Genomic DNA, 98,172 nt, shown 5'->3' with positions numbered 1-98,172 from the left:
GCTGGTGCTGGCACAGATGGGTTTCCGGCCGATCATCGTCGAGCGCGGCAAGGCCGTGCGCGAGCGCACCAAGGACACCTGGGGCCTCTGGCGCCGCTCGGTGCTCGATACCGAGAGCAACGTCCAGTTCGGTGAAGGCGGCGCGGGCACGTTCTCGGACGGCAAGCTCTACAGCCGCATCAAGGACAGCCGCCATCTCGGCCGCAAGGTCCTGACCGAATTCGTCAAGGCCGGTGCGCCGGACGACATCCTCACCGAGGCGCACCCCCATATCGGGACCTTCCGCCTCGTGACGATGGTGATGTCGATGCGCGAGACGATTGAGCAGCTCGGCGGCGAATACCGCTTCGGCACCCGCGTCGACGACTTCGAGATCGCCGAGAGCGAGGACGGCGAGCGCCGTGTGACCGGCCTGCACCTCTCCAACGGCGAGTACCTGCCCGCCAGTCACGTCATCATGGCGGTCGGCCATTCGGCGCGCGACACTTTCGAGGTTTTGCACGAACGCGGCGTCTTCATCGAGGCCAAGCCTTTCGCCATCGGCGTGCGCATCGAGCATCCGCAAAGCTGGATCGACACCGCGCGCTACGGCGACAATGCGGGCAACAAGATCCTCGGTGCGGCGGCCTATTCGATCGCGCACAAGGCCTCCAACGGGCGCACCGTCTACAGCTTCTGCATGTGCCCAGGCGGGCGCGTGGTGGCGGCGGCCAGCGAGCCGGGCCGTGTCGTCACCAACGGCATGAGCCAGTATTCGCGGGCGGAGTTCAACGCCAATTCGGGCCTCGTCGTCGATATCGATCCGGACAAGGACTACCCCGGCGATCCTCTCGCGGGCGTGGCCTTCCAGCGCAAGTTCGAGGAACTGGCCTACAAGGCGGGCGGCGAGAACTACAAGGCGCCGGGCCAGAAGCTGGGCGACTTCCTGGCCGACCGGCCCTCGACCGAATTCGGAGAGGTGGTCCCCAGCTACCAGCCGGGCGTCCACCTGACCGAACTCAAGCAGTGCCTGCCCGACTTCGTCGTCGACGCCATCCGCGAGGCGCTGCCGGTGTTCGGCCGTCAGGTGCCCGGCTACGACCATCCCGATGTGGTGATGACCGGCGTGGAAACGCGCACGTCCTCACCGGTGCGCATCACCCGCGGCAGGGACCTGCAAAGCCTCAACACGCGCGGTCTCTACCCGGCGGGCGAGGGCGCGGGCTACGCGGGCGGCATTCTCTCGGCGGCGGTGGACGGCATCCGCGTGGCCGAAGCGCTGGCGCTGGAACTGGTTCCGGCAGGTTCCGAGAGCCTGAACGGCCAGTGAGCGAGGCTTACGATGCGATCGTGCTCGGCGCGGGTGCGGCCGGGCTGTTCTGTGCGGCCACTGCCGGGCAGCGCGGCAAGCGCGTGCTGCTGCTCGACCATGCCGACCAGCCGGGTAAGAAGATCCTGATCTCGGGCGGCGGACGCTGCAACTTCACCAATATCCACACGGCGCCCGACCGCTACCTCTCGGGCAATGCCCATTTCGCCAAGTCGGCGCTGAGCCGCTACACGGCGGCCGATTTCATCGCGATGGTGGATGCCTACGGCATCGCCTGGCACGAGAAGACGCTGGGCCAGCTATTCTGCGACGGCTCGGCGAAGCAGATCGTCGCCATGCTGCTGGAGGAATGCGCCAAGGGCGGCGTCGCGGTGAATTGCGGCGATGCCCTGGGTGAGATCACACATGGCGACGGTCTCTACCGCGTGGCGTTCGGCGGCCGGGTGGCCTCCGCTCCCGCTCTGGTGATCGCCACCGGCGGTCCCTCGATCCCCAAGATGGGCGCGACCGGGGCGGCTTATGACCTCGCGCGCAAGTTCGGCCTCAAGGTCGTCCAGCCGCGTCCGGCGCTGGTGCCGCTGACGCTGGCGGGCGACGAGGCGCTGTTCCGCGATCTTTCCGGCGTCTCCACGGAAGTGGTGGCCCGGTGCGGGAAGGCGGCGTTCCGCGAGGCAGCGCTGTTCACCCACCGGGGGCTTTCCGGCCCGGCCATCCTCCAGATTTCGAGCTACTGGCAGCGCGGCCAGACAGTGACGACGCAGTTCCTGCCGGACCGTGCCGAAGGCTGGCTCCGGGAAGCCAAGCGCGAACGTCCGCGCACCAGCCTGCGCAAGGTACTGGGCGAAGGCCTGCCGGAGCGCTTGGCGGACGTGCTCTGCGAGCGGCTTGGCCTGTCCGGCGAACTCGTCGCGATGTCCGACAAGGCGCTGGCCGCCGCCGAGGCGAAGCTGGCGCGCTGGCCGTTCGTGCCGGACGGTTCGGAAGGCTTCGCCAAGGCCGAAGTGACGGCGGGAGGGATCGATACCGCCGGTCTCTCGTCGAAGACGATGGAAGCGCGCAAGGTGCCGGGCCTCTACGTGATCGGCGAGGCGGCGGACGTGACCGGCTGGCTCGGCGGCTACAACTTCCAGTGGGCCTGGGCGAGCGCGCGGGCGGCGGGGCTGGCAATTTGACCTGATTTGGCGTTGGCGTAAAACGGGCAGGGTTCCGCGCCAAACCGCCTCACAGCGTCATCAGGATCTCGCGCCGATTCTCGCCTTGCCAGGCCAGCGTGCGGTCCAGCAGGGCGATCGTCACCGCGCAACCGGCGGCATCGTCACCCTTGCCCGACATGGCCTGCTTCACTGCATCGCGGCTGAGCCGGGTGGCGGTGACGACCTGATCGATCAGCCTGCCCGGCACTATGGCCGAACGCTCGCCATGCTCCCTGGGGCGGCCCAGCTTGCCGGTTTCCGCGAGATGCGCCGCGAAGGCGCGCTCCTGTTCGCGCAGGTCCTCTGGCAGCGGGATCGCGCCGTGGAGTCTGCCGGTGTTGCGCACATCGATACAGGTGGCGACGCTGCGGGACTGTGCGGCCCTGAGCTGGGCGAGGCGTAAATGCATCGCGGTGTCGAGATCGCCGCCCGCCAGTTCGCGGCCGTTGAGGAAGCTGCGCCCGCGCACGATCTCCACGACCTTGTCCACGACCGCCGCCTCGCTGTCGCCGTTTTCGAGCAGGGTGCGGGCCTGAGCGTTCAGCACGCCTGCCAGTTCCGGCTGCTTGTCCCAGAGCCAGGACGAATCGCGGCCCTTTCCGAAGGCTTCGGGAACGGCGGTCTGCATCGCCTGCCGGGTGTCGTGCTCCAGCGACGAGCCATGACCGGAGGAGCCGTTGGCCAAGGCCATGACGATGCCGAGCGCGATCACTCCGAAGAAGATCAGCAGGCCCGAGGCGAAAGGGTTGCCGCCCTCCCACGAAGCCACGCGCTCCGGCGCGAAATGGGTTTCCAGTTCGGGGAAGTTCTGTCGGACGCCGCGCAGCAGGCCGTCGACTTCGCCCTGCGCCGGGCCGCGCAACAGGCGAAACCGGCTGGCTCTGCCGGGGCGAACGAGTTCGTTCCATGCCTTGTTATAGCGGTGGCCGGGCTGGAGCACGCTCTGCTGGAAGCGATAGCCGCGCAGGCGGGCGCCGAGGAAGGCGACACCGGGCCGGGCATCGTGGGCGGCCCATTCGCGCTCCCAGCCGAAAGCGGCATTGGCATCCTCCAGCAACGGCGCCGAGCGCGGCCAGCCGCGCGCGAGCACTTCGGCCAGCCAGTCCTCGATCTGCTGCGCGCGGGTGATCTGTGCCTGCGCGGCATCGTCCAGAATCTTGCGCAAGGCGCGGGTCGCCTGCCGGGCCTCGGCCTCGGTGAGCGGTTCGCCGGCGGTCTCGCGCTCGGGATCGAGCAGGATCGCCAGCCGTTCCGCCGGGGTCTCGCCCGGACGCAGGCCCAGCGTGTCGTCGGCGGCGTGGTTGCCATGCAGCAACGGGGCGGTGAAGGGATCGATCGTGGTGAGCGGAATGCCCGCGCCGCTCACCCCCTCGCGCACGGCGGCGGCGGCCCAGGCCATGCGGCCGAGCATTGTCGTGTCGTCCGGCTCGCCGGGGCGCGCGGCGAGGTCGGCGCGGCTCCAGTCGCCGGAGAGCTGCGGCGCAGCGTAAGTCCAGCGCGGAGGGGCCTCGGGCGAGGGGCCGAATTCCGGTTCCTCGCCCGGTTCCGGCTCTGCGGGTTCTTCCGCGGCGGCGAGGTTCCGCGCCAGCCGCAGGGCCTGGTCGCGGGCCTGGCGAAGCTGGGCGAAGCCTTCGACGTCCTTGTCGACGTCCATGGCTTTGAGCCGCGCGGCGTAGGCCTTGCGGATCGCGGCGGCGTCGGCGGTCCTGCCGATGCCGAGGATGGACCAGGGTGCCCCGTTCATAGCGGACCGATGCTTTCCACTTCGTCGAGCCGGGAGACCAGCATGGCGCGGGCATCGGCGATGCGGCGCGGATCCTGCGTGTCGAGCGCCCCCGCGAACAGGGTGATCCAGTGGCCGATCGCCTGCCGGACATCGCCGATATGGTCTTCGTAGCAGCGCTCGGCGCGGGTCATGACCGCGACGTTCCCGGCGTCTTCGCGCGGGTGGAACTTGAGCTTCGCCAGCGCGGCGCGGCGGCTGTCGAGTTCCTTGCGGCCGGGGCGGTCCTCCTCGTCGACGATGACGAGATTGCGTTCCACTCCGCTGGCGGGAACGTGGATGTCGATCTCCAGCAGGCCGGAACTGTCGTAGGAGAAGCGCACTTCCGCCGAGACCTCACCCGCCGGGCGCGGCGGCACGGGAATCGCGATATGGCCCAGCTTCACGTTGCCGCGCACTTCGCGGGCCTCGCCCTGGTAGATGCCGAATTCCAGCGTCTTCTGGTTGTCGCCTAGGGTGGAATAGGTGTTCATCCGCGAGACCGGGACCGGCGTGTTGCGCTCGATAACTGGTGAGAACAACCCGCGCTGGAGGCCGCCGTGGCCGTCCTGCTCGGCCACTTCGACGCCGAGGGTGAAGGGGCAGACGTCGGTGATGCGGATCTCGTCGAGCGCGGCGTCGCGGCCGACCAGTGCGGCCTGCATCGCCGCGCCCAGCGCCACTGCATGGTCGGGATGGACCGAGGCATTGGGGAAGCGGCCGAACAGGCGGGTGAGCGCGCGCCGCACCACCGGCATGCGGGTAGCGCCGCCGACGAGCACGATCTCGGAGAGTTCCGAGGCATCGATCGCGCAGTCGCGTAGCGCGCGTACGACGGGTTCGCGGAGGCGGCGCAGCAGCGGTTCGCAGGCGCTTTCGAACTCCGCTTCGGTGATGACGGCGGCGAGGCGTTCCTCGCCCAGCACCACGGCGAACTCCGCCTCGCTCGCGGTGCTGAGTGCGCGGCGGCAGGTTTCGGCGGCGCGCTTGAGCAGGGCTTCGCGCTGCGCTGCGGGCAGGGCGTCCAGACGGTGGGCGGGGTCGATGCGCGGCTTGGCCATGGCGGCCAGGGCATGATCGAAGTCGTCGCCGCCCAGCCGGTTGTCGCCTGCCGAGGCGCGAACTTCGACCACGCCGTCGAACATCTCGACCACGGAAACGTCGAAAGTTCCCCCGCCGAGGTCGAAGACCAAGAACGGCTCGCGGTCGCCCTTGTCCTGGAGGCCGAAGGCGAGCGCGGCGGCGGTCGGCTCGTTGATGAGGCGGCGGACGGTAAGGCCTGCCAGCTCGCCTGCGCGGCGCGTGGCCTTGCGCTGGCGGTCGTTGAAATAGGCGGGCACGGTCACGACCGCTTCGGTCGGCCGCGCGCCGGTCAAGGCCTCGACATCGGCGACAAGCGCGCCGAGCACGAGGGCGGAGAGGTCTTCGGCCTTGTAGCCCTTGCCTCCGAGGCGGCTGTCGGCGGCGGTGCCCATCAGGCGCTTGAAACTGGTGGCGGTGTCCTGCGGGTGGACGGCCAGACGGTCCAGTGCGGAGCGGCCGATCCAGGCCTGCCCGTCCCGCGCGATCGAAACGGCCGAAGGGGTGAGGAATTCGCCGAGGGCATTGGGAACGAGAGCCGCCTCGCCATCGCGCCAGATCGCCACGGCACTGTTGGTGGTGCCCAGATCGATACCGATCAGCATGGCGCCGCGCCGCTTACGTCCCCGAACACCGAAAACTTCCCCTCATCTTCGTCTTTGTAGCCGCGTTTGCCTAGCGGCTCCGCTCGGCGACCGAAAGCGCGAAGTAGAGAGGAAGGCGCGGTTTGCAAGCCCGCGCCGGAGTTTGATCAGTTCCGCGTCGTCTGTCGCACGACGAGGCGGGGGGGCATGACCAGACTCTGCACCGGTTGTCCCTCGATCCGGGCCTTCAGCTTCTCGACCAGGGCGCGAGCGCCCTCGGCGATTTCCTGGCGGATCGTGGTGAGCGGCGGCGTCGTCTGCGCGGCAAGCGGCAGGTCGTCGAAGCCGATGATGCGGACATCGCCGGGAACCGTGCGGCCCCTGTCGTGCAGCACACGCAAGGCGGACATCGCGATGAGATCGGACGCGGCGACGATACCGTCGATGGGCAGATCGGTTCCGGCCAGCGCCTGTTCGATCTGCGGCCCCATCGATTCGCTCGCGAGATCCACCGGTAAATGGACGAACGGCGCGCCGGCGGCTTCGGCGGCCATCGCTGCGCCGCGATAGCGGATGGCGATCTCGATGCCGCGGGTCTGCCCCAGGAATGCAAGGTTGCGCGCGCCCGAGGCCAGCAGGTGCTCCACCGCGATCCGGCCGCCTGCCTCGTTGTCCGTTCCCACCGCGCAATGGGTCTGGCCATGGCGATATTGGCCCCAGGCGACCATCGGCCGGTAGCCCTGGGCTACGCTTTCGATGACGTGGAACTGGTCGGACTGGCCGATAACGATGATCCCGTCGACCATGCCCGATCCGGCGATCCGCTCCAGCCAGTCGGCCGATCCGTCCGGCAAGGCACGGCTGAGCATCATGTCGTAGCCGCTCTCGGTCAGTTCGTCGGCGAGATAGCCGAGCAGGGTGAGGAAGAACGGATCGGAAATCTGCTGGCGCTTTTCATGGCCGAGCGGGATCACCACGCCGATCACCCCGGTGCGGCCGGTGCGCAGCTTGCTGGCCATCTGGTTCGGCTTGAACCCGTGGTGGCGGGCGAGCGCCTGGATGCGGTCGCGGGTCTCGGCATTGACGAGGGCCTTGCCCGCCAGCGCGCGCGAGACGGTTCCTGCCGAGACTCCGGCAAGGCGGGCGAGGTCGGCCAGGGTGCGGACATGGCGATTCGTCGAGGAAGCGGCGTGACCTTCTGCGCGCGGATCCACCCCTGTTCCTGACTCCGCGTCTTCGATCGTCTCGTCGTCGTTCCCCGCCATCCCTGCTTCCCCTTTTTTGGCCGAGCGCATGGCGTGAGGAAGCTGGCCCGAACCAGCACCTTTCCGCCGATCCGAAGTCGGTGCCGACTTATAGATCAATGGCATCGCCAGCGTCTCGATGAACCTGACCCCGGCGATTAAAATATTGAAAACGGACCATCTGGGGACGGACGGGCATCTCGAAGGGAAGAGGGCGGACGATATTCGCATCCGCGCCTTTTCCAGCGGGCCTGGGCAAGGTGCAAATTAATCAATTTCGCACGGTTAAACGAATGTTGCGTGACAGGGAAATCCCGTTACAACCTCGCCGAACGCCGAAAAGACCGGCCGGTCGCTTCGGATCGCCGCGGCGCCATAGAGTGTCGCCGAAAAGGCACCCCCGCTACTTTTCACGCATAGTGACAGGGCGGTAGGTGCCGGATCGTTCGACCGGTCCTATATTCGTCGTGCGGCAGCAGGCGACCTGCGATGTCGGGCTGCCGCATGCCGTTGAATTGCGGGAGAATACAGTTGAGCGCAGATGATCTGACCGCCGCCCTCGGGATCCGTATCAAGTCGGGAGGGAAGGCCGCCGCTCTCCAGCCCGCGATCGCCCGCCGCCTCCGCGATTCCCTGCTGCCCGGAGATGTTTCGGGCGATGGTGCCTGGATCGAGGAAGCCGCACAGGTCCTGCTCGCTGCTGCCGCCCGCCGCGAACCCGGCGTGCCGGTGATCGACATCGCCTCGGAGAACGACGAGCGCCGCTATCTGCGCATCGCCATCGTCAACGACGATATGCCGTTCCTGGTCGACTCGGTGGCGGCTGTCATCGCCGAGGCCGGTCTGGTGATCGACCGGCTGGCCCACCCGGTGCTTGCCGTCGAACGCGATGGCGAAGGCGCCATCGTCGCCATTCCCGAAGCCGCCGGTGACAGTACCCGCCGCGAATCGATGATCTACGTCGAGACCGACCGCGCCGACGCCCGCCAGCGCCGCGATCTTCAGGCCGCGCTCGAAACCACGCTGGCCGATGTGCGCGTGGCCGTGGCCGACTGGCCGAAGATGGTCGCGGCGATGGACGCCGATGCCGACCGCACCGACGATGCCGAGGGTGCCGAACTGCTGCGCTGGTTCGCCGGCGGCATGCTGACCCAGCTCGGCCACGTCACCCGCGGCCGTGACGGCCGCCAGACGGACGAACTCGGCATCTGCACGCGCGACGCGCACGGCCTGCTGTCCGATGCCAGCTACCAGCGGGCCTTCGAAGCCTTTGACGCACAGCTTGCGGCAGGCGAAGTGCGCGCGCCGATGGTCATCAAGGCCAATGTCATAGCCCGCGTCCATCGCCGCGTCCCGCTCGACCTGTTCCTCGTTCCGGTGATCGCGGAAGGAAAAGTTGTCGCCCTTTCGGTTCATGCGGGGCTGTGGACGAGCGCCGCTCTGGCCGTTGCGCCTGACCGGGTTCCCCGCCTGCGCCGCCTGCTCGCGGGCCTCGGCAGCAAGCTCGGCTTCGATCCGGGCGGACATACCGGCAAGGCGCTGGCCCATGCCATGACCAGCCTGCCGCACGACCTCGTGCTCGGCTTCGGCGAGGCCGATGTCGAGCGGCTGGCGACGACGATGACCGCGCTGGTCGATCGTCCGCGCCCGCGTCTGGTGGTCACCGCCTCGCCGCTGTCGCGCCACTTGTTCGCCTTCGTGTGGATCGCCCGCGACACCCTTTCGACCCAGATGCGCAAGCGTATCCAGGCAATGATCGAGGAGGCCGCCCAGGCGCCCACGCTCGACTGGTCGCTCAGCGTCGAGGCGGGCAATCTCGCCATGCTGCGCTATACGCTGGATATCCGCGAGGGCGGACACGCGCTCGACGAAGCCGCGCTGGACCACAGCCTCCAGGTCATGCTGCGCGGCTGGGGCGAGGCGGTCGAGGCCGGTCTGGCCCAGACCCTGGAGCCGGGCCGCGCCGCCGCCATCGCCGCGCGCTATGCCGAGGCTTTCCCGATCTCCTACCGCAGCGACTACGGCCCGGCCGAAGCCGCTATCGACATTTCCCACATGCGCAGCCTCGTCGTCGGCGATGCCGGAACCGATCTGCGCGGCAGCCGCGGCGTGCGCCTTTACCGCCACGAAAACGGCGAGGCGCCGCAGCTGCGCCTGAAGATCTACCAGGCGGAAGGCAGCCTGCCGCTGTCCGACGCCGTGCCCGCGCTGGAGAACTTCGGATTCCGCGTGCTCGCGGAAATGCCGACCCCGCTCGACAAGGGCCGCATCGGCACGATCCACGATTTCACGCTCGCCCTGCCCACCGGCAGCGATGCGGGCGAAGTGCTGGGGCTCGCGCCGATGATCGAGGATGCCTTGGCGGGCGTGCTCAACAACCTGGGCGAGAACGATCCGTTCAACCGCCTCGTCCCGTGTCTCGGCCTGTCCAAGCGCGAGGCGGACTGGCTGCGCGCCTGGTATCGTTATCTGCGCCAGGCGGGCATGCACTTCGGTATCGGCACCGTGGTCGACGCGCTGCTGGGCGCGCCTGCCGTGACCATGGGCATCGTCGACCTGTTCCGCGGCATCCATGACCCCGCGTTCAAGGGCGACCGCGCTGCGGCCAAGGCGCAGGCGCAGGAAGCGATCCGCGCCGGTCTCGCCAATGTCGCGGCGATCAACGACGACCGCGTCCTGCGCGCCTTCCGCGATGTCGTCAGCGCCATGCTGCGCACCAATGCCTTCGCCCCCGCGGGTGAGACGGCGCTGGCCTTCAAGTTCGATTCCGCGCTGGTTCCGGGCCTGCCCAAGCCGCTGCCCTGGCGCGAGATCTTCGTCTATTCGCGCCGGGTCGAGGGCATTCACTTGCGTGCAGGACCCGTCGCCCGTGGCGGCCTGCGCTGGTCCGATCGCCGCGACGACTATCGCACCGAAATCCTCGGCCTGATGAAGGCGCAGCGCGTGAAGAACGCGGTGATCGTGCCGACCGGGGCCAAGGGCGGCTTCTATCCCAAGCAGCTTCCCGATCCCGCGCTCGACCGCGCCGGCTGGGCCGCCGAGGGCCAGGCAAGCTACGAGATCTTCATCGGCACGCTGCTTTCGATCACCGACAACATCGTGGCGGACAAGGTTGTCCATCCCGAAGCCGTGGTGATCCTCGACGGTGAGGACCCCTACTTCGTGGTCGCCGCCGACAAGGGCACGGCGAAGTTCTCCGACGTCGCCAACGGCATCGCCGAATCTCGCGACTTCTGGCTCGACGACGCGTTCGCCAGCGGCGGCTCCAACGGCTACGACCACAAGGCCATGGGCATCACCGCGCGCGGCGCCTGGCTTTCGGTGCAGCGCCACTTCCTCGAAATGGGCGTCGACGTGCAGAACGACCCGGTCCGCGTGATCGGCTGCGGCGACATGTCGGGCGACGTCTTCGGCAACGGCATGCTGCTCTCGAAGTCGCTGAAGGTCGTGGCCGCGTTCGACCACCGCCACATTTTCCTCGATCCGGACCCGGACGCCGCGAAGAGCTGGGCTGAGCGCAAGCGCATGTTCGACCTGCCGCATTCGAGCTGGGACGATTACGACAAGGCCCTGATCTCCCAGGGCGGCGGCGTGTTCTCGCGCAAGTCGAAGTCGATCGCGCTGACCGACGAAGTGCGCGCCGCCCTCGGCATCGAGGCGACCGAGCTGGATCCGGAATCGCTGATTTCGGCGATCCTCTGGGCGCCGGTGGACCTGCTGTGGTTCGGCGGCATCGGCACTTACGTGAAGTCGTCGGGCGAGAACAACGCGACCGTCGGCGATCCGGCCAACGATGCGCTGCGCGTCAGTGCCAACGAGCTGCGCGTCCGCGTGATCGGTGAGGGCGCCAATCTCGGCGTCACCCAGGCCGCGCGCATCGAGTTTGCCTCACGCGGCGGGCGCATCAACACCGACTTCATCGACAACTCGGCGGGCGTCGATTGCTCGGATAACGAGGTCAACATCAAGATCGCGCTGGCCGCCGCCAAGCGGGCCGACAAGCTCACCGAGGAAGAGCGCGTCGAACTCCTGCGCGAGATGACCGACGAAGTGGCCGAACTGGTGCTGGAGGACAACCGCCTCCAGGCCCTCGCGCTCTCCATCGCTGAACGCGGCGGCGCCAGCGCCATGCCCTCGCATGTCCGCCTGATCGAGACACTGGAGGAAGGCGGCAATCTCGACCGCAAGACCGAAGGCCTTGCCGACAACGAGTCGCTGGGCCGCCGGGCGCAGGACGGTCGCGGGCTGACCCGCCCCGAACTCGCGGTGCTGCTCTCCAGCGGCAAGCTGGTGCTCCAGGCCGCGATCGAGGCGTCCGACCTCGCGACCGACGCCACGCTTCAGCCGATGCTGCTCGCCGCCTTCCCGCAGCCGATGCAGGCCAAGTACGCGCGCTTCATCGAAGGCCACCGCCTGGCGGGCGAGATCATCGCCACCAAGCTGGCGAACCGCATCATCAACCGCCTCGGCATCGTCCATCCCTTCGAACTGGCCGAGGAAGAAGGCGCGGACCTTTCGCAGGTCGCCGCTGCCTTCGCGCTGGCGGTGCAGCTCTTCGATCTCGATGCGCTCTGGGAACGGCTCGAAGTTGCGCCGATGACCGAGGACGCGCGCATCGCCCTGTTCGACCGCACTGCGGGCGTCGTGCGCGGCCACATGGCCGACCTGCTGCGCGCCGGAGCCGGACAGGCCGCGCCTTCCGAAGTGCTCGCCCGGATCGGCAAGCCGGTCGCGGCGCTCTCGGTGGACACGCATGAACTGCTCGGCGAACGCATCGCCGCGCATTCGAAGAAGCTGCGCAGCGGCTTGCTCGAACTCGGCGCGCCCGAGGAAGAGGCCGCGATGGTCGCCAACCTCTACGACCTCGACGGCGCCGTCGGCATCGCCGCGCTCGCGGCCGATACCGGGATCGATCCGCGCCAGCTGGTCGGCGCCTTCACCCGCATCGGCGCGGGTCTCGGCCTCGACTGGGCACAGGCCAGCGCGACGATCATGAACCCGTCCGATCCGTGGGAGCGCCTGCTGGTCGCCGGCCTCGCCCGCGACTTCCAGCAGATGCGGCTCGACTTCCTGCGTCGCCTCGCCGCGACCAAGGTGGGCAAGTCGGACCCGGCGGCAGCGGCAGAGGAATGGGGCCGCGCGCATATCGCCGCGATCCAGACCTTCCGCGCGATGGTCCAGCGCGCGGAGAATACCGTGCCGCTGAGCCCGGCGATGTTGGCGCAGATCGCCAGCCAGGCGCGGAACTTGCTCGGCAGGTAAGAGGTAAAGGGGAAGGGCAGGGGTTTACCACCCCTGCACCCCGTGTACTTGCGGCCTTGTGGGGGCCGGAGGCCTTGGGCGCTCCTTGCGAGGTGTTCGATGTCTCCCGGCGCTACCGTTGGTGCGATACGTCGCCCCAATACACTCGTCATCCTGAACTTGTTTCAGGATCCATCTCGCCGCAGAAACGGTCGGTCGTTGGGAAGAATGGATCCTGAAACAAGTTCAGGATGACGAAGCGAATAAACGGGACAGTTCGTCCTTCGATCAAGCCCGTCGTCCCCGCGAAGGCGGGGGCCTCGCTTGTTCTTCCGTCACCCCGCCCGCTCACTCCAGCGGTAATGCGCGCGGTTCCTTGATCGCCTCCAGCACGATGCTCGACTTCACGTCGCGCACGCCGGGAATGCGCACCAGCGTCTTCAGCGTGATCTGCGAGAGATGCTCCACGTCGCGGGCGATGATGTGGACGATATAGTCCATGTCCCCCGTCACCGCATGGCAGGCGATGACATAGGGATTGTCGCGGATCGCCTGTTCGAAACGGGTGATGTTCTCGTCGATATGCGCGTTGAGATTGATGAGGACATAGGCCTCCAGCTCGAAGCCCAGCTTGCGCGGGTCGAGCACCGGCGCATAGCCCACGATCACCCCGTCATCTTCCAGTCGCTTGATCCTGCGGCTCACCGGGGTTGCCGAAAGCGCCGTGCGTTCCGCGACTTGCGCCACCGGCATTCGCGCATCTTCCTGCAAGGATGCGATGATCTTGCGGTCGAACAGATCCAGCTGCATGAATCCTCTGCCTTAAGCGTGGTTCCTGGTGGAAGCCACTATTATAGGCTTCCACCGCGCGCGCAATCGCACGAATCTGGCGCGGTAGCTGTGTTATCCTCTCCGGAATGAAGAAGCCGACGACGGAAACATCCACAAGCGAGCTTCGGGGAGAGTATGGACAGGCTGCCGCGGACTACACGGTCGGGCAGGACTGGCACGCTTATACCCCGGAGATGCACGAACGCTGGCGCCGCCTCCATGCGCGGCAGTCGGCGCTGGTGGAGACCCATGCCTGCACGGCCTTCCGCGAGGGCCTCGCCCGGCTCGACTGCGCCGAGGGGATTCCCCGTTTCGAGGATGCAAATGCCATCCTCGGCCCCGTGACCGGCTGGCAGCTCGTCGGCGTACCGGGCTTCATCCCCGATGCCGTGTTCTTCGACCATCTCGCCCATCGCCGCTTCCCGGTGACGCGCTGGCTGCGCGAGGAGCACGAGCTGGACTATCTCGTCGAGCCGGACGTGTTCCACGACTTCTTCGGCCATGTGCCGATGCTGCTGGACCCGACGATCGCCGATTTCCTGGAGCTTTACGGCCGGGCAGGCGCGCGGGCCATGGAAATGGATGCGCTCGACATGCTGGCGCGGATCTACTGGTACACCATCGAATTCGGACTGGTGCGGGAGGGAGGCGACCTGAAAGTCTTCGGCGCCGGTATCATCTCGTCCTCGGGCGAGACGCGGTTCTCGCTGGAAGACCGCGATGTGCTCCGCCTGCCTTTCGAGGCCGTCCGCGTGATGCGCACCGGCTACATGATCGACTCGTTCCAGAAGACTTATTTCGTCCTCGAAAGCCTGCCCCAGCTGATCGCGGACCTCGTCTCGCTGGACTTCGGCCCCGTCTACGAAACCTGGCGCACGGCGCTGCCCATTCCCGCCGGAGACGTGCTTCCCGGCGAAACCCCCTTCGGAGAACTGACCTCATGACCGATATCTTCGACAACCCCATCGGACTCGACGGATTCGAATTCGTCGAATTCTCGGCGCCGGAGAAGGGCGTGCTGGAACCGGTGTTCGAAGCAATGGGCTTCACGAAGATCGCCCGTCACCGTTCGAAGGACGTGGAACTCTGGCGCCAGGGCGGCATCAATTTCATCACCAATTACGAGCCGCACAGCCCGGCATGGTTCTTTAGCCGCGAGCATGGCCCTTCGGCCTGCGGCATGGGCTTTCGTGTCAGGGATGCCCGCGCCGCCTATGCCGAACTGCTCGCCCGCTCGGCGGAGCCGGTGCAGGTCGCGACCGGCCCGATGGAACTGCATCTTCCCGGCATCCGCGGTATCGGCAACTCGATCATCTACCTGATCGACCGCTACGAGCGGGCCGATGAAAACGGGGAAAGCGATGGCGCGCTGTCGATCTACGACATCGACTTCGAATACCTGCCGGGCGTCGATCGTCACCCGGTCGGCGCCGGTTTCGACCTGATCGATCACCTGACCCACAACGTCTACGGCGGCCGCATGGCCTATTGGGCGGACTATTACGAGAAGCTCTTCAACTTCCGCGAGATCCGCTACTTCGACATCAAGGGCGAATATACCGGCCTCACCTCCAAGGCGCTCACCGCGCCGGACGGCAAGATCCGCATCCCGCTCAACGAAGAGGCCGAGGGCGGGAAGGGCCAGATCGACGAGTTCCTGCGCGCCTTCAACGGCGAGGGCATCCAGCATATCGCGCTGATCTGCGACGATCTCGTCGGTGCCTGGGATCGGCTCAAGTCGCTCGGCGTGCCGTTCATGACCGCGCCGCCGGAAACCTATTACGAGATGCTCGACGAGCGCCTCCCCGGTCACGGCGAACCCGCCGAGGAACTCAAGGCGCGCGGCATCCTGCTCGATGGCACGACAGACGGCGTGAATGATGGGGGCCAGCCACGCCTGCTGCTCCAGATCTTTGCCGAGGCGCGGGTCGGGCCGGTGTTCTTCGAATTCATCCAGCGCAAGGGCGACGACGGCTTCGGCAACGGCAACTTCAAGGCGCTGTTCGAAAGCATGGAACGCGACCAGATCCGCCGCGGCGTGTTGAAGCCTGTCCTGAGCCCTGTCGAAGGGGTGGATGAGCCTGCGGAGTAAACAGGTTGGGAGGGAGGGCAGGTCCACGCAGGTCTGCCCCCAGTTCCCGGGAGAGTGAAGATGACTGACAAGACCCCCGTTCTGGGCGGAATCCACCATGTCGCCTACCGCTGCCGGGACGCGAAGGAGACCGTGAACTTCTACCGCGATGTGATGGGCATGGATTTCATGCTCGCCATCGCCGAGGACAAGGTGCCCTCCACAGGCGCGCCCGATCCCTACATGCACGTTTTCCTCGATTGCGGCGGCGGCAATGTGCTGGCCTTCTTCGAACTGCCCAACGCGCCCGACATGGGCCGCGACGAGGCGACCCCGGCCTGGGTCCAGCACATCGCCTTCAAGGTCGAGAGCGAGGAGGGGCTGCTCGCGGCAAAGGAACGTGCCGAGGCGCGGGGGCTGTCCGTGGTCGGCCCGGTTCATCACGGCGTGTTCAAGTCGATCTACTTCTTCGACCCCAACGGCCATCGCCTCGAACTGGCATGGCAGTTTGGCAGCTCCAGCCAGATGGCCCAGCTTAAGGCCGTGGCCGAGGACATGCTGGAGGAATGGTCGCGCACCAAGAAGGCCCCGCGCCACGCGGCGTGGCTGCACGAAAAGATCGCGGCGGAGACCTGAGCCGGTGAAGCTCCACGGCTACTGGCGCAGTTCCACGAGTTATCGCCTGCGCATAGCGCTGGGTCTCAAAGGGCTTGAATACGAGCAGGTTGCAGTCAACCTGCTCGACGGGGAGCAGCGCTCCGCGGAATACCGCCGCCTAAACCCCTACGGCGGTGTTCCGGCGCTGGAGATTGACGGGCGCGTCTACGCGCAGTCGATGGCGATCCTGGAATGGCTCGACGAGAGCTTTCCCGATCGGCCGCTGCTCCCCCGCGATGTCGAGGACCGCTTCGCCTCGCGCGAACTGGCGATGGCGATCGCCACCGAACTCCACGCGCCGCTCAACCTGCCGGTGCTGAAATACCTGAAGCACGATCTCGGCCATGTGCAGGAAGAGGTGGACGGCTGGTATCGCCACTGGGTCGCCCGCACGTTCGAGGGCGTCGAGGCGCGGCTGGAGCAACGCGGCGCGGGGGATTTCCTGTTCGATGCGCCGGGACTGTTCGAGTGCGTGGCGGTGCCGCAGCTTTACAATGCGCGGCGGTTTTCCTGCGATCTCGATGCCTACCCGCACCTGACCCGGATCGAGGCGGCCTGTCGGGAGCATCCGGCGTTCATCGCGGCGCATCCCGACCATCAGCCGGACAGCAAGTGAGATCGAGGGTCAGTCCTTCGGCGTGACCCAGACTTCGACCGGCGCCACGAACTTGCCCGGCGCGGGCTTGCCGACATGGACGCGGTCTGCGGTGACCAGTTCGCCGCTGGCGAGGTTGAAGCTGGCCCAGGGCTTGGGCATGCGGCCGAAGGTCATCTTCTGGATGGGTTGGCCGGTGGTCGAATTCATGATGGTGGCGATGATGCTCATCCGCCCGCCCGTAGCGAGATCGGAGAGATTCGGTCCAGCGGGTGGGCCGAGCTATGCCCCGTCCAATTCCTGAGCGCCCAGTTCTCAGCCCTCGGCAGGCGCCAGCAGCAGGTCCCGCAAGTCATGCAGGCTCGGCAGGATTTCCGCACAGAGCAGGGTCTGCTCTTCGGTGGCGGGCAGCAGGTCGGGCACCATGACCGTGGCGATTCCCGCCGAAGTGGCCGAGCGCACGCCTGCCGGGCTGTCTTCGATGGCGACGCAGTGCGCCGGATCGACGCCGAGGCGGCTGGCGGCAAGTAGATAGGGTTCCGGGTGCGGCTTGGCCTCGGTCACGTCGTTGCGGGTGACGACGACGTCGAAGTAGCGCAGCAGCCCGACCTTCTCCAGTCGCTGCTGCGCGTAAGGCGCTTCCGAAGACGTGGCGATCGCCATCGGTATGCCCGCCTTGGCGAAATGTTCGAGAATGACCTCGGCGCCGGGCCGCAGCGGAATGCCCGCTTCGAGCATGGCGGTGAAGGCCAGGTCGCTCTCGTCGAAGAAGCGGTCGAGCGGGAAGTCCGGCCCCATGTGATCGGCCACGAGGCGGCGCGAGCCGTCGCGGTGGATGCCGACCATCGAATTCTGAAGCTCCGGTGAGAGCGGGTAGCCCATCGCCTTGCCGGTTACGGCGAAAGCACGGCCATGCACGGCTTCGGTATCGAGCAGGGTCCCGTCCATGTCGAAGATCGCCGCGCGGATCGGATCGGGCAGCACGGCGGAGCGAAGGGTATCGGGAAGCGAGGTCATGGGGTCAATATGACCTTTCATGGTGGCGGAACCATTGCAAAACCCGAATGTACGGTTGCGAAAAGCGCTTCGTCATCCCGGATCGGGTCCGGGACGACGGAATGTTCAAGCGTTGACGTATGTCACCGTATCTCCCGGCCCGACGCCCAGCAGTGTCGCGGCGGCGGCATCCAGCGTCACGCCGCCGTCCGCAGCGTCGACTTTGCCGAGACAGGCGCGGAAATCGGCGAGGCGTCCGGTGGCGACGAGGTGGCTGGCTTCCGCCTCATCCGCCGGAGTGATCGCGGCGATCACTGCGGTGCGGGCATCCTGCACGGTGCGGATCAGGTCGGTTTTCGCGAGCATGGTGGGGCCGCCGTCGAAGATGTCGACGTAGTTCTGGAACGCGAAGTTCTCGTTTTCCAGCATGCGCATGGCCGGGCGGCCGGAATAGTGCGGCTGGCCCATCACCTGCCGCGCCGCTTCGGACAGCAGGGCGCAGTAGATCGGGTGCTTGGGCATGAGGTCGGCGATGAACTGGTTGCCGTGCTTGGCGTTGAACTCGTCGGCATCGCGGAAGCTCATGTCGAAGAAGCGCCCGGCAAGACCGTCCCAGAACGGCGAGTTGCCGGCATCGTCGATGGCGCCGCGCAGTTCGGCCAAGGTGGTATCGCCGAAGCGCGCGCGGTGCGTCTTGATGAACAGGTAGCGGCTGCGCGCCAGCAGCTTACCGACGCCCGCCGAACGCTCGGTGGCGTCGAGGTAGAGGCCGCCCACTTCGCTCGCCCCGTCGAGATCGGTGCAGAGCGTCAGCATCTCGGCGCGGAAGGTGCGGTCCAGTTCCTTGGAATGCTGGGTGATCCGGCCGAGGCGGTAGGAATAGAACGGAAACTCGGTGCCGACTTGCGAGAAGGCCTGGCAGGTGCCGCGCACTTTGCCGGTTTCGGTGTCTTCGAGGATGAAGACGAAGAGGTCGTTGGCGATCTCGTCGCTGTCGCGTGCGAAGCTCTTGGCGGTGCGCTTCAGCTTGGCGTCCAGCGTCGGCTTGTCGGGTGGCAGGTTGGTGAAGCCGCCGCCTGTGCCCTTCGCCATGCGATAGAGCGCTTCGAGGTCCTTTTCCTGGGCGGTGCGCAGGAGGAATGTCATGCGGGCAGAACTCCGTGGCGGTCCAGTCTATGCAGGACGAGGGCGGTGAGGCGGGCGCGGGCGTCGAGCGAATCGGCCAGCAGGTATTCGTCCGGCGAGTGGATCGATCCGCCGAGCGCGCCCATCGTGTCGAGCACCGGCACCCCGCAGGCGGCGATATTGTTGCCGTCGCAGACGCCGCCGGTATCCTTCCAGCTCATCGGTTGGCCGAGGTCGGCGGCGGCCCGGCTGACCATGCCGTAGAGCGCCTCGGTCTTCTCCGAGATCGCCTTGGGCGGACGCGAGACGTGGCCGTGGATGTGCATGTGCACATCGTGCGCGGCGGAGACCTCGGCGACGGCGGCTTTGATGTAAGCCTGTGCTTCGGCGGCGAGTTCGGGCGTGGCCGGGCGCATGTTGAAGTGCAGAATGGCAAGATCCGGCACGGTGTTGTTGGGCGCGCCGCCTTCGATCTTCGCCGGGTTCACCGAGAGGCCGGGACGGCGCATCGCGGCAAGGCGCAGGGCAAGGTCGCTGGCGGCGAGCAGGGCGTTGCGGCCGTCCTCTGGGTTGCGTCCGGCATGGGCGGAACGGCCATGGACGACGACGGCGTAGTTGCCCGAACCCGGTCGGGCGCGCGCCATCTGGCCGCCGGGTAGTGCCGGTTCGTACGTCAGCGCGGCCAGCTTGGCTTTGGCCAGATCGGCGATGAGGGCGGCGGAGGAGAGCGAGCCGGTTTCCTCGTCGCTGTTGATCAGGACATCGTAGCCGAGCGTCGGATTGGTGCGCTCGTAGGCGGCGAGACCGGCCAGCATCAGTGCGAGGCCGCCCTTCATATCCGCGGTGCCGGGGCCGTTGAGCGTGTTCTCGTCCAGCCAGTCACAGGTCTGGAAGGGGTGATCGGTCGGATAGACGGTGTCCATGTGGCCGGTAAGGATCACCCGCCGCTCCGCCTCGGGCCGGACCGAGAGGACGAGATGGCGCCCGTGGACGACCTCGCGCGTCTGGCCCCGGCTGTCCACTTTCTCGACCGGGGCGGGATCGACCAGCCGTACTTCGCCGGGCAGCGCTGCGAAGGCATCGGCAAGGTGCCCGGCCATTGCGGCGAGGCCTGCGATATTCGCGGTGCCGCTGTTGATCGCCGCCCAGTCCAGCGTGTGGGCAAGGATCGGCGCGTGCTCGACGGGGGCGAGCAGGTCCCGTTCCTCTCCCGTCAGGCCCGTCATGCGGAGAGCTTGCCAGTCAGCGCGCCGCTGTTGCCGTCCACGCTCGCCGCCTCGAAGCTGGCGACCGGATAGGCGCAGTAGTCGGCGGCGTAATAGGCGCTGGGGCGGTGATTGCCGCTTTCACCCAGACCGCCGAACGGCATCGATCCGGCGGCGCCGGTGGTCGGGCGGTTGCGGTTGACCACGCCCGCGCGGCTTTCCAGCACGAAGCGGTCCCACAAGGCGTCGTCCGCGCTGACCAGCCCCGCCGAAAGGCCGAAGCGCGTGGCATTGGCGGCGGCGATGGCGGCGTCGAAATCGGGGACGCGGGTGACTTGCACGATGGGCGCGAAGATTTCCTCGTCGGGTACGTCCACACCGGTCACGTCGAGAATGCCGGGCGTGACGAAGGCGCCGCTGCGACCTTCGATGCCCTCGAAGGCGCGGACCACCGTGGCGCCGCGCTCGATGAGGTCGGCGAAGCGCGCCTTGGCGGCCTCGGCGGCCTGCACCGAGATCAGCGGGCCGAACCATGGCTCGGGCGCGTCATGCCATTCGCCGATGGTCACGCGGTCCGCCAGCGCGGCGACCGCATCGACCAGCGCGGTGCCGAAGTCGTTGTCCGGCACGATCAACCGGCGCGCGCAGGAGCAGCGCTGGCCGGTGGTGATGAAGCTCGATTGCACGACGACAGAGGCGGCTTCGTCGAGATCGCCGTCCCAAACGACCAGCGGATTGTTGCCGCCAAGTTCGAGCGCGAGGATCACGTCGGGCCGGTCCGCGAAAATGCGCCGGAAATGCGCGCCCGCGCCTGCGGAGCCGGTGAACAGCAGCCCGTCGATATGGCCTGCCACCAGCGCCTCGCCGGTGGCGCGCGCGCCGTGGACGATCTGGAACACGCCTTCGGGAAGGCCCGCTTCGGCCCCAGCCTCAAGCCACGCATCGGCCATCGCCTGCCCGGTCGCCGGGGTCATTTCGGAGGGCTTGAAGACCACCGTGTTGCCCGCCAGCAGGGCGGGGACGATATGGCCGTTGGGCAGATGACCGGGGAAGTTGAACGGGCCGAGCACCGCCATCACCCCATGCGGGCGGTGGCGCAGCACGGCGGCGCCGAAGGGCATGTCCTGCCGCTTCTCGCCCGCCCGCTCGGCCTGCGCGGCGATCGAGATGCCGACTTTGCCGATCATCGAGGCCAGTTCGGTGCGGGTCTCCCAGAGCGGCTTGCCGGTCTCGCGGGAGATTACCTCGGCGATCGCGTCCTTTCGGGCTTCCAGCACCGCCTTGTAGCGCTGCACCGCCTCGACCCGCGCGGCGACGGGCAGGGCGGCCCAGGCCGGGAACGCGGCGTGGGCGCGCTCCAGCGCGGCATCGACGGCGGCGCTATCCGCCACTTCGCCTTCCCAGACCAGCGCGCCGCTGGCCGGATCGAACGACTGGAGCAGGCTCATGCGCCCCTCGTCACGGCGAAGATGCCGGTGGCATTGCCGGAATCGAAGGTGAGATCGAGCTTGCCAGTCTCCGGATCGATGTCGCGGGTGATGAACTCATAGAACGAGCCGGGCACCGGCAGCGGCACTTCGCTGCCGTCGGCCTCGCGGAACGGGCGTACGACCTTGTCGGCGAGGATCGCGGTCTGGCGCACCCGGCCATTCTGCGAGATCTCGACCGAAGGCTTCATCGGATAGCCGTCTTCCTTGAGTTCCTCGGCCAGCGCCGCGACATTGGCGGTGCGGGTGGTCGCGTGGTTGAAGGCATTGCCTTCGGTGGCGATCCAGGCGCCTTCCTTGGTCTCGGTAAGGAGCACTTCGTAGTCGGCCAGCGTCGGCGGCTCGTGCTGGCGCTCGAAGCAGGCGAGCGCGCCCTTGAGCGCGACGACGGCCTGGTCGAACGGGCAGCCGCCTTGTGCAGCCAGTGCATCGAGCGCAGCCCATTCGGCCTCGCCCAGCGGGTCGGTCGACGTGCCGAAGACATTCGCGCAGGCCGCCTGCGCGCCTTCGGAAAGCTGGTCGACATGGAGTTCGGATACGAAGAACTGCGGGATCGTTTCCGGCAGGTCGCGCTGGACATAGGCGCGGCCGGTCATGCGGAGCTTGGGCAGCGGATAGAGCCCGCCCACTTCGTAGCCCAGCGGCGCGAGGAAGCGGGCGAAGGCCTCTTGACCGCTCGGCAGGGCGCCGGTCTCGCCGTCGATCGTGCGCAGGGCGCCATGGTCGAAGACGATCGTCTCGCCCGCCTCGCGCACCGACTGCACATAGCGCGCGGCGGTCGGTACGCGCTCCAGCAGGTCGGCGAAGAGCGCGGCGTTGAGGGCCATCGCGACTTGCGCGCGCGAAACGGTCTCGTCGCTGCCCGAGAGCATGGGGTCGATGGTAAGGACGGTGAGAGCGGAACTCGCGGCATCGGCGCCGATCGCCGCCGAGACGAGGCGGAAGAGCGTCTGATCCTGATCTGCGAAAAGGCTGGAGGCGGAGGGCATCGTATTCCCGTCGTTTCTCTGTTGCGCGTAGATCGGACATAGGAAAGCCCCATGGTCAAGTCCATGCCGCGCAGAACCGGGCAGTGCTTTTTTGTCTATACTTTTAGGCGTGATCCAATGGCGCAGAGATGCGATTCGCAACTGCACAAATGTGAACGCAACGCTTTTCCGCGCTCTGCACGGCTTTGGCGACGGGCGGCCTGCCGCTTTATGTAAGATATATTGCAGTGCAGCGGGAAACTCATGGCACCCTTCGGGCTTTCATTGAGCATTCTCCTCCTTCTCTTGCGGGGTGCGCATGAACCTGATGTCCCATGACCAGCAGCCCGCTCCTCCGGCGCCCGAAATATCGGGCGAAGAACCCTGCGGGAAATCGGCTACCGCCAAGGTCCGTTCGATCTTCGAAGTGGTTCCATCCGGCAGTGGCGTCGACATGGAGGAGCGCTTGCCGGAGCGCGCCCTGCACGTCGCGCTGATCGGCAACTTCGCGCCGCGCAAATGCGGGATTGCCACGTTCACGACCGATATCTTCGAACAGCTGCGCGCATTTCATCCCGAGATGACGCTCGACGTCCATGCGCTCGACGACCCTTCCCAGCCGCTCGCCTATCCGGGTGTGACCGGGACGATCGCCTGCAACGATCCCGAGGACTATGCCCGTGCCGCCCGCCAGATCAACGAGGCGGGGGTGGACGCGGTCTGGCTCCAGCACGAATACGGCATCTTCGGCGGCCCCGACGGCGAGATGGTGCTCGGTTTTGTGGACCGGCTTGCGGCGCCGCTGGTGCTGACGCTGCATACCGTGCTTTCCGACCCGTCCGAGCGCCAGCGCGCGATCCTGCGCCATCTGATCGCTCGTGCCTCGCGGATCATGGTCATGTCCCGGCACTCGCGCGACCTGCTGGAAAGCGACTACGGCGCACCTGCGCGCGTGCTCGAAGTGATCGAGCACGGCGCGCCCGACCGTCCCTTCGGTCGCCATGACGAATTCAAGGAAAAGCTGGGGCTGGAAGGCCGCAAGGTGCTGATGACCTTCGGGCTGCTCAGCCGCGGCAAGGGGCTGGAGCATGCGATCCGCGCGCTGCCCGCGATCGTCGCCCGCCATCCGGAGGCGGTCTATCGCATCGTCGGCGCGACCCACCCCAACCTTGTCGCGCACGAGGGCGAGGCTTACCGCGAGGAGTTGCAGGCGCTTGCCGAAAAGCTCGGCGTTTCGGCGCATATCGCCTGGGAAAACCGCTTCCTGGAGACCGACGAGCTGCTCGATCAGCTCGAAGCCTGCGACATCTATCTCACGCCTTATCTCGGCCTGCAGCAGTCAACCTCCGGCACGCTCAGTTATGCGGTGGCGCTGGGCAAGGCGGTGGTTTCGACGCCCTATGTCCATGCCCGCGAACTGCTGGGCGAGGAGATCGGCCGCCTGATCGAGCCGGGTTCGAGTGAGGCGATCGCCGAGGCCGCGAACGCCCTGTTCGATCGCCCGGCGGACCTTTCCGCGATGCAGCGCCGCGCCTGGGCGCGGGGTCGCGAGATGATCTGGCCGCGCTTCGCCGATGCCGGACGGCGCCTCGTCGCCCGCGCTTGCGCCCCCGAACCTGCACTGCCGCCGATCACCGCGACGCCGGGCCTGGCCGCGGTGCTGGCGATGAGCGATGCCACCGGCATGCTCCAGCACGGGGTCGGCGTCGTGCCCGACCGGCGCCATGGCTATTGCCTCGACGACAATGCCCGCGCGCTCATGCTGATGAACGTCGCGCGCGGGTTGCCGGTGGCCGAGCGGATGAAGTGGAGCCTCGTCTATGCCGCCTTCGTGCAGTCGGCCTGGAACCCCGAGCTGGGCCGCTTCCGCAATTTCATGCGCTTCGATCGCAGCTGGTGCGAGGACGAGGGTTCGGAGGACTCGAACGGCCGTGCGGTCTGGGCGCTGGGCCAGACTTGCGCGCGGGCGCCGGACCAGAGCCTGTCGGACTGGGCGCTCCAGCTTTTCGAGGAGGTCCTGCCCGCGCTTGCGATGATCGAATCGCCGCGTGCGCGGGCTTTCGCGATGCTTGGCGCCTGCGCGGTGCTGCGCCGCGAACCGCGCTACGCCGCGGCCCTCGACTGCGTGCGACAAGGCGGCGATTTCCTGATGCGCCTGCTGGGTCATGGCCGCCGGCCTGACTGGGCCTGGTTCGAGGCGGTGCTCGGCTACGACAATCCCCGCCTGCCGCAGGCGCTGATCGAGGCCGGGCTGGCGCTGGGAGACGAGAGCTGGATCGGCGCGGGGCTGGAAACGCTGGAATGGATTTGCAGGCAGCAGGTCTCCGCGCGCGGGCAGTTCCGGCCGATCGGTTCGGAGAGTTTCGGCAAGCCCCATGCCTACCTGCCGTTCGACCAGCAGCCGCTGGAGGCGCAGGCCGCCATCGAGGCCGCATGCAGCGCTTGGACCGCCACGCGCGGTGCGTTCTGGGGCGAACATGCCTTGATCGCGTGGCACTGGTTCTTCGGCGGCAACGATCGCGGGGTGGTGCTCGCCGATATTGCGACGGGCCGTTGCCGCGATGGGGTCACGCCGAGGGGCGCGAATGCCAATTGCGGTGCGGAATCCATTCTCGCCTTCCAACTTTCGCATTATGCTCTGGCCGAGCTTGCCGTTTCGGCGCCGCTGGGACGCGGCGGCGGATTGGGTGGCGGATTCGGAGGAGGATTGCTTGAATCGGCCCGAGAACGTCTGGTCTGAACCGCTTCACATCTTCGAGACTCGTCTCTACGCCGATCCGGCGCGAGTCGTTCTGCGGCCCTTCCACCTTGGCTGGCAGGGCAAGAACGCGCCCGGAGACCGTGCCACCCGGCTGGTCGAGGACGTGGCCGGGCTCAGCGAGGAGCAGGTGGCGAGCGAATACGAACGCGTCCTGCGCGACTTCAAGGAGCGCCATTGGCAAACCGAGAAGATCTTCGCTGAGCGCTTCGACGAAGTGGCGAAGAACCTGGAACTCGATCCCGCGCAGTTCTCGGAAACGCGCCAGCGGCTGATCGGCGCCTATTTCTGCCACGAATATACCTTTGCCGCGGCGGCGCTGATGAACCCCTCGATCGTCCCGGCACCGGACCAGTCGGGCATGCAGGGCGATGCGGTACGCTTCATCATGAGCCTGCGCGCGGTGGGAGAAGGGCACATCAGCTCGATCGCCTTTCGCGAGGGCATTGCCGAGGCGGACGGCACGTTCTGCCTCTGGCCCCAGGCGTCCTTCGCGACTTCGGTGGAGCTGGACGAGGAAGAACAGGTCGATTGCGAGGAGACCGTCTGGGTCCATCGCCATGCGGAATCGAACCTTTCGAACACGGTGATCTTCCCGATCACCGAGCAGCAGCGCGGCGGGCTGGAGGATTTGCGCCTCGTGCGCTTCGACCACGGCGACGGCGATTACGAGTGGGTGGGGACCTACACCGCCTATTCCGGCAGTTCGATCCGCTCCGAACTGCTGCGCACGCGCGATTTCCGCAGCTTCGAACTGGAGCCGATCCGGGGCCGGGCCGGGCGCAACAAGGGCATGGCGCTGTTTCCGGAAAAGATCGACGGTCGCTTCACGATGGTCGGGCGGCAGGACGGCAAGAACCTGTTCCTGCTGCGCTCCGACGCGCTCGACACCTGGGACGACGACGGCGTGTTGCTGATGGAGCCGAAGTATCCCTGGGAGTTCATCCAGATCGGCAATTGCGGTAGCCCGATCCCCACCGAGCACGGCTGGCTGCTGTTCACCCACGGCGTCGGCGCGATGCGCAAGTACGCGCTGGGCTGCGCACTGCTCGACCTCAAGGACCCATCCAAGGTGCTGGCGCGCACGGTGGAGCCGGTGCTGACGGCAGAGAACGCCGACCGCTCGGGCTATGTGCCGAACGTGGTCTATACCTGCGGCGCGCTGAAAGTGGGGGAGCGGCTGCTGCTGCCTTACGGCATTTCCGATAGCACCGTGGGGTTCGCGACCTGCGAGATCGAGAATCTGCTCAAGCTGATGGCGTGAGAGACCCTTGAACAGCGCTGAGTTATCTGGAGTCACCCGTCATCCCAGCGAAAGCTGGGACCGCTGTCGGCTTGCCCTGCCTCTTCGTATACGGCTCAGGCCTGCGACGGCTCAGATAAACCGACAGCGGTCCCAGCTTTCGCTGGGATGACGGCATGAGTACGACGGGGCGACGACCTATCCCGGCCGTCGCCCCGCAACAAACCCGTCAGCCGTGGGCGCCGAACTCGTTCGCCAGCGCGGTGGTGATCCGCAAGGACAGGGCGTAGCACCGCGCGATCGGGTCGATGAATTCGCGGTGGATCTGCGCATAGCCGGTCGCGCTCGAGTCCGGATAGTCGCTGGGCTTGTCCACCTTGAAGTCGTCGATGGAGGGGAAGCTCGTCGGGAAGGCGCGGCGTAGTTGCCCGAGGCCATCCTCGACGCGCAGGGTGAAGAACATCTCCAGCACGTCGTCGCGGCTGATGTCGTTCGCGCGGCTGAACTGCGGAACCATGACGGCGCGCAGGAACATGTGCTTGAACAGGGCGATGCGCAGCGATTGCAGCACGCCGAGGCTGCGGCGGGTATGCTCGCGGTCCGGCAGCGGCGCTTCGTCCGGCAGCAGGTCGAGCAGGAAGTGCAGCTTCATCGCATCGACGCGCAGGCGCGAGGCGAGGCGGCGATAGACGCCGGTGCGGTCATCCTTGGTCAGGTATTCCGCCAGCTTGAGGCAGGCGTCGGCGATGTGCTGCTCGTCGCCGCGATAGGGGCGGCTGGCCCAATAGGCCGAGTTGAACAGCTCGCCATAGGCCGCCACCGTCTTGATCGAGGCCAGGGCATTGGCGTGCCGGGCAAGGCGCATCAATTGCTGGCCGCGCTCGCTCTCGCGCAGCAGCGCGGCAACTTCCTCGCGGTTGCCGTCCGACGCGGTGCCGATGCCCGCGATCACGTTCACCGGATAGCCAAGCTGCTGGAGGATCGCGTTATGCGGGATCGCGCGGATCTGGCGCAGGCTCATCGAGCGGTCCGACGCAAGGTCCGACTGGCGGCGCGATTTGCGGCTGCCGGTATCGTTGAGCAGGCCGAGGCCGAACGCCGTGATCGCGCGGCTGTAGGTGCTCGATTCGAGATGCTCGTGCTGCACGCCGCGGATCGCGCGGTAGAAGTCGAGGCTGAGGTCGGTGCGGCGATAGAACAGGTCGGTCGGCGCATCGGCATCGGCGCCCCACAGCGGCATTTCGGCCATGCGGGTGAGCGTGGCGAGCGCCAGTTCATCCGAGCCGAACCAGAGGTAGCCGTCACCGCCCTGGAACGAGACTTCCGGCTCCAGCCGGATGCCCGCGCGCAGGAAGCGGCGGCGCGCCCAGGGGCTCATCGGCCACTGGAAGCGGTCCTTGAGGCTGGACGGGTGCGCGCCGCGACCCATGGATTCGCCGTGAGTGTTGAAGATCAGCGCCGAAACGTCGGTGAGACCATTGGCGACCATCGCTTCGGACAGGCGGCCTTGCAGACGCTCGATGGCAAGTGCGGCAGGCACCTGCCCGACGAAGCGGCCCGCGTCGGAAAAGCCGGTCTGGATCGAGACCCGGCCGCGCTTGTGAGCATAGTCGCGGTAGGCAGGCTCGGCCAGCACCGCGTCGAGGAAGCGGCCGCCGTGTTCCAGTGCGGTCTCGGTCTCGAACAGCGGCGAGACGTCGACCTTCTCGTCGATCCCGAACATCCGCGCGAAGTAGAGCGCGGCGAGGATCGTGGTCGGCTCCTCGCATTCGGCCACCAGCATGCGGATCGGCGCGTCGGCGTCGATATGGCCGAGGATCTGCGCCATCGCCAGGAACTGGCGCACGGCGGTGGAATTCTCGATCGCGAGCGCGGCGAAGTTGGATTTCAGCGGGGTGACTTCGGCCAGCAGCTCGCGCATGCGGGCCAGCGCGGCCTGACTGGCGAGGTTCAGCTTGCCTTCCGGATCGATGCGCAGGCGGATCGCGTTCTGAAGCTGCGAGGCGTTCACGCGGAAGTGAATCCAGCCCATGCCGAGGCCGTCCGCGCGCATGGCGGCGGCGGCCACGAGAAGCGTGCGCGCCTGGTCCTGATCGGCGTGGCGCGCCTCTTCCTCCAGCCGGGCGATCACGCCTTCTAGACTGACGAGCCGGTCAGGGTGTTCGGCGGTCAGGGCATTGGCGGCTTCCGACAGGGCTTCGGGCGAGGACAGGTCGGCGGCGAAGCGGCTGACCATATCCTGCGTCAGCGCGGCGGCGCGGGCAAGCTGCTGCGAAATCTCCGGCGCGGCCTGCGCGAGGCTTTCCGCATAGCGGGCAAGCCGCTCGGCCTTTTCCTCCAGCCGGTAGCGGATCGAGGTGGACCAGCCGATATCGGTGCGGCCGTCCATGTCGTAGCCGACCCATGAGGCGAAGCGCGCGGGCATCGGATTGAGGCCCTTCCAGCGCTTGGGCCAGCGGGCGGCGGCAATATCGAACAGGCGTTCGTTGATGCGGTCGCGGGCCTTCTGGCCGCGGGCGATCGCTTCCATCGCCTTGCCGTGCTCGTAGTCGAGGGTGATCGTGTCGCGGTCGGGCGAGGCGGCGCAGACGGTGGCCTCGCTGTGGTCGCCGGTGGAGGCGGCGTGAGTCACGGCCTCGGTCTGGGCGGTGGACAGCAGGAAGGTAGGGTGTCCGGTGAAGACGACATGGGCGGCGGGGCGCTGCCAGCGCACGGCGAAGGCGGTGAAATCGTCTCCCGCTGCCGTGGCGTCGGCGGCGGCGTCCAGCCGCTTTTCGTTTTCGGCCGGAGCGATGGGGGCGAGCAGGCGGTCAAGCCGCGCAGCGCGGGCGCGCAGCCCTTCGCACTCCATCTCGGCGACGAGGGCCTCGATCTGGTCGAGGCCCATTTCGCCGTTTTCCAGCTGGCGCGACAGTTCGAGCCCCAGCTGGAAAACCGGATTGTAGAGCGGCGTCTGGGCGGTCAGGACATGGAGTTCCTGAAGCCTGCGGTCGAGATCGTCGACCGTGGTCAGCGCCGCCCCCGTCATCGGGGAAGCCCCGCGGCGAGGCGGGCTGCCGCCTCGATCTTGGCCACATCGGGCTTGCCCTTGGGGACCATCCAGCTGCCGCCGACGCAGAGCACGGCATCGAGACCGAGCCATTCCGGAGCGTTCTCCGGGGTGACGCCGCCGGTCGGGCAGAACTTCGCCTTGAACAGCGGTGCGGCGATGGCCTTCAGTGCCGGAGGACCGCCCGCCGCCATGGCGGGGAAGAACTTCAGGCGGTCGAACCCGCATTCCAGCGCGAACATCACGTCGCTGGCATTGGCGGTGCCGGGCAGGAACGGGATCTGCGACTTGTAGGCGGCTTCGGCCAGCATCGGGGTGAGGCCGGGCGAGACGATGAATTCGGCGCCTGCGTCGATCGAGCGCTTGAGGTCGTCCGGCGAAAGCACCGTGCCCGCGCCGACCACGGCGCCGGGAACCTGCTTCATCACCTTGATCGCCTCGATCGCGCATTCGGTGCGCAGCGTCACTTCAAGCGCGGGCAGACCGCCTGCAACGAGGGCTTCGGCGATCGGCAGGGCGTGTTCGATATCCTCGATCACCAGCACCGGAATCACCGGGGCGAGACGCATGACCTTTTCGACGGCTTCGGAGATGCTGCTCATTGGACGTGCTCCCTGACATAGGCGGCAGCCGCGCCGAAGAGGCCGGGCTGCGGATGGGTGATGAGCTTGACCGGCATCTGCGCCATCATGCCCGCAAAGCGGCCCTTGGCGCAGAATCGCTCGGCAAAGCCCGAGGACAGAATGGTTTCGCGGATACGGTAGCCGAGGCCGCCGGCGATCACGACGCCGCCCGCACCGTGGGCCAGCGCGCAGTCGCCCGCCGCGCTGCCGAGGGCGAGGCAGAAGCGATCCACCGCGGCGGCGGCCAGCGGATCGGACTGGTCGGTCCCGGCGGTCCAGATCTCGACGTCGGTCATCTCGTGCACCGCGCGGTTCTCCATGGCGGCCAGCGTCTGGTAGATATCGACGATGGCGGGGCCGGAGACGACGCGCTCGGTGGAGACGCGGTTGTGACGCTTGCGCAGGCGGGCGAGGATCGCGTCCTCGATCAGGTCGAGCGGGGCATAGTCGGTATGACCGCCTTCGGTCGCCTGCACATGATAGAAGCCGCCCTTTCCGTGGGGCAACCCGTTGCGCCACAAGTGCGCGACGCCAAGGCCGGTGCCCGGGCCCAGCACGCTGAGCGTGCCCGATGCGGGCAGCGGCACGTCCGGTCCGGCGAGGTGCAGGAACTGGTCCTCGGGTGCCAGCGCGACGGCATAGGCGACCGCCGCGAAGTCGTTGACCACGGTGTAGTGTTCCACGCCCAGCTTTTCCTGGATCAGGCCGGGGCGGATGATCCAAGGGTTGTTGGTGAAGCGGATCACCTCGCCGCCGACCGGCCCGGCAATCGCGATCGAAACGGCAGCGGGCAGAGCACCGCCCATGCGCTCGCGGAAGGCTTGCCAGGCGAGCTGGAAGCTGCCGTGGTCGCTGGTGTGCAGGGTGACGGGTTCGCCCAGCGTGATCTGCCCCGCGTGGCTGACCGTGGCCAGCGCGAAGCGGGCGTGGGTGCCGCCGATATCGACCGCAACGAGGTCGGTGGTCCCGGAGTCGCTCACAATCCCGCGACCTCCAGCATCGACGAGCCGCCCTGTTCGGCGCCGCCCGCATTGATGCGGAACATCGCGAAGAGTTCGCGGCCCATGCCTTCGGCAGGCGCGGGGAGCGGGGCGGGGGTACGGCCCGAAAGGTCGGCCGTGGTGGAAAGCGTGCCGTCCTCGGCGGAGAGGCGGACGATGTCGCCGTCCTGGAGATAGGCGATCGGGCCGTCGGCCAGCGCTTCCGGCGTGACGTGGATGGCGGCCGGAACCTTGCCCGAAGCGCCCGACATGCGGCCGTCGGTGACAAGCGCCACCTTGAAGCCGCGATCCTGCAGCACGCCCAGCGGCGGCGTCAGCTTGTGCAGTTCGGGCATGCCGTTGGCGCGCGGGCCCTGATGGCGCACGACCACCACGACATCGCGGTCCAGTTCGCCCGCCTTGAAGGCATTGATGACGCCTTCCTGGGTTTCGAACACGCGGCAGGGCGCCTCAATGGTCCAGCGCTCCTGATCGACCGCGCTGGTCTTGAAGGTGGCGCGGCCGACATTGCCGGAGACGAGGCGCATGCCGCCGTCGGGCAGGAAGGGCTTGGCCACCGTGCTCAGCATGGTGTCGTCGCCGCTGACCGCGGGGGCGGGCTTCCACTTGAGTTCGCCGTCATCCAGCGTCGGCTCGGTGGCATAGGCCCGCATGCCGTCCTTCGAGACGGTGAGGATATCCTCATGCGCAAGGCCCGCATCGAGCAGTTCGCGCACGACCCAGCCCATGCCGCCAGCAGCGTGGAAGTGGTTCACGTCGCCCGAACCGTTGGGATAGACGCGCGTGATGAGCGGCACGGCAGCGGAAAGCTCGTCGAAGTCCTGCCAGTCGATATGGATACCGGCGCAGCGGGCCATGGCGGGCAGGTGGATCGCGTGGTTCGTCGATCCGCCGGTGGCGAGCAGGCCGACGATGGCGTTCACGATCGCCTTTTCGTCCACGAGATGGCCCATCGGACGGAAGTCGTCGCCCTTGCGGGTCATCTCGGTCACGCGATGAACGGCGGCGCGGGTCACGGCCTGGCGCAGCGAGGTGCCGGGCGGCACGAAGGCGGCGCCGGGCATGTGCAGGCCCATCATCTCCATCATCATCTGGTTGGAGTTGGCGGTGCCATAGAACGTGCAGGTGCCCGCCGAGTGATAGGAGGCGCTTTCGCTGGCCAGCAGTTCCTCACGGCCGACCTTGCCCTCTGCATAGAGCTGGCGGACCTTCTGCTTCTCCTTGTTGGAGATGCCGCTGGGCATCGGCCCCGAGGGAATGAACACGGCGGGCAGGTGGCCGAAGCGCAGCGCGCCCATGACGAGGCCGGGGACGATCTTGTCGCAGATGCCCAGAAGCGTCATGCCGTCGTACATCGCGTGGCTGAGCGAGACGGCGGTGGAGAGGGCGATGGTGTCGCGGCTGAACAGCGAGAGTTCCATGCCGTCGAAGCCCTGAGTCACGCCGTCGCACATGGCGGGCACGCCGCCCGCGACTTGCGCCGTCGCGCCCACTTCGCGGGCGTAGAGCTTCATCTGCTCGGGATAGCGGCCATAGGGCTGATGCGCCGAGAGCATGTCGTTGTAGGCGGTGACGATGCCGACGTTGATCGCCTTGCCGGTGGCGATGGCGGGCTTGTCCTCGCCGCTGGCGGCAAAGCCGTGCGCGAGGTTGGAGCACGAAAGGAACGAACGGTCGGAATGACGGCCGGCTTCACGCTCGACCAAGGCGAGATAGCGTTCGCGGCTGGGCTTCGACCGTTCGATGATGCGATCGGTCACGCGGGCGACCACCGGGCTGAGGTTGCTCATGGGGTTACTCCTGCACTTTCCGTCTGTCTTTTTTGTCTCAGCCTCCCGAAGCCGCCGCTACGGGATCTCCCGAGCGAGGCTTGAAGGCATTTAGGTAACCGGTGTCAACATCTATCTTCCACCGGTTTGCGGGGAATTGCTTGCAGCCCGGGCATAAGAGGGCGCCCACGCACCCCGGTCATATAGGGTGCGTGTCAGGTTCATGCCCGCGCCGGTTGCCTTACTCGTGCCACGTGACGCCATCGCGCTCGGCGAGGGCGATGGCGGCGGAGGGGCCCCAGCTTCCGGCAGTGTAGGTCTTGGGCTCCTGAGCCTGTTCCTCCCACTCGGTACGGATCGCGTCGATCCAGTCCCACTGCGCTTCCACTTCGTCGCGGCGGACGAACAGGGTCTGCTCGCCTTCGATGAGGTCGAGCAGCAGGCGCTCATAGGCGATGCGGCGCTGCGGACCCGCGAAGGCGTCGGGCATCGAGATGTCGAGCGGGATCGAGCGCAGGCCGAAGCCGTTGCGATCGAGGCCCGGCACTTTGGCCATGAGCGAAAGCGTGATGTTCTCGCTCGGCTGGATGCCGATGACCAGGCGGTTGGGCACGGTGCGCGCGCCGCGGCCGTGGAAGATCGAGTGCGGCACGTCGCGGAACTGGACGACGATCTCGGTCGTGCGCCGGGGCAGGCGCTTGCCGGTGCGCAAGTAGAAGGGCACGCCCTGCCAGCGCCAGTTGTCGATATGCGCCTTGATCGCGACGAACGTCTCGGTGTTGGAATCCTTGCCGAGTTCGTCGTCGTAGCCCGGCACGGCCTGGCCGCCGATGGCCCCGGCGCGGTACTGGCCGGTGACGGTCTCGTTGGCGGCGACCTTGCGCAAGGAGCGCAGGATCTTCACCTTCTCGTCGCGCACGCTGGTGGCGTCGTAGCTGACCGGCGGCTCCATCGCGACGAGCGCGAGCAGCTGGAGCATGTGGTTCTGCACCATGTCCCGCAGCGCGCCCGAATCGTCGTAATAGGCAACGCGCGATTCCAGGCCCACGGTCTCGGCCACGGTGATCTGCACGTGGTCGATATGCGCTGCGTTCCACAGCGGTTCGAACATCAGGTTGGCGAAGCGCAGCGCCAGCAGGTTCTGGACGGTTTCCTTGCCCAGATAGTGGTCGATGCGGAAGATGCGGTCTTCCGGGAAAGCGCGGGCGACGGCGTCGTTGATGACCTTGCTGGAGGCAAGATCGACGCCGAGCGGCTTTTCCAGGCCGATGCGCACGTTGTCGCCGGCCAGACCGCTGGCCTGAAGGCCGCGAATGGTCGGCTCGAACAGGCTGGGCGCGGTGGAGAGGAAGATCGAGAGGCCGTCTTTCGGCTCACCCACTTTGGCCGCCAGCGCGTTGAAGCCTTCCATCTGGTTGGCGTCGAGCGTCTGGTACGACAGGCGGTTGAGGAACCGCGCCATGCCGCCGCGCCGGTCGGCGGGCAGGAACTGTTCGAGCGAAGCCCGCGCGAAGTTGCGGAATTCCGCATCGTCATGCTCGGAACGGGCGGTTCCGACGATCTCGATCTTGGGATCGAGCAGGCCTTCGGCATCGAGCGCGCAAAGCGAGGGGAGAAGCATGCGGCGCGAAAGATCGCCGGTGGCGCCGAACAGGAGCAGGCGGTCGGACGTGAATGGGGCCGAAATCGAATTGGTCACTGGGCGCAGTCCACCTTCTGGGGGTTATCCACCTATATGGTCATTTTCCGCCGGGGATCGGCGGGTTCCTCCTCCTGTGCACCCCTGCCATGAGCCCCGCGAGGAATAGATGCCTCTTCGCGGTTGCAGCATGACACGGACTGCGTGGGTCGTGCTAGGCGAGAGTGCGCGAAACCTCAACCTCGTTTGCACGGATTGAACGGGAGAAGTGCCTGCATACGTATTTAGAACCGTAGAGGATGCGATTTTCCGCAAGTTCGTTGCGGCGGCGTCTTTGTCCTGTCGTCAGGTGCGGGCATGGAGAAAGATCGGCGCCGCGGAAAACGGCTGCCATGAAGGATAGAAAGCGAAGATCATGGCCGGTGACGGCGTCCACCTCCTCGAACATCTCCAGACCCCCGCGATGATGGTCTCGCGCGGGCAAGTGCGCTTTGCCAACGGTGCGGCGCGGGCACTGCTGGGCGCGCATATCGTCGGACAGGACGTGCGCATCGCCATCCGCGAGCCGCGCGCGGTCGCCGCGATCCTCAGCGACGAAGGCGGCATCGCCCGGGTCAGCGGCCTTTCCACCGGCGGTAGCGTCTGGGAAGTCGATTGCCGCGTGGTCTCGCAGACCGACCGGCTGGTCAGCCTCTACGACCTGTCGGAACGGGTCAGCGTCGCCAAGTCGCACGCCGATTTCGTCGCCAATGCCAGCCACGAACTGCGCACGCCGCTCGCCAACGTGCTCGGCTATGTGGAGACGCTGCACAACCCCAAGGCGGGCGGCGACGAGAGCGTGCGCACGCGCTTCCTCGACACCATCCGCCACGAGGCGCAGCGCATGCAGGCGCTGATCTCCGACCTCATGTCGCTGTCGCGGATCGAGGCGGTGAAGCACGAAGTGCCGTCCGAACGGGTCGAAATGGTGGCACTGGCGCGGGAAATCGCGGGCGAGGCGCGCGGCGATGCGCAGATCGAGGTCCAGTCCAACAGCGCCCAGGCGGTGGTGACGGGCGATCGCGGCCAGCTTGCGCAAGTGCTGCGCAACCTCATCGACAACTCGCTGAAGTACGGCAAGCAGGGCGGCCCTGTGGATGTCAGCCTCGAATCGACGCCGACCGGCTGGGTGCTGGTGACGGTGCGCGATCACGGCGACGGCATCGCGCCGGAGCACCTGCCGCGCGTGACCGAGCGCTTCTACCGCGCCGACACCAGCCGCAGTCGCATGGTCGGCGGGACCGGGCTCGGGCTCTCGATCGTCAAGCACATCGTCGAGCGCCACCGGGGCCGTTTCGATATCGACAGCCGACCGGGGCAGGGCACCACCGCCTCGCTGATGCTGCCGCTGCGCAAGGAAGAGGCGGCGCGGTAAGGGGAGCGCGGTTCGAGCGTCCTCAGAAGTCCAGCTCGAACCGTGTGCCAACCACTTGTGCATTGTAGTCGGTCTTGCCCGAGGGCAGGGCCTTGGCGCCGGTGTAGTCCATCAGCGCATAGTTCACGTTGAAGCGCAGGTTCTGGATCGGCTCCCACACGAGCGCGGCGATGTAGCCGTTCTGGGTGCCGCCGCGAATGTCGCGGTCGTTGAGGTCCAGCCAGTCGTAGCGCAAGGTGAAGAGCAGCGAGCCCATGCCGCCTTCGCCCATCGGATGGGCGGGCTTCTCGACGCGGAAGATGCCTTCCTTGTAGCCGCGATGGTCGCCCTTGGTGAGGAAGATGCCGGTCTCTGCATAGGCGCCCTGGAAAGTGACGGTGGAGGCATCGACGCGGTTGGCGGTGAGGGCGTGATACTCGGCCGCCGCATGCCAGCGGCCGCGAATGGCGGCGAACTCGACGCCGTAGTGGTCCTCTTCGGACACGTTCATCACCGGCGTACCGATCAGGCGGGTATTCGTCGAATGGACGTAGGGGCGCTGGCGGTAGCGGGTGTCGCTTTCCGCCAGACGGCCGAGGCGGCGCCAGTGGGCCGAACCGCCGAAGTGCAGCTGCAGGTCGCCGAGCTTCGGCGCGAACACGAGGCGGCCGTCGAGACCGTAGCTGTTGTTCTCGTCGCCGCCGTCGACGCCGTCGCTGTCGTTGGCGAGCGCGCCGATATCGTCGGTGAACACGCCCGCCTGCGCCAGCCACGGTCCCTTGCCGTACTGGAAGGCGAGGCCGAGACGGCGCTCGAAGTTGAAGGCGTCGGTGAAGGCGGCGCGCTCCATCACGCTGCCGCTGGTGTCGCCGGTGAGTTCGTCGAGCGACTGGAACGAGTTCTGGTTGCCGAGCCGGACCTGCCACGGGCCGTTGTGATAGCCGACATAAGTATCGACCAGATCGACGGCATTGTCGGAGAGTTCGAGTTCCAGCTTGTAGTCGAACCCGGCGCCCAGAGCGCCCTCGGCGCCGAGGCGGATGCGGCGCATCTCGTTCGAGAAGCCGAGGCCCTTGTCGTTCAGGCTGCCCGGACCCTTCACGTAGTTGGCGTCGGCCTGGATGCGGCCCTTGACCTTGAACAGGCGGTCGCCCTGCGCGAATTGCGGGCTGCCCTTCCACTCGATGGCGGTCTCGTCCTTGGCCTTTTGCTTGGTGGCGGGAGCGGCGGTCCCGGCGGCAAGGGCGGGGGTTCCGGCCGGGGCGGTGTTCTGCGTCGAGGCGGCAGCCGCATCCGCAGCGGGAGCGGCGGCGTTTAGCCGGGCTTCCATCGCCTCCATCTGCGCCTTCATCGTGCGGATCTGGGCGCGCAGGGCTTCGGCTTCTTCCGCCGAGATCGCCTGCGCCTGCGCGGCGGAGGCGGAAAGAACGACGGCGACGGCCGTTGCACAAGCCATGACGAGACGCATTAGGGCATTCTCCACTGCGCGGCACCGATATGCCGGTCGCGACGGGGGGCGACTATTGCCGTCCAATGACACTTTGATGACTAATGTGACTGTCGATGTGACAAATATGACGACGGGCACGCGCCTATCGGCTGGGCGTTTGCGGCCCGGATCGGCGGTGGTGGATCGTTCGCAACGGGCGCGAAAGGGCGGTTGATTAGGGCACGTTTCCTCGGAGGCCATGCGTAAGCCTTTCTGACATCACGGAAACGGCCATGGCTCTGCGCCGGACGTCTCTCGCGGCATCGCAGGGACGTGCCTCCGTCACGGCAACGGGAACACCGTCCGGCAGACCTGCCGACGCTCCCGACAAGGCGCGGCGTGCAGGTGTCTGTTCGCGACAGAATGCAGACGTAATGTTGCTGTCAGAAGACTCGTCGAAGGGAGTCGGGGAATCGCCGCGTGCGATTCGCTATTGTCGCATCACCGTCATGTTTCTGTGCCGCCCACCGTTCCGACCCAGGGTTCGATGCCGCCGAAACCCCAGCATTTGCGCGGCTTGGCGAGTTATGTCACTTCATTGTCATGGAAGTGTCATCCTACCCCAATAGGGGCGTCGCAGAGATAAAACCCAAGGGGTTAAAACCATGCGTTCGACCAAGACCATCATCTTTGCTGCCGTCTCCGTCCTCGCTCTGAGCGCCTGCGGCGGATCGGGCGGTTCGAGCGCGGGTTCGCGCGACTTCGTGCGGGCCGTCGGCTCCTCCACCGTCTATCCCTTCGCCACCGCCGTTGCCGAACAGACCGCGAAGGCGGGCGGCAAGTCCCCGGTCATCGAATCGACCGGCACGGGCGCGGGCATGAAGCTGTTCTGCGCGGGCGTTGGCGCCCAGCACCCGGACATCGAGGACGCCTCGCGCCGGATGAAGAAGTCCGAGTATGACGAATGCGTCAAGAACGGCGTGACCGAGATCGTCGAGATCCAGGTCGGCATCGACGGCATCGCCTTTGCCGAGGGCAAGAACGGCCCCAACATGAAGCTGACGCCGACCGACATCTACAAGGCGCTGGCCGCCAATCCGTTCGGCAAGCCCAACACTGCCAAGACCTGGAAGGACGTGAACCCGTCGCTCCCGGCCGAACCGATCCTCGTCTACGGCCCGCCCTCGACCTCGGGCACGCGCGACGCGCTCAAGGAACTGATCCTCGAAGCCGGTTGCAAGACCGACGCCGCCACCAAGGCGCTCAAGGACAGCGACAAGGACAAGTACGAGGCGACCTGCCACGACATCCGCGAGGACGGCCCCTATGTGGACGCCGGTGAGAACGACAACCTGATCGTCCAGAAGATCTCGCAGAACCCCAAGGCTATCGGCATCTTCGGCTACTCGTTCCTCGAATCGAACGCGGGCACCATCAAGGGTATCCCGATGTCCGGCATCGAGCCGACTTACGCCTCGATCTCCGACTTCTCGTACCCGGGCGCCCGTCCGCTCTACATCTACGTGAAGAAGCAGCACCTCGCGCCGATCAAGGGCCTCCAGGCCTATGTCGCCGAATGGGCCAAGTCGTGGGGTCCCGACGGCACTCTGAAGGCCAAGGGCATGGTCATCTCGCCCGATGACGTCCGCGCCAAGAACGCCGACATCGTCGCCAAGATGACGCCGCTCGATCCCTCGGTTCTGAAGTAAGCCCCCGCGGGGGCAGGGACGCGAAGGGCGGCCATACATGATTCTTACCGGAGTACTTCTGGCCGTTCTCGGCCTCGGTCTCGTCGGCTGGTTTGCCGCACGGGGCCGGGCCCGGCTGCTCCATACCGGGCGCGGCACGATGCATTCGATGCCGGGCTATCACGCCTGGCACGTCGCGCTGTGGATCGTCTTCCCGGCGCTGATCGCCTGGGGCGCGTGGCAGGCGGTGATGCCGGGGCTGGTCGACGGGGCGGTCATGGCCGACCCCGTGGCCGCGCAGCTTCCCGCCGATGCCATGAGCCGTGCGGCCATCCTCGCCGAAGCCAAGACCATCGCCGACAACCCCGATGCGGTTGCCTTCAACCCGCTGGCGAACACGCTGGCAGGGCCGGTGCGCGACGCCCACGGCCGCTTTGGCCTGATCGGCGGACTGCTGGTGGCGATCGTCGCGCTGGCAGGTGGCGGCTGGGCCTTCACCCGCATCCGTGCGAACTACCCGGCGCGCAGCCGTGTCGAGCGCGGCGTGCTGGGGCTGCTGCTGGTCGCCTCGCTGATGGCGATCCTGACCACCTTCGGCATCGTCGCCTCGCTGGTGTTCGAAGCGGGCATGTTCTTCAAGGACGTCTCGCCGATCGACTTCCTGCTCGGCACCCACTGGTCGCCCGGCTCGGCGCGCGGTGACAACCTGGGTGAGAGCTTCGGCGCGGTGCCGCTGTTCTGGGGCACGATCTACATCGGCGCGATCATCGCCATGATCGTGGCGATCCCGCTCGGCCTGATGAGCGCGGTCTACCTCACGCAATATGCCTCGCCGACGATCCGCAAGTGGCTGAAGCCCATGCTGGAGATTCTCGCGGGGATTCCCACGGTGGTCTACGGCTACTTCGCCGCCCTGACCGTCGCGCTGATCTTCCGCGACTTCGCCGCTTCGCTCGGCATGGCCAACCCCTCGACCGAGAGCGCGCTGGCGGCCGGTGTGGTCATGGGCGTGATGATCATTCCCTTCGTCTCCTCGATGGCCGACGACGCGCTTGCCGCCGTGCCCCGCGCGATGAGCGACGGTTCGCTGGCGCTGGGCGCCACCAAGTCCGAGACGATCAAGAAGGTGCTGCTGCCCGCCGCACTGCCCGGCATCGTCGCGGGCGTCATGCTGGCGATCAGCCGCGCCATCGGCGAGACCATGATCGTGGTCATGGCCGCAGGTGCCGCCGCCAACCTTTCGGCGAACCCCTTCGCCTCGATGACCACGGTCACCTATCAGATCGTCCAGATGCTGACCGGCGACCAGGAGTTCAACAGCCCCAAGACGCTCTCCGCCTTCGCGCTGGGCCTGGTGCTGTTCATCGTCACCCTCATCCTCAACATCATCGCCCTTCGCGTGGTGAAGCGCTTCCGGGAAGCTTATGAGTAACGCATCTCTCCGTAACGCGCGCCCGGGCGACGCCTCCTTCGGCAACGCGGTCCCTGGCAATGCCCGGTGGCAAACGCCGGAGGCCCTGCGCCGGATTTCCCGCCGCAACGCCGCCGAGCGCCGCTTCAAGCTGATCGGCCTGGGCGCGATCGTCCTCAGCCTCGCCTTCTTGGCGTTGCTGCTGGTGATCATGCTCAAGAACGGCCTTTCCGGCCTCGACTGGTCGTTCCTGACCGGCTCGGACTCGACCGATCCCGATCTCGCCGGTGTCTGGGGCGCGACCAAGGGGTCGCTGCTGACGATGCTCGTCACCCTGCTGCTCTCGTTCCCGATGGGCGTGCTGGCGGCGATCTACCTGGAGGAGTTCGCTCCCAAGGCGCGCTGGATCGAGTGGGTCGAAGTCTCGATCAACAACCTCGCCGCGGTGCCTTCGATCATCTTCGGTCTGCTCGGCCTTGCGGTGTTCATCAATACGCTGGGCATGCCGCGCAGCTCGCCGCTGGTCGGCGGCCTGACCCTGGCGCTGATGACGATGCCGGTCATCGTCATTTCGGGCCGCAATGCGATCAAGGCGGTGCCGCCCTCGATCCGCGATGCTGCTCTCGCGATCGGCGCGAGCAAGATGCAGACCGTGTTCCATCACGTCCTGCCGCTCGCGCTGCCGGGTATCCTCACCGGCACGATCATCGGCATGGCCCGCGCGCTGGGTGAAACCGCGCCGCTGCTGATGATCGGCATGCGCGCCTTCGTCGTCACCCCGCCGGGCGGGATCACCGACCCGTCGAGCGTGCTGCCGATGCAGATCTTCCTGTGGTCCGACGAGATCAATTCCGGTTTCGTGCAGAACACTTCCGCCGCCATCATCGTCCTGCTGGTCTTCCTGCTGGCGATGAACGGCCTTGCAATCTACCTTCGAAACAAGTTCGAAGTGCGCTGGTAGAAACATGACAAACGCCAAACTGCCTTCCACCAAGCTCACGGCCCGCAACGTCGACGTCTTCTACGGCGCGAAGAAGGCCATCAACGATGTCTCGATCGAGATCGACAACGGCATCGTCACCGCCTTCATCGGCCCGTCGGGCTGCGGCAAGTCGACCTTCCTGCGGTCTCTCAACCGCATGAACGACACGATTGCCGACGCCCGCGTCACCGGCGAGATCCTGCTCGACGGCGAGAACATCTACTCGCCCGACATGGACCCGGTGGCCCTGCGCGCCCGCGTCGGCATGGTGTTCCAGAAGCCGAACCCGTTCCCGAAGTCGATCTACGAGAACATCGCCTATGGCCCGCGCATCCACGGCCTGGCGCCGTCGAAGGCGGACATGGACGGGATCATCGAAAGCTCGCTGACCAAGGCGGGCCTGTGGGACGAAGTGAAGGACCGGCTTAACGAGCCCGGCACCGCGCTTTCGGGCGGCCAGCAGCAGCGCCTCTGCATCGCCCGCGCCATCGCCGTCAGCCCCGAAGTGATCCTGATGGACGAGCCGTGCTCTGCGCTCGACCCGATCGCCACCGCGCGTATCGAGGAACTGATCGACGAGCTGAAGGAAAGCTTCGCCATCGTCATCGTCACCCACTCGATGCAGCAGGCCGCGCGCGTCTCGCAGCGCACCGCCTTCTTCCACCTCGGCAACCTGGTGGAATACGGCGACACCAGCCAGATCTTCACCACCCCGCGCGAGGAAAAGACCAAGGACTATATCACCGGCCGCTACGGTTAATTCGCGGCGACAAGGTGCTATAAGTCAGGGAAATTCAGGGAAGACATAAATGGTCGATCATACAGTCAAGGCCTTCGACAGCGAGATCGGGCAGCTTCGCGGCCTCGTCGCCGAAATGGGCGGCCTCGCCGAAGTCGCGATCCGCGACGCCATCGTCGCGCTTACCCAGCATGACGAGGATCTCGCGGCCCAGGTCGTCGCCGCCGACGCCCGCCTCGATGCGCTGGAAGCCGAAGTGGACCGCCTTGCGGTGCGCACCATCGCGCTGCGTGCGCCGATGGCCGACGATCTGCGCGACGTCATCGCCGCGCTCAAGATTTCCGGCGTGATCGAACGCATCGGCGACTATGCGAAGAACATCGCCAAGCGCGTCAATGCCCTCGAGAACCGGCTCAAGATCGAACCGCTCGAACTCGTGCCGATGATGGCCGAGATCGCCGAGGGCATGGTTCGCGACGTGCTCAACGCCTACGGTTCGCGCGATGCCGCGCTGGCGCAGGAAGTGATCCGCCGCGACGAAAAGCTGGACCAGTTCTACAACACGCTGTTCCGCTCGCTGCTGACCCACATGATGGAGAACCCGGCGACGATCTCCAGCGCGGCGCAGCTTCTGTTCATCGCCCGCAACCTCGAGCGCATCGGCGATCACGCCACCAATGTCGCGGAAATGGTCTACTACGCCGCCACCGGCGAATACCACGCCGAGCGTGACAGCCAGACCGACGATACGAGGAACCTGCCGTGAACCCTTCCGTCCTGGTGGTCGAGGACGACCGCGCGCTCTGCGAACTGCTTACCTGGAACCTCAGCGCCGAAGGCTACAACGTGCGCAGCACCAGCGACGGCGAGGAAGCCCTGCTGATGGTGCAGGAACAGGCGCCCGACGCCATCATCCTCGACTGGATGATCGAGCACGTTCCCGGCATCGAAGTCTGCCGTCAGCTCCGCAAGGACAAGGACACGGCGCAGATCCCGATCCTCATGCTCACCGCCCGCGGCGAGGAAGAGGACCGCATCCGCGGCCTCAAGACCGGCGCCGACGACTATGTGACGAAACCGTTCAGCCCGCGTGAGCTGCTGGCCCGCATCGAGGCGCTGCTGCGCCGCGCGCGGCCCTCGCTGGCGGGCAATGTGCTCCAGTGGGGCGATATCGAGCTGGACGCCACCAGCCACCGCGTTCGCCGTTCGGGCGAGGCGCTGCACCTCGGTCCCACCGAGTTCCGCCTGCTGCGCTATTTCATGGAACGCCCGAACCGCGTGGTCTCGCGCCAGCAGATTCTCGACGGGGTCTGGGGCATGGACTCCGACATCGACGAACGCACCGTGGACGTCCACATCCGCCGGTTGCGCAAGGCGATCAACCGCGACGGCGACACCGACCCCATCCGCACCGTCCGCGCAGCGGGCTATGCGATGGACGTGACCTGATCCGGCCCGGCCGGGGAAGGCGATCGATCGCCTTCCCCGGCCGGACCTCACATCTTCAGAACTTGTAGCCGAGACCGACTGCGACGATATCGGAGTCCGGCTCGCGATTGCTGACCAGAACGTGCTTGTACTCCAGCTTGGCGTAGACGTTCTCGTTCAGGTCCTGCTCCCAGCCGGTGCTGAGGCCGACAGCGTCGCTGCACTCACGGCAGTCCTTCGACTGCCAGTTCGCCGCGGCATAGAGCTTGGCGCCCGGCAGAATCCGCGCACCAGCGCGGCCGCCGACACCCCAGACCACCCGGGTATCGTCCGCCAGCACCTTTTCCGCGATGCCTTCCACGCCCACGAAGAAGCGCTCGTTCAGATCGACGTCGTGACCGACCGTGAGGGCGGCGACGGCGTTGGTCTCGCGGTGATTCCAGATCACGCCGCCGGTGCCTTCGATGTAGGTCTCATCGGCAAGCGCGGGCGTCGCGGCGGAAACGAGAGCGGCGGAAGCCAGAACTGCCGGCAGCAGGGCGGGAAGATAACGCATGGTTGTTCCTCGGGTGGAAATTACACCACCTGCGAAAGAGGCAGCGTCTGTGGTCCCGCCATTAGGCTTCACGATTGCGATATAACATTGCTGATACTTGGCTGAAGATTGCAGTTTTCCGAACCGGGCTTCCGGCCGGACGCTTCCTTGCCTATGCCTGCACTCTCGCGGCGGCAGTGGTCCCGGCATTTCGAGAAGGCAGGCTTGAACAGAGCGATGGATCAGGAAAGTAGGGTTCAGGAAAGCGGCGCGCGTGCGGCGGCGCCGCAGTCGGTGACGCGCGTGATTCGGCTGCTGGAAGCGCTCTGCACGAGCGGCGAGCCGCTCTCGCTGGCCGATCTCAGCCGCCGTCTCGCCACGCCCAAGAGTAGTCTCGCAGCGCTGCTGCGCGGTCTTGCCGAGGAAGATTTCGTGATCGGAGCGGAGGGCCTGTGGCGGCTCGGCCCCGGTGCCTTCGGGCTGGGCAGCGCATTGACGCAGGCGCGGCGGCGCCTGCAAAGCTCCGATCTGGTGCGTGACGGCATGCGCCGCCTTTGCACGGCGACGGGCGAGACCGTGCTCTTCGCGGTCGGCGATGCCGAAGGCGATCAGCTGACTTATGTGGACATGGTCGAGAGTCGCAATGTCGTGCGCTATTCGGTCAGTGTCGGCGACCGGCGGCCGCTTTATGCCACCGCCGGGGGGCGAGCGCTGCTGGCGGCCTCGCCGCCGGAAGCGGTGGAGAGCTACTTGCGCCGCCTGAAAGCGCAGGCTTTCACCCCGGCGACGCTGGTGGAGCGCCAGTCCCTCGCGGCTGCCGTTGCCGCCGCGCGCGATCAGGGCGTGGCCCAGACCGTCGATCAGGCGGCCGAAGGTGTGACAGGCACCGCGGCGACGATACGCGATGCCGCCGGTCTGGTGGTGGGCGCGATGGTGGTCGCCGCCCCCAGTTCCCGCGCGCAAGGCAGGCTGGAGGCATTGGCGGAACTTGTCCGCAAGGAAGCTGCCGACACTTCGCGCAGCCTGGGTTTTCGCTAAATCAGGCGGCGGCGCGGGCCGGGCGTTCGCAGGCTTCGAGTGCCATCCCGATCGTCGTCAGGAACTGGTCGGTGGCGCGCTGCCAGGAAAAGCGGACGCCGAGCCGCGCCGCATCTTCGCGCCGCACCGCAAGTGCCGCGGCGATGGCGCGTTCGAGCACCCGGTCCACCGCGCCGGCCGGAGTGTCCAGCCCTTCCTCCACCCCGCACCCGTCCGGGCCGAGGATGTCGATGGGACCTGTCACCGGATAGGCTGCGACCGGGGTGCCGCAGGCCAGTGCCTCGATTACCACGAGGCCGAAGGTGTCGGTAAGGCTGGGGAACACGAAGCAGTCGGCGGCGCGATAGGCGCTCGCAAGTTCCTCGCCCGAAAGCGAGCCGAGGAACAGCACGTCCGGATAGCGCCGCTTCAGACTTTCCAGTGCGGGGCCGTCGCCGACGACGACCTTGCTGCCCGGCACCTGGGCATCGAGGAACGCTTCGAGGTTCTTCTCCGGCGCCACCCGGCCGACGTTTAGCAGCACCGGGCCGGGCAGGGCGGCCATCGCCTGATGGCGGGGGCCTTCGGGTCTGAACTGGGCATGGTCGATGCCCCGGCTCCAGCGACGGGTATGGGCGATGCCGCGCCCGGCAAGCTCTTCCGCAAGGCTGTCGGTGGAGACCAGCACGGCCTGGCTGGGCGCATGGAAGCGCTGCATGATCGGCCAGAAACGCTCGGCGCTGAGCCCGGTACGCACGGCGGCGTATTCCGGGAAACGGGTGTGGAAGGCCGAAGTGAACGGCACCCCGCGCGAGAGGCACCAGCCGCGCGCGGCCCAACCGATCGGGCCTTCGGTAGCGATATGGACGATCTCCGGTCGGGCCTTGTCGAGCATCCGGCGCACCCCGAAACGGGGGGCCATGGCCAGCCGGATCGAGGCATAGCCCGGCATCGGCACGGTGAAGAAACGGTCGGGGGTGAGCGTTTCCACCTCGTGCCCGCGCCGGGTCAGCTCGTCCAGCGTGGCCGAGAGCGAGCGGACGACACCGTTCACCTGGGGGAGCCAGGCGTCGGTCGCCAGGGTGAGCTTCACTCCGCAGGCTCGGCTTGGACTGCCTCGGCCTGGTGGGCGGGAATGCCCTCTGCCGTATGGCCGCCGGTCTCGGCGATCCAGTCGATGATCGCGATATGGCCCTGAAGGTCCTCGACCAGCGCGGTGCAGCTCTCCACCCAGTCGCCGTCGTTGTAATAGGTGATGCCGCCGAACTGGCGAATCTCGGCGCAGTGGATATGGCCGCAGACGACGCCGTCGTAGCCGCGAGAGATGGCCTCGTTCGCGACGGCCTCCTCGTAGCTGCATACGTATTGGACCGCGTTCTTGACCTTCTTCTTCATATAGGCCGAGAGCGACCAGTAGGGCATCTTCAGCTTGCGCCGCACTGCGTTGAACACGATGTTGGCCCGCAGCAGCGCGCCGTAAGCCTTGTCGCCGAGGAAGGCGAGCCACTTGGCATAGAGCACCACGCCGTCGAAGGCATCGCCGTGGGTGACGAGCAGGCGGCGGCCGTCGAGCGTCTCGTGCACCGCTTCCAGCACCAGTTCCACGCCGCCGAAGGTCAGCCCGGCATAGTCGCGCAGCATCTCGTCATGGTTGCCCGCCACGAAGACGACGCGGGTGCCGCGGTGGGCCATCTTGAGGATGCGGCGGATCACTTCGTTATGGGCGTCGGGCCAGTACCAGCCCTTGCGCAGGCGCCAGCCGTCGACGATGTCGCCGACGAGGTAGAGCGTCTTGCATTCCACCGAGCGCAGGAAGTCCACCAGCATCTCGGCATTGCAGCCGCGCGTGCCGAGGTGCACGTCCGAGATCCAGATGGTTTCGTACTTGCGCTTGGGGCGGAAGCCCTTGGGATCGGGCAAGTCCAGCCAGGCGGGAATGTTGGTCCCGGCAAAACCGGTGCCGCCAGTGGTGCGTTCGAGAAGGGTGTCCACGTCTTTCCGCATCGTTGCGCCCCCGTTCCAGTTAAGGGGAGCTTCGCATTTTCCCGTTGCGCAGGCGTGACGGTTGCGGGTCACTTCGATGACAGCAAGGGATGGGATCGGAACGGTCTTTGTTTGCTCGATCTTTTCATTCGCAAGTCATCGATATGTCACTTGTTCGTCACACTGGCATTGCAAGTAGCCGCGCGTAGTAACCGCGCAGGGGGCCATGCGACGTATTGATATTCTGCTGGCAAGCGAGCTTTCCGGCGGCCTTGCGGCCTTCCGGCACGACGATTTCGACGTGGTGCTCCATCGCTGGACCGACTTTGCCGAACTGCCGCTGATCGAAGGCGCGCTCTGGGTCTTCATCGACTGGGTGCTGCCGGAGATGTCGGGCCTCGAACTCTGTCGCCGGCTGCGGGCGGACAGCCTGACTAGCCATGCCCATGTCACGATCGTCCTGGAAGAAGACAATATCGACGACCGCAAGCGGGCGCTGCGCATGGGTGCGGACGACTACATGGTCGGCCCGCTGACGCGCTCGGCCCTGCTGGACCGGGTGCTCGGCGCCAATATCAGCGAGCAGGATGTCGCGAACGGCCGTCTGCTTGCCCAGGGCGACCTTTCGGTGGACGTCGCGGCGTTCCAGGCGCGCTGGCAGGGACGGCCGATCTCGCTGATGCCGAACGAACTGCGCCTGCTGCGCTATTTCATCGAGCATCCCGGCCGCGTCTTCACCCGCACCCAGTTGATCGCCGCGCTCGGCAAGCAGGAACCGGCGGTGGACGAGCGCACCGTGGACGTCTGGATCGGCCGCCTGCGCCGCGCGCTGAAGGGCGTGGGCGCGGGCAACCCGTTGCGCACCGTGCGCTCGCTGGGCTACGTGTTCGACGCGATCTGAAGGAGGCCAAGGCGCGGTCGTCGCCGCGCCTTGGCCCTACCGATGCGAGCCGGCCTTAGCCCAGCAGGCCTGACGTCTGCGCCAGCAGCCAGAGGCCGATCACCAGGAACAGCAGCGCGGCGATCGTGCGGACCACGCTCAGCGGGACGCGCTTGATGAGTTCATTGCCCAGGAACACCGCAGGCACGTTGGCCAGCATCATGCCGATGGTGGTGCCGGCCATGACCGGGATCACGCTCTGGAAGCGGGCGCCCAGTGCGATCGTGGCAAGCTGGGTCTTGTCGCCCATCTCGACCAGGAAGAATGCGATCGCGGTGGCCACGAAAGGCCCGAAGCGGCTGGGCTTGGGCTCGTCGTCCTCGTCGAACTTGTCGGGGATCAGCGTCCAGGCGGCCATGGCGATGAAGCTCACGGCGATGAGATAGCGGAACCACTGGCCGTCGAGGAAGGCCGAGGCCTGCTCGCCCACCAGGGCAGCGAGGAAGTGGTTGGCGAGCGTCGCCACGAAGATGCCCGCAACGATCGGCCAAGGCCGCTTGAAGCGGGTGGCGAGGACGATGGCGAGGAGCTGGGTCTTGTCGCCGATTTCGGCAAGGGCGACGACCGCAGTCGACGTGAGCAGGGCTTCCAATTGAATTCTCCGGGGCCGGGCAACAGACAAGACAATAGCGCGGCAGAACCCGCCCGGCCGGACGGAACTGCAACGCCATTGGTCTCGCCCGGACGGTCTTTTCCGTCCTCCTGTGCGCCATGGTCTCTCGACCAAGTATGTTGACGACAGGTCCTGCTGGTCTTGCCTGGGCGATTGCCGGGACAAGGGGGCGCAGGCGGCTACTCCCCAGATGACCCGGCGCCCTTAGCGCGGGAGGAGCGGGATGGCAAAGACAAAAAAAGGCCGGCCGCATTGCTGCGACCGGCCCTTCAGTTGCCGTCGGGAGGGCAGGCGCCTCCCTGGTGAGAGCGTCAGAACTTGGCCGTCGCCGAAAGCGAGAAGACGCGGCCGAGCGCATAAGTATTGAAGTCCACGCGGCCGTCCTCGAAGGTCTGGTATTCGAGATGCTTGCGGCCGGTGAGATTGCGGCCTTCCGCCTTCAGCTCGATTTCCTTGCCTGCGACCTGGATGCCCTGGCGCAGCACCACGTCGATGCGCAGGCCCGGATATTCGATCACGTCCGGCTGGCGCACGCTGCCGACGAGGCCGCGGCTGACCGAGCGCTTGCTGGCGTAGCTCAGCAGGATCGTCTGCTGCGACAGCTTCTCGGTTTCTTCCATGCCGAGTTGCAGGTTGACCAGGTGCTCCGACTGGCCGGTGAGCGGCGCGCCGTTGCGGAAGTAGTCCTTGGCGAACTGGGTCGTGCTGGCGCCGTAGATGTCGGTGGTGTCGGTGTCGTTCACCTTCAGCTTCGACTTGGTGTAGGTGTAGTTGCCGATGACCACCAGGCGGCGGTTTTCGAAGAACGAACCGCCCAGGCTGTCGAGATAGACGTGCTTCTGCAGTTCCAGCTCGCCGCCGTAGAGGTTGGCCGCAGGCGCATTGGCATACGTGGTGATGAAGCTTTCGGAGCCTGCCAGGATCGATTCGATCGGGTTCTTCAGGTGCTTGAAGAAGCCGCCGAGCGACACCCGCTCGTCACGGCCGAAGTACCACTCGAAGCGGGCTTCGGCGTTGGTGAGCTGGCTGTCCTTGAGGAACGGGTTACCGCGATAGGTGCGGTTGCTGTCCGGGTCGTAGAAGTTCTGGTAGACCAGCTCGCGGAACTGCGGGCGGGCGATCGTCTTCGAACCGTTCACGCGGACCTGCATGCTCGGCTGGATCTCGTACGTGAGCGTCAGCGCGGGCAGGAAGTACTCGTTCTTGAGGTCGGTGGTCGGGGTGGCCGCGGCGCCGACCGGGCGCAGGACCGTCGATTCCTTGGCATATTCCCAGCGCACACCGGCATCGATCGAGAGGCTGTCGGTGATCTGGCCGTCGACCTTGCCGTAGAAGGCATGGTTGAGCAGGCGGGCGTCGAACAGGCCGACGTTCGCTGTCAGGTCGCGGAGTTCGAGGTTGTAGTTCACCCCGCCGACCTCGTTCAGATACCACATGCCGGACTGCAGCAGCACGTCGGGCCGCAAGAGACCGAACGACTGGATCAGGTTCTGGTCGCCGCTGGCATAGACGCCGAACTGGCGGTTGGAGTTGCTGCGGCGGTTGAGCTGGTAGGCATAGCCCACCGTTCCGCGCCAGCCGTCGAAGAACTGGTGCGCCACGTCGGCCCCGGCGGACCAGACGTCCTCGCTAAGGCGCGAGAAGCTGATCGTCGTCGGGTCGACCGCGCCGGTGCCCAGGGTATTGACGAAGTTCTGGCCGAACTGGGTGCCGTCGTTGGTGCGGATATATTCGGAGTCGATCTCGAACGGCGCGAGGCGCTTGGAGTTCGCAAAGCCGCCGCGCAGGTCGATCGTGGTCTTGTCGTCGACCTTGAACTCACCGGTGAGCTGGCTGTCGAGCAGGGCGCGTTCGTACCAAGCGGTCTTCTGCGAGATGTAGTCGACCGCCGGGTTGCTCTCCTGGTGGCCGAAGCGCAGGCGGGTGAACTTGCTGGTGTCGTGGATGTAGACGTTGGTCCAGCGGATCGAGTTCTCGCCCCATTCCAGGCCCACGCCCAGCATGCCGTTGACGATGATCCGGTTGTCGGTGCTGACCGTCTGGTAGTCTTCCCAGAGGTTGGCCGGGTTGGCGCTGAGGCCCTGGGTCAGCTGCTGGACGGCGTCGCGGGTCTGGGTCTTGTTGGAATAGCCCGCCGCGGCGATCACGCCGAGCGTGGCCTCACCCATTTCGAACCGGGTGCCGGCGGAAATGTCGGCCGAGAAGTTCGGCTGAACATGGTCGTCCTTTTGCACGACCGCGTTGCGGCCGCGGAACAGCACGCTGCCGATTTCCTTGGCCTGGTCGCTGGTGGAGCCCATGACGGTGTTGCCGCCGAGGTAGGCCTTCAGCGCCGGCGGGATCGAGCGGTTGCCGTTGTCGTAGCCGGTCCAGTCGTGCTTGCCGCCGTAATAGGTATAGCCCAGCTTGTTGGTGGACTCGGTGTCCCAGCCGATGCCGCCGCCGATGGTCAGGAAGCTTTCTTCCGGGATCGACTTGGTGGTCAGGTTGATGACGCCGCCGCCGAACTCGCCGGGGAAGTTCACCGAATAGCTCTTCTGGACCAGCGACGAGGCGATGATGCTGGTGGGGAAGAGGTCGAGCGGGACCACGCGCTTGAGCGGCTCGGGGCTGGGTAGCGGCGAGCCGTTGAGCAGTGCCAGCGAATAGCGGTCGCCGAGGCCGCGCACGTAGACGTAGCCGTTGCCGACCACCGAGAGACCGGTGACGCGGCCGAGGGCGCCGGCGATGTCGCCTTCGCCGGTGCGGGCGATCTGTTCCGTGGAGAGGACCGAAACGACCTGCGGGGCCACGCGCTCGATATTGCGGTTGCGCTGGCCGGTAACGATGATCGCGCCTCCGGGAATGGAGACGTCGGGCATCGCCTCTTCGCCTGCGGCTTCTTCTGCGGGCGAGACGGGAACGGCGCCTACGGGGCCGGAGGCGGGAGCGGAAGTGCTGTCCTGCGCCCAGGCCGAAGTCGGCGCGAGGATCGCAGTGGAGAGCAGCAGCGTGACGAGCCGCGGCTTGGTCATGGTATGTCCCCCTGGAACATCTATCGGATGCGAGCAGGGGGCGGCCCGTCTGGACCGCCCCCCGTCGTTAGGCTGCGGGCGGTCGGATCAGGTCGTGGGCAGCGCGGTGCAGGCGCTGTTCGATCCGAGGTTCGCGTTGGTGGTGTCGCAGGTCCAGCCGCGATACCAGGTGTCCGCCGCATCCTTCACCGCACCGATGTAGGTCTGGTTGGTGAAGAAGCTGGAGAGCGTCGACAGGCTGGCATAGGCGGCAATCGCGGTTTCGCCGGCGCCGTTGACGAAGGTGTTCGTCAGCGTCGAGGTGAAGGCCGAATTGTTGTTGGTGCCTGCGTTGAAGGCGGCGGCGGCACTGGCGTCGGTATAAGTGCCGGTGCCCAGGATCGGGGTCGTACCGCCGCAGGTCATGACGACCGAGTGAGCGGTCAGCGAGGCCGGAGCCGAACCGGCGGCCTGGGTGCCGTTCAGGCGAAGGCACTCGTTGGTCGGGGTGTAGACGACGCCGTTGGCGAGCGTCACGTCGGCATTACCGCGGAACAGGGCCGAGGCCTGGTTGCCGCTGTTGCCCGAACCGATGCTGGTCTGCACGGCGGTGAAGTTCGCGATGGCGATCTTCGTGCGCGGGGTGTCGGCTTCGTTGCCGTTGCTGTCGAACTCGAAGAACGAGTCGCCGGCGGTCGGCTTCTGGACGATCAGGGCGTACTGGACGTTCGCCTGGACGCCGGTGTCGAGGTCGAGGCTGTCGTCGTCGGCGTTGATCGCGACGTAGTGCTTCATGTTGAGCGCGCCGCCGAAGAACTCCGAACCGTCGTCCGAGCTGTTCACCGACTGGATGTAGTCGAGCTGGGTGCCGGAGCCGATGCCGCCGCCGGTCAGCGACTGCAGCTCGTTGCCCGGAGCGAGCGAATAGCCCGAGAAGCGGATCTGCACGTACTTCATGCTGCCCGCGTTGTAGGTGTTGTCGCGGCCGCCGAAGTTGGCCGGGTCGGCCGCGCCTTCGGTGACGCGTTCGCAGTTGTTACCCGCGGTGGTGCCCATGCCGGTCGAGCAGTCGGTGGTGATGCCGCGGCCGAGCAGTACGACGCCGCCCCACTGACCCATCGAGTCGTTATTGTTGGTGCCGCGCACGTTCTGGAGGCTGGTGAAGATGATCGGGCGGGCGGCGGTGCCTTCGGCGATCAGCTTGTTGCCGCGGTTGACCGCGAGCCAGGCCGGGGCCGAGGTGCTGTCGCCATAAACGATCACGCCGGGTTCCACGGTCAGGGTGACGTTGGTGTCGGCGGTCAGTGAACGATTGCCGCAGGCGACCGTCGTGGTGGTGAAGGCGGCCGTCGGTGCCGAGAAGCCGCCGTCGCAGCCCACGTCAACGCGGCCGTTGAGGCGGTAGATCACGCCGGCCTGCTTGGGCAGGGTGGAGCTGACATTGACCAGTGCGGGCAGAGTGCAGACGCGCCAGGTGCCTTCGGGGCCGGAGATGATGCCGTCGTTGGTGAGCGTGAGGCCGCCGGTAGCGGCTGCGCCGGGGCATTCCGTAGCCGCGACGACGGTACCCGAAGTCGGGGTGGGCGTCGGAGCGGGCGTCGGCGTGGGATTGGTGATTTCGATGCTGCCGGCACCCGGCGAGGAGATGTCGTCGGCGCCGCAGCCGGCGAGAGCGAGAGCACTGCAACCGATCAGCAGCGCGCCATGCATGGTCTTCACGTGAATTCCCCCGTTTGTCAGGTCGAGCCGAGGCGGCGAGTCCGCCGTCGCTGAGCGCGGGGTCTAGGGAGGGGCGGTGACAGTTTGTTGGCGTTATCGTGACACTAATCTGCGGATACACGACGATAGTATGACGAAAGTGGCTGCTCTCCGGCAGAATGCTTAACCGACTCGTAGGGTTTCCGCCGGTTCAGACTATAATTGCAGTTTTATGACACTTGCGTCATTTTCTTGTCCGAGGCGAATTTTGCGCGGATGTTGCATTTTGCCAACGGATAGAAACGAACGGGAGAATGCCATGTCGATCACTGCTCTTGCCGCCACTCTCCTGCTCAGCCAGGCCTCCGTTACGGCGGCGCCGGCAACGCCGCTGAACGACCGGATCGACGTGGCTTATAGCGAACTTTCGACCGGCAATGCCGATGCTGCCGTCCGCAAGCTCGAAGCTAAGGGCGGCGCGAAGTCGGAAGATCCCGCCACGCTGATCAATCTCGGTGCGGCCTATGCCGCCAATGGTCAGACGGAAAAGGCGCTCGCCAGCTACCGCGCGGCGGTGTCCAGCCAGGACCGTTACGACCTTCAACTGGCCGATGGATCCTGGGTCGATTCGCGTGCTGCGGCCCGTCTCGCGTTGAACAATCTTCTGCGTACGACGGCGCGGGCCTCACGCTGAGGGAGCGGTGAGCGGGGCGGGATGGTTCAAGTCCCTGTAATGCGGGGAGGGTTGTTCTCCGCCCCGCAAAAACCGGAGAAGCTGGCCTTTTGGGACGCACCTGAAGTATAAGTCTGCAGTATAAGATTGTCTGCACGAGACGGTGTCGTGAGGGTTGCGGCGCCCCGTCTGGACGGCCCGAGTTCTCGACGATGAATTGCAACAAGATTGCCAGATTGGCCGTCTTGTCGTCACATTGCTGTCATCCAGATGGAGCACTGCGCCCTCATACGGAGGGCATGGTGATTCGGTACACTCAGCTTCAGACCCGCAAAGTACGGGGATATTTCTCTCATTTCGCGGCCTTGGTTGCCGCCGGTTCCGGCTTTGTGCCCGGCATTGCCCAGGCGCAGCAGGCGACGCGTGCCGATCCGGCAGGTTCCGGCCCGATCGTGGCGGCACTCGGCTGGCTTCAGGGCACGCTGCTTGGCAATGTCGCCACTGCCGTCGCGGTGATGGCCGTGGCTGCGGTGGGCTTCATGATGCTGACCGGCCGGATGAACTGGCGCTTCGGCGCGACCGTCATCATCGGGTGCTTCGTGCTGTTCGGTGCCGGGGCGATCGTCTCCGGCATCCAGTCGGCGGCGGGCTGATGAGCCTCGCTCGCTTCCCGGTCCATCGCGCGCTCACCCGCCCGCAGATGTTCGCGGGGGTGACCTACAGCTTCTTCATTATCAACGCGGCGGTGACGACGGAGATCTTCCTCATCACCAAGAGCTTCTGGGCGCTGCCAGCAGCGCTCGCGATCCACGGGGCCGGATACCTCGCATGTCTTCGCGAACCCCGGGTGTTCGACCTGTGGATCGCCAAGGTCAGCAAATGCCCGCGCGTGCCGAACTGGCAGCGCTGGGGCTGCAACAGCTACGCGCCCTGATTTGCGGGGCGCGGGGGAAACGACGATGTCCAAGAGCAGGAAAACGGCCTTCAAGGGCGTGCTGAGCGGTTGGGGCGCCAAGGAAACGTTGGTCGGCGACCGGCTGCCCTATCAGGCGCTGGTGGACGAGAACGTCGTGCTGCTGCGCGACGGTTCGGTCATGCTGTCGCTGATGGTGCCGGGTCTCGCTTTCGAGACCGCCGACAGCGAAGAACTCAACGCTCACGTCGCCACGCGCGAAGTGCTGCTGCGTTCCGCGCTCGATGCGCGCTTCGTGCTCTACCACCATGTGATCCGCCGCCGTGTGCAGATCGCCATGGAGGGGCGGTTCGAAGACCCGCTGGCCGCTCATATCGACGCCCGCTGGCGCGCGCGCACCGGTTCGGGCGCGCTCTTCGTCAACGACCAGTTCATTACCCTGGTGCGCCGCCCGGCGCGCGGCAAGGCGGGCTGGCCGGACAAGCTCTCGCGCATGCTCCGCAACAAGGGCCATGCTCCGGCCGAAGCCGATCCCGCCGACGTGCGCGCCTTGCGCGCTGCCGCTTCGGCCATGGTCGCCTCGCTCGGCGCCTATGGCGCGCGGCTTTTGGGCGACTACGAGGGACAGGCGGGCCAGTGTTCGGAAGTGCTGGAACTGCTCTCGGCGCTTTACAACGGTGAGATGCGCCCGGTGCGACGTCCCGTCGAGGGGACCGACCTCGGCCACATGCTGCCCTATCGCCGGATCAACTTCGGCATGGACGCGCTCGAACTGCGCGGCGCGGCCGGCGCTTCATTCGCTTCGGTAGTCAGCCTCAAGGACTATCCCGACAGCACAGCGCCGGGCCTGACCGACGCGCTGCTGCGCCTCCCCTGCGAACTGGTGCTGACCGAGAGCTACGCGCCCGCCGACCGCCAGATCGCCCGCGAGCGCATCGACCTCGCCATCCGCCGTCTGCGCTCGGCCGACGAGGAAGCGATGGCCGAACGCCGCGAAATGTCTGCCGCACGCGATTCGCTCGGCACCGGGGCGGTCGGTTTCGGCGACCATCACCTCTCGGTACTGGTCCGCGCCGATACCCTGGATGCGCTCGATGAAGTGACCGCGATGTGCGCGGCCTCGCTGGCCGATGCCGGTGCGGTGGCCGTGCGCGAGGACGTGAACATGGAGCCTGCCTTCTGGGGCCAGCTTCCCGGCAACGAGGCCTTCATCGTCCGCCGCGCGCTGATTTCTAGCGCCAACATGGCCTGTTTCGGCTCGCTCCACGGCTTTGCGATGGGGCAGGCGAGCGGTAACCACTGGGGCGATGCGGTCACGCTGCTTTCGACCACCAGCTCGACGCCGTTCTTCTTCAATTTCCACCAAGGCGACCTCGGCAATTTCACCGTCATCGGTCCGTCGGGTTCCGGCAAGACGGTGGTCATGAATTTCCTCGCCGCCCAGGCGCAGAAGTTCAGCCCGCGCACCGTGCTGTTCGACAAGGATCGCGGCGCCGAAGTGTTCCTGCGCGGCATCGGCGGCACCTACAGCCGCGTCGCGGCGGGGCATCCGACCGGCTTCAACCCGCTCTCGCTGCCCGACACCGCCGCCAACCGCGCCTTCCTGCGCGACTGGCTGGGCGTGTTGCTGGAAGCCAAGGGGCCGGAGGAGCTGGCGACGATCGCCGGGGCGGTTGATGCCGCCTATCACAACGACCCTTCGCTGCGCCGCCTCTCGCATTTCCGCGAACTGCTGGCAGGCGCCCGTCGCCCCGAACCGGGCGATCTCGCCTCGCGTCTCGACGCCTGGATTCAGGGCGGCGAGCATGGCTGGCTGTTCGACAACCAGTACGACCGTCTGGACCTTTCGGCGCGCGTGCTCGGCTTCGACATGACCGCGCTGCTGGAAAGCCCGCGCCTGCGCACGCCGGTCATGATGTACCTGTTCCATCGCATCGACGAGCGTCTGGACGGCGAGCCGACGATGATCCTCATCGACGAGGGCTGGAAGGCGCTCGACGACGAAGTCTTCGCCGCCCGCATCCGCGACTGGCTCAAGACGCTGCGCAAGCGCAATGCCCTGGTGGGCTTCGCCACCCAGTCGGCGCGCGATGCGCTGGACAGCAAGATCGCCACCGCGCTGGTCGAGCAGACCGCGACGATGGTGTTCATGCCCAACGCCCGCGCCCGCTACGAGGATTACTGCGAGGGCTTCGGCCTCTCGCAGCATGAGCTGGACGTCATCAAGACGCTGCCCGCCCAGTCTCGCTGCTTCCTGGTCCGCCAGTCCGATGCCTCGGCAGTCGTGCGGCTCGATCTCTCGGGCATGCCCGAAGTGCTCACCGTACTGTCCGGTCGCGAGAGCACGGTGCGCAAGCTCGACCAGCTTCGCGAGCGCTACGGCGACGAACCGGGGGCCTGGTATCCGGTGCTGACCGGCTTCCAGTGGCCCGGTGACGGCGATGAAGATGCTGCCTGGATCGAGGCGGCGGAGTAGGCGGCCATGAGCATCGCCTGCGAACAGCTTACCGAAGTCGCCAGCGCCGGGGTCGCCCCGGCGCTGCGCGCGGTCGACTGCGTGGCCAACGAGATGGCTTCCGCCGCATTCGGCCGTCTGTTCGGTGCCGAAGGGGCGATGGCCCCGGTGCTGACCATCCTGCTCACGCTCTACATCGCGTTTTTCGCGATCTCGCTGCTGACCGGGCGCTCCAGCCTCGGTATCTCGGCGCTGACTCCGCGCATGCTGACGCTCGGCCTCGTTCTGACGTTTGCGACGAGCTGGATCGCCTACCAGGGTGTGGTCTGGAACCTCGCCGTGGGCGGGCCGGACTGGATCGCCTCGCAGCTGATGGGCGCCAAGGGTTCGGCCACGCAGATCTTCGGCGACCGCATCGATATCGTCTTCAACGCCATTGCCGAGGCTTCCCAGAATGCCGGAAAGGCGGGCGGGGAAGCGGCGCAGGGTGCGGCTGAGGGCGCTGCCCAGGGTGCTGCACCGGCCAAGGCCGCGGCGGCAGGGGGCGGTGCGGCGGGCCTGTTCTCGCCCGACAGCGTCATGTGGATGGGCGCGCTCATGCTGCTGCTCGGCACTGTAGGCGTGCTGCTGACGGCACGCATTGCGCTTGCCATCCTGCTCGCGCTCGGCCCGATCTTCGTGGTCATGGCGCTGTTCGGCGGCACGCGCGGGCTTACCGCCGGGTGGCTGCGCGGTGTTGTCCTGACTGCGACGACCCCGCTCTTCGTCGTGCTCGGCGGCGGCATCACGCTCGAACTGCTGGTGCCGATCGTCTCGGCGCTGGTGCAGGGTGCGCAGCTCGGTGAAATCGACGGCCGCGCTGCCATGGCGCTGTTCGTCGTCGCCGCGGTGCATCTCGCGCTGATGGGCATGGTGCTCAAGGTCGCCGGAACGCTGGTGTCCGGCTGGCAGGTGTTCGGCCTGGCGCGGAGCGAAACGCCGCGGGGCGAGCGCAACAATGCGGTACCGCCGTCTCAGGTCCTGGCCGCGAGCGGGCAGGTCGCGCCTTTCGTACCCGCCGCCACGGCCTCGCGGACGCCTGCGGTATCGGCTGCCAGTGCCGCCGCCATGGCTTCCGCGCCCGCGCCGGAACAGGGGGCTGCTCAGGCGGGCGACCGGCGAACCGTCATCACCCAGGTATCGGGCGGCGGGATCGAGCCGCTCGGCGCGAGCCAGACTTCGCGGGCGCGCGGTATCGGCAGCCGTTTCCGTGCCTCCAACGACGCAACTTCAAGCCATACGGCATCAGGCAATACGGGCCGCGCTGCGGCCAAGGAGACGTTCAAATGATTCGCCACCAGGTTCAGGCCAAGGCCCGCGTCCTGGCCGCGACGGCCACTCTGGCCCTCTGCCTTGCGGCACTGCCCGCCCAGGCGGATGAGCGCCTGGTCCAGCATGCCTATGCCGATAACGAAGTCGTGCGGATCGATGGTCGCACCGGCGTTCAGGCCACCATCGCCTTCGGCAAGAACGAAGCGATCGAGAACGTCGCGGTCGGCAATTCGCAGACCTGGCAGATCACGCCGAACAAACGCGCGGACCTGCTGTTCGTGAAGCCGCTGGAAGCCAGCGCACGCACCAACATGACGGTCGTGACCAACCGGCACACCTATTTCTTCGATCTGGTCGCTTCGCCCAAGGCGCGCCCGCTCTACATGCTGCGCTTCACGTACAAGGACGAACCAGCGGAAACCGCGCCCGGCGTTCCCGGCATGCCCCGGACCGCAGGGCTCGATCCGGACGAACAGGCGCTGGCCGCCGGTGATCCGGCCGCGCTGCCGACCGATCCGGCCGCGCTCAATTTCGAATGGAAGCGCGTCGGCGCGCCGAAACTGCTGCCCACGCGGGTCTATGACGACGGCAATTCGACCTATCTGCTCTGGCCCGAGAAATCCTCGGTCCCGGCGATCCTCGTGACCAACGAGAAGGGCGACGAAGGCCCGGTGAACTACGCCGTGCGCGGGGCCATGATCGTGATCGACGAAGTGCCGGACAACATCATCCTGCGCTCGGGCAAGGCCAGCGCCGAACTGGTCAATGCACGCCCCGTGGCGTCGCGCCCGGCCGTCAGCCCGGCGCCTGCGGCAAGCGGCACGCCGAACGCCGGTATCACGGCCGTCGCCACCGCAGCGCCTGCCTCGGTCGGCGCGACGAACTCTCAGGGGAACTGATCCATGGCGCCCAATTCCACTCTGCGCGAGAAGTTCGACAGTGCCGCCGCCGGCGATCCGCGTGACGGAGAGGGTGCGCAGGTCATCGACCTGGCCACCCGCAACGTCATGCCGCAGGTCAGCCAGCGCAAGAAGGCCGATGGCCTCGGCCTTGCTGCCGGTGTGCTCATCGTCGCGGCGCTGGGCGGACTGACGCTGTGGTCGATGGATTCGGTGCGCAATGGACCGGCGGCCCAGCCGCAGCCTGCCGCCCCGGCGCCGGTTGCCCCCGCCCCGGCCGCGCCTGCACCGGTCGCTGCCGCACCCCAGCCCGAAGCGACGCCCGCCGCGCTGCCCGCTCCCGCGCCTGCTCCTGTCCTCGCCGCCGCGCCCGGCACCGCCCCGGCGCCCGAGGCCAATCCCTTTGCCAACCCCACCGTGGTCTTCGATGCGGGCGGTAATGCCGTGACGATCCCCGCCGTCGGCCCGGCCGGAGAAGCCAAGGGCGGCAACGCAAACGACGATTTCGCCGCGCGCATCGGCGGCACCGGCAGCACCGCCGCTGCCGCGCGCACTTTCGATCCCGCCACCACGGTGACGCAGGGCACGCTGATCCCCGCCGTGCTGGAAACCGCGATCGATACCGACGTGCCCGGCTACGTCCGCGCCATCGTATCGGCCGACGTGCGCAGCTTCGACGGCAAGCGCACGCTGATCCCGCGCTCCTCGCGCCTGATCGGCCAGTACAAGAGCGGCCTCACCGCCGGACAGAAGCGGGCCTATGTGATCTGGAGCCGCCTGATCCGTCCGGACGGCGTGTCCGTGAACCTCGGCTCGCCCGCCATCGCCTTCGGCGGCGAGACCGGCCTTCCGGGCAAGGTCAACAGCCACTTCTTCGAGCGCTTCGGTTCGGCCATGCTGCTTTCGGTCGTCGGCGGGCTTTCGACCCTGGCCACCAGCGGCTCCAGCGTCGTGATCGGCGGCGGTCAGTCGGCGGCGGCGGCGGCGGTTCAGCAGAGCGGCAGCGTCGGCCCGACGATCCGCGTCCGCCAGGGTGAGCCGATCCGCGTCTTCACCGCCAAGGACCTCGATTTCAGCCAGGTCCAGTGACGCAAGATGGCAGACATCCTGACCCTGCAAGGAACCGCCCCGGTGCCTGAGGCGCAGCCGCCCGCAGCCAATCCAGCCGTGCAGGCGCGCTCGGTCTATCTCGACGCCTACCTCGCGCCGCTGCGGCCGTGGCTGGACCGCGAGAGCGTCACCGAAATCCTCGTCAACCGTCCCGGCGAGATCTGGGTGGAAGACGCCGCGCATCCCGGCATGCAGCACATCGCCTTGCCGGAAATGGACAACCGCCTGCTCCAGCGCCTGGCCGAACAGGTCGCGCGGATCAGCCACCAGGGCATCAACCGCGAGCACCCGCTGCTCTCTGCCACGCTCCCCGGCTACGGCAACCAGAGCGGTGCGCGCATCCAGCTTGTGGGCCCGCCCGCCACGCGCGCCAACTGGGCCATGGCGATCCGCCGCCACCGCCTGCTCGAACTGCCGCTCGACGCCTACGACCGCGGCCCGATCGCCGCGCCGGTGGAGGAACCGACGCCCGATCCGATGGCCCAGCCCATCGCCTTCCTGCGAGACGCCATCCGCCGCCGCCGCACGATCCTGATCTCCGGCGGCACCTCGACCGGCAAGACCACCTTCCTCAACGCCATGCTCTCCGAAATTCCGCAGCACGAGCGCGTCGTCTTGGTCGAGGATACCGCCGAACTGCGCCTTCCGGGCGCCAACGGCGTCGGCCTGATCGCGGTGAAAGGCGAACTCGGCGAGGCCAAGGTCTCCGCCAACGACCTGCTTCAGGCGGCCCTGCGCCTGCGCCCGGACCGCATCGTGCTGGGCGAACTGCGCGGCAGCGAAACCGTCTCGTTCCTGCGCGCCATCAATACCGGGCACCCCGGCTCGTTCTCGACCGTCCACGCGAACACCCCGCGCGGTGCGCTGGAGCAGATCGCGCTGATGTCGATGCAGACGGGTATCGGTCTCACGCGGGCGGAGACGCTGGAATATGCGGCCTCGGTGATCGATATCGTCGTGCAGCTTGACCGGCAGGGGGGCAAGCGCGGGATTTCGGCGATTGCCGAAAGCGCGAGTCTCGTAGGGTAAGAAGGGAAGAGCAGGGGCCATCGCCCCTGCACCCCGTTACTGTCGGCGTTGGGCCTCGCCTATCGGTAGTGCGCTCCTCGACGGGTTTTCAGGTCTTCCGGCGCGAATGAGGCGCTTAGACTGGCTCTTGTGTTGGGCTTCACCGTTTGTGGGGGCAGGCGCTCGGCGATGTTCCGACGCGCCCTTTCGCCGGAAGACGAAACCGCTCCCAAGCAATGCGCCAACCACCGATAGGCGAGACAGAAGGCAGCCAGTACCGGGGGTGCAGGGGGCGATGGCCCCCTGCTTCCACCTTAATCCTTCAATCCACCAAAGCGAGTCCGCTGGGATCGCGAACCTCGCATTCCAGCCCCAGCCAGTCGGCCAAGGCCTTGTGGTCCTTGGCCACGCCCGGACTGTAGAGCGGGCGCATGGAGGGATCGAGTGTGAGGATCAGCTTGCCGTCCTCGCTGCGAACCGAGCTGCTGGCGAGGCCCTGCGCGGAGCATCCGGTCAGGCGGCGGCAGAGGCGCACCGCGAGGCCCCAGCCGATTGCGCGGTCGAGGTCTTCCTGCGAGGCGAGGCGGGTGAATTGTTCCGGCACTTCGGTCTGGCCGGAGTTGGCGAAGACGGTCATCGCCATCATCCCGCGCCCGTGCATGTCGAGCCCGATCCAGCGCTTGCGCAGCGCCCAGGTCATGGCTTCCTCGGTACGCAGGTTCGGCTCGGTGCGCATCGCGGCGAGGGCAAGCAGGCCGGAGGCCTGGCGAAGCTGGCGGTCCTGCGGTTCCTCGCGGCAGACCGGGGCGGTCCAGCGAGCGAGGGCCATGGCGTCTTCGGCGGTGACGCGGGCCGAGGCCGAGAAGCCGGCGACGCTAGCCAGCATCGGGTCCTGCGCCTGGATCTCGGCGGGAAGCTGCGCGTGGAGCAGGCCTTCGCGCAGGCCCCAGGAAGAGAACACCAGCTTGGAAGGCTTGAGCTGGGCGATCACTTCCACCATCAGCGCGGCGGCGTCGGGCAGGGTGGCGAGGCGGCTTGCGGAGATGCGCGGATCGACGTCGTTGAGCTTGCCCTTGGCGAAGATCCGCGCGAGGCGCAGGGCTTCGGAGGCGGGCAGTTCGAAGCCGTGGGGGTCGTCCACCGGGAAGGCGAGCGCGCGCATGGCCTGGAGCGCAAGGGCACGCCAGGAGCCGCCGACGATGTAGAGCGGTTGTCCGCGGCCCCGATTCCAGCCTGCCTTTTCGAGGCCCTTCTGCACGGTTTCTGAGAACCTGGCCTCACCCGCTGCACGCAGGTCCGGCAGGCGCAGGGTGCCGAGCGGCAGGGTGATGCCGCCGGTGCTGCGCCCGTCCGCGATCTCGACGAGTTCGAGGCTGCCGCCGCCAAGGTCCGCTGCTACGCCGTGCGCGCCGGGGAAGGCGGCGATGACTCCGGTCGCACTGGCGCGGGCTTCTTCCTCGCCCGAAAGCAGGCGAGGGGAGAGTCCGAACTCGCGCACGGCATCGAGGAAGACCTTGCCGTTGGAGGCATCGCGCGCGGCGGCGGTGGCCACGCATTCCACGTCCTTGACGTCGAGCAGGCGCAGCAGTCCCGCGAAGCGGGAGAGCGCCACCAGCGCGGTCTTCATCGACTTGTCGTTGATCGCGCCGGTCTTGCCCAGATCGCGGCCGAGCCGGGCATTGACCTTCTCGTTCAGGATGACGACCGGAGCGCGTTGCGGTCCGTTGTAGACGACCATGCGCACGGTATTCGAACCGATGTCGATGATTGCGCGCTTTTCGCAGCTTTGGCTAATGCCGATCATTCCGTGTCAGACGAATCGCCCGGGAGCGGGCAGCCTGCGCTCCCTATGTCAGATGTTGCCGCGTCTTAGCGAGAGCTTTGGCACCTTTCGTCCACTGGCAAGCGATGCGCCGCGCCCTGAAAGCGACGGGTTGGTCATGAAATAGCGGTGGAGATTGAACGGGTTGTCGCTTTCTCCCACGCGCTCGGAAGTGCCGTCCGGATGAAGAATCCAGGACTGTTCGGTGTCCAGCAGATTGGCCAGCATGACCTGGTCCAGAACCTGGTCGTGCACGGTCTTGTTGGTGATCGGCACCATGACCTCGACGCGGCGGTCGAGATTGCGGCTCATGCCGTCGGCCGAGGTGATGAACACGCGGGCGCGGCGGTTGGGCATTTCTGCGCCGTTGGCGAAAGCCCAGATGCGGCAGTGCTCGAGGAAGCGGCCGATCACCGACTTCACCGCGATATTCTCGGAAAGGCCTTCGATTCCCGGACGCAGGCAGCAGATGCCGCGCACCACCAGGTCGATGTCCACGCCGGCCTTGCTGGCGGCGTAGAGACGGTCGATCAGGTCGGGGTCGGTCAGCGAGTTGAGCTTGGCCCAGATCGCCGCCGGTTTGCCGTTGCGGGCATTCTCGATCTCGGCGTCGATGCAGTCGTAGAGCGTGGAGCGCAGCGAGATCGGCGAGATCGACAGGCACTCGGTGACTTTGGGTTCGACGTAGCCGGTGATGAAGTTGAACAGGCGCCCGACGTCGCGTCCGATCGCCGGATCGGCGGTGAAATAGGACAAGTCGGTATAGATGCGCGCGGTGATCGGGTGGTAGTTGCCGGTGCCGAAGTGGCAATAGGTGCGATAGCCGCCGCCATTGCTCATATCGCCTTCGCGGCGCACGATCATCGAGGTCTTGGCGTGGGTTTTCCAGTCCACGAAGCCGTAGATCACCTGAACGCCCGCGCGTTCGAGCTGGCTGGCCCAGAGCAGGTTCTGCTCCTCGTCGAAGCGAGCCTTCAACTCGACCACGGCGGTCACCGACTTGCCCTGCTCGGCGGCATAGATCAGCGCCGAGATGATCGCCGACTGCTTGCCGGCGCGGTAGAGCGTCTGCTTGATCGCGACGACGTCCGGATCGCGCGCGGCCTGGCGCAGGAAGTCGATCACCACCTCGAAGCTTTCGTAGGGGTGCTGGACGACGATGTCCTTCTCGCGAATGGCGGCGAAGATATCGCCGTCATGTTCGAGAATGCGTTCGGGATAGCGCGGGGTATAGGGTTCGAACTTCAGTTCCGGACGGTCCTCGTCGCAGATCGCGGAAAGGCCGGAGAAGCCGATCAGCCCTTCCGTCTTCATGATGAGGGCCTTGTCCAGGCCGAGCTGGTTGCGCAGCAGCCCCTCGGCGGAAGGATCGAAGGCGCCCTGAAGCTGGAGTACGATGACGATGCCGCGGCGGCGGCGCTGGATCGCGGTGCGATAGTAGCGCACCAGATCCTCGGCATCTTCCTCGATCTCGATGTCGCTGTCGCGCAGGATGCGGAACACGCCGTGGCCGTTTACCCCGAAGCCGGGGAACAGCTCGCCGGCGTTGCGGCAGATCAGGTCCTCGATCGAGATCCACGCCGCTTCCTCGCCCGGAATGCGCACGAAGCGCGGCAGGGGAGCGGGGATCAGGACCATTTCCATGACCGGTGCATCGTCGGCCAGACGGGTCAGGGCGAAGAGGACGCCGATGCCCTGGTTGGCGACGAAGGGGAAAGGGTGCGCCGGGTCGATCGCCTGCGGCGTGATGACCGGCATGACCTGTCCGAGGAAATAGCTGCGCAGCCACGCCTCACGCTCCGGGTCGAGGCGCTCGTCGCCGATCACGCGGATGCCGGCCTCGGCCAGTTGCACCTTGAGCCCGGCCCAGGTGTCCTGCTGGATCTGTTCGAGTTCGAGCACCTTTTCGTGCGTGGAGGCCAGGGCCTGCGAGGGCGTGAGGCCGTCGGTCGAGATCTCCTCGATCTGGCGGCGGACCTGTCCCGCGAGGCCGGCCACGCGCACCATCAGGAATTCGTCGATATTGCTGCCGGAGATCGACAGGAAGCGCAGCCGTTCGAGCAGGGGATAGTTCGGATTCGTGGCTTCGGCGAGAACGCGCTCGTTGAACGCCAGCCAGCTTTTCTCGCGGTTGAAGAACCGCGCGGGCTGGGTGGAAAGATCTTCGGCGGCGCCGCTTTCCTGTTCTTCGATGGTTTCCCGAATTTCGAGCATATCCTGGCTCTTCACATCTGCTCCGTTACAGCGATTGCCCCTTGCATGCCACGATGACAGTTTGCGGGCAATCCGGCCAGTCTTGCGAATTGCCCTGCCGCTCTTTCGGTTGGACGCCGCTCTTTCGGCTGGACGCCGCTGGGCCGGACTGGAAAGGCGCCGGCATGACCACGAACGCGCTGCTTGCTGGCTATCTCGGCCTGGTGAACCTTACCGCCTTCTTCGCCTTTGCTTTCGACAAGGGGCGGGCCATCGCGGGCGGCAGGCGCGTGCCCGAGCGGCGATTGCTGACGTTCGCGGCGATCGGCGGTTCGCCCGGTGCGCTGCTGGCGCGCCACGTTCTGCGCCACAAGACGCGCAAGCAGCCTTTCGTCAATCGCCTGCGTGCGATCGTGGCGGTGCAGGCGATCGGGCTGGCCGGACTCGCGTGGGCAGTGCTGGGCTGATTCGTCCCTGATGGGGGAGGGGGATGCGGGGTGCCCGTTCTCGATGTCAGGCAACGCGCCTGTGCCCCTCCACCCCCCGCTGCGCGGGCGGTCCCCCTCCCCGTGCCGGGGAGGAATCAGGTGCCCGGTTGCACGTAGGGTGCGGTGGCCCAGAGTTCGCGCTGCCAGCCGCGCGGGTCGTTTTCCAGGCGAACCCTGTCTCCGAACACCATCGTCGCGCGGGAGGGGAGCGCGTAGCTCGCCCAGTCCGCCAGTCCCGGTTGTCCGACCTTGGCGAGGCCGGTGAATGCGCCCATCATCGTCTTGCTCAGAGCCTGTGCCTTGGCGTCCGCTCCGGAAAAGCTCCCCGGTGCGTCGAGCGTGCCGAAGACGTAGGGAATGTCGTCGGTATGCGCCGCGCCGCGCAAGGGATCGATGGGGGAGGGGCGTTCCAGCTGATAGACCCACGTCGCGGCCGCGCCCGCTCTCGCGCGTTCGTCGGCCTCGATGACCTGTCCCGGCCATGACCGTCCTGCCGTGGTTGCGGCGTAGAACACCTGCTCGACGCTCCAGCCCGGTTCGCGGGCGCGGTATTGGTCGATGACCCATTGCGGGTCGAGGTCGATCTTCACCTCGCGGCCCATGCGCTCGGCCAGGTTGCTCCAGTCGAGGCCTTTCAGTTTGGCCCCGCGCGGATCGAGGAAAGCGCGGGTCTCCTCATGCGTGTTGCCGAGGATCATGGGCACCGATAGCGATTGCGGAGCGGCGTTGGGCCAGAACGGGTGACGCGGCAGGTTGGTCATGTCCAGCACCGGGCCGAAGTAGACCGGGCCGCTGCCCATCACCGGATCGGTGGTGTCGAGCGCGGCGGTGAGGCGCTCGACGGGAATGGAGCGCAGTCCCTCGACATCGCCGGGCGCCAGCTTCAGCGCCGCCATCAGCGCCTGCGTGCGCGCCCAGGCGTGCATCGGGCCGCTGGCTTGCACCTGCTGTCCGCTCATCGTCGCGGCGGAGTGGAACAGGCCCTTGGCCACCGGCATGGCCATGAGCGTGGCGATCTTGGCGCCGCCGCCTGACTGGCCGAACACCATGACCCTTGCCGGATCGCCGCCGAAGGCCGCGATATGCGCGCGCACCCATTGCAGCGCGAGGATCAGGTCGAGCTGGCCGAGATTGCCGCTGTCCGCGTATTGGGGGCCGAAGGGTTTGAGCCAGGCATATCCTAGCGCGTTGAGCCGGTGGTTGACGGTAACGACCACCACATCACCCTCGGCCGCCAGCTTCGCACCCTGCGTGAGGGGATCGGTGACCGAGCCGGTGGTGTAGGCGCCGCCGTGGAAATAGACCATGACCGCGCGCTTGGCAGCGGGGTTTGCCTCAGGCGTCCAGACGTTGAGGAACAGGCAGTCCTCGGACTGCGGCTGATCGTCCATGCCGCGCTGGGGGCAGATCGGGCCGAAGACTTGCGCATCGGTGCGCGGGCCGTCCCAGGGTTCGGCCACGGCACGGGCGAAGCGTGCCGCGCGGCCATAGCGGATGCCCCGGAAGGCAAGCACGCCCTGCTGCTGCACCCCGACATAGCGGCCGACCAGAGGCCGAACGGGAGATCGGGCAAAGGCGGGGGCTACGCTGGCGGCGAGTGCGACAGCCCCGCCCGCCAGCACGGCGCGCCGCGTGGTTTCAGCGCCTGACGTCGCCTCCTGAAGCGGAAAAGGCATCGAGTTCTCCCGGTCCGATCAGGCACATGTCTCCGGGCAGGGAGTGCTTCAGCACCGTGTAGGCCAGCCCGGCCTGTGCCATTTCCTCAATGTTCACGCCGTTCAGCCAGCCGTGCAGCACACCTGCCGCGAAGGCGTCTCCGGTGCCGATGCGGTCGACGATCTGCGTCACTTCCACTTCGTCAGTCTGGTATCCGCCCTCGCGCGCGTCGATCCGCGCGGCGATGCGATGGTGTGCGGCGTTGACGACATGGCGCGCCGTGGAGGCGATGATCTGGAGGCCGGGGAAGGCGTCGAAGGCGGCCTCGGCAGCCTCGCGGCGACGGTCCTCGCCATCGCCGGAGAACGTCTTGCCCAGCAGCAGCGAGATATCGCGGTGGTTGCCGATCATCACCGTGGCGGCGGAGACCAGTTCGGTCAGCACCTCGCGCGGATTGCTGTCCCAGCTTTCCCAGAGCAGCGCACGGTAGTTGCCGTCGAAGCAGATCGGCACGCCGGCTTCCTGCGCCGCGCGCACCGCTGCCTTGGCGAGCGCCACGCCGCCGGGGCCTAGCGCCGGGGTGATGCCGGAAAGGTGCAGCAGTCGCGCGCCGTCCAGCGCAGTGGCAAAGTCGAAGTCCTGCGGCGCGCTCCCGGCAAAGGTGCTGCCGGCGCGGTCGTACGTGATCGCCGAAGGGCGCAGGCCGGCGCCGCTTTCGAGGAAATAGAGGCCCATGCGGCCTGCTCCGCCAGTGACATAGCGCGTGTCCACGCCTGCCGCCGCCAGTGCGGCGCGGGCCTTGTCGCCCAGCGGGCTGGCGGGCAGGCGGGTGACCATGCGCACGGCATGGCCGAGCGAGGCGAGGCCGGAGGCGACATTCGCCTCGGCACCGCCCACCACCATGTCGAGCGTGTTACACTGCACCATCAGGCGGTGCGCGGGGGTGGCGAAGCGCAGGAGGACTTCGCCGAAGCAGGTTACATGTCCGGTCATGGCGCCTGTCTTAGCGAGCCAGCCAGCCGCCGTCGACGGCAAGAATGTGACCGCTAACATAATCCGCAGCCGGGGAGGCCAGGAACACCGCGGCACCGGCGATATCCTTGGGGTCACCCCAGCGGCCGGTCGGGATGCGCTCCAGGATCTGGCGGTTACGCGTCTCGTCGCCTTGCAGCGCGGCGGTGTTGTTGGTGGAGATGTAGCCCGGCGCGATGGCGTTCACCTGCACGCCTTTACCGGCCAGTTCGTTGGCCATGGCCTTGGTCACGCCGCCCACGCCCGACTTCGCCGCCGCATAGCTGGGCACGCGGATGCCGCCCTGGAAAGTGAGGAGCGAGGCGATATTGACGATCTTGCCGGATCCGCGTTCCACCATGCCCTTCGCCGCCGCTTGGCTGAGGAAGAACAGGGTCTTGAGGTTGGTGTCGACTACCGCGTCCCAGTCCGCTTCGGAGAACTGGAGCAGATCGTCGCGGCGGATGATCCCGGCATTGTTGACCAGGATATCGACTTTGCCGAGGCCCGCCACGGCTTCGTCGATCACCCGGCCCACGGGTTCGATCGAAGACAGGTCGGCCTTGATGTTCACGCACTTGCGACCGGCCTGTTCGATCAGCGCGATCGTTTCGGTCGGTTCGCTGCGCCCGGCCAGGGCAACATCTGCGCCCGCTTCGGCCAGCGCCACCGCAATGGCCTGCCCGATCCCCGTATTGGCGCCCGTGACGAGCGCGGCCTTGCCTTCGAGGCTGAAGGAAATCGCCATAAGTCAGTCCTGTCCCAATCTGACCGACCAAACAGGATCGGTCCTATGTGGCCTTTACCCCGACGTTCCGTCCCCTCGGTTCGTCATTGCGAGCGTAGCGAAGCAATCCAGGGGCGGTTTACGCGGCTCTGGATTGCTTCGTCGCTAGGCTCCTCGCAATGACGAAGGCAGGGGAGGGATCAAACCGGGGCCAAGCCGATCCGTTTACTGGAGCTGGCAGATATCCAGCACGTTCAGGTCGGTATAGTCGAGGTTTTCCCCGCCCATGGCCCAGATGAACGCGTACTTCTTGGTGCCCGAACCCATGTGGATCGACCACGGCGGGCTGATGACAGCCTCCTCGTTGGCGATCACGATGTGGCGCATCTGGTCCGGCTCGCCCATGTAGTGGAAGATGCGGTCGTTCTCTTCGGGGAGGTCGAAGTAGAGATAGATCTCGCTGCGGCGGTCGTGGAGGTGTGGGGGCATGGTGTTCCACACCGAGCCTTCTTCCAGCACGGTGAGGCCGAGCAGGAGCTGCGCGCTCTCGCAGACGCCGGGGATCACCAGCTGGTAGATCGTGCGCTGGTTCGAGTTGGCGAGGTCACCGCGGGCGAGCGGGTTGGCCTGTTCCAGCGTGATGTGCTTGATCGGGCAGGTCTTGTGGGCGGGAACCGAGGCGATGTAGAACCGCGCGGTCTCGCCTTCGAAGATCACCTCGTCCGTGCCCATGGGGACGTAGAGGCATTCCTTGTTCTTCATCTCGAAGCGCTGGCCGTCCACCGTGATCGCGCCCGGACCGCCGATGTTGATGATGCCCGCTTCGCGGCGTTCGAGAAAAGGATGGCCCTCGGCGCTCTTCGGTTCGGTCTGCGCGGGCAGCTTGAGCGGACCCTGCGAGGGCACCGCGCCGCCGATGACGAAGCGTTCATTGTGCGAATAGTTGAGGTTGACCTTGCCGTCCTCGAACATGCCGCCGACGAGGTAGCGATCGCGCAGTTCCTCGTTGGAGACGCACTCCATCATGTCGGGATGGGTGGCGTGGTAGGTCTTGCAGAACACGGGGGCTCTCTCCCTTGTGGAATTCAGTTCCGTATGGTGGGACGCTATTGCGCTTCAGGTCAAGTCTTATCCGGTCTTGGTAACCGGTGTCAATAATCGGCTTTGTCTAGAAAATGCGCGAAAGGGCATTTTCGGTGTGGGCCGGTGCCGGGAAATCCGGCTGGCCGGATTTCCAGACAATCAGGTGCCGGGTGGGGCGACCGAGGCGCGGCGTACGAGGTCGGAAAGAAACAGCGAGGGCTGTTCGGAGGCGCCGGCGGGGTCGATCAGCTTGTGCGCGGCGGCGGTCGCCATCGGCAGGATCGGCCAGCGCACGGTGGTCAGCGGCGGCCAGATATGCGCGGCGATGGCCGTATCGTCAAAGCCGATGATCGAGAGTTGTTCGGGCACCGAAATACCCTTGGCGCGTGCGGCGTGAAGCACGCCTGCAGCCATCTCGTCGTTGCTGGAGAAGATCGCGGTAGGGCGCGGATCGGCGGAAAGCAGCCGCTCCCCGGCGGCGAGGCCCGATTCGAAGCGATAGTTTCCGCGTGCGCTGATCTTGGGATCGGGCTTGAGGCCCGCCGAGGCGAGTCCGTCGATGAAGCCCAGTTCGCGTTCGTGCGCTGAACGGAAGCCCTCCGGTCCGGCGATGAAGCCGATCCGGCGGTGGCCGAGGCTGGTCAGCCAGGAGACGGCTTCCTTCACGGCATGGCGGTCGTTCGAGGCGACGAGGCGATTGTCGTCGTCGAGCCGGGCGGAGCCCATGCGCACGAGCGTACAGCCGAGTTCGCGGCAGACTGCCGCCAGCCCGTCGTTCTCGGAGATCGGCGGCAGCAGCAGCACGCCGTAGAGCCGCTGCTGCTCGATGAAGCGGCGGATATCGTCGAGCATCGTCGGCGAGTGTCGGTCGACGGGGCGCACGACGAGCGCGAACTCGGTGTCGCGGATCGCATCCAGAATGCCTTCCTGCACCCCGAGTACCATCTGCGCGTTCGGGTTGTCGTGGATCAGGCCGATCAGGAAATTGCGGCGCAGGGCAAGGGCGCGGGCCTGGGGGTTGGGCACGTAGCCGATCTCGGCGATCACCGCCTCGACCTTTTCGCGGGTGGCCTGCCCCAGCAACGGGGACTTGTTGATGACGCGGCTGACGGTTTTCTTGGACACGCCGGAAAGGCGCGCGACATCGTTGATGGTCGGCTTGGTGTCGCGTTTGGTTTCGTCCGGCATCCTTGCCCCTTTTGACGGCCCCGCCATGCGGTTTCGCCCGATATGTTATGAGCCGCTTGCCTTCCTGCGCGCGGAAAGGCAAGATGACACCGGTTTCCATATCTTGGAAGTCCTCAATTTTGCCCTAGCTCTGGTCCGACGATGTCCTTCGAAATCCCCGCTTCGATCCGTATCCACCCCCGCGACACCGTGGCCGTCGCCTTGCGTCCGCTCACCGCCGGAGAAACGGTGGAGGGCATGACCCTGCTGGACGAGGTGGGGCAGGGCCACAAGTTTGCGCTCGCCGACATTGCGGAGGGCGATACGGTGGTGAAGTACGGCCAGCCGATCGGCCGCGCTACCCGGGCGATCCCGGCGGGCAGCCATGTTCACACCCACAATGTCGAGACGGCGCTTGCGGGCGAACTGGCCTATTCGCCGCATCTCGGGGAGGGGAAGGGCCATTCTGCCCGGGCGGACACCGATCTGACCTGGCGCGGCTATCTGCGGGCGGACGGCCGCGCGGCGACCCGCAACGAGATCTGGATTCTGCCTACGGTTGGCTGCGTCGGCATGACCGCCGAACAGGTCGCGCGCGAAGCCCAGACGCGTCATGCGGACCTGATCGCTACCGGAAAGATCGACGGCATTCACGCCTTTGCCCATCCGCATGGCTGCTCCCAGCTTGGCGACGATCTCGACGGCACCCGGGCGCTGCTCGCGGGACTTGCCGCCAGCCCCAATGCGGCCGGTGTGCTGCTGCTCGGCCTCGGTTGCGAATCGAACCAGTTGGATGCCCTGGTCGAGGCGGTGCCGGTCTGGGCGCGGTCCAAGCTGCGGATTTTGTCCAGCCAGTCGGCGGGCAACGAGATCGAGGAGGCGGGCCTGCTCGTCGACGAACTCGTGGCCGAAGCGGCGACGGCCAAGCGCAGCGAACTGCCGCTTTCAGCGCTCACCATCGGCCTGAAGTGCGGCGGTTCGGACGGATTCTCGGGCCTTACTGCCAATCCCCTGCTCGGACGCCTGTCCGAGACGATGGCGGAGGCGGGCGGCAAGGCGATCCTCACCGAAATCCCGGAGATCTTCGGTGCCGAACAAGCCTTGCTCGACCGCGCGACCTCGCGCGATGTCTTCGAGGCGGCGGCGGGGCTGGTGAACCGTTTCAAGCGCTATTACCTCGACCAAGGGCTGCCGGTTTCGGAAAATCCCTCGCCGGGCAATCTTGCGGGCGGGATCACCACGCTGGAGGAAAAGTCCCTCGGGGCGGTGCAGAAGGCGGGCACGGCACCGCTGGCCGACGTCATCGACTATGGCGGGCAGGCGAGCGTGCCCGGCGTCACCTTGCTCGAAGCACCGGGCAACGATGCGGTATCCTCCACGGCGCTGGCCGCTTCGGGTGCGACCCTGGTGCTGTTCACCACCGGGCGCGGTACGCCGCTGGGCTTCCCGGTGCCGACAGTGAAGGTCGCCTCCAACCGCCGCCTTTCCGAAGCGAAACCGCACTGGATCGACTTCGACGCATCGATCGCGCTGGAAGGCGGACAGGACGTGGCGGATGCTGCGTTCCTCCGGAAAATCTGCGCGATCGCCAGCGGCGAGCCGACGGCATCGGAACGCGGAGGCCAGCGCGCCATCGCTGTCTGGAAGCGCGGCGTAACTCTCTGAATTCAGAAGATCGCAAGCCGTGGAACAGCTTTTGATTTGCTTATGACACCGGTTTCCTTTAACCACGCAACAAGAACAATGAAGGGATGGGGATGAGCTCCAACGAACAGGCCTTTCACGAGCAGGCTCACGCGGTTGCGGGGGCATTCGTGGCGGCGCGGCGCGAAAAACGCGCTCTGACGACGTACCCCGGCGAAGCGCCTTCCGACCTTGCCGCAGCCTATACCATCCAGAACCTGGCCATCGGTCTGGACGGCCGCACGGTGGCGGGTTGGAAAGTCGGCAGGATCAATGCGCCCGAAGACGCGCGCCTCGGTGCCGATCGCCTGTCCGGCCCGATCTTCGCGGACAGCGTGGTTTCCGTGCAAGCAGGCGAGGCGCCGGAAATGCCGGTCTTCGCCAATGGGTTCGCGGCGGCGGAAGCGGAATTCCTTCTCCATGTCGCGCCGGGCTGGGACGGTGTCGTGCCTGCCGACGATGCGGCAACCCGCAAGGTGCTCGATGCCGTGCATGTCGGCATTGAAGTGGCCAGTTCGCCTTATCCGGGCATCAATGCCGACGGCCCGCCGGTGACGATTTCCGATTTCGGCAATAATGCCGGCATGGTGATCGGTCCGGTGCTGGAAGGCTGGGAAAGTGCCGCGTTCGAGACCATCAATGTCCGCTTCGAAATCGAAGGCGTGGAGATTGCCTCGGCGACGACCGCGACCATGCTGGACGGCCCGCTGGGCGCAGTACGTTTCCTGCTGGCGAACCTTTCGGCGCGCGGCATCGATTGCAGCGGCGGGACCTGGGTTTCGACCGGCGCGGTCACCGGGGTTCATCCGGTGGTGCCCGGGCAGAACGTGCTCGCACGTTTCGACGGACATGGCAGTGTAGGCTGCAAGATCGTGGCGGCGCAGCCCGTCTAGGAGAGATCCATCGGCAGGCCCGAAAACAGCGCCGCCGAAAAGGGAGCAGGATCACATGAACGCAGGTGCCGGGGAAATGACCGAAAGCCCTCCTGTTGAAAGGCCGGCTGTTCACCCCACAGCCGGACGCTATCGCTGGGTGATCGTCGGCCTGCTTTTCGCGGCGACGGCGATCAACTACGTCGACCGGCAGATGATCGGCGTGCTCAAGCCCACGTTGGAGGCGGAGTTCCACTGGACCGAATCCGACTTCGCCGGGATCGTGTTCTGGTTCCAGCTCGCCTATGCCATCGGCTATCTCTCGTTCGGCAAAGTGGTGGACGTGCTGGGCGCGCGGGTGGGCTATGCGGTCGCGCTCATCATCTGGACGATCAGCCACATGGCGCATGGCTTCGCCAGCGGGATCACGTCCTTCGCGGTGGCGCGCTTCGGTCTGGGCATCGGCGAATCGGGTAACTTCCCCGCCGGTATCCGCGCGGTGACCGACTGGTTCCCGCAGAAGGAACGCGCCTTCGCGATCGGCCTGTTCAACGCCGGTGCCAATGTGGGTGCGATCCTGACGCCGCTGATCGTGCCGCTGCTGGTGCTCTGGTTCGATTGGCGAATGGCCTTCTTCGTCACCGGGATCTTCGGCATCCTCTGGCTGGTCGCGTGGTGGGCGATGTATCGCCACCCGACCGAGCATGGCCGCGTCACCCGCGGCGAACTCGCCTGGATTCAGCAGGACCCGGCCGACCCGGTCGAGAAGATCGGCTGGATGCGGCTGCTTACCGTCAAGGAAACCTGGGCCTTCGCACTCGGCAAGTTCCTGATCGATCCGATCTGGTGGTTCTTCCTGTTCTGGCTGCCGGGCTACCTGTTCGAGCGCTACGACCTCGACCTCAAGACATTCGGTCTGCCGCTTGCCGGAATCTACCTGATCTCGGACCTCGGCAGCGTCGGCGGTGGCTGGCTGTCCTCAAAGCTCATCAAAGCCGGCAAGACGCCCAACTTCGCCCGGAAGATCACGATGCTGATCTGCGCGTTCTGTGTCCTGCCGATCTGGTTCGCGCAGAGCATCGACAGCGTCTGGTCGGCGGTGCTCGTCATCGGCCTCGCCACGGCGGCGCATCAGGCGTTCTCGGCCAATCTCTATACGCTGCCCTCGGACGTGTTCCCGCGCGGCGCGGTGGGCTCGGTCGTCGGGATCGGCGGAACGGTGGGGGCGTTCGGCGGCATGGGCATGGCGCTGTTCGCCGGCTACATCCTCGATGCGACGCATAGCTACGAAGTGCTCTTCGCGATTTGCGCGAGCGCTTATCTGCTGGCGCTGGCCGTGGTTCATGTGCTGAGCCCGAGGCTGGAGAAGGCGAAAGTTTGAAGAAGGGAAATTCCGGGGGATGATCCCCCGGACCCTCGGAATGTCGACCTTGCGCGCCGCTATGCGTTTTGTGCTCCCTGCGGCGCAGCCATTATGTTTCCCGACGCGGCCATGAGCGCACGACGGATTTGGTCCGCGTGACCTGGACGGTATTGGGGGTGCAGGGGGTCTTTGATCCCCTGCTTTTCCTTTTCTATCTGCAGATCGAAATAAGCCCCGGCTTCACCACCGGTGAGGTGGGCGCCGAGGCCGATGCCCATTCATCGCTTCGGCGTTGGCTCATCGATTGATTGCGGCCCCATAGGTTGCGACATCAGTCCCAATTGTATTTTGGGAGATAGGGCCATGGCAGATGGCGACACCAAGGAAATGAAGGACTCGGCACGCAAGTACTGGTCCTCCGAAGGCTACACCAAGGGCGGCGTGATCCGCGAGGTAGACTATGCCACCCAGTCCGGCGGACTCGATCCGTCGCTGGAAGGCATCAAGATCGTCGATACCGACACCCACCTCAGCGAACCGCCGACGCTGTTCACCGACCGTGCGCCGGTCGGTCTGAAGAGCAAGATGCCGTTCGTGAAGCGCGATCCCGATGGCGTCGACCGTTGGTACATCGGCGACCGCAACTGCGGCTCGCTGGGCGGCAACGTGATCCGCAAGGACAACAACAAGCTGCTCGGCCGCCTGGCCTTCCCGACGCTGGAAGAGGCGCATCCGGGCGGTCACGAGATTGCCCCGCGTCTTCAGGCGATGGACGACATGGGCGTCTATGCGCAGATCTGCTTCCAGAACTCGGGTGTCACCCAGGCGGGCATGCTGATGACCCTGGGCGACGACGATCTCGCCGTCACCATCATGAAGACGTTCAACGATTTCAACGCCGACTATCAGCGTGATTCGGGTGAGCGCCTGTTCCCGATGGCGCACCTGCCGTTCTGGAACAAGGCGGAGATGGAGAAGGAAGCCCGCCGCTGCATCGATATGGGCCTGCGTGGCTTCGTGCTGCCCGACACGCCCGAGCGCGTCGGCGTGCCCAGCTTCAACCACGAATACTGGACGCCGTTCCTGGAGATGATCGACGCCGAGGGCATCTCGCTCAACTTCCACCTCAACGCCGCGATCGACCCGAACACGCTGACCTGGGAAGGCTTCCAGTTCGAACAGACGCTATCGGTGGTCGCCACGATGTTCTCGATTGGCAATGCGGCGACGCTGGGCAACTGGATGGTTTCGGGCCGTCTGGACCGCCACCCGAACCTCAAGATCGGCCTGATCGAAAGCGGCATGGGCTGGGTGCCCTTCGCAGTGGAGGCGCTGGAGCACCAGTTCCAGGAGATGCTGCCCAGCAAGCGCAACGTGCTGAAGAAGCAGCCCTGGGACTACTTCCGCGATCACTTCATGTGCACCTTCTGGTTCGAGAAGATCGCGCCCAAGTTGCTGCTGGAAACCATCGGTGTGGAGAACGTGATGTTCGAAACCGATTTCCCGCACCCCACGTCGCTCTATCCGGGCGTGCAGGAGCATATCAAGAACGTGCTGGGCGGTTACGACTTCGCCACGAAGAAGAAGGTGCTTCAGGACAACGCGGTACGGTTCTACAAGCTGCCGTTCTGACAGTCAAAATCTTGGACGAAAATGCCGGGGCGAGCGATCGTTCCGGCTTTTTTGATCCGGATCGGTTGCGTTTGTATCGCGGAAACTGTCGCCGAATTATTGATATTGATGATTTTTAAGGCAAAATGAGCAATCGTCGGGTTCTTGTCTATCGTCTCATGGTGCTGCCCCGCTCCTCGAGGAGATCGTGATGTTCATACTGCCGCTTATACTGCTGCAAGCCGCCGAACCGGCTAGCAAGGTTCCGCCTGTGCAGGTTTATGGTGTCGAGGACGAACTCGCGGACTCGATGGTTACCGTTACCGGGCGCAGTCTGCGCTCCACGGCGGCATCGCTGGAACAGTGCATCGCTCGGCACTGTCCACCGAAGGAAGATATCGCGAGTTCCATGGAGCACGCGGAGAACCAACTTATTGCGGGTCAGATCGAAGGCGCGCGCAAGACGCTTATCAAGGCGCGTTCGCGCAACAAGCGCTATGCCGAGAACCTCCCTCGCGAGGTGAGCGGCTTGCTCCAGTTCGATGCGGATGTCGCCTCGCTGCTCGGGATGCCCGATTACGGGCGGATCGCGACCTTCGATTCGATTGATGCTCTGAAAGCAGGTCTCCCGGCAAACGATCCGTCGATTTCCGCCAAACGCCTGGAAGTAGCGGATGTATTCCTGCGACAGGGCAAGTACCTGACGGCCGTTCGCATGTACGACTCCGTGGCCAAGCGTGCCGAGGAATCGGGATGGCCGGAGCTTCAGGGGGCAGCCATGTTCCGTTCCCTGCGCTTCTATGCCATGGCCGCCAGCGTCGATCGTGCCTATCGTAACGAAAGCAGGAGTCGCTACGCCGCTCTTCGTGAAACGACCGACCCCGCGATAAAACCCATGCGCGATGCGGCGCTGGTCCTGACAGCCAAGCTCGAACTCCTTTCCCGGAAGGATGCCGATGTGAATGCGGTCATGAAGGGACTGGCCGACGTGAAGGTTGCCTCACCGATCCTTGTCTATGCCCCACCGTTCGATTTGGGAAAGGCATCTTCCATGTCCATGGTCTATGTCACTCCGAGCATTTCCGCGGATCAGTGGGTCGATTTCAACTATCGGATCACGCCGGAAGGCGCGGTCGATGACGTGGAAATTGCGGCACAAGCGCCGCACGTGAAGAGCTGGCTCGTTACCAAGATGCAGGATTCGCTGGTGCGGCGGCGCTACGTTCCACTGGATCTTCCCACCGGCTCGTCAGGTATGTGGCGTCGTGAGCGTATGATGATCGTGGCGGATACTGCACCAGTCACCAATACCCATCTCAATATCAAGGCCGGGCCGCCCAGTTTGATGACGATGGACCTAACTTCTAAAGTGAAAGCGACGCCCTAACGGCAGAAATTCGCGCCGCTCGCTTCCAGGTGGAAGTGGTTCCGGTGGGCTTCGTTGTAGTCGGGGCCGAGCGTCGTGCCGAAGCGTTTGCAGGCGCTTTCGTGGACGACGCGCAGGAAGCGGCGTTCGGCGGGGGTGCCGTTGCTCCAATCATTAAGCACGCTGATGCGGCGGCCGTCGGCGAGGACGAAGCCGGAAACGTCGATGGCATTGGCGGTGGCATGGCCTGAGCGGCGCGCCGTGCCCGCGATATTACGGCAATTGTAGCTGCCGTACGTCTCGATCGAGAGGATGCGGCTGCCGAGGATCTGCTGCGCCGCGCGGTCCACGCCGTAGCGCGCCCAGGCGGCGAAGGGCGTCGCCGTCGTGCAGGTTACCGGGCCGAGGTTGGTGACGGACACCGTGGCCCGGTCGGTATTGAGGGCCGAGAGCTTTACCGTGCCGAGCGTCGAACAGCCGTTTCCATAGTATTTGTCCGTCACCGGCGTGAAGACGGCGTTCTGCGCATCGAGCGTCGCCATGCACTGGCGCAAGTCGCGCGAAACCGGCGGGGCGGCGGGGCGCGACTGGGCGGAGGGCCGCGAACCGCGTCCGCGTGAATGTTCGGGCCGATCGATACAGCCGCTCACAGCGGCGATGAGCGGCAGGGCGAACAGCAGTCGGTGCAGGCGAGGGCGGGGTTTCATCATCCGGCTCAAGCATCCGGGCCTTGGGTGAACCGGACCTTACCCATGCCCGGCGCGGGCTGGAATCGGCTGCGAACAGTTTTCCACCGGATATCGAACGTGCGGATTTCCGGGTGATTTGCGCAGCGAACGGCTGCGAAACGACCAAGCCGGGAAACGATCTGTCGCAAGGGGCCGGAGAATCGTTTGACAAATTTCCCGGCCTCTTTAGATGCGGCTCCGGGCCACGCGGTCCCAACGCCGCGCGTGCTCTCTGTAAGGAGAGTCAGAAATGACTGATGGTATTACGCTTCCCGCGCGCAAGCCTGCGCGTCCGCACTTCTCGTCCGGTCCCTGCGCCAAGCCGCCCGGATATGCCCCCGAAAAACTGAACACCGAAGCTCTCGGTCGCTCGCACCGCGCCAAGATCGGCAAGACGCGCCTCGCGTACTGCATCGATCTGATGCGCGAAGTTCTGCAGCTGCCCGACACGCATCGCATCGGTATCGTCCCCGGTTCGGACACCGGCGCCTTCGAGATGGCCATGTGGACCATGCTCGGCGCCCGCGGCGTGACCGCACTGGCCTGGGAAAGCTTCGGTGAGGGCTGGGTTACCGACGCCGTCAAGCAGCTCAAGCTGGAACCCACCGTGTTCCGCGCCGACTACGGCCAGCTGCCCGACCTCGACAAGATCGACTGGTCCGACGACGTGCTCTTCACCTGGAACGGCACCACCTCGGGCGTGCGCGTTCCGGACGCCAACTGGATCCCGGCAGACCGTGAAGGCCTGTCCTTCGCAGACGCCACTTCGGCGGTCTTCGCCTACGACATCGACTGGTCCAAGATCGACGTTGCCACCTACTCCTGGCAGAAGGTTCTGGGCGGCGAGGGCGGCCACGGCGTGCTGATCCTCGGCCCCCGCGCCGTCGAACGCCTTGAGAACTACACCCCGGCCTGGCCGCTTCCCAAGGTGTTCCGCCTTGTTTCGAAGGGCAAGCTGGCAGAGGGCGTGTTCAAGGGCGAGACCATCAACACCCCCTCGATGCTCGCCGTCGAGGACGCGATCTTCGCTCTGGAATGGGCCAAGGGTCTCGGCGGTCTCGAAGGGCTGAAGGCTCGTTCGAACGCCAATGCCCACGCGCTGGACAAGATCGTCGCCGAGCGTGACTGGCTTTCGCACCTCGCGGTCGACAGCGGCACCCGCTCGAAGACCTCGGTCTGCCTCTCCGTCGAGGGCGCCGATGCCGACTTCATCAAGAAGTTCGCAGCGCTCCTCGAAAAGGAAGGCGCGGCCTATGACGTCGCCGGATACCGCGATGCCCCTCCGGGCCTGCGCATCTGGTGCGGCGCGACCGTCGATACGGCCGACGTCGAGGCGCTCGGACCGTGGCTCGACTGGGCCTACGCGACCGTCAAGGCCGGCTAAACCATTCCACGTCGTCCCGGACTTGATCCGGGACCGCTGGCGGAGCCGAGTCCAAATCACCGGCGAAGCTCCGTCAACACTTCCACCGATCCCGGATCAGGTCCGGGATGACGAGTGAAGGATTAATTCCATGACCAAGCCCCGCGTCCTCATTTCCGACAAGATGGACCCCAATGCCGCCCGTATCTTCGAGATCCGCGGCTGCGACGTAGACGTCATCACCGGCGAGACCCCCGAGCAGCTGATCGCCCGCATCGGCAACTATGACGGCCTCGCCATCCGTTCGTCGACCAAGGTCACCAAGGAAATCCTCGCCGCCGCGAAGAACCTGAAGGTGATCGGCCGCGCCGGTATCGGCGTCGACAACGTCGATATCCCGGCCGCCTCGGCCCAGGGCGTCGTGGTGATGAACACGCCGTTCGGCAACTCGATCACCACCGCCGAACACGCCATCGCGATGATCTTCGCCCTCGCGCGCCAGATCCCCGAAGCTAACGCCCAGACCCAGCAGGGCCTGTGGCCGAAGAACGGCTTCATGGGCGTTGAAGTCACCGGCAAGACGCTCGGTCTGATCGGCGCGGGCAACATCGGCTCGATCGTCGCCAGCCGCGCGCTGGGCCTGAAGATGAAGGTCGTCGCCTTCGATCCGTTCCTCACCCCGGAACGCGCCGTCGAAATGGGCGTGGAAAAGGCCGATCTCGACACCCTGCTCGAAAAGGCGGACTTCATCACGCTGCACACGCCGCTGACCGACCAGACCCGCAACATCCTCTCGGCCGAGAACCTGGCCAAGACCAAGAAGGGCGTGCGCATCGTCAACTGCGCCCGCGGCGGCCTGATCGACGAAGCCGCGCTGAAGACCATGCTCGACAACGGCCACGTCGCCGGTGCCGCGCTCGACGTGTTCCAGACCGAGCCCGCCAAGGACTCGCCGCTGTTCGGCACGCCGAACTTCATCTGCACCCCGCACCTCGGCGCCTCGACCACCGAAGCGCAGGTCAACGTGGCGCTTCAGGTTGCCGAGCAGCTGGCCGACTTCCTGGTCAACGGCGGCGTTACCAACGCGCTCAACATGCCGTCGCTCTCGGCCGAGGAAGCGCCGAAGCTGAAGCCCTACATGAAGCTCGCTGAAATGCTGGGCTCGATGGTCGGCCAGCTGACCCGTGATTCGGTCCCCCGCATCTCGATCCATGTCGAGGGCGCTGCCGCCGAACTGAACCAGAAGCCGATCACTGCCGCCGTGCTGGCCGGTTTCATGCGCGTCCAGTCGGACACCGTGAACATGGTCAATGCGCCGTTCCTCGCCAAGGAGCGCGGCCTTGAAGTGCGCGAAGTGAAGACCGAGCGCGAAGGCGACTACCACACGCTGGTGCGCGTTTCGGTGAAGACCGAAGCGGGCGAGCGTTCGGTGGCAGGTACGCTGTTCAACAACCGCGAACCGCGTCTGGTCGAGATGTTCGGCATCAAGGTCGAGGCCGAACTGGCCGGTGACATGATGTACATCGTCAACGAGGACGCGCCGGGCTTCATCGGCCGCATCGGCACCCTGCTGGGCGAGAACGCGATCAACATCGGCACGTTCAACCTCGGTCGCCGCGACACCGGCGGTGAAGCCGTGCTGCTGCTCTCGGTCGACAACGCCGTGTCGGAAGACGTGCTCAAGGCGGCCAATTCGCTTCCGGGCGTGAAGACGGTCAAGGCGCTCAAGTTCGTCTGATCTGACGGATTACAGCTCCCAACGGAAGGGGCCGGTATCTTCGGATGCCGGCCCCTTTTCTGTTTCTGGAAGAGGCACTTGCTGTTCCGCTGAATGTACGTCATCCCACGGACATGGCGGCATTCGAAAATCTTGACGGTGACGACGACTGGGACGAAGGCTTTGCCGGAGACCTTGTCGGATGCACGTTGCTGGCGGGCCTTACCTTCGTCGATCACGACGATGCTCTGGTCCGGCGGCAACAGATATTCGGCAAGGTGGAATCGGTTGACCGCGCGGACGGCATCGCGCTCCGTTGCCATGTAAGCGACGAACTGGTGATGCTCGCACCCATTCTCGATGCCATCGAACCGGGGCAGCCGGGGATCTATCAGCTTTCGGACGCCGACGAACAGGTGGAGGACCCGGATTTTACGGTATTGCTGACCGTGCGAAACCCGCTCCGCCACTGATAAGGCGGGACGCGGCGCCTGAAAGGAGGGCGCCGCGGAGTTGGAGCCTACTGCTTAGGCTGCCCCATGGGTGCTTCGCCGCCGCGCGGCGGCATTCCGCCGGCGCCGCCGCGGCCGCCACCCCTGGGGCGCAGTTCCTGCATCGAGAGGTAGCCGTCCTTGTCCGTATCGGCGGCTTCGAACTTCGCGCCTTCGTAGGCGAGCAGTTCCTCCAGCGAGACACCGGCGTCGTAATTGGTGTTGGCCTTGGCGATCAGCGTGCCGGAGATCGGCTCGATCACGTCGGCCAGCATGCGGTCGTCGTCATCCTTGCCGAAATCGGGCGCGACCACTTCGAGGACTTGCCCGGCACGGGCGCCCAGCGCTCCGCGTTCGTCGATGGCGACCGAACCCATCTGCTGCTGCCAGGCGGTGAACTCGGCGATCGAGATGGTGCCGTCGCCATTGGCGTCGACTTTGGCGAAGCGGGCCTTGATCGCCGCATCGCGCCGGGTGTTCACGAGGGCGTGGAATTCCTCCAGCGTCACCAGTCCGTCGCGGTTGGTGTCGGCGTCGCGGAACATGGCGGTGACGATCTTGTCGTAGTGTGCGCGGGAGATCGGCTTGGGCATACGGGGCCTGCCGCCGCCGCCCGGCCCGCCGGGAGGACCGCCGCCGGGACCACCCCTGCCTCCGCCACCCATCCCGCCGCCGCCTATTCCTCCGGCCATTCCTCCCCCCATTCCTCCCATGTCGTCGCCGCCCATCTGGGCGTGGGCGGGCGTCTGGAGCAGCAGCAGGGGCAGGAGAAGCAGGGAAATCTTGCGCATGGACCTCGACCGTTGTTCGCAGGGCTGGGCGCAAGGCGGCCGCGCGCTTTGAGCGCGACGCATGCCTGGCGGTCCGGCCCATGCAGGAAATGGGCTGTGACTGGTTGTCTCGTCCCGCCAGACGATCAGGTCGGGATAGCCTGATGGCCGACGGTTGTTGACAGGAAATTTCACGCAAATTGTCGCAGGCTTTCGCTTTCGAGCGGCGCAAGCCCGGATAGCCGCAGGTGGCGTTCGACATTTGCCGCCCGTGCGGTTAAGGGCGCCACCATCATGCAGGACAACGACCGCGATCTCTTGCCCGAAGGACTGGGCGACCGTCTTCCTCAGCAGGCCTCGGCCTCGCAGCAGGTGCGCCGCATGGCGCATGACGTGCTGGCGAGCCATGGCTACGAGCGCGTCGAAACGCCGCTGATCGAATTCGAGAAGGCGCTCGCGCATCGCATGGCGGGCGTACAGGTGCGGCGCATGTTCCGCTTCGTCGATCCCGTTTCCATGCGGATGCTGGCGCTGCGCTCGGACATGACCGCGCAAATCGCCCGCATCGCCGCCACCGGCCTGGCCGAGGCGCCGCGTCCGCTGCGGCTGTCCTATTCGGGGCAGGTCTGCACCATCAAGGGCGACGGCCTCGATCCGCGCCGTGAACGCCTCCAGCTCGGCGCCGAACTGATCGGCACCGATTCGGTTTCCGCTGCCGCCGAGATCGTCGAACTGGCGATCGAGGCGCTGCGTGCCGCCGGGGCGACCGGGATCTCGGTGGACTTCACCATGCCCGATCTCGTCGATACGCTCTCGGAAGAAGCGCTGCCGCTGCCGGAAGCCCGGATCGAGGCTGTGCGCCAGATGCTCGACGCCAAGGACGCGGGCGGGCTGGTGGATGTGGGCGGCGAAGCCTATCTGCCGCTGCTCTACGCTGTCGGCCCCTTCGCCAGTGCCATCGAGCGGCTTGCTGCCTTCGATGTGGGCGGGGCGCTCGCCAGCCGCATCGCAGGTCTGCGCGAGATTGCCGCGCGCGTCGGCGACAAGGCCCGCATCACCCTCGACCCCTCCGAACGCCATGGTTTCGAATATCAGTCGTGGTTCGGCTTCACGATCTATGCCGAGGGCATCTCGGGCAGCCTCGGGCGTGGCGGCACCTATCGCATTCTCGGCCAGACCGGACACCATCCCGAATCGGCGACGGGCTTCTCGCTTTATCCCGATCCACTGGTGGACCTGCTCGCGGCCGAACCGCAGGCACAGCGCAAGCTGTTCCTGCCGCTGGGCCATGATCCTCGCGTAGCCGGTCAGCAGCGCGCGATCGGCTGGGCGACCGTGGCGGCGCTCTCCGAAAGCGACGATCCGGTCGCGCTGGGCTGTTCGCACAAGCTGGTGAACGGAGAGGCCGTCGCGCTCTGATACTCCATTTGCGTCGTCCCGGCTGCGATCCGGGGCGACGGAGTGGGTCTACCCTTGACGAGCCATGCGCCTTGCCACTAGGGCGCGGGCGAAAAGCCGGGGCACTTCTGCCCCAACGCAAATCCATATCGCCGAGTCCTGTCGAAGGGCGTTATTGGATCCACCGTGGCAGGGTGGAGGAGTATATCCATGGCCAACGTAACCGTGATCGGTGCCCAGTGGGGCGATGAGGGCAAGGGCAAGATCGTCGACTGGCTGGCAAGCCGCGCCGATGCCGTCGTCCGTTTCCAGGGCGGCCACAATGCCGGCCACACGCTGGTCGTCGGCGACCAGGTCTACAAGCTGAGCCTGCTGCCTTCGGGCATCGTCACCGGCACGCTGTCGATCGTCGGCAACGGCGTCGTGCTCGATCCCTGGCACCTCAAGTCCGAAGTCGAGAAGCTGCGCGGCCAGGGCGTCGAGATCAATCCCGACAACTTCGCGATTGCCGACAACTGCCCGCTGATCCTGCCGCTCCACCGCGACCTCGACAGCCTGCGCGAATCGGCTGCCGGTTCGGGCAAGATCGGCACCACCGGCCGCGGCATCGGCCCGGCTTATGAAGACAAGGTCGGCCGCCGCGCCATCCGCGTCTGCGATCTGGCCCATCTCGATGCGCTGGAGGCCCAGCTCGATCGTCTCTGCGCCCACCACGACGCGCTGCGTGCCGGTTTCGGCCAGCCGCCGGTCGACCGCGAGGCACTGATCGAGGAACTGCGCGAGATCGCGCCGTTCGTGCTCCAGTTCGCCCAGCCCGTGTGGAAGCGCCTGAACAAGGTCCGCAAGGCCGGCGCCCGCATCCTGTTCGAAGGCGCGCAGGGCGTGCTGCTCGATGTCGATCACGGCACTTATCCGTTCGTCACCAGCTCGAACACGGTTTCGGGTACGGCGGCTTCGGGTTCGGGCCTCGGCCCCGCCGCGACGGGCTTCGTGCTCGGTATTGTCAAGGCCTACACCACCCGCGTCGGTTCCGGGCCGTTCCCGACCGAGCTGGAGGACGAGACTGGCCAGCGGCTCGGCGAGCGTGGTCATGAGTTCGGCACCGTCACCGGCCGCAAGCGCCGCTGCGGCTGGTTCGACGCGGTGCTCACCCGCCAGTCCTGCGCGATCTCGGGCGTGACCGGCATTGCGCTGACCAAGCTCGACGTGCTCGACGGCTTCGAGAAGGTCCGGATCTGCACCGGCTACCGTCTGAACGGCAAGGTGCTGGACTACTTCCCCAGCCACGCCGCCGACCAGGCGAAGGTGGAGCCGATCTACGAGGAAATGGACGGCTGGCAGGGCACCACCGCCGGCGCCCGTTCCTGGGCCGATCTGCCCGCCCAGGCGATCAAGTACATCCAGCGCGTGCAGGAACTGATCGAGACACCGGTGGCGCTGGTTTCGACCAGCCCCGAGCGCGAGGACACCATCCTCGTGCGCGATCCTTTCCAGGACTGATCGAATGCGGCGCGGGACATTTCTCGCGCCGCTTTTGCTTTTGCCGTGGGTGGGGCCTGCGAAGGCGGAACCGCCTTTGGAGCTTCCCCCGATCGACCTGATCCGCGTGCAGAAGGCGGCGCGGACGATGGAACTCTGGTCGGACGGCCGGCCCGTCCACGTCATTGCGCATATCCAGCTGGGCGACGAGCCCAGCGGCCCCAAACGCTTCGAAGGCGACGAGCGTACGCCCGAAGGCCGCTACGAAGTCGACTGGGGCAATCCGAGAAGCGCCTATCACCTCTCGCTCCATATCTCCTACCCCAATGCACAGGACCGCGCCTACGCGCAGGCGCGGGGGCGCTCAGCCGGGGGAATGATCATGATCCATGGCCAGCCGAATGCCTTGCCGGTGGGCCGGGTTCCCGGTGACTGGACCGATGGCTGCATCGCCGTGTCCAACGCCGAAATCGAGGCGCTTTACGAGTCGGTGCCGGATGGCACGCCGATCGAGATAAATCCCTGAAAATTCAGCGGGACGCCGTTCGCTTCCTCTAAAATTGATGCAGATTGCATTCCACGAGGGACGACGGGCGTTTTCAGGAATTTAATCCTGCTCTAGGGATGTGTACGAGGATAGGAAGCCGCAGCCGGGAATCGGCATGATCGCCTTGTGCGCGGCTCGTGCTCACGCTCGCGATCGGAGCACCGGCGGGGTCTATCGCCGGGTTTCGGTCAGTGGATCAACTATGCCGCACCTTTGCGGGTGCGCCGCGGTCGGAACGTCTCGATGCTCCCCCAAACCATCCTCAACGACGAGCAGGGCCGCCTGGCGGCGCTGCGCAATCTCGAAGTGCTCGACAGCGCGCCCGAGGAAGCGTTCGAGCATGTCGTCTCGCTGGTGCGCGCGGTGCTCAACGTGCCGATGGCCGCCGTCACCCTGATCGACGCCGACCGCCAATGGTTCAAGGCGCGCAGCGGCATCGGCGCGGCCGAGACGCCGCGCAACGTCTCGTTCTGCACCCATGCGATCCAGCAGACCGATCCCTTCCTGATCTCCGACGCGCGGCTCGATGCCCGCTTTGCGAGCAACCCCTTCGTTACCGACGATCCCAACGTGCGCAGCTATGCGGGCATCCCGCTGCTGACGCCGGAAGGCTACAACGTCGGCGTGCTCTGCGCGATCGATGACAAGGTACGCGACTTCAACGAGGCCGAAGTCGCGATCCTCGGCAACTTCGCGCGCATCGTCATGAACGAACTGGAACTGCGCCGCATCGCCGAGCGCGACCAGCTGACCGGCGCGCTCACCCGGCGCGGCTTCGTGGACAAGGCGAAGCAGGAAATGGACCGCTTCCGCCGCTACGGCCGTCCGAGCTGCCTGGTGCTGATCGATCTCGATCACTTCAAGCTGGTCAACGATACCCACGGCCACCCGGCCGGGGACGCGGTGCTGCGGGAGATGGCCGCCACCGTTGTCGGCTCCACGCGGCCGGTCGATTTCCTCGGCAGGCTAGGGGGCGAGGAATTCGCGGTGCTCCTGCCGGAAACCGGGCCTTCCGAGGCGCTGGTGGCGGTGGAGCGGTTCCGTATGACTCTGGCTCAGCACGATATCGCGCTGCCCGGTGGATCGACGATCCGCGTTACCGCCAGCTTCGGGATCGCGCCGTTGAGTGAGGCGATTGCGACGGTGGAGGACTGGCTCGCGGCGGCGGATGGGCCGCTCTACGCTGCCAAGCGGGGTGGGCGGAATCGGTGTGAATTGTTGCATTGACGGAAGAAGGAAGACCCGGGGGATGATCCCCCGGACCCTCGGAATGTCGATCTTGCGCACGACCTGTTCGTAGTGCGCTCCCTGCGGCGCAGCCAGAATGTCTCCCGACGCGGCCATGGGCGCGCAACGGGTCGGTGGCGCCTGACCTCGACAGTACCGGGGTGCAGGGGCGATGGCCCCTGCTTTTCCCTTGTTCTTCAATCGAACCGAAACGCCGAAATCGCCGTCTTGAGCACAAGGTCCGAATAGACCTTCTCTCCCGCCCCTTGCGCGGTCCCGGCAACCACCATCAGCGGCAGCAGGTGCTCCTCGCGCGGGTGGGAGAAGCGGCCGCCGGGTGCTTCGGCCCAGTGCGCCAGCGCTTCGGCGCGGGTTTCCACATCGGCTTCGGCAGCCTGGGTGAGCCACTGGTCGAAGGCCAGCGAAGGCTCGGTCGAGGCCGGATTGCCGTAGCCGCGCATGTTGTGGAAGCTCATGCCGGAACCCAGGATCAGCACGCCTTCGTCCCGCAGCGGCGCTAGCGCCTGTCCGGCGGCGAGGTGCAGGGCCGGGTCGAGCGAGCGGTCGAGCGACATCTCCACCACCGGCACTTCCGCCTCGGGCCAGGCGACCTTGAGCGGGACGAAGACCCCGTGGTCGTAGCCGCGCTGTGGGTCCGGCGCGGCGGTGAAGCCCGCCTCGCGCAGGAGCCCGCTGGCGCGGGTCGCCAGTGCGGGTGAGCCGGGCGCGTCGAAACGCAGTTCGTAGGTGTGCTGCGGGAAGCCGTAGTAGTCGAACAGCAACTGCGGGTGTTCGGCGCCGGTGAAGGCGAAGCCTTCGGTTTCCCAGTGGCCGGAGACGACGAGGATCGCCTTGGGCGGTTCGGGCAGGCGCTCGGGCAGGCTGCGCAGGAACTCGGCCATCGAGGTCCAGTTGCCTTGCGGGTCCGGCATGAAGAAGCAGGGACCGCCGCCGTGGGGGATGAAGAAGCTGGGTTGGCGGGTCATGGCGTGTTTTTCCTTCAGTTGCGCCGGGTCGGGATGAGCGCGTGGGCGCCGTCACCGATCAGGGCCAGGACGAGGAGGGCGATCGACCAGAACGCGGGATATTCCCAGCCGCCGCCCTTGGAATCGAAGAAGAAGCCGTTGGCGCCGTGGACCATGACGATGGTGCCGAGCAGCAGCGGGATCAAGGCCAGCGCGACGGCGCGGGCATAGATGCCCAGGATCAGCGCAAGGCCGCCGAGCAGTTCCGCTGCCATCGTCACATAGGCCAGTGCCGGGGGCAGGCCGAGGCTGCCGAAGAAACCGGCCGCCCCGGCAGGCGTGAAGACGAACAGCTTCAGCGCGAAGTGGGCGAGAAACAGTACGCCGAGCGCGACGCGCAGAACGAAAACGCCATAGGGCGCGGTCGAGGAGATGCCGGAATTCGTGGAAGCCGTCGAAGTCATGGGGAGATTTCCTTTCGAAGACCCATCTAGACCTTCACTCCCTTGGTGATAATCATGCTGTTCGTTGAATGACTTTATACCAAAGGTGTTGAATGGATCGACTCAAGGGCATCGAGGTCTTCGTGAAGGCGATCCGGCTCGGCGGACTCTCGGCGGCGGCGCGTGATCTTTCGATGTCGCCCGCCATGGCGGCCAAGCACCTGAACGCGTTGGAACAGCGGCTGGGCGCCACTCTGGTGAATCGCACCACCCGGCGGCTGGCGCTGACCGAAGTGGGGACGGCCTATCTCGACAAGGCCGAGCGCGTGCTGGCCGAACTGGAGGACGCCGATGCCGAGGCGATGGCCCAGTCGGCGGCGGTGGAAGGCCTGCTGCGCGTTTCCGGTCCGGCGGCTTTCGGCAGTGCCTATCTCGTCGATCTGGTGACCGAGTTCCATGCGCGCCATCCTGCCGTGACGGTCGAGCTTGGTCTCAACGACCGCGTGGTCGACCTGCTGGAAGAGCGCTGGGACGTGGCCGTGCGCATCGGCCGGTTGGCGGACAGCAATCTCGTCGCGCGCAAGCTGGCGCCGGTGCGCATGGCGGTCTGCGCCGCGCCCGACTATCTCGCAAGGCGCGGGACGCCGCGTTCGATCGACGATCTCGCGCAGCACGATTGCCTCGGCTACACGCTGAGCAACGAGACCGGCGCCACGCGCTGGGGTTTCGGTCGCGACGGCAGCCGCGCGGTGGCGGTGCGCGGCGCGCTCCATGCCAACAACGGGCAGGTTCTGGCGCAGGCGGCGGTGGCGGGGATGGGCCTCGTCTATGGCCCGCGTTTCTTCGTGGACCGGGCGATTGCCGAAGGGCGACTGGTGGAACTGGATCTCGGCGCGGAACTGCTCGATCTCGGCGCGGTCCATGCGGTGACGCACCGCACCCGGCGCCCGGCAGCCAAGACGAGGGCGTGGATCGACTTCCTCGTCCAGCGCCTGCCCGCCATGGCCAGCGACTGGTAATTCCTTCCTGGAGCCGGAAGGGCGGGCCTCAGAAGTCGATGGCGATGCCGTTGCGCACCCAGTCGCCGTAGCGGGTGGGGGAAATTCCGTCGGGGTCCTGCTCTTCCTGCTCTGGCGAGGTCTTTGCAGTCTCGGCCGCAGGCGCGGGGTCGTTCGTCCAGTGGGCGGGCTTGGTGAAGCCTTCGGGCCGCTTGGTGGCGCGCTGTGTCATCAAGCCCATGTGGTGGAGGTGGCGTCAAAACGCAATCCGCTATAGGGGCAGCGCATGGACATTCCCGGCCTTCCCGCGCGCCGTGCCGCGCTCAACCTTATCGATGCCGTGCTGCGGCGGGGCGAAACGCTCGACCAGGCGGGCGGCTCCGCCCTCGCGCGGATCAATGGAGACGCCGACCGGGCGCTCGCCCGCGCCATTGCCGGCGAAGTTCTGCGCTGGCGCACCGACCTCGACGAACTGATCGACAGCGCCACGCGCCTGCCGCTTGCCCCCGATGCCAAGGCGCGCGCGGTGCTCCAGATCATGCTCGCGCAGGTCCTGCGTCTTGAGACTCCCGCGCACGCGGTGATCGCCACCGGCCTGCCGCTGCTGATGGGCGGCCCGCGCCGTCTGGCGCACGGGGTGTTCTCCACCCTGACCAAGCGCGAAATCACGCTCCCCGAAGCGCCCAGCCTGCCCGAGGACGTGGCGGGCCGCTGGGGCGCCCGCGTAGAGGCGATCGCCGCCGGTCTCGCCGAACCGCCGCCGCTCGATCTCGCTCTGCGCGATCCGGCGCAGACCGCCGAATGGGCCGAGCGCCTCGGCGGCACCTCGCTGATGCCGGGCCATGTCCGCCTTTCGCGCGGCACCGCAGTCGAGCATCTCGAAGGCTTCCGCGACGGCGCCTGGTGGGTGCAGGATCTGGCTGCCAGCCTGCCCGCGCGGCTGCTGGGTGCAGGCGAGGGCAGGCGCGTGCTCGACCTCTGCGCCGCGCCCGGCGGCAAGACGCTGCAACTGGCGGCAGCAGGCTGGCAGGTCACTGCGCTCGACAACTCCAAGCGCCGCCTCGAACGCCTGCGGGAGAACCTCAAGCGCATCGGTCTCGAAGCCGACGTGGTCCAGGCGGATGCCCTGATCTGGGAGCCGGAGGAAAAGTTCGAGGCGATCCTGCTCGACGCCCCCTGCACCGCCACGGGCACCGCACGCCGTCACCCCGACGTGCTCCACCGCATTGGCCCGCGCCAGATCGAGGACATGACCGCGATCCAGGAAAAGATGCTGGAACGGGCCTCGGGCTGGCTCAAGCCGGGCGGGCGGCTGATCTATGCGGTCTGCTCGATGGAAGTGGAAGAGGGCGAGGAACAGGCGGACAAGGTAGCGCTGACGCCGGTGCCGGTCGCGGCTTCGGAACTGCCCGAGGGGCTTGTCCCGACGGCGGAAGGCTGGTTGCGGACCGATCCGGGGATGCTGGCCGAGGTCGGCGGTCTGGACGGGTTCTTCGTTGGGCGTTGGCAGAAGTAAAGGGGAAGACCGGGGGATGATCCCCCGGACCCTCGGAATGTCGATCTTGCGCGCTGCCTAGCCGTTGGGCGCCTCCTGCGGCGCAGCCATCATGTCTCCCGACGCAGCCATGGGCGCGCAACGGGTCAGTGGCGCCTGACCTCGACAGTACCGGGGTGCAGGGGCGATGGCCCCTGCTTTCTCCCTTGTTAAACCGCGACAGCGCGCCGACGACGCCAGAACACCAGCGCGCCAAGGCCGAGTGCAAAGAGGCCGACCATGCCCGGTTCCGGAACATCGGTCGGACCGCCGGAAGACCCGCCCGAACTGGTCGAGCTGCCCGGATCGCCCGGCGTATAGCCGCCGGTATAGGTGCCGACGTGCATCTCGCCGTTCTGGACGAGATTGCCGAACACCGCCGAGCCCTGGATGTAGTTCGAGGTCGTCGCATCTGCACCCGGTGCGAGGACCGAGCCGCCCCAGGCCGTGCTCAGCGAGAGGTTCTCGGCCTCGTGGAAGTTCCACACGACATGTTCGCCGAGGTTGGCGGTGCCGCCCAGGAAGTTGTCGTCCAGCTTGATCGACTTGCCCGAGACGTTGACGATCGCGGTGTCCGCCCCGTTGAGGTTGAACTGGATCTCGCCGATCTTGTCGAGGTCGGCGGCGGAAATGTTGAACACCGCCACGCCGTTCGCATCGGGCTGGGCGTTGAAGGTGCCGCGGTTGCCGCTGATGGTGAGCTGGCTGTTGGCGGTTTCGGTGCTCATCGAATGGCTGAGGCCTTCCATCGAGGTTTCGATGAGGCTCTTCTGCTGCGAGAGGTTCTGCGCGAACTGCGGGTCGCTGGTGGCGAGGCCCGAGGTTACGGTGTTGTTGTTGACGTTGGTGTTGCTGATCGTCCCACCGACCTGAACCGTCTGTGCCGCGCCGTTGAGGTTGAGGCCGCTGTTGACATTGCCGCCGACGATCGCGCCCGAGCCGTTGTTGAGGTTCTTGTGGCCGCCGTTGACGTCGCCCACCACGGTCAGCCCCGGCGTTCCGGTCGAGGACGCGGGCAGGGCGGTGATCTGGTAGTTCGAGGCATTGCCGTCGAGATTGCCGCCTACGAAAGTGCGGCCCTCGACCTCGGAGGAAGAGGTCAGGTCGCCCAGCACCACGAGGTTCCAGGTCTTCAGCACGTCGATTCCGGCGATCATGCCCGAGGACGCGAGCACCGGGCTGGCCGCGAATGCTATGGCGGCGACTGCGACGGAAAGCGACAGCTTGCGGAATGGGGGCATGGAGGGAACTCGCCAATGGAACGGATCGATAGGCAAGCTAAGTACGTGTTTCCGAGGCTTTGGATATGGCCCGTTTCGCCGTGTCTCATGGTGAGACACGGCGAAGGCGAATGCCTTACGCGGAGTTAACGGCGCGATCTTGCGCTTCGTCTCCGGCGTAGAGCCGTTTTTCAGGTCAGGCCTTGACCTTGTTCTGGAAGCTCTTGCGCAGCTTCATCAGCTTGGGCGGGATCACCGCGAGGCAGTAGGGGTTCCGCTGGCCTTCGCCGTCCCAGTATTCCTGGTGGTAGTCCTCGGCCGGATACCATTCGTCGTTCTGCTTGCCGTCCGCGAAGCCCTCGATCGTGGTGACGACCTTGCCGCCGTTGTCCTCGTTCGAGCGGGCGACGGCCGCTTCGGCCTCGGCGGCCTGGGCATCGTCCAGCGGGAAGATCGCCGAACGGTACTGGGTGCCGACGTCGTTGCCCTGGCGGTTGAGCTGCGTCGGGTCATGGGTGCCCATGAACACGTCGAGCAGGTCGCCGTAGGACAGCACCGAAGGATCGTAGTTCACCCGGATCGCCTCGGCATGGCCGGTGGTGCCTTCGCAGACCTGCTTGTAGGTGGGGCTGGGCACGGTGCCGCCGATATAGCCGCTTTCCACGGAATCCACGCCGATGACGTCGCGGAACACCGCCTCGGTGCACCAGAAGCACCCGCCTGCAACGATTGCCGTTTCCATTGTCTCAGTAGTCCTCATGAGGGGGAATTTTGTCGCTAGATAGGTACACTTGAGCGGCTTGTCATTGGGCGGGCGCAAACTAGGTTCAGTCCCGACCGGAGTTCCACGGGAGAATCGATATGCGCCGCGCCCTGATCGCCCTTTCGTCCCTGCTTGGCATGATCGCCATGCCCGCGGCCGCGACGGCAGCCGAAGAGAGTACCGAGGCGGAAGCCTGCAAGGGCTGCGAGGCGCTGCTCGAACTGGCGGCGTCCAATCCCTCGCGCAAGGAAGACCGTGCGCGCGACCAGTATCGCCATCCGGTGGAGACCCTGAGCTTCTTCCGCGTCGCCCCGACCATGAAAGTGGGCGAATATGCGCCGGGCGGTGAATGGTACTCGCGCCTGCTCGGGCTCTATCTCGGCCAACAGGGCCATCTCGTGGGGCTTTACTTCAATCCCGAGGCTCCGGCCTTCAAGCCCGAGACGAAGGACGGCATCCGCAAGGGCGCGGCGAGCTATCCGGCGGATGTCGCCAAGTTCACCGGCCTGCCTGCGGACAGGTTCGCCGCCTACACCCTCGGCGCGATCCCCGAAGGCGAGAAGGGCACGTTCGATGTCATCATCGTGCCCCGGATGATGCACAATCTGCTGCGCTGGAACATCGCCAGCAGCGAGTTCGCGGCCATGCGCGACCTGCTCAAGCCTGGCGGGTTGATCGGCGTCGAGCAGCATCGCGCCCGCCCGGACGCGCCCGCCGCCTATGCCGACGGTTCGAAGGGTTACTTGCGCGAGGCCGACGTGATCCGCTTCATGAAGGACAACGGCTTCGATCTCGTCGCCCAGTCCGAGATCAGCGCCAATCCCAAGGACACCGCGAACTGGCCGGACGGCGTTTGGACCCTGCCGCCCACGCTGGCACTCAAGGACAAGGACCGCGAGAAGTACCTGACGATCGGCGAGAGCGATCGGATGACCCTTCTGTTCCGCAAGCGGGACTGATAAGGGCGCGCCCATGACCGAAATCACCGTTGCCGCCCTCCAGCTCGCGCTCAATTCCGCCGACGAGCGCGAGAACATCGCCGCCGTCTCCACGCTGGTGGAGGAAGCTGCCACCAAGGGCGCGCAGATCGTCCTGCCGCCCGAGCTGTTTTCCGGCCCCTACTTCTGCAAGACCGAGGAAGAGGAGCTTTTCGCGATCGCCCGCCCGACCGAGGAACACCCCTCGGTAATCGCGATGAAGGCGCTGGCGAAGGCGCTGAAGGTCGTCATTCCCACCAGCTTCTTCGAGCGCGACGGTCACCACTACTACAACACGCTCGCCATGATCGGCACCGACGGCGAGATCATCGGTACCTACCGCAAGAGCCACATCCCCGACGGCCCCGGCTATGAGGAGAAGTACTACTTCCGCCCCGGCAACGACGGGTTCAAGGTCTGGGATGTACTGGGCACCAAGGTCGGCATCGGCGTGTGCTGGGACCAGTGGTATCCCGAATGCGCCCGCGTGATGGCGCTGATGGGCGCGGAACTGCTGTTCTATCCCACGGCGATCGGCTCCGAGCCTTATGATGCCACGCTCGACACCAGCCGCATGTGGCGCCGCGCGATGGTGGGCCATTCGGTGTCGAACTGCATGCCGGTGATTGCCGCCAACCGCATCGGCATCGAATCGGAATGCGGCACCGAGCAGACCTTCTACGGACACTCGTTCATCACCGACGAATGGGGCGATTACGTTGCCGAGTTCGGCAAGGAAGAGACCGGCGTTCTGGTTTCCACGCTCGACCTCGCGCGCGCTGCGAAGCACCGTGCGGGCATGGGCTTCTTCCGTGACCGCCGCCCGCAACTCTACACGCGCATCGCGCAGGATATCTGATACAAGCTCCGGTAGTTACGGCATAATCGGGGGCATCCGTCTTGGCCAAGCATCAGTATCTCGTCGCGCTCGGCTCCAACATGCGTCACCCGCGCCACGGCGCCCCCCGCAAGGTGCTCGCTGCGGCGCTGCGGGCGCTCGACAGCGGCAAGTACGAGGTGCTGGCCGCCTCGCCGGTGATCGAGAGCGCGCCGGTGGGACCCTCGCGCCGCCGCTATGCCAACGGCGTGGCGCTGGTGCGCAGCAAGCGCGAACCCGACGAGATGTTGCACAAGCTCCAAAAGGTCGAACACAAGTTCGGCCGCAAGCGCCTCGGCCAGGCCTGGGGATCGCGGGTGCTGGACCTTGACCTTGTACTGTGGAGTGGAGGCCCCTGGGCGGGCGGCGAGGGCGAGGAAAGCCTGATCCTGCCGCACCCCGAGTTCCGTAAAAGAGACTTCGTACTCGGCCCGGCGCGCGGGATTGCAGGATCTTGGCGTGATCCTTTGACAGGTCTTACGATTAATCAGCTTCATGCCCGCTTGACCAAGCCGCGCCCTGCCCCTAGGTGACCCCTTCCGCAGCCGCTTCGCCGGCTGAACCCGGCAACGGGGGCCCTTAGCTCAGTCGGTAGAGCAACTGACTTTTAATCAGTAGGTCGCTGGTTCGAACCCAGCAGGGCTCACCACCTTTTCCAACAGTTTCGGCAAAGGTGAGCGGGGTGCGCGGAGCGCTTCCCACCGTATTCCCCTTTTTGTGCGTTACGACTTGCCCAGCGGTTTTGGTCCGCTGGACGACTATGGCTGCATCTGGAAAACCCCCGCTTTCCAGAAGGTAGCGTTGTGTCGATCGTCTGATCGATTGCCAACGTCGATCTTGCCGAGCTCTGACATGCTTCAGGAATGCCATGCCCGGAAGGCACGGCCCTCATCTCTACATCGCAGGAATCAGTACATGCCCGATCAGCACAACGCCAATACCCAACTGCCTGACGTCATGCTCGATGCCGTGAGGCTCGGGATGTCAGGTGCCATCATCGCTGCATTTCCGGTCACGGTCGCAGACATCCAGCGCGCTGCGGAGGGCGTAGAGGGAGCCGAGGTGACGACTTTCGGGAATCCCAACCGACTGCAGATTTCCATTGCCATCGAGGAAGAAGATGGACCGACGCTTGGTGAAGCGGTGCTCGACCTTCGCTTCCAGCCTGGTTCCAGCCCGCTTCGCCTTAGTGACCAGACATCTCTGACCATCAACCCGCAGAAGTGGCTGCGTGAACAACTCGGCGGAGAGGAAGGTTGCGGCCCCCTGGGCCTTGATGGCAACAGCAATGTTCTGGGGGCGAGAGTGGACATTCCGGAGCTCCTCGAACAGGCTCTCGACCTCGCCGACGAGGTCTTATCCCTTTGCCTATACCAGCTCGATCGGTCGCTCCCCGAAGGAGCTGAATGGCGGTGGAACGGGTTTTGGATCAAGGCCGCTGAGGCGTGTCGGGACATTGAAACCGACGATGCGGTGCAGTTGGTTCGTCGCGCGCAGCACGCAGCCATGACGGGAGCGGTTCTGGCGGTCCGGAAGCGGTACACACCGGTCTGCGAAGATGGCAGTGGGCCGATCACGTTGCGATGGGTTTTGGGGAAGACCAAGCATGAGTTCAAGGTCTACGCGAAGCGGTCCGACTTGGTGCGTGTCGAGCTGGCCAGCCGACACAGGTCTGCTGTGTGTAACCTTGCAGGGGACCGCCCGCGTACCGCAGAGCCAAGTGGCGTCCGCGCGCTCCTGAAGCAGTTTGCGATCGATGCTGTCGGAGAGGTCGAACGGTTGGACGAGCACGTGCGTCAGTCGGTGACATCGACGCCGGACACCGTTGGCTTGTTGACGGAACTGCTGCTGCTGGTGAACCTTGCGGCAGGCAACGGGCGTGGTCGTGGTCCTGCTCCAGACTCCATTTCGATCGAAGGCGCACGACATGCCCTGGCTGGGCTGCTGCAGGCTGGAATGTTCGATGCCCGCACCACCCGGCGAGG

At 66.3% G+C, this 98,172-nt stretch carries 82 protein-coding genes, 1 tRNA gene and 1 riboswitch; of the genes, 47 read left to right on the top strand and 36 right to left on the bottom strand.

Annotation, left to right across the window (positions count from 1 at the left end):
- The coding region (locus V7066_RS16920) for an NAD(P)/FAD-dependent oxidoreductase (protein WP_334184154.1) at positions 1-1,309 on the top strand (1,309 nt) is incomplete at its 5' end.
- Positions 1,306-2,481 (top strand): NAD(P)/FAD-dependent oxidoreductase, encoded by a 1,176-nt coding sequence (locus tag V7066_RS16915; protein ID WP_334184153.1) that lies wholly within the window; start codon positions 1,306-1,308, stop codon positions 2,479-2,481. The genes V7066_RS16920 and V7066_RS16915, both read left to right, overlap by 4 nt.
- Before the next feature lie 49 nt (positions 2,482-2,530).
- On the opposite strand, the gene V7066_RS16910 is transcribed toward V7066_RS16915, so the two are convergent.
- From V7066_RS16910 to V7066_RS16900, 3 genes are all read right to left on the bottom strand, one after another.
- Positions 2,531-4,246, bottom strand: a complete 1,716-nt coding sequence (locus V7066_RS16910) for a hypothetical protein (RefSeq protein ID WP_334184152.1) — start codon at positions 4,244-4,246, stop codon at positions 2,531-2,533.
- On the bottom strand, positions 4,243-5,949 hold the full coding sequence (locus tag V7066_RS16905; RefSeq protein WP_334184151.1) for an Hsp70 family protein: 1,707 nt from the start codon (positions 5,947-5,949) through the stop codon (positions 4,243-4,245). Before V7066_RS16905 ends, V7066_RS16910 begins: the two co-directional genes overlap by 4 nt.
- 146 nt (positions 5,950-6,095) lie before the next feature.
- Positions 6,096-7,193: a LacI family DNA-binding transcriptional regulator gene (locus tag V7066_RS16900; RefSeq protein ID WP_334184150.1), complete on the bottom strand. Its 1,098-nt coding sequence runs from the start codon at positions 7,191-7,193 to the stop codon at positions 6,096-6,098.
- Positions 7,194-7,676: 483 nt separating this feature from the next.
- Between V7066_RS16900 and V7066_RS16895 the strand changes: the two genes are divergently transcribed.
- Entirely contained in the window at positions 7,677-12,434 is a 4,758-nt protein-coding gene (locus V7066_RS16895) for an NAD-glutamate dehydrogenase domain-containing protein (RefSeq protein ID WP_442947338.1), read from the top strand.
- 327 nt (positions 12,435-12,761) lie between these two features.
- On the opposite strand, the gene V7066_RS16890 is transcribed toward V7066_RS16895, so the two are convergent.
- Positions 12,762-13,223: an Lrp/AsnC family transcriptional regulator gene (locus V7066_RS16890; protein WP_334184148.1), complete on the bottom strand. Its 462-nt coding sequence runs from the start codon at positions 13,221-13,223 to the stop codon at positions 12,762-12,764.
- A 107-nt stretch (positions 13,224-13,330) separates the two neighbouring features.
- Here V7066_RS16890 and phhA point away from each other — a divergent pair, with 107 nt between their 5' ends.
- The 4 genes from phhA to maiA are packed head-to-tail and all read left to right on the top strand — an operon-like array spanning position 13,331 to position 16,588.
- Positions 13,331-14,188 carry a phenylalanine 4-monooxygenase gene (gene phhA, locus V7066_RS16885; protein WP_334184147.1) on the top strand — a complete coding sequence of 286 codons (858 nt, stop codon included), beginning with the start codon at positions 13,331-13,333 and terminating at the stop codon, positions 14,186-14,188.
- A complete protein-coding gene (gene hppD, locus V7066_RS16880) occupies positions 14,185-15,336 on the top strand; it encodes a 4-hydroxyphenylpyruvate dioxygenase (RefSeq protein WP_334184146.1) in 1,152 nt (383 codons plus the stop codon). Before phhA ends, hppD begins: the two co-directional genes overlap by 4 nt.
- A gap of 60 nt (positions 15,337-15,396) precedes the next feature.
- A complete protein-coding gene (locus tag V7066_RS16875; RefSeq protein ID WP_334184145.1) occupies positions 15,397-15,951 on the top strand; it encodes a VOC family protein in 555 nt (184 codons plus the stop codon).
- 4 nt (positions 15,952-15,955) lie between these two features.
- Complete coding sequence (gene maiA / locus V7066_RS16870) at positions 15,956-16,588, top strand: maleylacetoacetate isomerase (RefSeq protein ID WP_334184144.1); 633 nt, start codon at positions 15,956-15,958, stop codon at positions 16,586-16,588.
- 9 nt (positions 16,589-16,597) lie between these two features.
- Here the strand turns inward: maiA and V7066_RS16865 are convergent, their stop codons facing one another.
- From V7066_RS16865 to V7066_RS16840, 6 genes are all read right to left on the bottom strand, one after another.
- Entirely contained in the window at positions 16,598-16,798 is a 201-nt protein-coding gene (locus tag V7066_RS16865) for a hypothetical protein (protein WP_147218497.1), read from the bottom strand.
- Between the two features lie 84 nt (positions 16,799-16,882).
- Positions 16,883-17,605 carry an HAD family hydrolase gene (locus V7066_RS16860; protein WP_334184143.1) on the bottom strand — a complete coding sequence of 241 codons (723 nt, stop codon included), beginning with the start codon at positions 17,603-17,605 and terminating at the stop codon, positions 16,883-16,885.
- A gap of 84 nt (positions 17,606-17,689) precedes the next feature.
- Positions 17,690-18,709 (bottom strand): arginine N-succinyltransferase, encoded by a 1,020-nt coding sequence (locus V7066_RS16855; protein ID WP_334184142.1) that lies wholly within the window; start codon positions 18,707-18,709, stop codon positions 17,690-17,692.
- A complete protein-coding gene (locus V7066_RS16850) occupies positions 18,706-19,914 on the bottom strand; it encodes a hydrolase (protein WP_334184141.1) in 1,209 nt (402 codons plus the stop codon). Before V7066_RS16850 ends, V7066_RS16855 begins: the two co-directional genes overlap by 4 nt.
- Positions 19,911-21,341: a succinylglutamate-semialdehyde dehydrogenase gene (gene astD / locus V7066_RS16845; protein WP_334184140.1), complete on the bottom strand. Its 1,431-nt coding sequence runs from the start codon at positions 21,339-21,341 to the stop codon at positions 19,911-19,913. Before astD ends, V7066_RS16850 begins: the two co-directional genes overlap by 4 nt.
- Positions 21,338-22,369 carry a 2-oxoadipate dioxygenase/decarboxylase family protein gene (locus tag V7066_RS16840; protein WP_334184139.1) on the bottom strand — a complete coding sequence of 344 codons (1,032 nt, stop codon included), beginning with the start codon at positions 22,367-22,369 and terminating at the stop codon, positions 21,338-21,340. Before V7066_RS16840 ends, astD begins: the two co-directional genes overlap by 4 nt.
- A gap of 433 nt (positions 22,370-22,802) precedes the next feature.
- Between V7066_RS16840 and V7066_RS16835 the strand changes: the two genes are divergently transcribed.
- Both V7066_RS16835 and V7066_RS16830 read left to right on the top strand, forming a co-directional pair.
- Positions 22,803-25,088, top strand: coding sequence for a glycosyltransferase family 4 protein (locus V7066_RS16835; RefSeq protein ID WP_334184157.1), 2,286 nt, complete (start codon positions 22,803-22,805; stop codon positions 25,086-25,088).
- On the top strand, positions 25,060-26,370 hold the full coding sequence (locus V7066_RS16830; protein WP_334184138.1) for a glycoside hydrolase family 130 protein: 1,311 nt from the start codon (positions 25,060-25,062) through the stop codon (positions 26,368-26,370). Before V7066_RS16835 ends, V7066_RS16830 begins: the two co-directional genes overlap by 29 nt.
- 208 nt (positions 26,371-26,578) lie before the next feature.
- Here the strand turns inward: V7066_RS16830 and V7066_RS16825 are convergent, their stop codons facing one another.
- The 5 genes from V7066_RS16825 to zwf all read right to left on the bottom strand — a co-directional run bounded on the left by V7066_RS16825 (position 26,579) and on the right by zwf (position 34,490).
- A complete protein-coding gene (locus tag V7066_RS16825; protein ID WP_334184137.1) occupies positions 26,579-29,377 on the bottom strand; it encodes a phosphoenolpyruvate carboxylase in 2,799 nt (932 codons plus the stop codon).
- Positions 29,374-30,000 carry a bifunctional 4-hydroxy-2-oxoglutarate aldolase/2-dehydro-3-deoxy-phosphogluconate aldolase gene (eda, locus tag V7066_RS16820; RefSeq protein ID WP_334184136.1) on the bottom strand — a complete coding sequence of 209 codons (627 nt, stop codon included), beginning with the start codon at positions 29,998-30,000 and terminating at the stop codon, positions 29,374-29,376. Before eda ends, V7066_RS16825 begins: the two co-directional genes overlap by 4 nt.
- Positions 29,997-31,001 (bottom strand): glucokinase, encoded by a 1,005-nt coding sequence (locus V7066_RS16815; RefSeq protein WP_334184135.1) that lies wholly within the window; start codon positions 30,999-31,001, stop codon positions 29,997-29,999. The genes eda and V7066_RS16815 overlap by 4 nt, the downstream gene beginning before the upstream one ends.
- Positions 30,998-32,812: a phosphogluconate dehydratase gene (gene edd / locus V7066_RS16810; protein ID WP_334184134.1), complete on the bottom strand. Its 1,815-nt coding sequence runs from the start codon at positions 32,810-32,812 to the stop codon at positions 30,998-31,000. The genes V7066_RS16815 and edd overlap by 4 nt, the downstream gene beginning before the upstream one ends.
- A gap of 220 nt (positions 32,813-33,032) precedes the next feature.
- Complete coding sequence (gene zwf / locus V7066_RS16805; protein ID WP_334184133.1) at positions 33,033-34,490, bottom strand: glucose-6-phosphate dehydrogenase; 1,458 nt, start codon at positions 34,488-34,490, stop codon at positions 33,033-33,035.
- A gap of 355 nt (positions 34,491-34,845) precedes the next feature.
- On the opposite strand from zwf, the gene V7066_RS16800 reads away from it, so the two are divergent.
- Entirely contained in the window at positions 34,846-35,844 is a 999-nt protein-coding gene (locus V7066_RS16800; RefSeq protein ID WP_334184132.1) for a sensor histidine kinase, read from the top strand.
- Positions 35,845-35,866: 22 nt separating this feature from the next.
- Here the strand turns inward: V7066_RS16800 and V7066_RS16795 are convergent, their stop codons facing one another.
- Positions 35,867-37,279: an OprO/OprP family phosphate-selective porin gene (locus V7066_RS16795; RefSeq protein WP_334184131.1), complete on the bottom strand. Its 1,413-nt coding sequence runs from the start codon at positions 37,277-37,279 to the stop codon at positions 35,867-35,869.
- 638 nt (positions 37,280-37,917) lie between these two features.
- Between V7066_RS16795 and V7066_RS16790 the strand changes: the two genes are divergently transcribed.
- From V7066_RS16790 to phoB, 6 genes are read left to right on the top strand one after another with little or no spacing between them, the layout of a single operon-like run.
- Positions 37,918-38,961, top strand: coding sequence for a substrate-binding domain-containing protein (locus V7066_RS16790; protein ID WP_334184130.1), 1,044 nt, complete (start codon positions 37,918-37,920; stop codon positions 38,959-38,961).
- A gap of 37 nt (positions 38,962-38,998) precedes the next feature.
- Positions 38,999-40,372, top strand: coding sequence for a phosphate ABC transporter permease subunit PstC (gene pstC / locus V7066_RS16785; protein ID WP_334184129.1), 1,374 nt, complete (start codon positions 38,999-39,001; stop codon positions 40,370-40,372).
- On the top strand, positions 40,365-41,312 hold the full coding sequence (gene pstA, locus V7066_RS16780; protein ID WP_334184128.1) for a phosphate ABC transporter permease PstA: 948 nt from the start codon (positions 40,365-40,367) through the stop codon (positions 41,310-41,312). Before pstC ends, pstA begins: the two co-directional genes overlap by 8 nt.
- A gap of 4 nt (positions 41,313-41,316) precedes the next feature.
- Positions 41,317-42,093, top strand: a complete 777-nt coding sequence (gene pstB, locus V7066_RS16775; protein WP_334184127.1) for a phosphate ABC transporter ATP-binding protein PstB — start codon at positions 41,317-41,319, stop codon at positions 42,091-42,093.
- A gap of 49 nt (positions 42,094-42,142) precedes the next feature.
- Entirely contained in the window at positions 42,143-42,838 is a 696-nt protein-coding gene (gene phoU, locus V7066_RS16770) for a phosphate signaling complex protein PhoU (RefSeq protein ID WP_334184126.1), read from the top strand.
- Positions 42,835-43,521 carry a phosphate regulon transcriptional regulator PhoB gene (phoB, locus tag V7066_RS16765; protein ID WP_147218536.1) on the top strand — a complete coding sequence of 229 codons (687 nt, stop codon included), beginning with the start codon at positions 42,835-42,837 and terminating at the stop codon, positions 43,519-43,521. Before phoU ends, phoB begins: the two co-directional genes overlap by 4 nt.
- Before the next feature lie 55 nt (positions 43,522-43,576).
- On the opposite strand, the gene V7066_RS16760 is transcribed toward phoB, so the two are convergent.
- Positions 43,577-44,056: an outer membrane protein gene (locus tag V7066_RS16760; protein ID WP_334184125.1), complete on the bottom strand. Its 480-nt coding sequence runs from the start codon at positions 44,054-44,056 to the stop codon at positions 43,577-43,579.
- A gap of 216 nt (positions 44,057-44,272) precedes the next feature.
- Here V7066_RS16760 and V7066_RS16755 point away from each other — a divergent pair, with 216 nt between their 5' ends.
- Positions 44,273-45,073 carry an IclR family transcriptional regulator gene (locus V7066_RS16755; RefSeq protein WP_334184124.1) on the top strand — a complete coding sequence of 267 codons (801 nt, stop codon included), beginning with the start codon at positions 44,273-44,275 and terminating at the stop codon, positions 45,071-45,073.
- Between the two features lies 1 nt (position 45,074).
- Here the strand turns inward: V7066_RS16755 and V7066_RS16750 are convergent, their stop codons facing one another.
- Both V7066_RS16750 and V7066_RS16745 read right to left on the bottom strand, forming a co-directional pair.
- Positions 45,075-46,145 carry a glycosyltransferase family 4 protein gene (locus V7066_RS16750; protein ID WP_334184123.1) on the bottom strand — a complete coding sequence of 357 codons (1,071 nt, stop codon included), beginning with the start codon at positions 46,143-46,145 and terminating at the stop codon, positions 45,075-45,077.
- Positions 46,142-47,056, bottom strand: a complete 915-nt coding sequence (locus V7066_RS16745) for a UDP-2,3-diacylglucosamine diphosphatase (RefSeq protein ID WP_334184122.1) — start codon at positions 47,054-47,056, stop codon at positions 46,142-46,144. Before V7066_RS16745 ends, V7066_RS16750 begins: the two co-directional genes overlap by 4 nt.
- 205 nt (positions 47,057-47,261) lie before the next feature.
- On the opposite strand from V7066_RS16745, the gene V7066_RS16740 reads away from it, so the two are divergent.
- Positions 47,262-47,936, top strand: a complete 675-nt coding sequence (locus V7066_RS16740) for a response regulator transcription factor (RefSeq protein ID WP_334184121.1) — start codon at positions 47,262-47,264, stop codon at positions 47,934-47,936.
- A gap of 55 nt (positions 47,937-47,991) precedes the next feature.
- On the opposite strand, the gene V7066_RS16735 is transcribed toward V7066_RS16740, so the two are convergent.
- The 3 genes from V7066_RS16735 to V7066_RS16725 all read right to left on the bottom strand — a co-directional run bounded on the left by V7066_RS16735 (position 47,992) and on the right by V7066_RS16725 (position 53,291).
- Positions 47,992-48,567: a TMEM165/GDT1 family protein gene (locus tag V7066_RS16735; RefSeq protein WP_334184120.1), complete on the bottom strand. Its 576-nt coding sequence runs from the start codon at positions 48,565-48,567 to the stop codon at positions 47,992-47,994.
- Between the two features lie 59 nt (positions 48,568-48,626).
- A riboswitch (yybP-ykoY riboswitch) is annotated at positions 48,627-48,789 on the bottom strand.
- Between the two features lie 110 nt (positions 48,790-48,899).
- Positions 48,900-51,602, bottom strand: a complete 2,703-nt coding sequence (locus tag V7066_RS16730; RefSeq protein WP_334184119.1) for a TonB-dependent receptor domain-containing protein — start codon at positions 51,600-51,602, stop codon at positions 48,900-48,902.
- A gap of 87 nt (positions 51,603-51,689) precedes the next feature.
- Complete coding sequence (locus tag V7066_RS16725) at positions 51,690-53,291, bottom strand: hypothetical protein (protein WP_334184156.1); 1,602 nt, start codon at positions 53,289-53,291, stop codon at positions 51,690-51,692.
- 307 nt (positions 53,292-53,598) lie between these two features.
- Between V7066_RS16725 and V7066_RS16720 the strand changes: the two genes are divergently transcribed.
- From V7066_RS16720 to virB11, 8 genes are all read left to right on the top strand, one after another.
- Positions 53,599-53,973, top strand: a complete 375-nt coding sequence (locus V7066_RS16720) for a hypothetical protein (RefSeq protein ID WP_334184118.1) — start codon at positions 53,599-53,601, stop codon at positions 53,971-53,973.
- 278 nt (positions 53,974-54,251) lie between these two features.
- Complete coding sequence (locus V7066_RS16715) at positions 54,252-54,605, top strand: TrbC/VirB2 family protein (RefSeq protein ID WP_334184117.1); 354 nt, start codon at positions 54,252-54,254, stop codon at positions 54,603-54,605.
- Positions 54,605-54,886 carry a type IV secretion system protein VirB3 gene (locus V7066_RS16710; protein ID WP_086490123.1) on the top strand — a complete coding sequence of 94 codons (282 nt, stop codon included), beginning with the start codon at positions 54,605-54,607 and terminating at the stop codon, positions 54,884-54,886. Before V7066_RS16715 ends, V7066_RS16710 begins: the two co-directional genes overlap by 1 nt.
- Positions 54,887-54,911: 25 nt before the next feature.
- Positions 54,912-57,341, top strand: a complete 2,430-nt coding sequence (locus tag V7066_RS16705; protein WP_334184116.1) for a VirB4 family type IV secretion/conjugal transfer ATPase — start codon at positions 54,912-54,914, stop codon at positions 57,339-57,341.
- Between the two features lie 6 nt (positions 57,342-57,347).
- Positions 57,348-58,649 (top strand): type IV secretion system protein, encoded by a 1,302-nt coding sequence (locus tag V7066_RS16700; RefSeq protein WP_334184115.1) that lies wholly within the window; start codon positions 57,348-57,350, stop codon positions 58,647-58,649.
- Entirely contained in the window at positions 58,646-59,530 is an 885-nt protein-coding gene (locus tag V7066_RS16695) for a TrbG/VirB9 family P-type conjugative transfer protein (RefSeq protein ID WP_334184114.1), read from the top strand. Before V7066_RS16700 ends, V7066_RS16695 begins: the two co-directional genes overlap by 4 nt.
- Positions 59,531-59,533: 3 nt before the next feature.
- A complete protein-coding gene (locus V7066_RS16690) occupies positions 59,534-60,619 on the top strand; it encodes a TrbI/VirB10 family protein (protein ID WP_334184113.1) in 1,086 nt (361 codons plus the stop codon).
- 6 nt (positions 60,620-60,625) lie between these two features.
- Complete coding sequence (gene virB11, locus V7066_RS16685) at positions 60,626-61,669, top strand: P-type DNA transfer ATPase VirB11 (protein WP_334184112.1); 1,044 nt, start codon at positions 60,626-60,628, stop codon at positions 61,667-61,669.
- A 301-nt stretch (positions 61,670-61,970) separates the two neighbouring features.
- Here the strand turns inward: virB11 and V7066_RS16680 are convergent, their stop codons facing one another.
- Together V7066_RS16680 and V7066_RS16675 are read right to left on the bottom strand one after the other, a co-directional pair.
- Positions 61,971-63,452 carry a Ppx/GppA family phosphatase gene (locus V7066_RS16680; protein ID WP_334184111.1) on the bottom strand — a complete coding sequence of 494 codons (1,482 nt, stop codon included), beginning with the start codon at positions 63,450-63,452 and terminating at the stop codon, positions 61,971-61,973.
- A 48-nt stretch (positions 63,453-63,500) separates the two neighbouring features.
- Entirely contained in the window at positions 63,501-65,684 is a 2,184-nt protein-coding gene (locus V7066_RS16675; protein ID WP_442947337.1) for an RNA degradosome polyphosphate kinase, read from the bottom strand.
- Between the two features lie 164 nt (positions 65,685-65,848).
- Here V7066_RS16675 and V7066_RS16670 point away from each other — a divergent pair, with 164 nt between their 5' ends.
- Positions 65,849-66,130 (top strand): DUF1294 domain-containing protein, encoded by a 282-nt coding sequence (locus V7066_RS16670; protein ID WP_334184109.1) that lies wholly within the window; start codon positions 65,849-65,851, stop codon positions 66,128-66,130.
- A 116-nt stretch (positions 66,131-66,246) separates the two neighbouring features.
- On the opposite strand, the gene V7066_RS16665 is transcribed toward V7066_RS16670, so the two are convergent.
- From V7066_RS16665 to V7066_RS16645, 5 genes are all read right to left on the bottom strand, one after another.
- Entirely contained in the window at positions 66,247-67,827 is a 1,581-nt protein-coding gene (locus V7066_RS16665) for a carboxylesterase/lipase family protein (RefSeq protein ID WP_334184108.1), read from the bottom strand.
- A complete protein-coding gene (locus V7066_RS16660) occupies positions 67,790-68,800 on the bottom strand; it encodes a sugar kinase (RefSeq protein ID WP_334184107.1) in 1,011 nt (336 codons plus the stop codon). The genes V7066_RS16665 and V7066_RS16660 overlap by 38 nt, the downstream gene beginning before the upstream one ends.
- 10 nt (positions 68,801-68,810) lie before the next feature.
- A complete protein-coding gene (kduD, locus tag V7066_RS16655) occupies positions 68,811-69,566 on the bottom strand; it encodes a 2-dehydro-3-deoxy-D-gluconate 5-dehydrogenase KduD (RefSeq protein WP_334184106.1) in 756 nt (251 codons plus the stop codon).
- Positions 69,567-69,770: 204 nt separating this feature from the next.
- Positions 69,771-70,607: a 5-dehydro-4-deoxy-D-glucuronate isomerase gene (gene kduI, locus V7066_RS16650; protein ID WP_334184105.1), complete on the bottom strand. Its 837-nt coding sequence runs from the start codon at positions 70,605-70,607 to the stop codon at positions 69,771-69,773.
- Between the two features lie 180 nt (positions 70,608-70,787).
- Positions 70,788-71,816, bottom strand: coding sequence for a LacI family DNA-binding transcriptional regulator (locus V7066_RS16645; RefSeq protein ID WP_334184104.1), 1,029 nt, complete (start codon positions 71,814-71,816; stop codon positions 70,788-70,790).
- Positions 71,817-71,957: 141 nt separating this feature from the next.
- On the opposite strand from V7066_RS16645, the gene V7066_RS16640 reads away from it, so the two are divergent.
- From V7066_RS16640 to V7066_RS16615, 6 genes are all read left to right on the top strand, one after another.
- Positions 71,958-73,460: a UxaA family hydrolase gene (locus V7066_RS16640; protein ID WP_334184103.1), complete on the top strand. Its 1,503-nt coding sequence runs from the start codon at positions 71,958-71,960 to the stop codon at positions 73,458-73,460.
- Positions 73,461-73,552: 92 nt separating this feature from the next.
- Positions 73,553-74,371, top strand: a complete 819-nt coding sequence (locus tag V7066_RS16635) for a 2-keto-4-pentenoate hydratase (protein WP_334184102.1) — start codon at positions 73,553-73,555, stop codon at positions 74,369-74,371.
- A 76-nt stretch (positions 74,372-74,447) separates the two neighbouring features.
- On the top strand, positions 74,448-75,731 hold the full coding sequence (locus tag V7066_RS16630; RefSeq protein WP_334184155.1) for an MFS transporter: 1,284 nt from the start codon (positions 74,448-74,450) through the stop codon (positions 75,729-75,731).
- Positions 75,732-75,868: 137 nt separating this feature from the next.
- Positions 75,869-76,021, top strand: a complete 153-nt coding sequence (locus tag V7066_RS16625; RefSeq protein WP_334184101.1) for a hypothetical protein — start codon at positions 75,869-75,871, stop codon at positions 76,019-76,021.
- 55 nt (positions 76,022-76,076) lie between these two features.
- Positions 76,077-77,345: an amidohydrolase family protein gene (locus tag V7066_RS16620; protein WP_334184100.1), complete on the top strand. Its 1,269-nt coding sequence runs from the start codon at positions 76,077-76,079 to the stop codon at positions 77,343-77,345.
- A gap of 190 nt (positions 77,346-77,535) precedes the next feature.
- On the top strand, positions 77,536-78,711 hold the full coding sequence (locus V7066_RS16615) for a hypothetical protein (RefSeq protein WP_334184099.1): 1,176 nt from the start codon (positions 77,536-77,538) through the stop codon (positions 78,709-78,711).
- Here V7066_RS16615 and V7066_RS16610 read toward each other — a convergent pair.
- A complete protein-coding gene (locus tag V7066_RS16610; RefSeq protein ID WP_334184098.1) occupies positions 78,708-79,400 on the bottom strand; it encodes an extensin-like domain-containing protein in 693 nt (230 codons plus the stop codon). The genes V7066_RS16615 and V7066_RS16610 overlap by 4 nt on opposite strands.
- Positions 79,401-79,668: 268 nt before the next feature.
- On the opposite strand from V7066_RS16610, the gene V7066_RS16605 reads away from it, so the two are divergent.
- From V7066_RS16605 to V7066_RS16595, 3 genes are all read left to right on the top strand, one after another.
- Positions 79,669-80,802 (top strand): phosphoserine transaminase, encoded by a 1,134-nt coding sequence (locus V7066_RS16605; protein WP_334184097.1) that lies wholly within the window; start codon positions 79,669-79,671, stop codon positions 80,800-80,802.
- Between the two features lie 130 nt (positions 80,803-80,932).
- Complete coding sequence (serA, locus tag V7066_RS16600; protein WP_334184096.1) at positions 80,933-82,519, top strand: phosphoglycerate dehydrogenase; 1,587 nt, start codon at positions 80,933-80,935, stop codon at positions 82,517-82,519.
- Between the two features lie 113 nt (positions 82,520-82,632).
- The gene (locus V7066_RS16595; protein ID WP_334184095.1) at positions 82,633-82,971 is read left to right on the top strand and encodes a hypothetical protein; all 339 of its coding nucleotides are present in this window, start codon (positions 82,633-82,635) and stop codon (positions 82,969-82,971) included.
- Positions 82,972-83,018: 47 nt separating this feature from the next.
- On the opposite strand, the gene V7066_RS16590 is transcribed toward V7066_RS16595, so the two are convergent.
- Entirely contained in the window at positions 83,019-83,780 is a 762-nt protein-coding gene (locus tag V7066_RS16590; protein WP_334184094.1) for an EF-hand domain-containing protein, read from the bottom strand.
- A 273-nt stretch (positions 83,781-84,053) separates the two neighbouring features.
- On the opposite strand from V7066_RS16590, the gene V7066_RS16585 reads away from it, so the two are divergent.
- The 4 genes from V7066_RS16585 to V7066_RS16570 all read left to right on the top strand — a co-directional run bounded on the left by V7066_RS16585 (position 84,054) and on the right by V7066_RS16570 (position 88,410).
- Entirely contained in the window at positions 84,054-85,178 is a 1,125-nt protein-coding gene (locus V7066_RS16585) for an ATP phosphoribosyltransferase regulatory subunit (RefSeq protein WP_334184093.1), read from the top strand.
- 189 nt (positions 85,179-85,367) lie between these two features.
- A complete protein-coding gene (locus V7066_RS16580; RefSeq protein WP_334184092.1) occupies positions 85,368-86,657 on the top strand; it encodes an adenylosuccinate synthase in 1,290 nt (429 codons plus the stop codon).
- A 4-nt stretch (positions 86,658-86,661) separates the two neighbouring features.
- Positions 86,662-87,162 (top strand): L,D-transpeptidase family protein, encoded by a 501-nt coding sequence (locus V7066_RS16575; protein ID WP_334184091.1) that lies wholly within the window; start codon positions 86,662-86,664, stop codon positions 87,160-87,162.
- A gap of 264 nt (positions 87,163-87,426) precedes the next feature.
- Positions 87,427-88,410 (top strand): GGDEF domain-containing protein, encoded by a 984-nt coding sequence (locus V7066_RS16570; protein ID WP_334184090.1) that lies wholly within the window; start codon positions 87,427-87,429, stop codon positions 88,408-88,410.
- A 197-nt stretch (positions 88,411-88,607) separates the two neighbouring features.
- On the opposite strand, the gene V7066_RS16565 is transcribed toward V7066_RS16570, so the two are convergent.
- Together V7066_RS16565 and V7066_RS16560 are read right to left on the bottom strand one after the other, a co-directional pair.
- Positions 88,608-89,396, bottom strand: a complete 789-nt coding sequence (locus tag V7066_RS16565) for a DODA-type extradiol aromatic ring-opening family dioxygenase (RefSeq protein WP_334184089.1) — start codon at positions 89,394-89,396, stop codon at positions 88,608-88,610.
- 14 nt (positions 89,397-89,410) lie between these two features.
- Positions 89,411-89,839, bottom strand: coding sequence for a DoxX family protein (locus tag V7066_RS16560; RefSeq protein WP_334184088.1), 429 nt, complete (start codon positions 89,837-89,839; stop codon positions 89,411-89,413).
- 92 nt (positions 89,840-89,931) lie between these two features.
- On the opposite strand from V7066_RS16560, the gene V7066_RS16555 reads away from it, so the two are divergent.
- Positions 89,932-90,837 (top strand): LysR family transcriptional regulator, encoded by a 906-nt coding sequence (locus tag V7066_RS16555; RefSeq protein ID WP_334184087.1) that lies wholly within the window; start codon positions 89,932-89,934, stop codon positions 90,835-90,837.
- A gap of 28 nt (positions 90,838-90,865) precedes the next feature.
- Here the strand turns inward: V7066_RS16555 and V7066_RS16550 are convergent, their stop codons facing one another.
- Positions 90,866-91,048 (bottom strand): DUF1674 domain-containing protein, encoded by a 183-nt coding sequence (locus V7066_RS16550; RefSeq protein ID WP_334184086.1) that lies wholly within the window; start codon positions 91,046-91,048, stop codon positions 90,866-90,868.
- A 54-nt stretch (positions 91,049-91,102) separates the two neighbouring features.
- Here V7066_RS16550 and V7066_RS16545 point away from each other — a divergent pair, with 54 nt between their 5' ends.
- Entirely contained in the window at positions 91,103-92,332 is a 1,230-nt protein-coding gene (locus V7066_RS16545; RefSeq protein ID WP_334184085.1) for an RsmB/NOP family class I SAM-dependent RNA methyltransferase, read from the top strand.
- Between the two features lie 188 nt (positions 92,333-92,520).
- Here V7066_RS16545 and V7066_RS16540 read toward each other — a convergent pair whose 3' ends face one another.
- Together V7066_RS16540 and msrA are read right to left on the bottom strand one after the other, a co-directional pair.
- Entirely contained in the window at positions 92,521-93,591 is a 1,071-nt protein-coding gene (locus V7066_RS16540; RefSeq protein ID WP_334184084.1) for a choice-of-anchor A family protein, read from the bottom strand.
- A 175-nt stretch (positions 93,592-93,766) separates the two neighbouring features.
- Positions 93,767-94,312 (bottom strand): peptide-methionine (S)-S-oxide reductase MsrA, encoded by a 546-nt coding sequence (gene msrA, locus V7066_RS16535; protein WP_334184083.1) that lies wholly within the window; start codon positions 94,310-94,312, stop codon positions 93,767-93,769.
- 119 nt (positions 94,313-94,431) lie between these two features.
- Between msrA and V7066_RS16530 the strand changes: the two genes are divergently transcribed.
- The 5 genes from V7066_RS16530 to V7066_RS16510 form a co-directional block, all read left to right on the top strand.
- Positions 94,432-95,292 (top strand): class I SAM-dependent methyltransferase, encoded by an 861-nt coding sequence (locus V7066_RS16530; RefSeq protein WP_334184082.1) that lies wholly within the window; start codon positions 94,432-94,434, stop codon positions 95,290-95,292.
- 13 nt (positions 95,293-95,305) lie between these two features.
- Positions 95,306-96,169, top strand: coding sequence for an N-carbamoylputrescine amidase (aguB, locus tag V7066_RS16525; RefSeq protein WP_334184081.1), 864 nt, complete (start codon positions 95,306-95,308; stop codon positions 96,167-96,169).
- Between the two features lie 41 nt (positions 96,170-96,210).
- Positions 96,211-96,720, top strand: a complete 510-nt coding sequence (gene folK, locus V7066_RS16520; protein ID WP_334184080.1) for a 2-amino-4-hydroxy-6-hydroxymethyldihydropteridine diphosphokinase — start codon at positions 96,211-96,213, stop codon at positions 96,718-96,720.
- 40 nt (positions 96,721-96,760) lie between these two features.
- A tRNA-Lys gene (locus V7066_RS16515) sits at positions 96,761-96,836 on the top strand.
- A gap of 266 nt (positions 96,837-97,102) precedes the next feature.
- The coding region (locus V7066_RS16510; protein WP_334184079.1) for a hypothetical protein at positions 97,103-98,172 on the top strand (1,070 nt) is incomplete at its 3' end.

This window comes from Novosphingobium sp. (assembly GCF_036820275.1).
Classification (GTDB): domain Bacteria; phylum Pseudomonadota; class Alphaproteobacteria; order Sphingomonadales; family Sphingomonadaceae; genus Novosphingobium.
The sequence above is the reverse complement of the archived record's forward strand: the minus strand, read 5'-3'. Positions and strand labels throughout refer to the sequence as shown.

Coding starts and splice junctions, on each gene's coding strand:
- V7066_RS16875 (WP_334184145.1), top strand. CDS start 15,397: ATGACTGACAAGACCCCCGTTCTGGGCGGAATCCACCATGTCGCCTAC.
- pstA (WP_334184128.1), top strand. CDS start 40,365: ATGAGTAACGCATCTCTCCGTAACGCGCGCCCGGGCGACGCCTCCTTC.
- V7066_RS16555 (WP_334184087.1), top strand. CDS start 89,932: ATGGATCGACTCAAGGGCATCGAGGTCTTCGTGAAGGCGATCCGGCTC.
- V7066_RS16795 (WP_334184131.1), bottom strand. CDS start 37,279: ATGGCTTGTGCAACGGCCGTCGCCGTCGTTCTTTCCGCCTCCGCCGCG.
- V7066_RS16860 (WP_334184143.1), bottom strand. CDS start 17,605: ATGAAAGGTCATATTGACCCCATGACCTCGCTTCCCGATACCCTTCGC.
- V7066_RS16720 (WP_334184118.1), top strand. CDS start 53,599: ATGTCGATCACTGCTCTTGCCGCCACTCTCCTGCTCAGCCAGGCCTCC.
- V7066_RS16755 (WP_334184124.1), top strand. CDS start 44,273: ATGGATCAGGAAAGTAGGGTTCAGGAAAGCGGCGCGCGTGCGGCGGCG.
- edd (WP_334184134.1), bottom strand. CDS start 32,812: ATGAGCAACCTCAGCCCGGTGGTCGCCCGCGTGACCGATCGCATCATC.
- eda (WP_334184136.1), bottom strand. CDS start 30,000: ATGAGCAGCATCTCCGAAGCCGTCGAAAAGGTCATGCGTCTCGCCCCG.
- V7066_RS16615 (WP_334184099.1), top strand. CDS start 77,536: ATGTTCATACTGCCGCTTATACTGCTGCAAGCCGCCGAACCGGCTAGC.
- V7066_RS16910 (WP_334184152.1), bottom strand. CDS start 4,246: ATGAACGGGGCACCCTGGTCCATCCTCGGCATCGGCAGGACCGCCGAC.
- V7066_RS16575 (WP_334184091.1), top strand. CDS start 86,662: ATGCGGCGCGGGACATTTCTCGCGCCGCTTTTGCTTTTGCCGTGGGTG.
- V7066_RS16835 (WP_334184157.1), top strand. CDS start 22,803: ATGGAGGAGCGCTTGCCGGAGCGCGCCCTGCACGTCGCGCTGATCGGC.
- V7066_RS16675 (WP_442947337.1), bottom strand. CDS start 65,684: ATGCTCGAAATTCGGGAAACCATCGAAGAACAGGAAAGCGGCGCCGCC.
- kduD (WP_334184106.1), bottom strand. CDS start 69,566: ATGGCGATTTCCTTCAGCCTCGAAGGCAAGGCCGCGCTCGTCACGGGC.
- V7066_RS16670 (WP_334184109.1), top strand. CDS start 65,849: ATGACCACGAACGCGCTGCTTGCTGGCTATCTCGGCCTGGTGAACCTT.
- V7066_RS16545 (WP_334184085.1), top strand. CDS start 91,103: ATGGACATTCCCGGCCTTCCCGCGCGCCGTGCCGCGCTCAACCTTATC.
- V7066_RS16590 (WP_334184094.1), bottom strand. CDS start 83,780: ATGCGCAAGATTTCCCTGCTTCTCCTGCCCCTGCTGCTGCTCCAGACG.
- V7066_RS16630 (WP_334184155.1), top strand. CDS start 74,448: ATGACCGAAAGCCCTCCTGTTGAAAGGCCGGCTGTTCACCCCACAGCC.
- V7066_RS16745 (WP_334184122.1), bottom strand. CDS start 47,056: ATGCGGAAAGACGTGGACACCCTTCTCGAACGCACCACTGGCGGCACC.
- V7066_RS16580 (WP_334184092.1), top strand. CDS start 85,368: ATGGCCAACGTAACCGTGATCGGTGCCCAGTGGGGCGATGAGGGCAAG.
- V7066_RS16620 (WP_334184100.1), top strand. CDS start 76,077: ATGGCAGATGGCGACACCAAGGAAATGAAGGACTCGGCACGCAAGTAC.
- V7066_RS16705 (WP_334184116.1), top strand. CDS start 54,912: ATGTCCAAGAGCAGGAAAACGGCCTTCAAGGGCGTGCTGAGCGGTTGG.
- V7066_RS16725 (WP_334184156.1), bottom strand. CDS start 53,291: ATGCATGGCGCGCTGCTGATCGGTTGCAGTGCTCTCGCTCTCGCCGGC.
- phoU (WP_334184126.1), top strand. CDS start 42,143: ATGGTCGATCATACAGTCAAGGCCTTCGACAGCGAGATCGGGCAGCTT.
- pstB (WP_334184127.1), top strand. CDS start 41,317: ATGACAAACGCCAAACTGCCTTCCACCAAGCTCACGGCCCGCAACGTC.
- V7066_RS16855 (WP_334184142.1), bottom strand. CDS start 18,709: ATGACATTCCTCCTGCGCACCGCCCAGGAAAAGGACCTCGAAGCGCTC.
- phhA (WP_334184147.1), top strand. CDS start 13,331: ATGAAGAAGCCGACGACGGAAACATCCACAAGCGAGCTTCGGGGAGAG.
- V7066_RS16605 (WP_334184097.1), top strand. CDS start 79,669: ATGACTGATGGTATTACGCTTCCCGCGCGCAAGCCTGCGCGTCCGCAC.
- V7066_RS16790 (WP_334184130.1), top strand. CDS start 37,918: ATGCGTTCGACCAAGACCATCATCTTTGCTGCCGTCTCCGTCCTCGCT.
- V7066_RS16560 (WP_334184088.1), bottom strand. CDS start 89,839: ATGACTTCGACGGCTTCCACGAATTCCGGCATCTCCTCGACCGCGCCC.
- V7066_RS16610 (WP_334184098.1), bottom strand. CDS start 79,400: ATGATGAAACCCCGCCCTCGCCTGCACCGACTGCTGTTCGCCCTGCCG.
- V7066_RS16730 (WP_334184119.1), bottom strand. CDS start 51,602: ATGACCAAGCCGCGGCTCGTCACGCTGCTGCTCTCCACTGCGATCCTC.
- pstC (WP_334184129.1), top strand. CDS start 38,999: ATGATTCTTACCGGAGTACTTCTGGCCGTTCTCGGCCTCGGTCTCGTC.
- V7066_RS16850 (WP_334184141.1), bottom strand. CDS start 19,914: ATGACGGGCCTGACGGGAGAGGAACGGGACCTGCTCGCCCCCGTCGAG.
- V7066_RS16660 (WP_334184107.1), bottom strand. CDS start 68,800: ATGACCGGACATGTAACCTGCTTCGGCGAAGTCCTCCTGCGCTTCGCC.
- V7066_RS16700 (WP_334184115.1), top strand. CDS start 57,348: ATGAGCATCGCCTGCGAACAGCTTACCGAAGTCGCCAGCGCCGGGGTC.
- V7066_RS16695 (WP_334184114.1), top strand. CDS start 58,646: ATGATTCGCCACCAGGTTCAGGCCAAGGCCCGCGTCCTGGCCGCGACG.
- serA (WP_334184096.1), top strand. CDS start 80,933: ATGACCAAGCCCCGCGTCCTCATTTCCGACAAGATGGACCCCAATGCC.
- V7066_RS16740 (WP_334184121.1), top strand. CDS start 47,262: ATGCGACGTATTGATATTCTGCTGGCAAGCGAGCTTTCCGGCGGCCTT.
- aguB (WP_334184081.1), top strand. CDS start 95,306: ATGACCGAAATCACCGTTGCCGCCCTCCAGCTCGCGCTCAATTCCGCC.
- V7066_RS16895 (WP_442947338.1), top strand. CDS start 7,677: ATGCCGTTGAATTGCGGGAGAATACAGTTGAGCGCAGATGATCTGACC.
- V7066_RS16595 (WP_334184095.1), top strand. CDS start 82,633: ATGGCGGCATTCGAAAATCTTGACGGTGACGACGACTGGGACGAAGGC.
- V7066_RS16905 (WP_334184151.1), bottom strand. CDS start 5,949: ATGCTGATCGGTATCGATCTGGGCACCACCAACAGTGCCGTGGCGATC.
- V7066_RS16640 (WP_334184103.1), top strand. CDS start 71,958: ATGTCCTTCGAAATCCCCGCTTCGATCCGTATCCACCCCCGCGACACC.
- V7066_RS16900 (WP_334184150.1), bottom strand. CDS start 7,193: ATGGCGGGGAACGACGACGAGACGATCGAAGACGCGGAGTCAGGAACA.
- V7066_RS16890 (WP_334184148.1), bottom strand. CDS start 13,223: ATGCAGCTGGATCTGTTCGACCGCAAGATCATCGCATCCTTGCAGGAA.
- V7066_RS16840 (WP_334184139.1), bottom strand. CDS start 22,369: ATGCCCTCCGCCTCCAGCCTTTTCGCAGATCAGGATCAGACGCTCTTC.
- V7066_RS16645 (WP_334184104.1), bottom strand. CDS start 71,816: ATGCCGGACGAAACCAAACGCGACACCAAGCCGACCATCAACGATGTC.
- msrA (WP_334184083.1), bottom strand. CDS start 94,312: ATGGAAACGGCAATCGTTGCAGGCGGGTGCTTCTGGTGCACCGAGGCG.
- V7066_RS16550 (WP_334184086.1), bottom strand. CDS start 91,048: ATGACACAGCGCGCCACCAAGCGGCCCGAAGGCTTCACCAAGCCCGCC.
- V7066_RS16865 (WP_147218497.1), bottom strand. CDS start 16,798: ATGAGCATCATCGCCACCATCATGAATTCGACCACCGGCCAACCCATC.
- V7066_RS16800 (WP_334184132.1), top strand. CDS start 34,846: ATGGCCGGTGACGGCGTCCACCTCCTCGAACATCTCCAGACCCCCGCG.
- V7066_RS16665 (WP_334184108.1), bottom strand. CDS start 67,827: ATGCCTTTTCCGCTTCAGGAGGCGACGTCAGGCGCTGAAACCACGCGG.
- V7066_RS16585 (WP_334184093.1), top strand. CDS start 84,054: ATGCAGGACAACGACCGCGATCTCTTGCCCGAAGGACTGGGCGACCGT.
- hppD (WP_334184146.1), top strand. CDS start 14,185: ATGACCGATATCTTCGACAACCCCATCGGACTCGACGGATTCGAATTC.
- virB11 (WP_334184112.1), top strand. CDS start 60,626: ATGGCAGACATCCTGACCCTGCAAGGAACCGCCCCGGTGCCTGAGGCG.
- V7066_RS16825 (WP_334184137.1), bottom strand. CDS start 29,377: ATGACGGGGGCGGCGCTGACCACGGTCGACGATCTCGACCGCAGGCTT.
- V7066_RS16570 (WP_334184090.1), top strand. CDS start 87,427: ATGCTCCCCCAAACCATCCTCAACGACGAGCAGGGCCGCCTGGCGGCG.
- V7066_RS16635 (WP_334184102.1), top strand. CDS start 73,553: ATGAGCTCCAACGAACAGGCCTTTCACGAGCAGGCTCACGCGGTTGCG.
- V7066_RS16530 (WP_334184082.1), top strand. CDS start 94,432: ATGCGCCGCGCCCTGATCGCCCTTTCGTCCCTGCTTGGCATGATCGCC.
- V7066_RS16690 (WP_334184113.1), top strand. CDS start 59,534: ATGGCGCCCAATTCCACTCTGCGCGAGAAGTTCGACAGTGCCGCCGCC.
- V7066_RS16565 (WP_334184089.1), bottom strand. CDS start 89,396: ATGACCCGCCAACCCAGCTTCTTCATCCCCCACGGCGGCGGTCCCTGC.
- V7066_RS16760 (WP_334184125.1), bottom strand. CDS start 44,056: ATGCGTTATCTTCCCGCCCTGCTGCCGGCAGTTCTGGCTTCCGCCGCT.
- V7066_RS16540 (WP_334184084.1), bottom strand. CDS start 93,591: ATGCCCCCATTCCGCAAGCTGTCGCTTTCCGTCGCAGTCGCCGCCATA.
- V7066_RS16710 (WP_086490123.1), top strand. CDS start 54,605: ATGAGCCTCGCTCGCTTCCCGGTCCATCGCGCGCTCACCCGCCCGCAG.
- V7066_RS16715 (WP_334184117.1), top strand. CDS start 54,252: ATGGTGATTCGGTACACTCAGCTTCAGACCCGCAAAGTACGGGGATAT.
- astD (WP_334184140.1), bottom strand. CDS start 21,341: ATGAGCCTGCTCCAGTCGTTCGATCCGGCCAGCGGCGCGCTGGTCTGG.
- V7066_RS16680 (WP_334184111.1), bottom strand. CDS start 63,452: ATGATCGGCATTAGCCAAAGCTGCGAAAAGCGCGCAATCATCGACATC.